Here is a 102,957-nt window from a genome sequence, read left to right as displayed (position 1 = left end):
CTGCACGGCTTCCGTCGCCTGCGCATCCGATGGGAGCGACGGGACGACATCCATGAAGCCTTCCTCGGGCTCGCTACATGCCTCATCACCTACAGACACGTCCGACGCCTTTGTTAGGACCTCTTAGCCGGTCCTGTCCCCCGTCCACGCACGGTGATCCGCGGCATCACGAACGAGCACGAGATTGCCACCCGGCTCTCGGACCTGACCTCGCGAGATTACGCACACCCAACTCGCCACCGCAGAGGCTGTGGATAACTCCAACTCCGCCCCTGGTAACGGCTTGTTCGTGCTTCGAAGAGCCCCGGCTCAAGCCCCCACGAACGGCACGCCGCCCGGCGTCCGTCTCTGCAGATCGCCTCCAGAGCAAAACCCAGACCAGAACCGCCGAACCACCGGCGCCAACGGCACAGGCTCACCCCTCAGCGCAGACGAGTCACCCGAAAGTCACGACGCGTCCGCACCCGGAGGATCGGCAAGGCCGTGCCGATAGGCATAATGAATCGCCTGCGCTCGGTCTCGCAGTCCGGCCTTGGCGAAGAGGTTGTTGATGTGGGTCTTCACAGTCGCAGTGGAGACATGCAACGTCCGGGCGATTTCGGGATTGGTCAGCCCTCCCGCAACGAGACGTAGGACGTCGACCTCCCTCGCCGTGAGCCCGTCCGGCGGCTCGTCGGGTGGTGAAGGACGGCTCGGGGCGGGTTCGGCGATGCGTTCCAGCAGCCGGCGCTGGATCTTCGGCGACAACCCGGCCTCGCCCGAGAGCACATCATCGATGGCGCGGACGATCTCGTCGCCATCCGCGTCCTTGGTGAGGTACCCGCGAGCGCCAGCCTGCAGGGCAGGGAAGAGCGAGTCGTCGTCGGCGTACGTGGTGAGCACGACAACCTGGGTTCCCGGGTGGTCCGTGCGGATGCGGCGGGTGGCTTCAACACCGTCGCAGCGCGGCATCCGCAGGTCCATGAGGACGACATCGGGGCCAAGTTCAGCGACCATGCGGACGGCCTCGTCACCATCGGCGGCCGAACCGACAACCTCAATGCCCGGCAACAATCCCAGCAGCATCACGATGCCTTCGCGAACCACCGTCTGGTCATCGGCCACGACCACGCGCGCCGTAGTACGCGCCGTCACGCCGGCACCCACAACCGCACCACAAAACCCTCCTCATCAGGGCCGGACTCTAGTGTTCCGCCCAGGAGTTCGGCCCGCTCCCGCATCCCGAGGAGACCGTACCCGGAACCGCTCTGCCCGAGCTCACCCGGTTTGCCGCGACCACCCCAGTCACGCACCACCAGTCCCACGTTGTCGTCGGCGTACTCCAGCCGGACTCGTACCTGGGCACCCGGTGCGTGCTTGCGCACGTTCGTCAGCGCCTCCTGCGCGACCCGGCGAACCGTGAGCCCCGCCTCCGCGGTCAGTGTGCGCTGCTCACCCACGACGTCCAGCTGTGCGCCTTCAGCGGCCGCCAGACGGCGCAGGAAGTCCTCGACCGGGGACATCTCTCCACGCAGTGCAGAAAGGGCCTCACGCGTGCCGTCAAGCCCTTCTCGCGCCATTCCACGGCAGGCGACCACTCGCTCCAGGATCTGATCGCGGTCTGCCTCCAGGTCGGCGCTGCGCTGGATCAACTGCCGAGCCGCCTCCAGGTGCACCAACTGGGCGCTGAGGCTGTGCGCGAGGATGTCGTGGATCTCGCGAGCGATCCGGCCCCGCTCGGCGAGCGCTGCAGATTCGGCCTCGGCCTTACGGGCCACGCGTTCCTGCGCCAGCAGCCTCTGGGCGTTGCCCCGCGCCTCGGCGTCGAGGCGGACGACATAGCCGGCCAGGGCAAGACCCACGGCAGTCACCGTAGTGGTCAGCCAGTTGCCGTCGTTCACCGCGGCGAACGCACCGAGTGCGACGGCGGAGCACGGCACCGCGGCCCTGAGGGGCAGTCGTTCCATCGCCGTCAGGGCACAGGCACACCAGAGCACGATCGCCGGCAGGCGGGCGCCGACCAGGAAGAAGCCGAACGCGGCGACCTCCAGAACGACGAACAACCCGATGGAGGGCCAGAGCCGCCGCTGCAACGTCATGCGGAAGAAGCCCCGGAAGGCCACCACGGCGATGCCCAATGCGGCGCCCGCCGCGGCCAGCCCCCAACCGTCGAAGGTGCCCCTCCCGAAGGTGGCCCAGAACATGCCGGCGATCGCCAGGACGCGGATGCCACGGCCGATCCACAGACGAGTCTCGCTCAGGCCCTCACGGGTGAGTGACTCCCGCAGCGGCCATCTCGTCCAGGCATTCGGCGGCACGTCGGGTCCTTTCGGTGCGTGGCGCAGGGGCTCAGCCCGCAACAGGGACACGGTACGTCTGCTGCGCTCCCTGGGCCCGCCACGCAGTCACCCCGGCACGGGTGAGCAGCATTGCCGCTACGGACAGCAGCGTCGTCTGGCTGCTTTGGTGAACGCCCATGGCAGCCGCTATGCCCATGAGCCCCAGACGCAGGGCCATGCCGCCCAGCCACACTCCTGCCGCCGCCCAGGTTCCCTTGGTCCAGACCGCACCGTCGTCGTCCGTCCAGATGCGCGTCGTCCACGCCCATGCCGCACCGCTGGCCAGGCCGATCAGGAGAGTCACGACCAGTAGCACCACGGAGGCGGCGCGGTGCGCCGGGTCCACGAGACCGGGTTGCCGCAGTGCCATGAAGATCAGGATGACCGGCATGAGCCACCATTTCCGGCCTTCGGAAGTGATGCGCTGCGCCGTGAACTGCCGGGCGAAGACGATCGCGACAACTGCGATGAGCACAGCGATATTGAGCAAGCCACTCATGGCCTGAGCCTCCGTGGAACGGGGATTTTCGACATTCCCGACGCTACGGAGAGGCCCCGGTCTCGCGGATCGGCGCCAGGGTGGGGCGCGGGTGGAAATGCCGACGGGCGGCTCTCCACCCGCGGGTGGAGAGCCGCCCGTGTCGCACGGCAGCCGGCTCAGGTGTCGATGCGCGAAAGGTCCAGAGTCGCAGCGGAGTTGGTGATGAACTCCTTGCGCGGGGCGACTTCGTTGCCCATCAGGAGGTCGAACGCCTTCTCCGCGGCTTCGAGATCGCTGATGTTGATGCGTCGCAAGGTGCGGTGGCGCGGGTCCATGGTCGTTTCGGCGAGCTGGTCGGCGTCCATCTCACCGAGACCCTTGTAGCGCTGGACGCTGTCCTTGTAGCGGACGTTCTTGCGCTGGAGCTCCAGGAGCGTCTGCCGCAGCTCGTTGTCCGAGTACGTGTAGATGTACTTTTCCTGGCCCTTCTTGGGGTTGATCAACTCGACCCGGTGCAGCGGCGGGACGGCGGAGAAGACCCGGCCCTGCTCGACCATCGGCCGCATGTAGCGCTGGAACAGCGTCAGCAGCAGACAGCGGATGTGGGCGCCGTCGACGTCGGCGTCGGCGAGGAAGATGACCTTGCCGTAGCGAGCGGCGTCGATATCGAAGGTACGGCCGGATCCAGCCCCTATGACCTGGATGATGGCGCCGCATTCGGTGTTCTTCAGCATGTCCGAAACCGACGACTTCTGGACGTTGAGGATCTTGCCGCGAATCGGCAGCAGCGCCTGGAACTCAGAATTCCGGGCCAGCTTGGCGGTGCCGAGTGCCGAGTCCCCCTCGACGATGAACAGTTCGCTGCGGTCGACGTCGTCACTGCGGCAGTCTGCCAGCTTGGCCGGCAGCGACGAGGACTCCAGCGCCGTCTTCCGACGCTGGGCCTCCTTGTGCTGGCGGGCGGCGATGCGCGTACGGGCCGCGGCGACGATCTTGTCCAGGACGGAACGCGCCTGCTGCTTGGCGTCCCGCTTGGTGGAGGTCAGGAACGCCTTGAGTTCCTTGCTGACCACCTGGGCGACGATCCGGGACGCGGCGGAGGTGCCCAGCACCTCCTTGGTCTGGCCCTCGAACTGGGGCTCCGCGAGCCGCACCGTCACGACGGCGGTGAGGCCCTCCATGGCGTCGTCCTTGACGACGTCGTCCTCGGCGACGCGCAGCAGCTTGCTGGAGCGCAGCACCTCGTTGACGGTCTTGGCCACCGCACGCTCGAAGCCTGCGACGTGGGTGCCGCCCTTGGGGGTGGCGATGATGTTCACGAACGACTTGAGTGTCGAGTCGTAACCGGTGCCCCAACGGAGGGCGATGTCGACGCCCAGTTCCCGAGTGACTTCGGTGGGCGTCATGTGGCCACGCTCGTCCAGGACGGGCACGGTCTCCTTGAAGGTGCCCTGACCGGTGAGCCGCAGGACGTCACAGGCGGCCTTGTCCTGCGCGAGGTACTCGCAGAACTCGCTGATGCCGCCGTCGTAGCGGAACGTCTCCTCGGTCTTCCCTGCGCCGTCGATGCCGCGCTCGTCCCGGACCACGATGGTCAGGCCCGGCACCAGGAAGGCAGTCTGGCGCGCACGGGCGTGCAGCGTCTCCAGGGAGAGCTTGGCGTCCTTGAGGAAGATCTGCCGGTCCGCCCAGTAGCGGACGCGGGTGCCGGTCTTGGTCTTGGGGATGCGCTTGCCCTTGTGGAGCCCATTCGCCGGCTCGAAGGAAGCGTCGGGGCCGGCCTTGGCGAAAGCACCCGGGACGCCGCGGCGGAAGCTGATCGGGTGCGTCTTGCTGTTGCGGTCGACCTCGACGTCCAGCCGCGCGGAGAGCGCGTTGACGACGGAGGCGCCGACGCCGTGCAGACCGCCGGAGGCGGCGTACGAGCCACCGCCGAACTTCCCGCCGGCGTGCAGCTTGGTCATCACGACCTCGACGCCGCTGAGCCCGGTCTTGGGTTCGACGTCGACGGGGATGCCACGGCCGTTGTCCTGGACCTCCACGGACCCGTCGTCGTGGAGGATCACCTCGATGTGGTCGCAGTAGCTGCCGAGCGCCTCGTCGACGGAATTGTCGATGATCTCCCACAGGCAGTGCATCAGTCCGCGACTGTCCGTCGACCCGATGTACATGCCGGGACGCTTCCGGACGGCTTCCAGGCCCTCAAGGACGAGCAGGTGCCGCGCGGTGTAGTTGGAACCGTCCCGGTCTGCCCCGGTCAGCACTGCGGTGGACGGCACGGACATCTCGGCGGTCACGCGGTTCGCTCCTCGCTGAATTTCTGGCAGTCCGCATTCCGCGGACTCGGTTGTGGCGGTGTCGCCGGTGAGAGGGTACCGAGGCCTAGTAGAGCCGATGTGACGCCACCCGTGAGCGTGACCATGGTAGTAGAATTTCGCTCGTACGTTCGATCGCTCGATGGGGTGACGTCCGAGTGACGTGCACATCACGTTCCCTTCGAGGCATGAACCATTTAGGCTCCGGGCACGTCCTCATCAACAACCGGCAAGCCAGCCGGGGGGACAGACTTCAGCAACCAACGTGAATCAGACCACCACGCAATACGGCTCATTCGCCGCCACCCGGCAGCACCCGGCTCCCTCGAAAGAAATTTTTCGGGGAAAAGGCACGAGCGGGAACGTTTTCGGCCTGGTTGGATGTTGACCCTGGTACGACAGCTCGTCGAGCTAGAGAAGAGGCGACGTGACTACTGTTCTGACACCCGCGAGCCCGCTGACGGCCGCTGACCGGTGCGACCGCTGCGGCGCCCAGGCATACCTGCGCGTCGTCCTGATGTCCGGCGGAGAGCTGCTCTTCTGCGCCCACCACGGCCGCAAGTTCGAGCCAGAACTCAAGAAGATCGCCGCGGAAATACAGGACGAGACGGAGCGGCTCACCACCACCACTCCGCAGTCTGCGTCCGAAGAGGAACGCTGACACTTCGCATCCACGACGAGCGAGTAGCGGCCCAGTGCCGTGCGGCGGGCGGTCTTTCCGGCACCACCGGGGAGGCCGCCCGTACTCGTACCTTCTTGCAGCGCCTGCGGCTTCCGCCAGCCGTTCAGCCGGCGCCGTGCGTCAAAACCGCCGGGAGGAGCGCGGAGGCCCGCGTGTACACCCCCGGGCTGCCCGCACGCCCGCAGCCGGTCCCCCATGACACCAGCCCCACCAATTGCCCCCGCACCACCAGCGGGCCCCCGCTGTCCCCCTGGCAGGCGTCCCGCCCGCCCTTCGGCTCTCCCGCGCAGAGCATGGAAGCCGCGTTGTACGTCCCGTCGGCGCTGCCCGGGTAGGCCCGCGCGCACACCGTGTCACGCAGGACGTTCACCCGTGCCGACCGCAGCCGGGACGCGTAGCTGCCGTCCCCCGTCATGTCGCCCCACCCGTAGACGGTGGCGGTGTTGCCCGCCTCGTAGACGCCGTCGTTCGGGCCGGCTATCTGGATCGGCTGATTCGGGACGCGCTCCTGGAGGGTTATGACCGCCATGTCGTCCTCATTGGTCCAGCTGTTGTAGTGCGGATGCACCCACACCTTGGCGATCTTGACCTCCTGCCCCTCCTTGGCGGTGAGGTTGTTGCGCCCGACGACGACGCGCAGGTCCTTCACCTCTTGCCACGGCAGCCCCAGGACCTCCCGCCCCAGACAGTGCGCGGCCGTGACCACCGTCGCGTGCCCGACCAGGACACCGCCGCAGAACTGCCCGGAGCGCTGCTCCCCGAACCGTTGGTGAGAAGCCAGGGCGACCGCCCAGGGGCTCTGTGAGGGGCGAACAGGCTTCCCTCCGACCACAGACTCGTCCGCGGCCGCCGAGGCCGGCACAGCGAGGATCAGCGCAACGGCCCCGAGGGCGGCGCGTATGGTCGGGCGCATACGGACTCCTGACTCTGGGACAGCGGTCACCCACCCAGAGTGACCCAAACGGGCGCGCCCCGCACCCGGACGGCCGCGAGCCCGGCCTCCCACAGGGTGGAGGGCCGGGCTCGCAGCGCGGTCGGAGCCGTTACGGCTAGTCGAGGTAGTCCCGCAGCACCTGGGAGCGCGACGGGTGGCGCAGCTTCGACATGGTCTTGGACTCGATCTGGCGGATCCGCTCACGGGTGACGCCGTAGACCTTGCCGATCTCGTCAAGCGTCTTGGGCTGGCCGTCCGTGAGGCCGAAGCGCATGGACACCACGCCGGCCTCGCGCTCGGAGAGGGTGTCCAGCACCGAGTGCAGCTGCTCCTGCAGGAGCGTGAAGCTGACCGCGTCGGCCGGCACGACGGCCTCGGAGTCCTCGATGAGGTCACCGAACTCACTGTCGCCGTCCTCGCCCAGCGGGGTGTGCAGGGAGATCGGCTCGCGACCGTACTTCTGGACCTCGATGACCTTCTCGGGGGTCATGTCGAGTTCCTTGGCCAGCTCCTCCGGGGTGGGCTCGCGACCCAGGTCCTGGAGCATCTGGCGCTGAACACGGGCCAGCTTGTTGATGACCTCGACCATGTGGACGGGGATGCGGATCGTCCGTGCCTGGTCGGCCATGGCGCGGGTGATGGCCTGGCGGATCCACCACGTCGCGTAGGTCGAGAACTTGTAGCCCTTGGTGTAGTCGAACTTCTCGACCGCGCGGATCAGACCGAGGTTGCCCTCCTGGATCAGGTCCAGGAAGAGCATGCCGCGACCGGTGTACCGCTTGGCCAGGGAGACGACCAGCCGGAGGTTGGCCTCCAGCAGGTGGTTCTTCGCCCGGCGGCCGTCCTCGGCGATGATCTCCAGTTCGCGCTTGAGCTTCGGCGCGAGCTTGTCGCTGTTGGCGAGCTTGTCCTCCGCGAACAGGCCGGCCTCGATGCGCTTGGCGAGCTCGACCTCCTGCTCGGCGTTGAGGAGCGGGACCTTGCCGATCTGCTTGAGGTAGTCCTTGACCGGGTCGGCGGTGGCGCCGGCCGCGGCGACCTGCTGGGCGGGGGCGTCGTCCTCGTCCTCGTCCGACAGCACGAAGCCGGCGTTCTCGGCGGTCTCGGCCTCGGCGGGCTCGCCCTTGCCGGGAGCCGGGGTCTCCTCGGTGAGTTCGTCCTCGAGCAGGTCGTCGTCGTCCTTCTTGGAGGACGACTTCTTGGCCGTAGTCTTCTTGGCCGTGGTCTTCTTCGCGACCGCCTTCTTGGCGGTCGTCTTCTTCGCCGCGACCTTCTTGGCGGGCGCGGACTCGGACTCACCGGCGGCCGGGTCCGCCATGGGGGCGGCGGCAGTGGTGGTCTTCTTCACCGTGGCGGTCTTGGCCGCGACGGTCTTGGTGGCGGTGCGCTTCGCCGGACTCTTCGCTGCGACGCTCTTGCGGGTGCGCTTGGGCGCCTCTGCGGCACTGACCATCAGCGTCACACCCTCCTCGTCGAGGATTTGGTTGAGGCTGCGCAGAACGTTCTTCCACTGGGTTGGCGGAATCTGGTCAGCCTCGAAGGCCCGACGCACGTCATCGCCGGCGATCTGCCCATCTGCCTTTCCCCGCTCGATGAGCGCCATCACAGACTCGGACTCGGCGATCTCCGGCGGGAGCGTACGGGATGTGCTGGCCGACACGAACAACCTCTCGGAACGATGGAAACGGCTTCCGACCCCGTCCACTGTGGATCGGAGCCGACGACCGCCGGTGGGGATGGACCGACGGCGCAGGGGCAACCGGGGAGTTGAACAGCGCCACAAACGCCGCTCGTATTCCCTCCTCGGCTATCACCTCTTACGTCATCGCGCTCCCCCGGAGAGCGTTACGCCCAATCTGCGTGGCCCGAGTCACACCCCATAACGACCCCTTCCCCGTCATATGACATGCAATCCTCTCAAAACCTTCCGCCGGATCCGGTAGAGGTCCCGGATCCGGCGATCTTGCGCTCCTTCGGTACGTACGGCGCGCCCTCGACGGCGGCATGCGGAGCACGAGTGCGCGCGGTGCTTACGGTCCGCACGTGGTCGGGTACGCGCCTTCAGTGCTCGCGCGGCGCGGGGACGACGTGGTCCACGGGGGTGCCCGCGCCCTGTCCGCCGTTCTCTCCGTGGGCGGCGAGGAGCTGGCGCATCGCGGACTCGGCGGCGGTGGCGTCGCCGGAACCGATGGCGTCGACGACCCGCATGTGCTGACCCACGGACGTCTCGACCGGCCGCTCGCAGCCGCCACTGGCTCCGCCGGAGACGTGCAGGGCGGAGGCGACGATGCCCGCGAGGTGCTCGAGCATGCGGTTGCCGGCGAGCTGGAGGAGCAGGTTGTGGAACTCGGCGTCCGCGCGGGCGAACGTCATGGTGTCCCCCTGGGCCGCGGAGTGGCCCATGATCTCGACCATGTCGGCGAGCCGCTGTTGGATGTCCTCCCGGGCGTGGCCGGCGGCGAGCCGGGCGGCGAGCGGTTCGATCGTCCAGCGCAGCTCGCACAGCTCGCGTCGCTGGTCGTCGCGCTGCGGCCCGTAGGCACGCCACTCGATGATGTCGGGGTCGAGGAGGTTCCAGTCGCTGACCGGACGCACTCGGGTGCCGACGTTCGGGCGCGCGCTCACCAGGCCCTTGGCCTCGAGGACGCGCAGTGACTCGCGGACGACGGTGCGGGAGACCTCGAAGCGCTGGCCGATCTCCTCGGGGACGAGCGGGCGGTCGGCGCCGAGATCACCGGAGACGATCATCTGGCCGAGCTGCTGGACGAGTTGGCCGTGCAGGCCGCGGCCGCGGCTGCCCGCCGCGCGCCGGCCGACCCGGCCGATGTCTGTCTCGGGGCCGTCCCAGACCGGGGAGACGCGCTCCGCGCGCTCCTGGCCGGTCGCGTTGGCGGCGTTGGCGTAGGGGTAGCGGTCAAGCTCGCCGGGGCCTGCGAGGCCGGTGTCGCCGGGGCGAGCCGCGGTCATCATGGTGTGCGCAAGGGTACTCACGCATCTTTTGTCGGCGGCACGCTGAACGGCCTTGAGGTCTTTGGTGAAAAGCACACGAAAGGGTGATCGCCCGTTATCTCGCAATTGACGCTTTATCGGAAAGAAATGCGCTTTCGGGGGCGAGTTGTGGGCAGCGGGCGCAACAACGGGGCCCGAATGCGGGCGTTTTGACCACTCGGGACCGCCGGCCCGTTAGCACGGTGAGCACATAAGCGCAGACCAGGGCAAGGACAGCAACCACCTTACGGATGCGGCCGGTTGGGGGCTTCGGTGGCGTCGCGATCGGTGCGCATTGATCGCTTCCGAAAGCCAGGTGGTGCGTATCGGGGGGGGCGTGAGGAGTGGTGGCGTGGCGCGGGCCATCGTCGTCGTGGTGCGCCCTCGTGCCCGGCGGTCAGTTGGGACGGGTGGAAGGGGAGTTGCCGGGTGCCGTCTGGCGGGCCTGGTGATGACAGTGGGGCGGGAATGTGGCGGTGTCAGTGAAGTCGCCTTGGGATTCGCCGTCGCCGTGGTCGTCGGTTCTGACATCACGGTGTCGGTGGGCGTGCGGTGGTCGCCAGTGCCGCTGGGGTGTCGAGGTCACCGAGGACGGTGAGTTCGGAGGCGGCTCGTTGACGGCGGGAGCATCGGAGCGCGGGAGCCGGAAGGCGGTGCGCAGCGGGGGTCCGTGCCTGGCCGGCCGCTCGAGGGCACCAGCAGCCCGGCCGGGTGGTGGCGGGAGGGCGTGGTTGCCGTGGGGCGGCACCGGGTCCGTGCGGGGCGCGGGTGGTGGGTCAGACCTCGGGGCGCAGCATCGGCGGGTTGAGCAGGGTTGCGCCGCCGGCGCGGAAGAGCTGGGCGGGGCGGCCCCCCTGGCGGGTGGTGGTGCCGCCGGTGGGAACCAGGAAGCCGGGGGTGCCGGTCACCTTGCGGTGGAAGTTGCGCGGGTCGAGGGCGACGCCCCAGACCGCTTCGTAGACGCGGCGCAGCTCGCCAACAGTGAACTCCTGCGGGCAGAAAGCCGTCGCGAGCGAGGAGTATTCGATCTTCGATCGGGCGCGTTCCACCCCGTCGGTGAGGATGCGGGCGTGGTCGAAGGCGAGCGGGGTGGCCAGGTCGCCTTCACGGGTGTGGGTGTTGTTCTCCTGGTCCAGGAGGGTTTCGACGGGGGCCCAGCGGGCGCTGTGGGCGTCTCCGCCGGCCCGGGGTGCGGGCAGGTCGGGGGCGAGGGCCAGGTGCGCGACGCTGACCACGCGCATGCGGGGGTCGCGCTTCGGGTCGCCGTAGGTGGCGAGCTGTTCGAGGTGCGCCCCGTACGCGGGCGGCGGGCTGCCCTCGGGCGGGTAGGCGTGCAGGCCGGTCTCCTCGACGAGTTCCCGCGCGGCCGCCTCCGCCAGGTCCTCGTCGGCCCGGACGAACCCGCCGGGCAGGGCCCAGCGGCCCTGGAACGGCGGCTCACCGCGGCGTACCGCCAGCGCGCACAGGGCGTGGCGGCGCACGGTGAGCACGACCAGGTCGACGGTGACGGCGAAGGGCGGGAAGGCCGACGGGTCGTAGGGAGGCATGCCGTGATCATAGTCGTCCGCCTGACGATAAACAGGTCATGCGGCCGTCAGGCCCTCAGTTGCAGACCGTCCGCGGCTTCCTCGACCATCCCCATCCCGAGGCGGCTGATCCGCACGGCGAAGGGGTGCTCGGCGATGGTCAGTCCGGTCAGTTGCACCGCGCCGAGAGGGGCGTTGCCGAGCGGGCGGACGGCGACCGTGCGGGCCGGGACGTCGGGGCGCAGTCCGGCGAGGGCGATGAGTATCTGCACCGCGCCGGCCGCCGCGAGGGCTGCGGGGCGGCAGGCCGCCGGGTGCGGGACGGGGACGCTTCCGGCGGTGCGCTGCTCCCCGGCGAACATCTCCGGGAGGCGGTAGCCGAAATGCTCGGCGGCGTCGAGGAGTCCCTTGGCCAGGGCTCCGGCGGCGGCTTCGTGGCCGGCGGCGGCCAGGCCGATGGCGGCGACGGCGGTTTCGTGGACGCGGACCGCGCCGCCGCGGTGGCCGAAGGGGTTGTAGCCCTTCTCCTTCGCGCCGAGGCCGCGCAGGCCCCAGCCGGAGTCCAGGGCGGGGCCGCGGAGCAGTCGGGACAGTTGGTCGGTCTGGGGTCCGTCCAGGAGGCCGGGGGCGAAGGCGCCGCCGCCGAGCAGGCCGGTGTCGAGGAGGTGGGCGGCGGTGGCTCCGAGGTGCGGGACGGGGCGGCCGTCGCCGGTGAGTAGGGCGGCGGGGTGGCCTCCGCTGCGGTCGTCCACCCAGAAGTCGGTGCGGAAGCGGGCGCGCAGCTCCGCCGCCCAGTCGCGGAGCTCGGGGGCGCCGGGGGAGCCGCAGGCGTCCAGGAGGTCGGCGCCGAGGACGGCAGCGCGGTGGGCGTGGGCCTGGGTTTCGCAGCGGTAGGGGCCGTCGGGTGCGGGGTCGGGGAGGTAGCCGCCGCGGTCGGCGCCGCGGGGGTCGGTGGCGGTGCGCAGCCATTGGAGGCAGCGTTCGGCGGCGGGGAGCAGCCGTTCGGTCTCCTCGTCGGGCAGGCCCCAGCGGCGGGCCTCCGCCAGGACGGCCGGGAAGAGGAGCGTGGCTTCGATGCCGGTGCACCCGGCCGGGGCATGTGGTCCGGCGTCCCGGAGCGGGCCGGGGATTCGGCCGAAATCCGCCCCCGGTGTGGCCTGTTGGGTGCGGGCGAGGGTGCGCAGGGTGCTGGCGGCGAGTCGCGTGCCGAGCGGGAGGAGCATTCGGGCGGTCCAGAGTGCCTCGGCGGGGGCGAGGCCGCAGCGCCAGGGGAAGCCGCCGGCGACGAAGACGTCGGTGGGCAGGGCCGGGTCGCGCATGAGCAGTCCGTGCAGGTCGTCGAGGCTGCCTGCCATGAGGGCGTCGGCCCGGGGGTCGTCGCATTCGAGGCGGCCGGCGGACCAGGAGCGTGGGGGCCGTTCGTGGCGGCTGCGGGGACCGGTGTGCCCGGTGCGCGGGCCGGGGACCAAGGCGGCGCCGTTCCGCCTGAGCGGTGCCGGCGGGCCGGTCGGGCCGCTTTCCAGGCGGGGGTGGAGTTCGATGGTGCGGCGGCCGCCGGGGGGCAGGTCGAGTTCCCAGCGGAGTAAGCCCGCAGCGGCGAGGGCGTCCTGGGGCGCGGGGGTGGCGGTCACCACCGCATGGGCGCCGCGCCCGGACCAGCGGAGGCCGGATCCGTGGACGGCGGCGCGGAGTTCGGCGCCGGGGAGGCCGACGGCGACGGCTCCGAGGTCGGCCAGATCGGTGCCCAGGTGGATTTCGACGGGGAGTCGGACGGGCCGGGTGGCGTTGCTGTGGAAGGTGATCCGCTCGGTGCCGTCGGCGGACCGCAGTCGCTCCATGCTGATCTCCGGGTCCGGCCCGCGCTCGCCCGATCTGCGGATCACGCCGGTGAAGTGGGCGCGGTCCGCAGCGACCAACCGCCCCTGGACGACGAGGGGTTCCTCGCCCGCGACGCGTACTTCGCAGCGGGCGAGGATCCGCCGGCCGTCGCGGTAGCAGCCGTCCAGGCCCTGGCCGGTCAGCTGGCCCGTGGGGGACGACACGGCGAGCGACGGCAGGGCCATGCAGACGAGCACCGCATGGACGGGTTGGGGTTGGGGCAGTCGGGTCGGCGGGGTGTGCCGTTCCGTGGTGGTTCGGTGGGCCTGGGTGAGGGGGACGATCCCTGGCACGCTCTGCGCTCCCTGGTGAGGTCGGGGCTCCAATACGGCCTACGCCACTCAGGTGAACGGTGCGGCCGGCGCCCAGGTCACGCCGGCCGATCCCGGTGCGGTCACGGTCGGCTTCGGTCACCGTCCTTTCCCGTCCGGCGGGTGCCCGGCGTGTCGGTCGTGCGGGAACGGGGGCCGGTGCCGCCGCGTGGCCCGCGGGAGCGGGTGGCGTTCGCCGGGCGCGAGGGTGCCGGCCGCTTGGCGGACCGTCGGCGGCCCGGCGTGCTGGTGCCGCCGCCCGCGACGGCCTCGGTCTCCTCGCGCTGTTGGCGCAGGCAGCGGCGGAGCGGCTCGGGGTCCAGGCCCTCGTTGATGGCGCGGTGCAGCAGTTGGGCGAAGAGACAGTCGGGGTCGGCGGCCAGGGCCCGGCTGAGCGCGATGCGGGCGGAGGGGCCGTCCGCCGTGGACCAGCACACCCAGCCGGCGAGGGTCAGGGGTGCCGCCGCGTGTTCGACGTAGCCGCCGGTGCAGCGGCGGGCGAGGGCGCGCCACAGTCGGAGCGCCGCGGCGGCGTCCGGGCCGTCCATCCATTCCGCGGCCCGGTCGCGGGTGGCGCGGTTCTGGAGGCCGAGGATGAGGGTGGCGGCCTCGGCGTCGGTGATCAGTGCGTCGTCGCAGGCGTCGCGGGCGCGGTTGCTGCCGGCCGGAGCGTCCTGGCGGAACCGGTGGATCATGGCGGTGGCCAGTTCGAGGGTGGCGCGGTGGATGGTGGGGGCGCCGTCCGGTCGGAGCATCCGCGGCAGGAGTTCGGAGGCGGCGGCGTCGAGCGCCTCCTCCTGGTCGGTACCGCGCCGACCGGTGCGCGGCGCGAGCCGGGATTCCATCTCCTTGAGCGAGCCGCGTACCTGCATGCCTGCGTAGGCGGCGGCCGCGGCCATCACGGACGTGCCGGGGAGGCACAGAGCGGTGCCGTCGGCGGGGCAGCAGCGGAAATCGGGGCAACAGTAGGACCAGTAGCGGCCGTTGGAGAGGCACAGGGCTTCCAGGACGGGCACGTCCAGGGAGCCGCAGGCGGTGCGCAGCCGCTGGGCCAGGGGGCGCAGGCGCTCCTTGACGTCCCGGCCGCTCTCGCCCGGCGCCGGTTCCTTGCAGAGGAAGACGAGGATGCCGACGAGGCGGTCGGTGCGCTTGCGGGCGCCGGAGATGAGGCAGTCGGCGAGTTGGTCGCTGACGTCGGGCCAGTGGGACGGGTCGGCGGGGATGCCGAGGCGCAGCCGGCCGCCGAAGCGGGTGCGCTCGCCGTGCAGGGCGACCATCACGATGCTGTCGTCCGGGTAGAAGCCGAGGAGGTACGGCAGTGCGTCGGCGAGCTCGGCGGGGCCGCGCAGGACGACCTGTGGTGCGGCGGGCGGGCTCGCGGCCGCGTCGGTGGGGCCGGCCGGGGTGTGGGGGACGGCGGGGTCGGTGGTGGGTGGTCCGTAGGCGCTGCAGGAGAGGGCGGGGGTCGGCGGGTCGTAGGGGGTGCCGGGGGCGCGGTCGGGGGTCGGCGGGCGGGACGGGCTCGGGCCGGGCGTGGGGGTCGGCGGTGCGGGGTCGCCCTCGGTGCCGGGACGGGTGCTGTCGGGGGTGCGGGGGCGGGGCACCCGGCCGCCGCGGTCGGGTGCCCCGCTGTCGTCGGGCGCGGGGGCGCCGTGGGGGTGGGTGTCGTCGGAGTGCGGCTCGTGCGGTTCGCTGTGCGGATTCATGGCTCGAAGATCCCGCGGTCGGGCGGAGTTCCGCGACCCCTGTGGATAACTCTCGACCGACGCGGTTTTCCACAGTTCGAGGTGGGGGTTCGCGCATTGTCAGTGGCATCGGGTTGCATGGGGGCATGAGCAACGAAGACCTGCGTGCCGCGGCCGATGCCGTCCTCACCCGACTCGTCGGGGATCCCGACGGGACGGCCCGGCTGCGCGAGGACCAATGGCGGGCGATCGAGGCGCTGGTGGCCGACCACCGCCGTGCCCTGGTCGTGCAGCGCACCGGCTGGGGCAAGTCCGCGGTCTACTTCGTCGCGACGGCGCTGTTGCGGGCGCGCGGCAGCGGGCCGACGGTGATCGTCTCGCCACTGCTCGCGCTGATGCGCAACCAGGTCGACGCGGCGGCCCGCGCCGGCATCCGGGCGCGCACCATCAACTCCGCCAACACCGAGGAGTGGGACACCGTGCAGGCCGAGGTGGCGGCCGGTGAGGTGGACGTCCTGCTGGTGAGCCCCGAGCGGCTCAACAACCCGGACTTCCGCGATCAGGTGTTGCCCAAGCTCGCGGCGGCCACCGGGTTGCTGGTGGTGGACGAGGCGCACTGCATCTCCGACTGGGGCCATGACTTCCGTCCGGACTACCGGCGGCTGCGCACGATGCTGGCCGATCTCCCGCCCGGGGTTCCGGTGCTCGCCACGACGGCCACCGCCAACGCCCGGGTGACGGCCGATGTCGCCGAGCAGCTGGGGACGGGCGAGGGCTCGTCCGAGGCGCTGGTGCTGCGTGGGCCCTTGGACCGGGAGAGCCTGAGCCTGGGGGTGCTGCCGCTGCCGGACGCCGCGCACCGGTTGGCGTGGTTGGCGGACCATCTGGACGACCTGCCGGGCTCGGGGATCATCTACACGCTCACCGTCGCGGCCGCCGAGGAGGTCACCGCGTTCCTGCGGCACCGGGGGCACACGGTCGCCTCGTACACCGGCAAGACGGAGAACGCCGATCGTCAGCAGGCGGAGGACGACCTGCTCGCCAACCGGGTGAAGGCGCTGGTGGCGACGTCCGCGCTGGGGATGGGCTTCGACAAGCCCGACCTGGGGTTCGTGGTGCACCTGGGTTCGCCGTCGTCGCCGATCGCGTACTACCAGCAGGTGGGCCGGGCCGGCCGCGGTGTCGAGCACGCGGAGGTGCTGCTGCTGCCGGGCCGGGAGGACGAGGCGATCTGGAAGTACTTCGCCTCGTTGGCGTTCCCGCCGGAGGAGCAGGTGCGCCGGACGCTGGACGTGTTGGCCGCGGCGGACCGGCCGGTGTCGCTGCCGGCGCTGGAGCCGCAGGTCGAGCTGCGCCGCTCCCGCCTGGAGATCATGCTCAAGGTGCTCGACGTGGACGGTGCCGTCCAGCGGGTCAAGGGCGGTTGGACGGCCACCGGACGGCCGTGGGCGTACGACGCGGAGCGCTATGCGTGGGTGGCGCGGCAGCGGGCTACGGAGCAGCAGGCGATGCGGGACTACGCCGCGTCGTCGGGGTGCCGGATGGAGTTCCTGCGGCGGCAGCTGGACGACGAGGAGGCGGCTCCGTGCGGCCGGTGCGACAACTGCGCCGGAGCGCGGTTCACCCCCGAGGTGTCCGCCGCCGCGCTGGACGCGGCCCGTGGTGAGCTGGGCCGCCCCGGTGTCGAGGTGGAACCGCGGCGGATGTGGCCGACGGGCCTGCCGGCCGTCGGCGTCGACCTCAAGGGCCGGATCCCGGCGGGCGAACTGGCCTCGACGGGCCGGGCGTTGGGGCGCCTTTCGGACATCGGGTGGGGCAACCGGCTGCGGCCGATGCTCGCCCCGCAGGCGTCGGACGGTCCGGTGCCCGACGACGTGGCGTCCGCGGTGGTGACGGTGCTCGCCGACTGGGCGAAGGGTCCCGGGGGCTGGGCCTCGGGAGCCCCGGACGCCCCGGCGCGCCCCGTGGGCGTCGTGAGTCTCGGCTCGCGCAGCCGCCCTCAGTTGATCCGGTCGCTCGCCGAACGGATCGCGTCGGTGGGCCGGATGCCGTTCCTGGGCACCGTGACCTCGGTGGTCGACGACCCCGGGACGAGGATCCCGCGGAGCAACAGTGCGCAACGGCTGCGGGCCCTGCACAGCTCGCTGGTGGTGCCGCCGGAACTGGCCGAGGCACTGGCGTCGGCCGGCGGCCCGGTGCTCCTGGTGGACGACTACGCGGACACCGGTTGGACGCTGGCGGTGGCCGCGCGGCTGTTGCGCAGGGCCGGGGCCGATGCGGTGTTCCCGCTGGTCCTCGCCGTTCAGGGGTAGCCGGCATGACCGTCGGGGCCGAGCGGGACGGGACGGATCACCCGGGCATCGGAGGGCGGTGGGGTGGGCAGGGATAGCAGCCGTATACCGGGATTTCCAGCCGTGCGCGGGGATTTGCTCGTTGCCGCAAGCCTGTACGAGCCGCGAGAATGGGAAGTGCTTCCCGGTGTCCGGCCGTACGCGGTCCGGCAGGGTCATGCCGTGGTGCGCCGGCGCGCCCGGTAGCAGCCCGGAGCGTGGACGCGTAGACGCGTAGACGAAGGGAGGACGATGGCCTTCGGATTCGCCCGGCCTCCGCAGGACCCGCTGCCCGATTCGGCCGATTCCACCGCTCGCCTGGGGCGGCTGTTGGAACCTGCGGAGTGGGCGTCGGCCGGAATCCCCCTCCTGCGCAACCCTCGTGACGTCGTCGCCGACCTGTCCGGCCTCCATCTGCCGGGTCCGTCCGGCGTGATCGTGGCGGTGCTGGACGGTCAGGAACGGGTCGTCGCCAGCGCGTCGTTCACCGCTCCGACGGTGGCCCCCGACGGTTGGGCGTACCGCAATGCGCTGTTGGCCCAGTTGCGTCGGGTCATCCCGCACGATCTGCGGCTGCGGGTTCCGGCCCGGACGGCGGTGCTGCTGCACTGCCGGGAGGACGGGCTCCGGTGGACGGAGGCGGACGGTGCGTGGATGTGGGGGCTGCGGGACGCCTGCACCCTGCACGGGCTCCGCTGCGGGGCGTTCATCGCGCTGACCCGGGACCACTGGCAGGTCCTGGGCGAAGGACGGGGCGGGCGGCGGCCCGGCGCGCCGACCCCGGGCCGGCCCCGTGCCGCGGATGCGGTGCGTACGGGCCCCGGCCGCGGTGCGCGCGGCAGGACCGGAGCAGCCGCTCTGGGGGACGTCACGCCCCCGGCCGCGACGCCGCCGCGGGAGGTGCGGCCCCCTGCGGGGCCGGCCGCCCCCGAGGAGGTGCCGGCCGGCCCGGGGCAGTCGGCTTCGCCGCGTTTGCCGTCGGCGCGGAGTGCCGCACCGGGCGAGCAGTCGCACAACGGCGGTCGGGGTGCGTCCACACGGACTGCCGGTGGTGCGGCGGAGGCCCGGCGCAGTCGGGCGGCGCGCTGATCGCCGCGGGCCCGGGCGGACGCCCGGAGTCCGGGCGCGCCAACGAGCCCGACCGGCCATGACGGCCGGCGGGCCACGCCGGGCAGCGGCGGTCAGGCGTGGGCGCCGAGCACCGCGTTGATCCGCTCCGGGTCGCCGCAGACGATCAGCAGCGCTCCGGCTCGGGCCAGGGCGGCGGGCAGTGCCCGCGCGGTGGCGTCGTCGTTGTCGTCATTGACGTCGTTGACGGCAACGATCACGACGGGCCGACCGGTGACGCGTTCGGCGCCGGCATCGGCGTAGAACACGTCGTCGGCGGCGTCCTGCTGGGCCCAGTAGGACGCCGCGCCGAAGGACAGTTCGTGGGTTGCCCACGGGTGGTTCTCGCCGGTGGTCAGCACCAGGATCTCGCCCGGCGCGCGGCCGGAGTCGAGGAGCAGGTCGACGGCCTCGTCTGCGGCGTCGACAGCTCCCCCGGCGGGCGCCGGGATCAGCTGGAGCTGGGGGCCCGCGGCGGTGTCGGTCGGGGCGACCGGCGGCTGCGGAGAGTCGGTGCGCTGCACCGGCGGGGCGGGAACGGGCCCGCGCGACGGGGCGGCGGGTCCGGGCTTGCCCGGACGGGCGCTGGACGCGGGGGCGCCTCGCGGCGGGGCGGGGCGGGGACCGGGACCAGGAACGGGACGGGGGGTCGGCGCGGTGCGGCCGGCGGCCGGAGTTGCGCGGGGACCCGGGACACTCTCGTGAATCTGAGGCTCCTCGGGGATGAGAGGCATAAAAGGATGTCTATCAAACGTAGGTGCGGGACATGTCAGTGGGTACCGAATTCCTGCCCCGCTCCGCTCAGAAGTCGAAGCCGAGTTGGCCACCGGCTTCCAGAGCGGCTGCTTCGGGGGTGACGCGCACCTTCTTGAGGTGCCGCCACCGGGGCAGGGCGTCCATGTAGGACCAGGACACCCGGTGGTACGGCGTGGGACCGTGCTCCTCCAGGGCGGTGCGGTGGGTCGGCGAGGGGTAGCCGGCGTTGGTCGCGAAGTCGAAGTCGGCGTACTCCAGGCCGAGTTCGGCCATCATGGCGTCCCGTTGCACCTTGGCGATCACGGACGCAGCAGCGACCGCGATACAGGACTGGTCTCCCTTGATGACCGTACGGACCCGCCACGGCGCGCCCAGGTAGTCGTGCTTGCCGTCGAGGATGATCGCGTCCGGTCGGACCGGGAGTGCCTCCAGGGCACGCACGGCGGCGAGCCGCAGTGCCGCGGTCATTCCCAGGGCGTCGATCTCCTCCGGAGAGGAGTGCCCCAGGGCGTACGAGGTGACCCAGGTGCCGAGCACCTCGCAGAGCTCGGTGCGGCGCTTGGGGGTCAGCAGCTTGGAATCGGTGAGTCCGTCCGGTGGTCGGCGCAGTCCGGTGATGGCGGCGCAGACGGTGACCGGGCCGGCCCAGGCTCCGCGCCCGACCTCGTCGATCCCTGCGACGATCTTGGCGCCCGTGGTGGCGCGCAGCGATCGTTCGACGGTATGGGTGGGGGGCTCGTACGGCATGGCGCCAGCCAGATTACGCCTATTCGGCGCGGCCGTCCGCATCGGATCCGAAGCTGCCGCCCACGGGCCGGCTCCAAGGGCCGGACACAGCGGTCCGGAGCGGCCTTCGGCGGGCCGGTTCGGGCGGCCCGGCGGGCGCGCGGCAGCCGGGAGCGGTGCGTGAAGTCACCCGTCGGCGCGGCCCGTTGGGCGGCGGGGCGGGCGGTGCAGTGGCGGCGGTCAGAGGGCGGGGGCCCAGGCGGGCAGCGGTTCGGTGCGGTCGAGCCATTCCCGGGGCGGGGTGCCGCCCACGGACGCGGCGACGATGCCGCCGACGATGCCGCAGGTGGTGTCGACGTCGCCGCCGGCCCGTGCGGTGGTCCAGAAGGCCTGCTCGAAGTTGCCGAGGTTGCGGGCGGCGGCCCACAGGGTGAACGGCACGGTGTCGTGGGCGCTGGTGCGGCGCCCGCAGCCCAGGACGGCGGCGACGGTGCCGGGGTCGGCGTAGTCGAGCATGTCGCGGGCCCGGCGGAGGCCGGCCTGTACCGCGCTGCGCGGGATGAGGGCCAGTACGCCGTCGATCAGTTCCTCCGGGCCCAGGGTCCGGTCCGGGTCGGCGGCCAGGGCGGCCGCGGCGGCCACGGCCATGGCGCCGACGACGGCCTCGCGGTGCTGGTGGGTGGGGTAGGCGGAGATCTCCGCCTGGTGGGTGGCCTGCTCGGGGTCGTCGGCGTACCAGGCGCCGAGGGGGGCGATGCGCATGGCGGCGCCGTTGCCCCAGGACCCGTGGCCGTTGAAGAGCGCGGCGGACAGCTCGCGCCAGTCGCCGCCCGCCCGGATCAGGCGGAGCAGGCGGTCGACGGCCCGGCCGTAGTTGCGGCCGTCGTCGTGGCGGTCGGCGAAGGAGCGGGCCAGGGCGTCCTGGTCGACGCGGTGGTGGCTGGCGAGGACGGCCAGGACCGAACAGGCCATCTCGGTGTCGTCGGTCCACCGCCACGGCGCGGGCGGCAGCTCGCGGCGCTTGAGGGTCGGGTAGTGGGCGGGGACGAAGAACTGCGCTCCGAGGGCGTCGCCCACGGAGAGACCGCGCAGGCTCGCCAGAGCCCGCGCCCAACGGTGCGCGTCACGGGGGTCAGGGGTCGTCATCGCTGTGCACTTTAACCGGTGACGCCGTAGGGCTCGGGCTCACACCAGCGGTCGAAGGGCCGGTCGAGGACGTAACGGCCGTCCGGACCGAGGATCAGGGTGCGCCATTCGGCGTTGCCCGGGTTGGACAGCGACTCGAAGTCGGCGACCGACCAGTGGAACCACCGCATGCAGAACAACCGCATGGTGAGGCCGTGCGTGACGATCAGGACGTTGGGCGGGTGGTGGGGGTCCTCGAAGCTGCGCCACAGGCTCTCCAGGAAGGCTCCGACGCGGTCGTAGACGTCGGCGCCGGACTCGCCCTGTGCGAAGCGGTAGAAGAAGTGGCCGTAGGCGTCGCGGTAGGCCTTCTGGCGCCGCACGTCGTCACGGTCCTGCCAGTTGCCCCAGTCCTGTTCGCGCAGCCGGGGCTCCTCGCGGATCCGGACCTTGCCGGGGTCCAGGTCGAGGCTCCGGAAGGTCTGGTGGGTGCGGCGGTAGGGCGAGACGTAGGCGGAGATCCGTTCGTTGCCGAACATCTCGCGCAGCCGGTGGCCGGCCTCCTCCGCCTGGCGCAGCCCGGGCTTGGTCAGGGCGAGCGCGTGGTCGGGCTCGCGCTCGTAGACGGTGTCGTCGACGTTCCCCACGGACTCGCCGTGGCGGAGCAGGACGATACGTCGGGGCCGGGCCATGCGGCCAGCCTAAATCGGCTGCCCTGTACATGCCGGGCGGGGCCGGCGGGGCGTCGTTCGCTTCGGTCGGCGGCCCGGACCCGGCAGCAGGCGCAGCTCGCGTGGCATGACGACGAGGGCGGCGGAGCGCACCGCGACCACTAAAGCGACGGGAGTCGCGGTTGTACGAAACGGGTGCTCGGCTCGGTCGCCGGCCCCGTCCCGGCTCCGACCGGTCGGCGGCGCACCCCGATCGCCCGCAGCGGACCGGCCACCGGGACGGACTCCTCGAGCGTCGCGCTCACACCGTCCAGGAGGGTTCGAGTTGCACCACGTCGCCCGCGATGGCCTGGACGTCGGCGGCTATCTGGGCGCGCAGCGCCAGGCGCTCCACCCGCTCCGGGCGGTACTTGCCGCGCTCGGCCGCCGACTGCCACATCGACAGGACCAGGAACTCCTCCCCCGGTGCCCGGCCGACCATCCCCCGGAGCATGCCGGGCGAGCCGGCCATCGCCGGGTTCCAGACCTTCTCCTGCATGAGCACGAAGTGGTCCACCCGGTCCGGGCGCACCTGGCAGTGCGCCAACCGCAGTACGTCCGCGTCCCCGAACGCCGGCCGGAACCCCACCTTCACGTCGAATTCATGGGCGAACAGCCGGATTTGGGGGTCCTTGTAGGTGCCGGACTGGGCGGCCGCCAACCGGTCGTGCGAGCGGGCCATGAAGGAGTCGTAGAACGCCCGGCTCTCCCAGAAGCCGACCAGATGGGCCACACCCGGGCGGGACCGGCTCCAGCCCCCGGCCTGTCCCCGGAAGCCCGGCTCGCCCAAGAGCCCGGCCCATTTCCGCTGCCCCCGTTCGAACCCTCGGCGGTCCACGACGGTGAGGCGAATCCACTTGACCAGCACCGCGCCATCGTACGGCCCGGCAGCCGCCGAAACCCCTGTTCACCGACTATCGACCGCCCGAACTCCCTTACGGCAGCGCAGCGGTGACCGTCACCGTCCTCGGGCGGCGCGGAGACACCGTGCGCGGCTGCGCGCATACGGGGTCGGGTTCCCCCGCAGCGTGGCACGATGGTCGACCATGGGGAAATCCCGGGGAGTTGTCCGCGGGTACGCGGACGGGCTGGGCCGCGGGAGCCGACGGAAGGGGAGCCCGGTGAGCACGCTCAACAAGGGGATCGAGAAGGTCGTGGTGGCGCTCGGATGGGATCCCAGCCCCATCGGTGAGCCGGACATCGACCTGGACATCATCGCGGCGACGTACGCGACGGACGCGCCGCAGGGCGAACCGGCCTATCTGGTGCACTTCGACAGCCGGTCGCCCGACGGCACCATCACCCTCAACCGCGACAGTCGCACCGGCCAGGGCTTCGGCGACGACGAGGTCATGACGCTGGAATTGGAGCGACTGTCCGAGCGCTACTCCCGCGTCGTGGTGGGCGTGGTGATCCAACAGGAGCACGGCCGGCGGGTCTTCGGCGAGGTGGCGAACACGCTCATCGAGGTGCGCGAGGGCTACAGCAGGCTCGCGCAGCAGGACTTCGCCGAGGTCGCGGACGCCACCGCGGCGACCGTGGCCGAGTTCGCGCGGGACGCGTCCGGCGAATGGCGCTTCCGCTCCGCACTGCGCGGCTTCGACGCCGAACCGGACGCTTTCAGCAGGCTGATGGGCGGCTGACGGCTCGGGTGCCGGACGGGGAGGGGAGGCGGTGGCGAGCCGCCTCCCCTTCGGCGTTCCCGCGGCGCGCACGCACCCGTCGTCCGCCCGCCTTCTTGTGGCGCCGGTGAGCCGCGAACCGCTCCCCAGGGGAATGCGGCCTTCCCCCGATTCTCCCGATCACCCCATCCCCGGATTCCCCGGATTCCCGGGATTCCCCCGTTTCCCGGCGTCCACCGACCCCGGCATAACCACTTGCCGCACCGTTCCCGCGTGCCGAGGATTGCCGCCATGCCTGTTCTCACCGCGCTCGACGGGACCCCGCTCGCCTATCACGTCGTGGGGAAGGGCGAACCGCTGCTCTGTCTGCCCGGCGGACCGATGCGCGCTTCCGCCTACCTCGGTGATCTGGGGGGAATGGCCGCGCATCGCCAAGTGATCCGGCTCGATCTGCGCGGCACCGGTGATTCCGGCGTGCCCGCCGATCCCGCGACCTACCGCTGCGACCGTCAGGTCGACGACGTCGAGACGCTGCGCGCGCACCTCGGACTCGACCGCGTGGACGTCCTCGCGCACTCCGCGGCGGGCGACCTGGCCCTCCTCCACGCGGCCCGCCACCCGGACCGGATCCGCAGCCTCACCCTGGTCACCGCCCGGGCCCGCGCCCTGGGGATCGACTTCACCGAGGAGCACCGGCGAGCGGCCGCCGCCCTGCGGTCCGCCGCACCGTGGTTCCCGGCCGCGTACCGCAGCTACGAGGCGGTGTGGGCGGGTACCGCGACGGACGCCGACTGGGACGCCATCGCACCGTTCTTCTACGGCCGTTGGGACGCCGCCGCGCAACGGCACGCCGCGCAGGAGGTGCCGCAGACCAACGAGGAGGCCGGGGAGCGGTACGCCGCCGCCGGCGCCTTCGACCCGGCGGCGACGCGGGCCGCCCTGGCGGCGCTCGACGCGCCGGTGCTGCTCCTCGTGGGCGCCCTGGACGGTGGCCCGCTGCCCCGCGTCGCCGAAGAGGTCGCCGCGCTGCTGCCGGGCGCCGCCCTGGCCGTCCAGCCGGATGCCGGTCACTACCCCTGGCTCGACGACCCGGAACGCTTCACCGGGACCGTCGCGGCGTTCCTCCGTACGGCGCAGGTCCCGGCGTAGGGCGCCCTGTCGTGCGAGGGGGCCGGCCCCCTCGCACGACAGGGCGGCGACCCCGGGTCGTCCCGGGGCCGCCACCCTGTTCAGCTCACGCCCGGCGGCCGGTCATCGGCCGCCGCCCCGTGTGGGGCGCCGGGCTCAGCTACAGCCGCTGGTCGAGCCGCAGCCCTCGCAGAGGTAGCAGCTGCCGGCCCGCTGCATCTTGGTGCCGCAGGAGAAGCACAGCGGCGCGTCGGCGTTGATGCCCAGCTGCATCTCCACCAGCTCGGCGTTGGTGTGCGCCTGCTTGGGAGCCGGTGCTGCGACCGCCTCGACGGCCTTCGCCGCCGGCGCGGCCTCCTTCACGGGCTCGATCTGCCGCGGCGCGGACTGGGCCAGGCCCTCCACGTCGACCTCGTCCTCGGGCAGCTCGTACGAGCCGGTCTCCAGGTGGCGCTGGCGCTCCTCGACGGAGTGGATGCCGAGGGCCGAGCGGGTCTCGAACGGCAGGAAGTCCAGCGCCAGGCGGCGGAAGATGTAGTCGACGATCGACTGCGCCATCCGCACGTCCGGGTCGTCCGTCATGCCGGCCGGCTCGAAGCGCATGTTGACGAACTTCGCGACGTAGGTCTCCAGCGGCACGCCGTACTGGAGGCCGACCGACACCGCGATGGAGAAGGCGTCCATCATGCCCGCGAGGGTCGAGCCCTGCTTGGACATCTTCAGGAAGACCTCACCGAGACCGTCGTCCGGGTAGGAGTTGGCGGTCATGTAGCCCTCGGCACCGCCGACCGTGAAGGACGTGGTGATCCCCGGGCGGCCCTTGGGGAGGCGCTTGCGGACCGGACGGTACTCGACGACCTTCTTCTCCGCGCTCTGCGCGACGGCCGCCGGCTTCTCCTCCTTCTTCTTGGCGGAGAGGGGCTGACCGACCTTGCAGTTGTCGCGGTAGATCGCGAGCGCCTTCAGGCCGAGCTTCCAGCCCTGGAAGTAGACGTCCTCGATCTCCTCGACGGTGGCCGTCTCCGGGACGTTGACCGTCTTGGAGATCGCACCGGACAGGAACGGCTGGGCCGCGGCCATCATGCGGACGTGGCCCATCGGGGAGATGGAACGCTCGCCCATGGCGCAGTCGAAGACCTCGTAGTGCTCCAGCTTGAGGCCGGGGGCGTCGACGACGTTGCCGTGGTCGGCGATGTGGGCGACGATCGCCTCGACCTGCTCGGGCTGGTAGCCGAGCCGCTTCAGCGCCTTGGGGACCGTGTTGTTCACGATCTGCATGGAGCCGCCGCCGACCAGCTTCTTGAACTTGACGAGCGCCAGGTCCGGCTCGACGCCGGTGGTGTCGCAGTCCATCATCAGGCCGATGGTGCCGGTCGGGGCCAGCACCGACGCCTGGGCGTTGCGGAAGCCGTTTTTCTCGCCGAGGCGCAGCACGTCCTGCCACGCCTCGGTGGCCGCGGCCCACACCGGGGTGTCCAGGTCGTCCGTGCGCACCGCGACGTCGTTGGCGTCGGAGTGCTGCTTCATGACGCGCTTGTGGGCGTCGGCGTTGCGGGCGTAGCCGTCGTACGGGCCGACGACCGAGGCCAGCTCGGCGGAGCGCTTGTAGGAGGTGCCGGTCATCAGCGAGGTGATGGCACCGGCCAGCGCGCGGCCGCCGTCGGAGTCGTAGGCGTGACCGGTGGCCATCAGCAGCGCGCCGAGGTTGGCGTAGCCGATGCCCAGCTGGCGGAAGGCGCGGGTGGTCTCGCCGATCTTCTCGGTGGGGAAGTCCGCGAAGCAGATCGAGATGTCCATGGCCGTGATGACCAGCTCGACGACCTTGGCGAACCGTGCGGCGTCGAAGGACTGGTTGCCCTTGTCGTCGTCGCGGAGGAACTTCAGGAGGTTGAGCGAGGCGAGGTTGCACGAGGAGTTGTCCAGGTGCATGTACTCGCTGCACGGGTTGGACGCGGTGATCCGGCCCGTCTCCGGCGAGGTGTGCCAGTGGTTGATGGTGTCGTCGTACTGGATGCCGGGGTCGGCGCAGGCCCAGGCGGCCTCGGCCATCTTGCGGAACAGGCCCTTGGCGTCGACCTCCTCGATGACCTCGCCACTCATCCGGCCGCGCAGCCCGAACTTCGAGCCGGACTCGACGGCCTTCATGAACTCGTCGTTCACGCGGACCGAGTTGTTGGCGTTCTGGTACTGGACGGACGTGATGTCGTCGCCGCCCAGGTCCATGTCGAAGCCCGCGTCGCGCAGCGCGCGGATCTTCTCCTCTTCCTTGACCTTGGTCTCGATGAACGCCTCGACGTCGGGGTGGTCGACGTCCAGGACGACCATCTTGGCCGCGCGGCGGGTGGCGCCGCCCGACTTGATGGTGCCGGCGGAGGCGTCGGCGCCGCGCATGAAGGAGACCGGGCCGGAGGCGTTGCCGCCGGAGGAGAGCAGCTCCTTGGAGGAGCGGATGCGGGAGAGGTTCAGGCCGGCGCCGGAGCCGCCCTTGAAGATCATCCCCTCTTCCTTGTACCAGTCCAGGATCGACTCCATGGAGTCGTCGACGGAGAGGATGAAGCAGGCGCTGACCTGCTGCGGCTGCTGGGTGCCGACGTTGAACCACACCGGGGAGTTGAAGCTGAAGACCTGGTGGAGCAGCGCGTAGGCCAGCTCGTGCTCGAAGATCTCGGCGTCGTCCGCGGAAGCGAAGTAACCGTTGTCCTCGCCGCCCTTGCGGTACGTCTTGACCACGCGGTCGATGAGCTGCCTCAGGCTCGACTCGCGGGCCGGGGAGCCCACCGCGCCGCGGAAGTACTTGCTCGTGACGATGTTGACCGCGTTCACCGACCAGAAGTCGGGGAACTCGACGCCACGCTGCTCGAAGTTGACCGAGCCGTCGCGCCAGTTGGTCATGACGACGTCACGGCGCGCCCACTGGACCTCGTCGTACGGATGCACGCCGGGGGTGGTGTGGATGCGCTCGATGCGCAGACCCTTGCTCGCCTTGCTGCCCTTGGCGCGGGAGCCTCGTGCCGGGCCGCTCGTCGTCTCTGTCATTCCGCCTCCCTATACGGGCAAACGCCCATATGTGCACACAAATTCCGTGGCACGGTGTATGTCTTGCCGGAACCGGGGCGACCTGCTCTCGCCCCGGTTCAGGATTGGATTGCGTGCCGAACTCAGTCGGCAGCGGTGGCGGGCACGGGAACGGCCGGGTCGCCGGCCTCCTCGTCACTCCCGCCGTGCGCGGGCGGCCCCAGCTCGCGCTGCTCGCGCAGCTCGGCGATGGCCGCCTCGAAGTCTTCAAGCGAGTCGAACGCCCGGTAGACGGACGCGAAGCGCAGGTACGCGACGAGGTCGAGTTCCTGCAGCGGGCCCAGTATGGCGAGCCCGACGTCATGGGTGGTCAGCTCGGCGCTGCCGGTGGCGCGCACCGCCTCCTCGACCCGCTGGCCGAGCTTGGCGAGGGCGTCCTCGGTGACCGGCCGCCCCTGGCACGCCTTGCGCACCCCGGCGATGACCTTGGTGCGGCTGAAGGGCTCGGTGACCCCGCTCCGCTTGATCACCATCAGCGATGCCGTCTCGACGGTCGTGAAACGGCGGGAGCAGTCGGGGCACTGGCGACGCCGACGGATCGACGTCCCGTCGTCCGTGGTGCGGCTGTCGACGACCCGGCTGTCCGGGTGCCTGCAGAAGGGGCAGTGCATGGCTCCACCCTCCTCACCCTCGGAAACGGACGCACGCCAAGAGAACCGGCGTACGGCGACTGACCTCCGGCCGGTCCGTACGGGCCCTTCGGAGCAGCCACAAGCATAGGCGATCCTTGGGGCCCGACAGACCCGACACCACAACTTGTAGGAGGCCGAACGCATCTAAGCACTACATGTGGTGTCGGGGCGCTTATATCTGCCTACCGCGTGTCGCGGGGGCGGCGGGCCGGCGGGCCGTCCACGAGAGTACGGGAAGCCACCCGGCGCGGGGACCGGAGGGGCGGGGATGACACAATCGGCGAGGCCGCGGAGAAGCTCCGCCGCGGTGCCGTTCGCCGCTTTTCGGGACGGGTTCCGACCGGCTCCGACCGGCATTCCGAAGCGGAATCCGGACGGGAATCCGGGGCGGGACGTCCCGGAGGCCCGAATTGCCATTCGGCCATACACCTCGCTGCTTGATCAGGTCAGCCAATCGCGGAATTTTTCACTCGAACGTGTGTTTGGCGCAACCTTTCGAAAGCAACTACCGTTGGCTAGCTAGGGAGAACATTTCGAGAGGGGCCGACGTGACCACCACCGCAGACAGCGCGACCATCACCGCACAAAGCCACTCCCCGAGCCGATTCGAGCAACCGCAAAGGGCACCGCGGCCGATGGAAGACACCACGTCGGACTCCGAAGAGCACAAGCCGGCCCGCTCGCTCCCGGGGCGTCCCCCGGGTATTCGCGCCGACAGTTCGGGGCTCACCGACCGCCAGCGCCGAGTGATCGAAGTGATCCGGGATTCTGTGCAACGGCGCGGATATCCGCCGTCGATGCGGGAGATCGGACAGGCCGTCGGACTCTCCAGCACCTCGTCCGTCGCCCACCAGCTGATGGCGCTGGAGCGGAAGGGTTTCCTCCGCCGCGACCCGCACCGCCCGCGGGCGTACGAGGTCCGCGCCTCGGACCAGCCCACGAGCGCGGCGACCGAGACCGCCGGCAAGCCCGCCGCGTCCTACGTCCCGCTGGTCGGCCGGATCGCGGCCGGCGGCCCGATCCTCGCCGAGGAGTCCGTCGAGGACGTCTTCCCGCTCCCCCGCCAGTTGGTCGGCGACGGCGAGCTGTTCGTGCTGAAGGTCGTGGGCGACTCCATGATCGAGGCCGCGATCTGCGACGGCGACTGGGTCACCGTCCGCCGCCAGCCGGTCGCCGAGAACGGCGACATCGTCGCCGCGATGCTCGACGGCGAGGCCACCGTCAAGCGCTTCAAGCGCGAGGACGGCCACGTCTGGCTGCTGCCGCACAACGCCGCGTACCAACCCATCCCCGGTGACGAGGCGACGATCCTCGGCAAGGTGGTCGCGGTGCTGCGCCGGGTCTGACCGCCCCGCCCCACGACCGAGCCCCGGGACGGAACCACTGCGCCGGTTCCGTCCCGGGGCTCTGCGCTGTCCCGGCGGGCCCGCTACTCCCCCGCCGCGTCCTTGGCGACCGCGTCCTTGGCCGCCTGGTCGATGCGGGCCAGTGAACCGCGGACCAGATTGCGGTCGGTGGTGTACCAGAAGTCCGGCATGGACTTGCGGAGGAAGGAGCCGTAGCGGGCCCGCTCCACCCGCGGGTCCAGCACCGCCACCACGCCGCGGTCCCCCGTGGACCTCACCAGACGGCCCGCCCCCTGGGCCATCAGCAGCGCGGCGTGCGTCGCCGCGACCGCCATGAAGCCGTTGCCGCCGGCCTCCTCCACCGACTTCTGCCGGGCGCTCATCAGCGGATCGTCCGGCCGCGGGAAGGGCACCCGGTCCATGACCACCAGCTGGCAGTTCGGCCCCGGCACGTCCACGCCCTGCCACAGCGACAGGGTCCCGAACAGGCACGTCGAGGCGTCCGCCGCGAACGTCCGGATCAGCTCGCCGAGGGTCTCCTCGCCCTGGAGCAGGATCGGGACGTCGAGCCGGCCGCGCATCGCCTCCGCCGCGGCCTGGGCCCCCCGCATCGACGAGAAGAGCCCCAGCGTCCGGCCGCCGGCCGCCTCGATCAGCTCCGCCAGTTCGTCGAGCATGTCCTCGCGGCTGCCCTCCCGGCCGGGCTGGGCGAGGTGCTTGGCGACGTAGAGGATGCCCTGCTTGCCGTAGTCGAAGGGCGAGCCGACGTCCAGGCCCTTCCACACCGGCTCGTCCTCGCGCGCGGTGCCCTCCGGGCCCAGGCCCAGCGAGGCGGCCACGCCGTTGAAGTCGCCGCCCAGCTTGAGGGTGGCGGAGGTCAGCACCACCGAACGGTCGGTGAAGAGCTTCTCCCGCAGCAGGCCGGAGACCGACAGCGGCGCCACCCGCAGCGACGCGCCGAACCGGTCGTGGCGCTCGTACCAGACCACGTCGTACTCGGAGCCGTTCACGATCCGCTCGGCGACGTCGTGCACGTTCTCCACCGCGGCCAGGGCCTGCTTGCGGACCGCGTCCTCGTCCTGGACGGACTTGTCGCGGGTGGAACCGAGGGCGACGATCACCGTGCGGGCCGCGTCCCGCAGCGCCATCAGGCAGTACCCCAGATCCTCGGGGACCTCCTCCAGGCGGCCCGGCAGTGCCAGCTCCATCAGGCGCTCGAAGGTGTCCGAAGCGGTCTGGAGCTGATCGGCGACCTTCTCGTTGACCAACTTGGCGGCGCGGCGGACCGCGCGGCTGACCTGGCCGGGGGTCAGCTCGCCGGTGGCCACGCCGGTGACCCGGGAGACCAGCTCGTGCGCCTCGTCGATGATCAGGACCTCGTGCTGCGGCAGGATCGGGGCGCCCTCGATGGCGTCGATCGCCAGCAGCGCGTGGTTGGTGATCACCACGTCGGCGAGCTTGGCCCGCTCCCGGGCCGCCTCGGCGAAGCACTCCGCGCCGTAGGCGCACTTCGAGGCGCCCAGGCACTCCCGGGAGGCGACCGAGACCTGGCCCCAGGCGCGGTCGGAGACGCCGGGGGTCAGGTCGTCGCGGTCGCCGGTCTCGGTCTCGTCCGCCCAGTCGCGCAGCCGCAGCAGGTCCTTGCCGAGCTTGCTGGTCGGCGTCGCCTGCTCGAAGACGTCGAAGAGGCCGTCCTCCTCTTCCTGCGGGACGCCCTCGTGGAGGCGGTGCAGGCAGAGGTAGTTCGAGCGGCCCTTGAGCATCGCGAACTGGGGCCGGCGGCGCAGCTGGGGATGGAGCGACTCGACCGTCCGCGGCAGGTCGCGCTCGACGAGCTGGCGCTGGAGGGCCAAGGTGGCCGTGGCCACCACCACCCGCTCGCCGTGGGCCAGCGCCGGCACCAGATAGCCGAGGGACTTTCCGGTGCCGGTGCCGGCCTGGACCAGCAGGTGGGCCTGGTCGTCCACGGCCTCGGCGACGGCCTCGGCCATGGCCACCTGGCCGGGCCGCTCGGTGCCGCCGACGGCGGAGACGGCGGCGTGGAGCAGATCGGGGAGAGAGGGCTTCGTCATAGCGTCTGCAAGCCTACGCGGGACCACCGACAGCACGCGGCGGTCACGCGGTGTGCAGGGGTCACGGACCGTGGAGGGGATTGGGGACGGTGCCGTGGACTGCGGCGTGCGGGCGGTCGCGGCGGTCGCGGTAACCGTCCACGTGCAGTCGGTTGCGGTTCAGGCACAGCCGCTCGATCTCCGGGGTGAGCAGGTCGAAGGTCTCCTGCCGCGCCTTGAGGTGCGGGAAGCGCTCGTGGTGGCGCAGGATCTCCGCCCGGACCAGCGACCAGAACTCCTCCTCGGGCACGCCCAGTTGGTCCTCGCACAGCGGCGCGAGGTAGCGGAAGACCCCGACGAAGAGGCCGGAGTGGATGAACTGGGTGAGGAACGCCGGGGGTTCGGTCAGCAGCACCGCCCGCACGTCGTCCGGCATGGCCTCGTGCTCGGGGAGCGGTTGGGCGCTGGTGTTCACGTCGTCGACGAAGTCCTTCATCGCCAGGCGGGTGGGGACGTCGTCCTCGTCGAAGACCACGATGGCGTTCTCGCCGTGCGGGGAGAAGACCGTGCCGTACTGGTAGAGGAAGTGCAGCAGGGGCGGCAGCAGGGCGGTGAACAGGTGGGCCAGCCAGGTCCGCGCGGGCAGGCCGGACCGGTGCACCAGTTCCGCGGTCAGCGCCCGGCCGGCCGGATCGGTCTGGAGGAGGGAGGCCAGGGTGCGGGCCCGCTCCCCCTGGTCGAGGTGGTCGGCGAGCGGTTCCCGCCAGATGCAGCCGAGCAGTTCCTTGTACTGGTAGGGGACGCCGGGCAGCCGGTCGTAGAGGGGGTGCTCGACGGTGACGGAGGCGGTCTCGCCCAGCAGGATCACCCGGGTCTCGTCGCGCAGATACGTATCGCCATCGCGCAGGCCGTGCACCCAGGCGGTGACGGCGGGGGCGGCGAGGGTGCGCTCGGTGGGCAGACCGCGCCAGACCAGGGTGTTGAGGATCGACAGCGGCAGCTTGACGGTGCGGGCGTGGGGGCGGGTGAGGTTGAGGAAGGTGCGGATCGACTGCTGCGGGAGCCGGAGGTCGTCGTCGGCGGGGAGCGGGACGAGGGAGCCGTCGGCGAGCTGCGGGGCGAAGAGCGGGGCGATGGTCTCGTCCCACTGCCAGGGGTGGACGGGGAGGTAGAGGTAGTCGGCGGGGTCGCGGCCCGCGTCGGTGAGGGTGGCGGCGAAGGCGTGCCGGAGGGCGGGCCCGAGCTCCTCGCGGTAGAGCCGGTCGGGGGTAGCCAGGGCGGGGACGCCGCGGTAGTGGGCGAGGCTGCGGTGCGCGGCGAGCCAGGGCAGGCGCCGGGGGCTGCGGGCTTCGGGGGCCCAGGTCTCCGCGTCGGTTGCCGAGAAGCCGAGCCGGCCCTTGTTGGCGACGAGCCAGGGGTGGCCGGTCTGGTGGCCTTCGAGGGCGGCGTAGTCCAGGTCGGCGAGTTCCGCGGCGCTCAGGGCGGTGGCGTCCAGGCGGGTGTCGGCGGCGAGGGTGGCGGTCAGTTCGCGGATGAGGTGGCCGGTGGTGTCGCCGGACAGGCCGAGGACGGTGTCGTGGGCGTGGGTGAGGAAGCGCAGCGGGTCGGCGTGCGGGGTGATCGAGTGGGGGTCGATGCGCCAGTGGCCGTAGGAGCCCCTGCGGGCGGTGAAGCGGTAGGTGAGGTCGTCGGTGACCGGCAGGCGGTAGCGGGGGCTGCCGTCGGGGGCGGTGCCGTCGGGTTGCGGGGCCAGGATCTCCTCGTAGGCGAACTCCGCGAGGGTCTTGGCGAAGAGCCGGCGGGCGGCGCGCTGCCAGGCGTCGGACGAGGGGCGTCCGGCGGGCGCGGGGGACGGGGCGGGCCGGTCGGTGGGGACGGAGGGACGGGACACGGGAGACAAGGTGGGACTCCTCGGTACGGGACCGGCCCGGCACGTGCGGGGGACAACCGGGCCGGCGGGATGGGTGGCGGACCCGACCGGGGCCGTCGACGGACGGCCCCGGGTCAGAGCTGGTGGCGGTGGGCGCGGTCGCGGACCATCAGCGCCGCGCGCTTCTCCGGTAGGCGGATCTCCTCGGCGTAGTGGAAGCCGGCGCCCAGGAACGCCGCGACGGACGCGGTGTTGCGCAGGTCGGGTTCGGCGAGGACCCGGCCGCACCGGGGGCGCTGGTTGAGGACGAGGTCGGCGGTGGCGCGCAGCAGCGCCGTGCCGAGGCCCCGGCCGCGGTCGCGGTCGGGGCCGATGAGCAGGTGGATGCCGGTGTCGTGCGGGCGGGCCCGGTAGTAGCGGGCGACGCGGTCCAGGTCGGCGCGGTAGATCTCCCAGTAGCTCATCGGGACGCCGTCCAGGACGCCCAGGCAGGGCACGCTGCGGCCGTCACCGGCCAGTTGGGGACGCAGGTGGGCGGCGGTGATCTCCGGGGAGCCGGCCAACTCCCAGAAGGCGGCGACGGCGGGGTCGTTCATCCAGGCGGCGATCCGGTCGAGGTCGCGGTCCGGGTCCACGGGGACGAGGGCGAACGGCCCGGCGGGGGTGTCGGCCGGCGGCCAGTGGGCGAGGTCGTCCAGCAGCGGGCCCGCGGCCGGGGTGGTGGCAGCGGGCGGCAGCGCGCGGGGGTCGGGCGCGGGCGGGTCGCCGAGGGTGTCGTCCGGCGCGGGGGTGAGGCCGGATTCGGTGGGTGACACGTGACGCACTCCTGGGGGGCTGGGTCGACGGGGACGACGGGGCCTAGGGCGCGAGCGGATTGGACAGGGTGACGTACACGGATTGGGTGTCGACCGGGCCGACGAGTTCGTCCAGGCCGTGCAGCCGGGTCGCGAGGTTGGCCTTGCAGCGCAGCGTGCGGGCGGAGAGCAGCCGCTCCGGCAGCGTCGAGCGGTGGGCCCGGGGGGCCGCCGCGGCGTCGAGGAGGAACCGCCGGAAGGCGGCGAGCAGGACCTCCTCGCGGATCAGGCGGGCCGCGCCGAACGCCCCGATGAGCCCGAAGACGTTGTTGATGCCGAGGTAGTAGGCGAAGCGCTCGTCGGTGACGTCGTCGGCGACGAAGGTGTCGCTGGCGGTGCCGACCCCGGGCAGTCGGCGTTCCAGCTCGGCGCGGCGGGAGGCCCGGAAGTAGTAGCCCTGGTTGTCGCGGTAGCGGCCGCCGGCCGGCCAGCCGTCGGCGTCCAGCAGGACGAGGGTGTTCTGCTGGTGGGCCTCCAGGGCGACGCCGGCCGTGCCGTCGAGCCAGAGGACGGGCCGGACGACGGTTTCGAGGTAGCGCAGGAACCACTCGATGGCCACCGGCCCGGCCGGCCGACCGGTGCGGGAGCTGAGCGCGCCGACCACGCTCTCCAGGCGCGAGCGCATCACGCCGTGGCCCGGCCAGGGGCGCGGGGCGGTGAGCCCGGCGATGCAGACGGCGTCCTCGGTGGGGCCGAAGGGCTGGTGGCGGATGACGACGTCGAAGCCTTGGACGGGGGTGCCGTCCGGTCCGTCGACGGCGAGGTACGCCGCGTCGCGGACGACGTCGAAGCCGGGGGTGCCGGGGAAGGCGGCCCGCCACTGCGCGGCCAGGCCGGTGCGCAGCAGCCGGTGGACCTCGACGCCGCGGAGCAGTTCCTTGCGGAGGTTCTCCCGGCGGGAGTTGGTGATGCGCAGCCCCAGGGAGAGCTTGAGCATCGCGGGCGCGCCCGGGCGGCAGACGGTGCGGACGGAGGAGGTGGGGTACCAGTGGGGTCCGTGCGGGCCGAGGTCGTGCAGCAGTCCGGCGTCGCGCAGGGCCGCGGTCTCGGGGCGGGTGGCGAGGTCCCGGGCCTGCCAGGGGTGCAGCGGCAACGGCACGGTGCCGGCGGGCAGCGGCAGCCCGTCGCCGGCGAGTTCGGCGGCGAGTTGCGCGGCCGGGACGGTGCGGCCGCGCTCGGTCCAGGCGGAGTCGGTGGCGATCGCGGAGGGGTGGACGGCCACCCAGTGCAGTGGGAAGGCGCCGCGGAGTTCGGGCGAGTAGGCGTGGGTCTCGGCTTCGGTGAGGCCCTCGCGGCTCTTGGGCGTGGGGTGCAGGGGGTGGCCCAGGAGGAGCGACTGCTCGGCTTCGAGGAAGCGGGAGCCCTGGTCCGCGGCGGGGTGGGCGCGCCGGTCGGCGATGAACAGGGCGGTGGTGCGGACGGAGTTGGCGACCCGGCCGACGAGTTCGGCGCCGTCGCCGTCCGGGGCCTGCGGGGCGTCGTCCGCGGCGGGCGGCTCGTCGCCGTCGGCGACCCGGTGCTCGCCGCCGTCGGAGGCCCGTCGGTCGCCGTGGTGCGCGGCCTCGCGGCGCAGGAGGGCGGCGAGGGTGACGGCGTCCAGCGGGGCGGAGCCGGGCGGGGTGCCTTCGAGGGTGGGGGCGCCCAGGCGGTGCCAGCCGGTGGGTGACCAGTAGCGGACGGGGACGTGCAGGGCGGCGGCGCTGGCGTGCAGGGCCAGGCGCAGCCGGCCGGCGGCCGGGCGGGGCGTGCCGTGCTCGCGGAGCCAGCAGCGGAGCAGGTTCTCGATGCCGGCGGCGTCGGCGGCGACGGTCGGGTCCGGGTGGTCGAGGGGGTCGGCGTCGGGGTGGCGCACGGGGTCGTACGACCCGGGCTCGTGGTGGTCGGCGGCCGGGGTCTGCTGGTGGCAGGTGTCGTCGCCGGGGCGGCGCTGTTGCCGGGGGACGGACGGTTCGATGAGGCCGGCGCCGGGGTGGTGGGCGGGGAACCGTTCGGTCGCCTGGGTGCCGTCGGGACCGGGGCGTTCGTTCATGCGGGGGTGCCTCGCAGGGTGGTGGGTGGCGAGCCCAGGGGCCCGGGAGTGGCGCGGCCGGCCGCCGCGATGGCGTCGGCGAGGCGGTCGAGGACCGCGTCCGCCTGTTCGTCGGTGAGGGTCAGGGGCGGCAGCAGGCGGATGACGGCGGAGTGCCGGCCGCCGAGTTCGACGATCAGGCCGCGGTCCAGGCATGCCTGTTGGACGGCGGCGGCGAGGGCCGGGTCGGCGGGCCGGGCACCCAGGGCGTCGGCGGCGCCGTCCCGGTCGACGATCTCCACGCCGAGCATCAGGCCGCGGCCGCGGACGTCGCCGATGCAGTCGTGGGCGGCGGCGAGGTCGCGGAGCCGGCCGAGCATGGTGGCGCCGAGCGTGGCGGCGCGGGCGGCGAGGCCGTTGCGGCGGACGTAGGCGAGGGTGGCGGTGCCGGCGGCCATGGCGAGTTGGTTGCCGCGGAAGGTGCCGGCGTGCGCGCCGGGGCGCCAGGCGTCCAGTTCCTCGCGGTAGACGATGACGGCGAGCGGGAGGCTGCCGCCGATCGCCTTGGAGAGCACCAGGACGTCGGGCACGATGCCGCTCTGCTCGACGGCCCAGAAGGTGCCGGTGCGTCCGACGCCGGTCTGCACCTCGTCGACGATGAGCGGGATGTCGCGGGCGGCGGTGAGTTCGCGCATCCGGCGCAGCCAACCGGCCGGCGCGGGGATCACGCCGCCCTCGCCCTGGACCGGTTCGAGGATCATGCCGGCGGGCCGGGGCACCCCGCCCTTGGGGTCGTCGAGGAGGTTCTCGGTCCAGCGCGCGGAGAGTTCGGCGCCGTGCTCGCCGCCGACGCCGAAGGGGCAGCGGTAGGCGTACGGGTAGGGCAGTCGGGTCACGCCGGGGTGGCGGGCGCCCCCGGAGGCGGCCAGGGCGTCCGCGGTCATGCCGTGGTAGGCGCCGGAGAAGGCCGCCAGGCCGTTCCGTCCGGTGGCGGTGCGGACGAGGGTGAAGGCGGCCTCGACGGCGTCGGTGCCGGCCGGGCCGCAGAACTGGATCCGGCCCTTTTCCGCCAACTCGCCCGGCAGGGTGGCGAACAGCTCGGTGGTGAAGGCGTCCTTGACCGGGGTGGCCAGGTCGAGGACGTGCAGCGGCGCGCCGGAGTCGAGGACGGCGCGGACGGCTTCCAGGACCACGGGGTGGTTGTGGCCCAGGGCCAGGGTGCCGGCTCCGGAGAGGCAGTCGAGGTAGCGCCGGCCGTCGGCGCCCTCGATGGTCAGCCCGCGGGCGCGCACCGGGACGATCGGCAGCGAACGCGCGTAGGTGCGGGCGGCGGACTCACGCAGGGCCTGGCGGCGCAGGATCCCCTCGTGGGCCGGCGGCGCGGCCGCCGGCACGGATTCGGTCAACGCCACGGCAGTTGTGTCCTCCTGCTGGTGAACGGCTGGATACCGCGCGGGCCCGACCGGCGGCCCGGCCGTCCCCCGTACGTACCAACGACGCCGGCCGCGCGGGAACACGGCTGACGGCAAGATCCTTGACGGCCGGGAACCGGGGACCCGGGTACCGCCGTCCCTGCGAACACCGGCATAGTGGGGGGCTGCACCCGGATCTTGCGGTTCATGACAAGGCGCTGACCCGGGCACCGCTCACGAGCCCTTCCGGCTCCGTCCGTTTGACACAGGGGGAGAACCACCCATGCGATCGATACGTCGGCCCGTGCTGGCCGCCGCCGCCCTCACCGCCGTGGTGGCGCTCACCGCGACGGGCTGCGGGCCCTCGGGCGACAACGCGGACGCCAAGCCGTCCGAGTCGGCCCAGGACACCGCCGGCGGAGGCGCGATCAAGATCCCCAAGGAGCTCCAGGACAAGCTCAAGGAACACGGGCTCGACCTGGACAAGTGGAAGAACGGCGAGTGGAAGAACTGGGACAAGGACACCTGGTTCCGCGAGGCCGGCGAGTTCATCAACCCGGTCATCAAGAACTTCTGGAACCCGGACAAGATCGGTAAGGTCAAGCCCCCGCAGGACCCGAGCAAGATCTCGGACATCACCGAGGACCAGGGCAAGACGGACCCGGAGCCGACCGCGGTGCCCGCGCGTGCGGTAAAGACCCCGTACACCTCGACCGCGCCGGGCGTCGGCCTGCTGCTCTTCAGCACGCCGCAGGGCGAGTCCCGCTGCTCCGCCACCGTCGTCAAGGACCCGGCCCACCCGGGCAAGTCCAACCTCGTGTGGACCGCCGCGCACTGCGTGCACGCCGGCAAGAGCGGCGGTTGGTACCGGAACATGATGTTCGTCCCGAACTTCAACCGGACCGGTGTCTCGGCCGCCCAGATGAAGACCACGCCCTACGAGGACCGGGTCCCGGCGGGCAAGTGGTGGGCGGACGACATGGCGACGACCAAGGAGTGGATCTCCGGCGGCGGCGCCGTTCCGGGCGTGCCGATGGCCCCGTACGACTTCGCGCTGATGCACGTGAAGCCGGAGGAGAGCACCGGCGGCAAGTCGCTGGAGGAGATGGCCGGCGGCGCCTACGCGGTGGACTTCGGTGCCCCGGCGATGTCGAAGATCCCCAGCCTGACGGCGCAGGGCTACCCGGCCGAGGCCCCGTTCGACGGTGCGGCGCAGCAGTCCTGCACCGACAAGCCGAGCCGGCTGACGATGGACGCCAAGAAGCCGACCATGTACCGGATCGGCTGCACCATGACCGGCGGTTCGTCCGGTGGCCCCTGGTTCATCAAGGGCTCCGACGGCCAGCCGGTGCTGATCTCGAACACGTCGATGGGGCCGCGTCCGGCCCAGTGGCTGGCCGGCCCGCACCTGGGCACGGAGGCCAAGTCGATCTTCGACGCGATGAGCAAGAAGTGGGCGAACCAGCAGTAGGGGCCTGAGGGTGGCGCCGGGGCGCGGCACCACCCCGCCCGCACGGTCCGCTCCGCGTGACGCACGGCGAAGGCCCGCCCCCGGTGATCCGGGGGCGGGCCTTTGTCACGCGCGCGCGGCGGTGCGCTCCGCGGCCGTCAGGCGGCCGGGACGAACGGCCGGAACTCGGCGGCCAGTTCCTCGTGGACGCGGGCCTTGAGGACCGTGCCGTCGGCGGTGTGCTCCTCGGAGATGACCTCGCCCTCGGCGTGCGCCCGGGAGACCAGGGCGCCCTGGGTGTAGGGCACCAGCGCCTCGATCTCGACCTGCGGGCGCGGGAGTTCCTCGTCGAGCAGGGTCAACAGCTCGGCGATGCCTTCGCCGGTGCGGGCGGAGACCACCAGGGCGCGCTTCTCCTGGCGCAGCAGCCGCTGGAGCGTCAACGGATCGGCCGCGTCGGCCTTGTTGACCACGACGATCTCGGGCACCTCGGTGGCGCCCACGTCGCGGATCACCTCGCGGACCGCCGCCAGTTGCTCCTCCGGCACCGGGTGCGAGCCGTCGACCACGTGCAGGATGAGGTCGGCGTCGGCGACCTCCTCCATGGTGGAGCGGAACGCCTCCACGAGGTGGTGCGGCAGGTGGCGGACGAAGCCGACGGTGTCGGCGAGGGTGTAGAGCCGCCCGCTGGGGGTCTCGGCCCGGCGGACGGTCGGGTCCAGGGTGGCGAACAGGGCGTTCTCCACCAGGACGCCGGCGCCAGTGAGGCGGTTGAGCAGGGAGGACTTGCCGGCGTTGGTGTAGCCGGCGATGGCGACCGAGGGGACCTTGTTGCGCCGGCGCTCCTGGCGCTTGACGTCCCGGCCGGTCTTCATCTCCGCGATCTCCCGGCGCATCTTCGCCATCTTCTCGCGGATCCGCCGCCGGTCCGTCTCGATCTTGGTCTCACCGGGACCACGGGTGGCCATGCCGCCGCCCGCCGAACCGGAGCCGCCGCCACCCATCTGTCGGGACAGCGACTGGCCCCAACCACGGAGCCTGGGCAGCATGTACTGCATCTGTGCCAGCGAGACCTGCGCCTTGCCCTCCCGGGACTTGGCGTGCTGGGCGAAGATGTCGAGGATCAGGGCGGTCCGGTCGACCACCTTGACCTTGACGACGTCCTCCAGGTGGATCAGCTGGCCCGGGGAGAGTTCACCGTCGCAGACCACGGTGTCGGCCCCGGATTCGAGCACGATGTCGCGCAGCTCCAGGGCCTTGCCGGAGCCGATGTAGGTGGCCGGGTCCGGCTTGTCGCGGCGCTGGATGACGCCGTCGAGCACCATCGCACCGGCGGTCTCGGCCAACGCGGACAGCTCGGCGAGGGAGTTCTCCGCCTCCTGCACCGTCCCGGACGTCCAGACGCCGACGAGTACCACGCGCTCCAGGCGCAGCTGCCGGTACTCGACCTCGGTGACGTCCTCGAGCTCGGTGGAGAGCCCGGCGACGCGGCGCAGTGCCGCGCGTGCGGAGCGGTCGTACTGGTCGCCGTCGCGCTCCCCGTCGATCTCGTGGCTCCAGGCGACGTCCTCTTCCATCAGGGCGTCGGCCCGAAGGCTCTCGGGGAGGCGCTGCCGGTCCTGCGGAAGGGAAGAAGAGGAGGTCATTTGATCCTTTGTGTCGTTGGGAGCCCCCAGGGACCGGTCGGTCCCGCCGGGGCTGGATGGCTGTGCCGTTCGCTGTGGTCAACGTCCGGGCCGGCCCGCAGATTCCCGGGCGTCGGGCCCGGCCGACCCGATGATGGTCGCACGGCCGGGAGACGGGCGTCACGCGGGTTTTCCGGTGCTTTCGCGGTGTTCCCGTACGGGCCGGTGGTCCGCGTACGGGCCGGTGGCTCCTGTACCTGCCGCGCAGCGCCCGCCCCCGGCCTCGGTCACGCCTTGTGGAGGTGCGGCGCACCCGGCGTGACGGCCACCCGCGGCGCCGACTGCGGCGTCTTGCCGTCCGCCGCGGACTGCTTGGCCGCCTGCGGCTTCCACTCGGGGTGTCCGGGCATCGGCGGGGTCTTGGCCCCGTAGAGCCACTCCCAGAAGAAGCCGGAGAGGTTGTGGCCGTAGATGTCGGAGGCCAGCGAGATGAAGTCGGCGGTGCCGGCCGAACCGTCGCGGTGCTTGGCCACCCACTCCCGCTCCAGGCGGTCGAAGCCGGCCTTGCCCATCTTGTGCTGCAGGGCGTACAGGACGAGGGCGCTGCCGTCGTAGACGATCGGCCGGAAGATGCCGATCTTCCGGCCCTGGTCGGGCAGCTTGGGCAGGGCCGGCGGGCCGCCCTCCGCGCGCCACCCGTCGGACGCCTGGTAGGCCCGCTGCATCCGGGCCTCCAGGGAGGCTCGCGGGTCGCCCTTCTCCTGTGCGTAGAGGGCCTCGTACCAGGTGGCGTGGGCTTCGTTGAGCCAGACGTCGGACCACCGGCGGGGGCTGACGCTGTCGCCGAACCACTGGTGGGACAGCTCGTGCACCATCACCGACTCCACGTACCAGTCCGGCAGCTGGGGGGTGGTGAACAGCCGCTTCTCGAAGAGCGAGAGGGTCTGCGTCTCCAGCTCGAAGCCGGTGCTGGCGTCGGCCAGCAGCACCCCGTACGTCTCGAACGGGTACGGTCCGACCTTCCGCTCCATCCAGGCCACCTGGTCCGGCGTCTTGGCGAGCCAGCGGGCGAGCGCGCCGCGGGTGCCGGCCGGGACCACGTCGCGCAGCGGCAGCCCGTGCGGTCCGCGGTGCGTCACCACGCTGGAGCGGCCGATGGAGACCTGCGCGAGTTCGGTGGCCATGGGGTGGGCGGTGCGGTAGGTCCAGGTGCGGCGCGGGCCGCGGGTGCCCTCGCCGACGGGCAGCCCGTTGGCGACCACCGTCAGCCCCTGGGGGGCGGTGACGTGGAAGGTGAAGTAGGCCTTGTCGGACGGGTGGTCGTTGCAGGGGAAGACGCGGTGTGCGGCGTCGGCCTGATTGGCCATCGCGAGTCCGTCGCGGGTGCGGATCCAGCCGCCGTTGCCCTTGCCGCGCGGGTCGGTGGTGTGGTGGACGACGATCCGGAGCTTCTGCCCGGGGGTGATGTGCGCGGCCGGGGTGAGCACGATGTCCTCGCCGGCCTGTTGGTGCGCGGCGGGGCGGCCGTCGATCTGGACGGAGCGGACGGTGCCGTCGGCGAAGTCGAGGTTGAGCTGGTCGAGGGTGGCGGTGGCCTCGGCGTTGATCACGGTCACCGCGTCGATCGGGCGGTCGTTGTGGCCCGAGTAGTCGAGGGAGATGTCGTACGAGATGACGTGGTAGCCGGGGTTGCCGAGGGAGGGGAAGAGGCGGTCGCCGATGCCCTGCGGTTCGGCGGGCTGCGGGGCGGCCGCGGCGACGGTGGCGGCGATCGCGAGGCCGAGGGCGGCGACCCGGCGGGGCGCCCGGCCGTGGCGGGCGCCGGGGCGCCGGCCGGCGGTGGCGTGCGCGGAACGGTCGGTGGTGCGGTCGGAGGCGGTCCCGTCGGGCTCGCGGGACGGACGGCGCAAGGGAAGCGACATGGGCTACCGCTATCAGCGCGGCCCGCCCACCCGTGGACGGCACGTCAGCACGGCACCCGAACGAGCGGCACCACGGCCATCCGGCTTGCGCCCGCGCGCCGGATCTGTCCCCGGCCCTGCCCGCGGGTGCCCGGGGCCTACGTACGCACCGTCGTGGTGGCCCGGACCACGTCGAAGACACCCGGTACTTGGCGCATCGCGCGCATCAGGGAGGGCAGGCCGGCGGCGTTGGGCAGGTGGAGGGTGTAGGTGTGCCGGACGAGTTGCTCGTGCGGGGGTTCGACGGCCGCGGAGACCACGGCGGCGCCCTGGGCGGCGATCGCCTCGGTCAGGTCGGGCAGCAGGTGCGGCCGGCTGAACGCCTCGGCCAGCAGCGTCACCCGGCAGCCGGGGCCGCCCGGGCCGGCGCCGCGCCAGCGCACCCCGACCGGCTGCCGGCCCATCGCCGCCATCCGGGCCACCGCGGGACACAGGGCGCGGTGCACGGTGACCGCGCCGCCGCGGACCGCGAAGCCGGTGACGGTGTCCGGCGGCACCGGCGTGCAGCAGCCGGCCAGTCGGACGGCGGCGCCGGGCAGGTCGGCCACCGCGAGGCCGGAGGCGGTGGCGGCGTGGTCCGGGCCGGCGGAGCGGTGGGCGGGCGCCCGTCGGCGTTCGGCGCGCCGCCCGGCGGGCGTGGCGGGCGGCTCGCCGGTGTCCTGCGGGCGGGCCAGCCACCGGGAGATGGCGAGCCGGGCGGCGGGGGTGCGCGCGTGGTCGAGCCACTGGGGCGAGGGGCCGGCGGAGTCCGGGGCCATCAGCAGGTGGAGGCTGTCGCCGTCGCACAGGACGGTGCCGAGGGTGACCAGGCGGCCGTTGACGCGGGCGCCGATGCAGCCGTGCCCGGCGTCGCCGTGCCGGGCGTACGCCGCGTCCACGCAGCTCGCGCCGGCGGGCAGTCCGATCGTGCCGCCGGGGTCGTCCGCGGCGGCGCCGGCGCAGAAGACGGCGATCTCGCCCTCCTGGGCGAGATCGTCGCGGAGCGAGGTCCAGAAGGTGTCCGGATCGGGGGTGGTGCGCTGCCACGTCAACAGCCGGTCGAGCCAGCCGGGGCGGGTCGGGTCGGCTCGCTCGCCCTCGGGGGCGTCGGCGCCGTCGGTGGGGACGTGCGGATCGCCCAGGGCGATCACCCCGGCCTCGGCGACCCGGTGCATCCGGTGGGTGCGGATCAGGGTTTCGGCGACGTCGCCGCCCTCGCCGCTGATGGCGGTGTGCAGCGACTGGTAGAGGTTGAACTTGGGGGTCGCGATGAAGTCCTTGAACTCCGAGACCACCGGGGTGAAGCAGGTGTGCAGTTCGCCGAGGACGGCGTAGCAGTCGGCGTCCTCGGTCACCAGGACCAGCAGGCGCCCGAGGTCCGCGGCGGTGAGCCGGCCCCGCGCCAGCAGGACCCGGTGCACGGAGACGAAGTGCCGTGGCCGGACGAGGACTTGGGCGTCGATGCCGGCGTCGGCGAGGATCGCGCGGGCCCGGGCGGCGAGCGCGGCGAGCGGGTCGGAGCGGCCGGCGTACGAGGCGACGAGGTGCCGGGTCGCGGTGTACTCCTCGGGGTGCAGGACCGCGAAGACCAGGTCCTCCAGCTCGGTCTTGAGCGCTTGGACGCCGAGGCGTTCGGCGAGCGGGATCAGCACGTCTCTGGTGACCCCGGCGATCCGGGCCTGCTTCTCCGGGCGCATCACGCCGAGGGTGCGCATGTTGTGCAGCCGGTCGGCGAGTTTGATGGACATCACCCGGACGTCGTTGCCGGTGGCGACGAGCATCTTGCGGAAGGTCTCCGGCTCGGCGGCGGCGCCGTAGTCGACCTTCTCCAGTTTGGTGACGCCGTCGACCAGGTAGCAGACCTCGGCGCCGAACTCCGTCCGCACCTGATCGAGGGTCACCTCGGTGTCCTCGACGGTGTCGTGGAGCAGGGAGGCGGTCAACGTCGTGGTCTCCGCGCCGAGTTCGGCGAGGATCAGGGTCACCGCTAGCGGGTGGGTGATGTACGGCTCGCCGCTCTTGCGCGTCTGACCGCGGTGCGAGGACTCGGCGCGTTGGTACGCCTTGCTGAGGATGTCGAGGTCGGCGTCGGGGTGGTGGCGGCGGTGCACCTTGGCGACGTGTTCCAGGGCGTCCGGGAGGCCGTCGCGGGCGGCCGGGCCGAGGAGCGCGGCGCGGCCGATGCGGCGCAGTCCCCGGAGCGCCGGCCGGGGGCGGCCGCGCCTGCGGTCCGCTGCTTCAGGGTTACCAGGGTTCGTGGCCTCTGCGCTCATGGGCACCTCCGGCGGCGTCGACCGGCGGTGGGACGGCGTCAGTTCGGGCGCCCGGGCCGGTGCTTGATGCTACCGAGCCCATCACGCAGCGCTGTCCGCCTCTCGCTCAGCGTGAAACGGATCACCCATTCGAGGGAAGTTTCTGGCCGGAATCGTTTCTCCTCGCCGAAACCGTTTCCCCTGGTCGAGGGGCGTGCTCCGGCGCTCGCGGCCCGTTCCCGTCAGCTGGCGAGTGCGCCCGCCAGCCACTCCGGCTCGAAGGTGCCCTCGGCGACGATCACGGCCGGTCCGGTCATTTCGACGGTGCCGTCCGGCAGCTCGGTGAGGGTCAGGCTGCCGCCGAGGACGTCGACGGTGTACGTCACCGGGGTGCCGGTCACGGCCGGGTCCAGGCCGTCCCTGCGGGCGGTGGCGACGGCCACCGCGCAGGCGCCGGTGCCGCAGGAGCGGGTCTCGCCGGAGCCGCGCTCGTGGACCCGCATCGCCACGTGGCGCGGGCCGCGGTCCACGACGAACTCGATGTTGACGCCGTGCGGGTAGACCGCGGCCGGGCTGAACTGCGGTTGTGCGCGCAGCTCCCCGGCGTGCGCCAGGTCCTCGACGAACGCGACGGCGTGCGGATTGCCCATGTTGACGTTGCGGGCCGGCCAGCTGCGCCCGTCGACCTCGACCACCACGCCGTCCTCGGGGAGCGCGGCGCGCCCCATGGCGACGGTGACGTCGCCGGTCTTGGCGAGGTGCACGCGGAGCACTCCGGTACGGGTGGCGATCGCCACGTCGCCGGCCTCGACCAGCTCGGCGTGCAGGAGGTACCGGGCGAAGACCCGCAGGCCGTTGCCGCACATCTCGGCGATCGAGCCATCGCCGTTGCGGTAGTCCATGAACCACTCGGCCTCGTCGGCCATCGCCCGCGCGTCGGGGTGCGCGGCGGACCGCACCACGTGCAGCAGCCCGTCGCCGCCCACTCCGGCCCGGCGGTCGCAGATCCGGGCGACGGCGGTCGCGGACAGGTCGAGCCGGCCGTCCGGATCCGGGACGATCACGAAGTCGTTCTCGGTGCCGTGGCCCTTGAGGAAGGCGATGCGCTGCGTGCTGGTCACCCCTGAATCCTACGGCCAGCGCGGCGCGCCGGCCGGCCGGGGCGGGGCCCGGCGCCGGGGGCGGCCGCGCGCCTCAGCGGAGGCGGGCCACCCGCCAGATGGCCAGGGTCGCGAGGACGGCGACCACGGCCGCGTAGAGGAGGACCACCCGCCAGTTCGCGCGGCGTCCGGAACCGCGGACCGGCAGGCCGGGCCAGGTGTGGCCGACCCGGCGGGCCGCCATCATGCCGGTGCCGGCGGCGCAGCAGCACAGCAGCAGGCCGAGCATCGCGATGACCGCGCCGCCGTCGCCGCCGAACTCGAAGGCCAGCGGGAAGGCGAACATCAGCGAGCCGAGGGCGGCCAGCGCCACGATCGGGGCGAGCTGCCACAGCCGCAGCCGCCGGGGCGGGCGCAGGTCGCGGAAGGACTCGCCGCCCTCGGGGGACGCGCCCGGCTCGGCGTCGGGGCCGTCCGAGGCGTCGAGGGTGGCCGGGGGGCTGTCGGGGAGGCCGTCGGCGTCGTGGGCCGGCGGGCCGTCCTCGGCCAGCGGTGCGGTTCCGGCGCCGTCCGGGTCCGGTTGTTGGGCACGGTTGCGAGGGCTGGCCTCCATTGCCACGCGCCCTCCCCACTGCCAGATTGCACGCCTCGATCGAAGGTCGATGATGACACGCCCTCAGCGACCCGGATGACGGCCGGAGCGTCCCGATGCCATGACGTGATCAGGCTGTGACCGGTCGTTCGAGCAACGCCAGTGCCAGGGACGGGAGGTCGGCCCGGCGGTCGGCGGCCCCGCTGAGCCAGTGGACCCTCGGGTCCCGGCGGAACCACGAGTCCTGGCGGCGGGCGAAGCGCTTGGTGGCGCGCACCGTCTCGTCGCGCGCCGCCTGCTCGGTGCACTCCCCCGCCAGGTAGCCGAGCACCTGCTGGTAGCCGAGCGCGCGGGAGGCGGTCCGGCCCTCGCGCAGCCCGTCGGCGGTCAGCCGCCGCACCTCGTCGACCAGGCCGGCCTCCCACATCCGGTCGACCCGGGTGGCGATGCGCGCGTCCAGTTCGGGGCGCTCGACGTCCACGCCGATCTGCAGGGTGTCGTAGACGGCTTCGTGGCCGGGGAGGTTGGCGGTGAACGGGCGGCCGGTGATCTCGATGACCTCCAGGGCGCGCACGATCCGGCGGCCGTTGCCGGCCAGGATGGCGCGGCCGGCCTCCGGGTCGGCGGCGGCGAGCCGGGCGTGCAGGGCACCGCTGCCCAGTTCGGCGAGCTCGGCCTCCAGGCGGGCCCGGACCGCGGGGTCGGTGCCGGGGAAGTCCAGGGCGTCGAGGGCGCCGCGGACGTAGAGGCCGGAGCCGCCGACCAGGACCGGGGTGCGGCCCTCGGCGAGCAGCCGGTCGATCTCGGCGCGGGCGAGCCGCTGGTACTCGGCGACGTTGGCGGCGCGGGTGACGTCCCAGATGTCGAGGAGGCGGTGCGGCACGCCCTGCTGCTCCTCGGGGGTGAGCTTGGCGGTGCCGATGTCCATGCCCCGGTAGAGCTGCATCGAGTCGGCGTTGATCACTTCGCCGCCGAGGTGCTGGGCGAGCGCGACGCCCAGGTCGGACTTTCCGGCCGCGGTGGGGCCGACGACGGCGATGACCCGGGGGGTGGGGACGACGGTGTTCACCCCGTCAGTCTCGCAAACCTCGACCGGTCATCTCGAACGAGCGACGTGACGGGGCACCGACGGCGTCGTTGCCTGTTGCGAGATCCCGAATGCCGGCGCGCTGCCGGGGCCCGTCGGGCGGCACTGGATGACGCTCCGGGCGACGCGGGATTTCCCCCACACGAGGAATGTAGGAGCTAGTTATGGGCGTGTTTTCGCTGTTCCGCCGGCGCAAGTCCGACGCGGCGGAGGAGAGTGCCGCGACGGCCGCGGCGGAGGCTGCGGCGGAGGGGACGCCGGGGACGGACGAGGCCGCCGCCCCGGAGCCGGCAGCGTCCGGTGCGCCGGTGCCGGCCGAGGAGGCGGCGGAGCCCGCGACGGACGGCGCCGCGCAGGCACCGGAGGCCGCGGCGGCGGACTCCGCGGCCGAGCCGGCCGAGGAGCCGGCGACGGACGGTGCGGAGGGCGCCGTGGCCACCGCGGAGGCCGCCGTGGCGGAGGGCGCGGGGGCCGCGCCGGAGCCGGCCGGGGCGGGTGCGACGGACGGCGGCGCCGCGATCCCGCGGCAGCAGTCGGTGGCGGCGGTGGACAGCGAGGCCGGCGAGGGCGCGCAGAAGTAGCCGCTCGACGCGAGGGCGCGGCGGACCGGGAGCCGGTTGAGCTCCCGGTCCGCCGCGCCCTCGCGTGCGGTGCGGGTGGTGGCGTGCGCCGCGAGTGCGGTTACGTCCAGGCCGCCACGGCGTAGCCGACGCCGTACGGGGCCTCCTCGTGCAGCAGCTGGCCGCGCAGCCCGGCGTCCTCGGCGGCGCCCGCCAGGACCTGCCAGCAGGACCGCCCGGACACCATGAGGTCGGCGGCGAGCCGCTCGTCCAGGGCGGCCAGGGCGGCCGTGTCGGCGGCCCCCAGGGCGCGGGCCGCACCGGCGTCGAACGCCCCGGCCCGCTCGTCGAAGTAGCCGGGGGCCTTGACGGAGCGGCGGGCGCTGCCGTCGCCGAGCACCAGCAGGGCCACCCGGGGCGCGGCCCCGGCGAGTTCCCGGCCCAGCGGCCGGCAGCGGTCGCCGGGCAGGGACTCGGGCACGCCGAACGCCTCCACAGGCACCTCGAACCGGTCCGCGCGGGACAGCAGCCAGGCGCCGACGGCCAGCGCGGGCGGCAGCTGCGGCCCGCTCCACGGCGTCGGGCCGGCGGCCCCCAGTGTCACGTCGAGGTCCACCCCGAAGCCGCGGAAGGAGCCGGTGGAGCCCTGCGGGTAGCGGGTCGCGGCGGTCCCGTCGGCGGTCGGTGCGAGCACGACCAGCCGGTCGGGACGGGCCGCGGCGAGCACCCCGAGCGCGTCCCGGCAGGCGGCCCGCACCGGGTCCAGTTCCGGTGCGGCGCCCGTGGCGACCTCGGGGACGAGCAGCGGCGGGCAGGGGCAGAGGGCGGCGGCTACGAGCATGCACGCAGCGTAACGCCCGGGTCGCCGCCCGGGGCCTCGGGTCGGCTGGGATCAGTCGCAGCCGCAGCCGCCCGAGGCGGCCGGCAGCGGGGCGGGGACGCCGACCTTCGGCAGGCCCAGCAGCACCCCGGCCGGCGCGGCGGCCGGCGCGGTGTCCTTGGCGTTGCGCTTCTCCCAGGCGTCGCCGGCGCGGGTGCGGCGCACGCCGAGCACCTCGCCCTCGGCCAGGAGGTGGTGCGGGGCGGCGTAGGTGATCTCGACGGTGACCACGTCACCGGGGCGCACCGGCTCGTCCGGCTTGGTGAAGTGGACCAGGCGGCTGTCGGGGGCGCGGCCGGAGAGCCGGTGCGTGGCGCCGTCCTTGCGGCCCTCGCCCTCCGCGACCATCAGGTCCAGGGTGCGGCCGACCTGCTTCTTGTTCTCGCTCCAGGAGATCTCCTCCTGGAGGGCGACCAGGCGCTCGTAGCGGGCCTGCACGACCTCCTTGGGGATCTGCCCGGCCATCTCGGCGGCCGGGGTGCCGGGCCGCTTGGAGTACTGGAAGGTGAACGCCTGGGAGAACCGGGCCTCGCGGACGACGTGCAGGGTCTGCTCGAAGTCCTCCTCGGTCTCGCCGGGGAAGCCGACGATGATGTCGGTGGTGAGCGCCGCGTGCGGGATGGCGGCGCGCACCTTCTCGATGATGCCGAGGTAGCGCTCCTGGCGGTACGAGCGGCGCATCGCCTTCAGGACGGTGTCGGAACCCGACTGGAGCGGCATGTGCAGCTGCGGCATCACGTTGGGCGTCTCGGCCATCGCCGCGATCACGTCGTCGGTGAAGTCGCGCGGGTGCGGGGAGGTGAAGCGGACCCGCTCCAGCCCCTCGATCGCGCCGCAGGCCCGCAGCAGCTTGCTGAACGCCTCGCGGTCGCCCATGTCGGAGCCGTAGGCGTTGACGTTCTGGCCGAGCAGGGTGATCTCGGAGACGCCCTCGGCGACCAGCGCCTCGATCTCGGCGAGGATCTCGCCGGGGCGGCGGTCCTTCTCCTTGCCGCGCAGCGCCGGGACGATGCAGAAGGTGCAGGTGTTGTTGCAGCCGACGGAGATGGAGACCCAGGCCGCGTAGGCGCTCTCCCGGCGGGTGGGCAGCGTGGAGGGGAACGCCTCCAGCGACTCGGCGATCTCGACCTGCGCCTCCTCCTGGACGCGGGCGCGCTCCAGGAGGACCGGCAGCTTGCCGATGTTGTGCGTGCCGAAGACGACGTCCACCCAGGGCGCCCTCTTCACGATGGTGTCGCGGTCCTTCTGGGCCAGGCAGCCGCCGACCGCGATCTGCATCCCGGGGCGGCGGGCCTTCATCGGCGCGAGCCGGCCGAGGTTGCCGTACAGCCGGTTGTCGGCGTTCTCCCGCACCGCGCAGGTGTTGAAGACGACGACGTCCGCATCGCCCTCGCCGGTGCCCTCCGGGGCCCGTACGTAGCCCGCGTCCTCCAACAGGCCCGAGAGCCGTTCGGAATCATGGACGTTCATCTGGCACCCGTAGGTGCGCACCTCGTACGTTTTCACTTCGGCCACTGCTCCACCGGGCACGTCGTTACCGCTCACCCGTCCAGGGTACGGGCTCCGGGCGGGGCCTTCGGCGGCCCGCTGCGCGCGGCGGTACCACGGGGCGGCGCCGGGCTCAGGCCGCGGTGAAGCGGGCCTGCGGTGCGCCGTGCAGCCGGCCCGGGGGCAGCTTCCGGCCGAAGGCGACCAGGAGGAGGTCCTGGGCGGCGCCGCGGAGCGGGGTTCCGGTGCCGTGGGACCAGTCGAGGTCGTCGGCGTGCAGGGCGACGCCGTCGAGGTCGGCGCCGAAGAACTTCGTGCCGCGCGGGGTCAGGCCGTCGAGCAGGACGCGCAGCCGGTCCTCGGGAACGCGGCGGTCCAGGCCGAGCGGGACGGCGATGTCGAGGCCGTGCACGACGTCGTGGCCCAGGGCCGCGGCGAGGCCGCCGACGGGCGGCGTCCAGGGGTGGTGGGCGTGGTCCCGCAGGGCCGCGGCGAGGGCCGTCGGCGACAGGGCGGCGGCGTCCTTGCGGGCGCACCGGTCGGTCATCCGGTCGAGGCTGCCGCGGGCCTTGAGGAGTTCGACGGCGAGCGTGCGCAGCGGGCGGCGGAAGCCCAGCGACAGGTGGGCGGCGACCTCCCGGACCCGCCAGCCCGCGCACAGCGAGGGCGCGTCCCACTGCGCGGGGGTGAGGGCGTCCAGCAGGTCGGCCAGTTCACGGCGTTCGGCGGCGATCGCGGCGCGGATGTCCCTCATTGCTCCCCCGTGTCCGGTGCGGCCCGGGTGGGTGGTGGGCCGCTCGCCCTCCAGGGTGGTGAGGGGCCGGCCATAAGTCCAAGACTTTGGTCTTCTGGTCACTAGAATCGACGGTTATGGAACTGCGACAGCTGCGCTACTTCGTGGCGGTGGCGGAGGAGGCCAACTTCACCCGGGCCGCGGCCCGTCTGCACCTGGCGCAGCCGGGGATCAGCGCGCAGGTCCGCCAGCTCGAACGGGAGCTGGGGGAACCGCTGTTGGACCGCTCGGGCCGGTCGGTGTCGCTGACCGAGGTGGGCGCGGCCGTGCTGCCGTACGCGCGGGCGGCGCTGGCCGCCGTCGAGGGTGCGCGGCAGACCGTGGCGGAGTTCACCGGGCTGTTGCGCGGCCACGTGGCCTTCGGGCTGGTGTCGGGGGCCGACGCGGGCTGGGAGGGCCGGGCGGTGTCCCTGGTGGCGGACTTCCACGACGCGCATCCCCAGGTGGACGTCGCGGTCACCACGGACGGTTCGGAGCGGATGCTCCTCGCGTTGCAGCGCGGGGAGCTGGACCTGGCGCTGCTCGGGACCGCCGAGGCGGAGCCCCCGGCGGGCCTGGCGTTCCGGATCGTCGTGGACGAGGCGCTGGTCGCGGCCCTCGCCCCGGACAGCCCGCTGCTGGCGGTCGCCGAGGACGGGCGGATCCCGCCGGTGGCGCTGCGCGACCAGCCGTTGATCTGCCTGCCGCGCGGCACCGGGGTCCGGGGGGTGCTGGAGCGGCTCTGCGCCGACGCCGGGTTCCGGCCGCGGATCGCGTTCGAGGCGGCCGCGCCGCAGCTGCTCGCCGGGCTCGCGGCCCGCGGTCTGGGCGTGGCGGTCGTGCCGGCGCCGGCCGCCGCCGGGGTCGCGGGGGTGCGGACGCTGGAGTTCGCCGGGGCCCGGCCGCGTGGCCGGATCGCGTTGGCCTGGCGGGCCGACGGACCGGCCGGACCGGCGGCCAGGGCGCTGCTGGACCACCTGCGGACGGCCTTGGGAACACCGGGCGGCACGGGTGATCGGGCGGCGGCGAAGCCGTAACCTGCCGGCCCCTCCCGTCGGGGCGTTCGGACTGGCAGGATCTCGCCCATGGCGATACTCCCCCGCCCCGGCCGGCGCCGGGCGCTGACCGCGGCTGCCACGGCCCTGGCCCTCCTCGGGCTGGTGCTGTGGTGGCTGCAGCCGGTCGGGGCCGGGGCACCCCGTGGCCGGGTGACGCTGGCCACCGGCGTGCCGACCGGGGTGTACGCGCGCTACGGGGAGTTGCTGAAGGGCGACGTCGCGCGGGACCTGCCCGGCGTGGACCTGGAGCTCCTGCGGAGCGAGGGGTCGATCGACAACCTGCGCCAACTGGCCACCGGGCGGGCGACGTTCACCATCGCGACCGCGGACGCGGTGGCCGACTACCAGGCCCGTCGCGAGCCCGGCGCGGACCGGCTGCGGGCCTGTGCCCGGCTCTACGACGACTACATGCAGCTGGTGGTGCCCCGGGGTTCCGCGGTGGGTTCGGCCCGCGCCCTGAAGGGGCTGCGGGTGGGCGTCGGCTCGGACGGGTCGGGCGTCCAGCTCATCACCCGGCGGTTGCTGGCGGCGGCGGGGCTGGACTTCGCCACCGACATCACCCCGGTGCGGGTGGGCATCGACCGGATGCCGAGCATGCTGGAGCACGGCCAGGTCGACGCGTTCTTCTGGTCGGGCGGGCTGCCGACGCTGGCGGTGCAGCAGTTGGCGAAGCGGTTCCCGGTACGGCTGGTGCAGCTCGGGGACCTGATCCCGGCCCTGCGCCGGCAGGGCGAGCCGAACCGTTACTACCGGGCGGCGGTGATGCCGGCGGATGCGTATCCGCGGGTGCAGAACGGCGAGGCGGTGAAGACGATCGCGGTGGCGAACCTGCTGGTGACCACGGACCGGGAGGACGATGCGCTGACGTTCGGGATCACCCGGACGGTGATCAACAGCCGGGACGCGATCGGGCACGTGGTGCACGCGGCGCAGAACGTGGACCTGCGGACGGCGGTGTTCACCGATCCGCTGCCGCTGCACGCCGGCGCCCGGGAGTACTACGTCTCGGCCAAGCAGTGACGGCGGCGGTGCGCGCGGTGCGTCCGGGCGACGGCGGCGGCGAGGTCGTGGCCCGGGGGCCGGCCGCTCAGGGGGCGTCGCGCGGGACCGAGACGGTGACCTCCAGGCCGTGCGGCGGGTGTGGCGCGTAGGCGATGGTGGCGCCGCCGGCCGCGAGCAGTGCGCGGGTGATGGACAGGCCCAGGCCGGAGCCGGAGACGTTCTGGTGGCGGCTGCTGCGCCAGAACCGGTCGCCGATCCGGGCCAGTTCGTCCGCGGTGAGTCCGGGGCCGCGGTCGGCGACGGTGACGGTGACGCGTTCGCCGTCCGGGACCACGGCCACCGTGACCGGTTCTCCGGCCGGGGTGAACTTCAGGGCGTTGTCGACCACCGCGTCCAGGGCGCTGGAGAGGGCCACCGGGTCGGCCCAGCCGGTGACCGCCGGGTGGCCCTGGTAGGTGAGGCGCACGCCCCGGTCCTCGGCGAGCGGGCGCCAGGCGTCGACGCGTTCGACGGTGAGCGCCGCGACGTCGGTGAGATGGAGGTCGGCGGCGGTGTGCTCGGCCAGCGCCAGGTCGAGGAGGTCGTCCAGGACCCGGGCCAGCCGCTTGCCCTCGGTGCGGACCGAGGCGATCTCCTCGTTTCCCTCGGGGAGTTCGAGCGCCAGCAGCTCGATCCGCAGCAGCAGCGCGGAGAGCGGGTTGCGCAGCTGGTGGGAGGCGTCGGCGACGAAGGCGCGCTGCTGCTCCAGGACGTCCTCGACGTGGTCGGCCATCTCGTTGAACGAGCGTGCCAGCCGGCGGAGTTCGGGCGGTCCCGCGGTGGCGGCGACCCGGGCCTTCATCAGGCCGGTGGCGATGTCGTGGCTGGCCGCGTCGAGCACCCGCACCGGCCGCAGCACCCAGCCGGTGAGCCGGAACGCCGCCGCGACGGCCACCAGCATGGCCGCGCACTCACCGGCCGCGATCAGCAGCCAGCCGTGCAGGATGCGGGTGCGCATCCGGTCGGTGGGCGAGTCGGTGACGACCACGGCGACCACGTCGCCGTCCCGGACGACGGGCGAGGCGACCGCGATCCGGCCGGTGTCGTCCCAGGGCCAGACCTGGTGCGGGTCGTGGCTGCGGCGGCCGGCCAGCGCCTCGCTGAACGCCTGGGCGCCCTCGCCGTCGGCGGGCACCGTCAGGCCCCGGGGGGCGGCGGCCATGGGGGTGCGGTCGCGGTAGAAGACGCCGGCGCGGATCCCGTAGAGCTCCTGGTAGCGCAGGAGTTCGGCGCGGAGGGTGGCCAGTCGCTCGTCCTCCTCGGGGGTCTTGCTGTCGGCGGCGGCGCTGGGGCGGGCGGTGACGAACTGGGCGAGGGAGGCGAACCGGGCCGCGTCGTCGATCCGGTCGACCACCACCTTCTGCTGCTCCACCCCGGCGGTGATCACGCCGAGCGGGACGCCGAGCGCGAGCAGCACGCCGGCCATCAGCACGATGAGGAGCGGGAGGAGTCGGGTGTGCACGGGGCCGGGCAGCCGTCAGGGGCCCGGCGGCCGGACGCCCGCGGCGGGGCCGGCGGCCGGTGCGACCAGGCGGTAGCCGACGCCGCGGATCGTCTCGATCAGCGCCGGCATGCGCAGTTTGGCGCGGAGCGAGGCGATGTGCACCTCCAGTGTGCGGCCGGTGCCCTCCCAACTCGTCCGCCAGACCTCGCTGATGATCTGTTCCCGGCGGAAGACCACGCCGGGGCGCTGCGCGAGCAGCGCGAGCAGGTCGAACTCCTTGCGGGTCAGGGGAACCACGGCGCCGTCCACGGACACCTGGCGGGTGGGGAGTTCGACGGTGAGCGGTCCGAGCCGGAGCGGCTCGGCGGGGCCTGGTTCCTCGACCGGTTGGTCGCCGGGGCCGCCCGGGGCGCCGGTGCGCCGGCTCACCGCGTGGATGCGGGCGAGGAGTTCACCGGTGTCGTAGGGCTTGACGACGTAGTCGTCGGCGCCGAGGTTGAGGCCGTGTATCCGGGAGCGGACGTCGGAGCGCGCGGTGACCATGATGACCGGGGTCGCGGAGACCTTCCGGATCCGGCCGCACACCTCGAAGCCGTCCTGGTCGGGCAGTCCGAGGTCGAGCAGCACCACGGCGAACGGCTCGGCGTCGTCGGGCAGCAGCGCCTGCAGCGCCTCCCCGCCGCTGCGGGCGTGCACGACGGTCAGCCCGTGTCGGGACAGCACCGCGGACAGGGCCGCGGCGACGTGGTCGTCGTCCTCGACGAGCAGCAGTCTCATCGGGCCCCTCCCTTCCGGTGTGCGTACGGGCCACAGGGCATCTACGGCGATGGGTGGCCCGCCCGTCAAGAGGACGTCGCCTCCGGGCCGCCATCCGTTACCCAGCCGGTACCCCCCGACCGCATACCGTCGGTAACTGCGCCACGGGCCCCCGAGCCGCCCGTTCACCCTAAGTGTCCGTTTGCGGCCGGATCGTTATGCTCAATTCTCCCTCAGATGTAATGACGCTGGTCGCGGGCCGTCATTAGGGTCCTCCCAACCGAGGAGGACGGAGCTGTACGCCGATGAGCGAAGTACCGGTGACCAAGAATGCCGGGGGCCCTGCGCCCACGGGTGAGCCGTTGGTCGTCCTGGACAACGTGAACAAGCACTTCGGCGCGCTGCACGTGCTCCAGGACGTCAACCTGACGATCCGGCGCGGCGAGGTGGTCGTGGTGATCGGGCCCTCCGGGTCCGGGAAGTCCACCCTGTGCCGCACGATCAACCGCCTGGAGACCATCGACACCGGCGACATCAGCATCGACGCCAAGCCGCTGCCCCAGGAGGGGCGCGAACTGGCCCGACTGCGCGCCGACGTGGGGATGGTGTTCCAGTCCTTCAACCTCTTCGCGCACAAGACGGTGCTGGAGAACGTGGTGCTGGGCCAGACCAAGGTCCGCAAGACGGACAAGGCGGCCGCGGAGGAGAAGGCCCGGGCGCTGCTCGACCGGGTCGGCGTCGGCGCCCAGGCGGAGAAGTACCCCGCACAGCTTTCGGGCGGCCAGCAGCAGCGGGTGGCGATCGCCCGCGCCCTGGCGATGGACCCGAAGGTGATGCTCTTCGACGAGCCGACCTCGGCCCTGGACCCGGAGATGATCAACGAGGTGCTGGAGGTCATGCAGCAACTCGCCCGGGACGGGATGACGATGGTCGTGGTCACCCACGAGATGGGGTTCGCACGCTCCGCGGCGAACCGGGTGGTCTTCATGGCGGACGGCAAGATCATCGAAGAGGCCGAACCGAACCAGTTCTTCAACAACCCGCGCAGCGACCGGGCGAAGGACTTCCTGTCGAAGATCCTCCATCACTGAGGCCGCGGTTGGGCCACCATGACTGCCAACACCTGTTGAACCAAAGGATGTTCACCATGAGGATGCGTAAGACGGCTGCTGCGGGTGCCATGGTGCTCGCGCTGGCGGCGACGGCGACGGCCTGCGGTGGCGAGTCGGGCTCGGCCGGCGACAAGCAGCCCGGAGACGACGTCTACAGCGCCGACTACAAGGTCGCCAAGGACGTCAAGGTCGACTCCGCGACGCTGAAGAAGGCCCAGAAGGCCGGCAAGATCACCATCGGTGTCAAGGCCGACCAGCCGTTCCTCGGCTTCAAGGACCCGGCGACCAACACCTACTCCGGCTTCGACATCGAGATCGCCAAGATGGTCGCCGCCGACCTGGGCTTCTCCGAGAAGCAGATCAACTTCCAGACGGTCGACTCCAACGTCCGTGAGACCGCCATCTCCAAGGGCCAGGTCGACTACTACGTCGGCACGTACACGATCAACGACGAGCGCAAGAAGCAGGTCAGCTTCGCGGGCCCGTACTACACCGCCGGTGCCGACCTCCTGGTGCGCCAGGACGACAAGGCGATCACCGGGCCGGACGCCCTCAAGGGCAAGAAGGTCTGCTCGATCGTCGGCTCCACCCCGCTCCAGGAGATCAAGAAGCCGAAGTACGGCGCGGTCACCACCGAGCTGTCGAAGTACTCGGACTGCGTGAAGTCCCTGCTGGACGGCTCGGTCGACGCGGTCACCACCGACGACGCGATCCTCAAGGGCTACGCCGCCCAGCGCCCGGGCAAGCTGCGGGTCGTCGGGAAGCCGTTCACCAAGGAGCCCTACGGCGTCGGCCTGGGCAAGGACGACAAGGCCCTGCGCGACGCGATCACCACCGCGCTGGAGAACCACATCAAGAACGGTGACTACAAGAAGGCGTACGAGGGCACGCTCGGCAAGTCCGGCTCCCCCTATGTCGCCCCGGAGACGCCGCTGCCGCGCTACTGACGGCTCGCGCAGACGCACCGGACAGCGCCGCCCCGTACGCCCGCCGCGACGGGTGTGCGGGGCGCGCTGCCTTCCGCGCGCCCCACCCGACCTGCGGGCGGTGCCGCGCGGTGCCCCGTAGTACCCCGCCGTTCCCCGCCGCCGACCCGACCGCTACCGCGGAGACCCCATGAACGTACTCCTCGATTATCTGCCCGAGTTCCGGGACGGGTTCCTCGGAACCCTGGCGATCACCGCGTCCGCCGCGCTGCTCGCGCTGGTGCTCGGCGTGCTCATAGCCGGTTTCCGGGTCTCTCCGGTCCCGCCGCTGCGCGTCTTCGGCACGGCCTGGGTGACGGTGCTGCGCAACACGCCGCTGACGCTGCTCTTCCTGGTCGCGTTCTTCGTCGTGCCGCAGATCCTCTTCCAGGGGGCCAGCCCCTACGTCCTGGGCACGTTGGCACTCGGCTTCTACACCTCGTCGTTCGTGTGCGAAGCGGTGCGGTCCGGCATCAGCACGGTGCCGCTGGGGCAGGCGGAGGCGGCCCGGAGCCTGGGCATGAGCTTCTCCCAGACGCTCCGGCTGATCGTGCTCCCGCAGGCCACCCGCACCGTGATCGCGCCGCTGAGCAGCATCATCATCGCGCTCACCAAGAACTCCGCGATCGCCGGCGCGTTCGGGTACGGCGAACTCTTCAACGTCTCCAAGCTGCTCAACGACAAGGGCTACGCGATCGCCTGGATCTTCCTGTGGACGGCGCTCGCCTACCTCGTCATCACCTTCGCGGTCAGCGGCCTGTTCCGGCTGCTGGAGCGCCGGATGGGGGTCGCCCGATGAGCGGATCCGACGGCCGCAACACCAGGAACGACACCCACGGACGGGCGCCGTCGCCGCGCACCGGCGGAACGGGACGAAGCGAGGTAAGGGCATGAGTGGCGCGAGCGTCCTCTACGACGTGCCGGGTCCGAAGGCGAAGGCCCGCAACCGCATCTACAGCATCATCGGCGCGCTGGCGGTGCTGGGACTGATCGCCTTCGCGATCCTGCGGCTGAACTCCAAGGGCCAGCTGGACCCCGAAGTCTGGCGGATCTTCAACTACTCCGGCGTGCGGACCAGCATCCGCGACGGCGTGCTCACCACCCTCCAGGTCTTCGCGGTGGCGGCGGTGCTGTCGCTGGCGCTGGGCGTGCTGCTGGCGGTGGCCCGGCTCTCCGACCACAAGCCGATCCGTTGGCTGGCCACCGGCTTCATCGAGCTGTTCCGCGCCGTCCCGCTGCTGATCACCATCTACGCCCTGTGGGTCATCCTCCTCACCAACCGGGACGCGCTGGGCCTGACCGGCAGCCAGCCGCAGTTCTGGGCCCTGGTCGTGGGCCTGACGGTCTACAACGGTTCGGTGCAGGCGGAGGTGCTGCGGGCCGGCATCAACGCCGTGCCCACGGGCCAGCGGGAGGCCGCGTACGCCCTCGGCATGACCAAGACGCAGGTCATGACGACGGTGCTGGTCCCGCAGGCGGTCCGCGCGATGCTGCCGACGATCATCAGCCAGTTGGTGGTGACCCTGAAGGACACCTCGCTGGGCTACATCATCACCTTCGAGGAGCTCCTCTACACCGCCCGGCTGATGAGCACCAACATCATCGTCAACGGGAACGACACCTACATTCCGGTGATCACCGTCATCGGCGGCATCTACGTGGCGATGTGCCTGGCGCTGTCCGCCCTGGCCAACTGGATCGAGCGGCGCGGCCGCCGGGCCCGCACCGGCATCGGCGCGGCCCCGGCCGCGGAGCCGGTGGCGGCCGCGGAATCCGGTGGTCCGGTCGCCGACGCGCCGGCGGCCACGAAGGACTGACGGAACGTCCGGTCGCCCCGCGGCCGGTACCGACCGTCCGGAGGCGGTGGCAACGGCGCCACCGCCTCCGTCACTTGACGACAGCGGTCGCAATGGGTTGCATACGCTGTGTGATCACGCACCGGGCCCCCACCGTCAGCTCCCGCACGTCCCGTACGTCCCGCACGCACCGCCGGATCCAGGGAGCCGCCCCGTGGAGCCGGTGATCGTCGTCGGGGCCGGCCCGGTCGGTCTCGCCCTCGCCCTCGCCCTGACCCGGCACGGCGTCCCCGTCGTCGTCCTCGACGAGACCGGTGGAAAGGAGGAGGTCCGGCCGGCCCGCACCGTCGTGCTCCGCCCGGACACCGCGGCGTTCGCCGCCCGGCTCGGCTGCGCGCAGGCCCTGGCGGGCGACGGCGCCCGCTGGTCGGCGTGGCGCACCATGCGCCGTCGCCGCCTGCTGGAACGGGTCGCCTTCGCCGCCGACGGCACCGCCGCGACGGACCGGGACGACTCCGGTGCCGGCGCGTCCCCGGTGCACCTGCCCCAGCACGCGCTGACCCGCGCGCTGCGCGCCGCGCTGGCCGGCGAACCGCTCGCCCAGATCGTCCACGACAGCCGGCTGGCCGCCGTCGAACAGGACGACAAGGGCGTCAGCGCCCAGACCCGCGGGGACAACGGGACGTGGTGGCGCGGGAGTTACCTGGTCGGCTGCGACGGCCCGCGGTCCACCGTCCGCAAGCTGCTGGACGTCCGCTTCCCGGGCCGCACCGCCGTCGAGCGGCACGCGGTGGCCACGCTGCGCACCGAACTGCCCTGGCCCGACGAGGCGCTGCTGCACCGTTCGCCGGCCCGGCACGGGGGCGGCCGGGTCAGCGAGGTGTCCGCCCGGCCGCTGCCCGGCGGGGTCTGGCGACTGGACTGGCTGCTGCCCCCGGGACGCGAGCTGGTCACCCCGGACGCGCTGGTGGCCCGGATCCGCGACTCGCTGGCCGGCTGGGCCACCGAGGCCGCCGACGGGTCCGCCGACGAGGGCACCGCGGGCGGACGCCCGCACACCGGCCTGGTCCCGCCCTACGAACTCCTCGACACCGGCGTCCACACCGTCCACCACCGTCTGGCCCGGACCTGGCGGCAGGGTCGCGCGTTCCTCGCCGGCGACGCCGCCCACCTGCTCGGCGCCCTGGGCACCCAGGGCCTGGACGAGGGCCTGCGGGACGCCGAGAACCTCGCCTGGAAACTGGGCCTGGCCTGGCACCACGGGCCCACCGAGGGGCTGTTGGACAGCTACCAGGTCGAGCGGCGGGGCGCGGTCGCCGCCCGGTTGCGGGCCGCGGACTCGGCGTTGCCGCTGCTGCGGGACGGCGGCGCGGTGCGGTGGCGGACGGTGCTGCCGGGCGCGGCGCGCGGTCGCAGCACCCTGCTGACCGACGGCCACCTGGGGCGCGGTCCGCTCGGCGCGGCCCCGACCTACCCGCGGACGCCGCTGACCGCCCCCGACGGCCTGCCCGGCGGGACGACGGTCGGCACCCTCCCGGGGGCACCGGTGGTGGACGTGCCGGTGACCGCCTCCGACGGTGCGTCGGTGGGGCTGCGCGACCGGCTCGGGCACGGGCTGTTGGTGGTGCTGGTGGCGCCGGGCACCGGGGTCTGGGACCGGCGGCACTGGCAGTCGGCGGGGTTGATGCCCCGGCTGACGGACGCGGTCGGGGCGCTGCCGATGCGTGCGGAGATCCTGGTCACCGAGGCGTATCCGGGCGCCGCGGCGCACACCGTGCTGGTGGTGCGCCCCGACGGCCATCTGGTCGCCGCGCTGTCCGGGGTCCGGCCCGAGGAACTGGCCGCCTGTGCCGAGGCGGTGCGCGGCGGGGCGGACGGGGCGACGGGCCGCCGACCGACCGCGGACGTGCCGGCCCAAGGGGGCGGGCCGCTCGACGCCGTGGCGGAGCCGGTGGTGGACGCGGTGCCGGTTGACCCTCCGGGAAGCTCCGTGCTTGACTCCGAGGGTGACTGATCACAGCTCGCGGTTCTGGCGGAGGGTCCATCTGGACCTGGTCCGCTACGCGGGCTGCACGTGTCGTCCGTCCTGTTGATCCCCACCGCCGCGGCCGTGCCGCGGTGGTCCTCCCCGCGCGGCAGTGCGCCGGACTCCGGCGGTCGCGCCTCCCGATCACTCAGGACGGTTCCCGTGCCCGACGTACACCTGCCTGCGCGCCCGCGCGCCCAGGACGGCGGCCCCAGCGCCGCCGAACTCCTCGACTTCGCCCGCCGCACCGCCGCCGACCGTGCGCTGGTCGCGTCCCTGCCGCTCGATCCGGAAGGCCGCACCTGGGTCCGGCTGGACGGGCCCGGTGGCAGCGAGGCCTGGCTGATCGGCTGGCCGCCCGGCACCGGCACCGGGTGGCACGACCACGGCGGTTCCCGCGGCGCCTTCGCGGCGGCCGCCGGGGAGTTGACCGAGCAGTCGCTCGCCGCCGCGATCCCCACCGAGGGATGGAAGACCCTGGAGCTCGCCGACGACGTCGACCGCCAGCGGCGGTTGAGCGACGGCCGGGGAAGGGCGTTCGGCCCGCACCACGTGCACCAGGTGCTCAACCTCTCGCCCGACGCCCATGCGGTGTCGGTGCACGCCTACTACCCGCCGCTGCCGCTGATGCGGCGGTACAGCCGCACCGGCGCGGTGCTGCGGCTGGAAGAGGTCGAACGTCCCGAGGAGTGGTGATGAGCGCGGTCGACGAACTGCTGGCCCGGGCCCGGCGCGGGCTGGACCGGGTGGACCCCCTACGGGCCGCGGCACTCCAGGAGGCCGGCGGGCTGTTGGTGGACATCCGCTACGCACGGCTGCGGGAACGCGACGGGACCATCCCCGGGGCGCTGGTCGTCGAGCGCAACGAGCTGGAGTGGCGCCTCGATCCCACCGGTGAGCACCGTGCCCCCGAGGCGACCCACCACGACCTGCCGATCGTGGTGGTCTGCAACGAGGGGTACGCCTCCAGCCTCGCCGCGGTCTCCCTGCACGCACTCGGCCTGCATCGCGCCACCGACCTGATCGGCGGCTTCCAGGCGTGGCGGGCGGCGGGGCTGCCGGTACGGGGGGCGGGGCTGCCGGCAGAGGACTAGCTCCGGCGGTGACTCGGCTCCCGCCGCGGCCCAACTCCCGTCGCGGGGCGGCTGGTTCGGCAGCGTCGAGGCTCGGCCCGCTCGGCTCCCCCGCCGGGCCGGTCGGGATCCGGGAGCGGGACGCGCTCGGCGCGGTCCGGCACGCCGGGCCCGGTCAGGCGTCCGGGAGGTGGTGGTCGAGGAGGTCCGGGTCCTCGCCCTCCTCCTCCAGGGCCCGGCGGACGACGCGGAGGGCGAGGCCCTCCGGGTAGCCCTTGCGGGCCAGCATGCCGGCCAGCCGGCGCAACCGCTTGTCGCGGTCCAGGCCGCGGGTCGTGCGCAGCTTGCGGTCGACCAGCTCGCGCGCGGTGGACTCCTCCTGCTCGGCGTCGAGCCGACCGACGGCCTCGTCGATCAGGGCGGAGTCCACCCCCTTGGTGCGCAGCTCCCGGGCGAGGGCGCGGCGGGCCAGGCCCCGGCCGTGGTGCCGGGACTCCACCCAGGCTTCGGCGAAGGCCGCGTCGTCGATCAACCCGACGTCCTCGAAGCGGGCGAGCACCTCCTCCGCGGCCTCGTCGGGAATGCCCCGCTCGCGCAGGGCGTCCGCCAACTGCCGGCGGGTGCGCGGGCTCCCGGTGAGCAGGCGCAGGCAGATCGCCCGCGCCTGCTCCTCGGGCGTGCGCGGCGGTCCCGACCCGGCCCTCGACGGGAGGGAACCACCGCTGTCCCTGGCGGTGCCGTCCGCTTCGGGACCGGCACCGCGGTTGCGGCGGCTACGGTTCTCGGTGTCGCCGGCAGCGCTGCCGAAACCGGCACCGTCCGGCCATTCCGTTCGCCGTGTCATGGCGCGTCAGCTCTTGGCCGCCGTGGCCTTGGCGCCCTTGGCGCTCTTGGCGGCTGTGACCGGTGCGGCGGCCTTGGCCGGCGACTCGGCCGGGCCGGCGGCGTCCGCACCGGGCTCCGCCGCGACGACGTCCTCGGGCTTCACGCCGACGCCCAGCTTCTCCTTGATCTTCTTCTCGACCTCGTTGGCGAGGTCGGGGTTGTCCTTGAGGAAGTTGCGGGCGTTCTCCTTGCCCTGGCCGAGCTGGTCGCCCTCGTAGGTGTACCAGGCGCCGGACTTGCGGATGAAGCCGTGCTCGACGCCCATGTCGATCAGGCCGCCCTCCCGGCTGATGCCCTGGCCGTAGAGGATGTCGAACTCGGCCTGCTTGAAGGGGGGCGCGACCTTGTTCTTGACGACCTTGCAGCGGGTGCGGTTGCCGACCGCGTCGGTGCCGTCCTTGAGGGTCTCGATCCGGCGGATGTCGATCCGGACGGAGGCGTAGAACTTCAGCGCACGGCCACCGGTCGTGGTCTCCGGGGAGCCGAACATCACGCCGATCTTCTCGCGGAGCTGGTTGATGAAGATCGCGGTGGTCTTGGACTGGTTGAGCGCGCTGGTGATCTTCCGCAGGGCCTGGCTCATCAGACGGGCCTGGAGACCGACGTGGGAGTCGCCCATCTCGCCCTCGATCTCGGCCCGCGGCACCAGGGCGGCCACGGAGTCGATCACGATGAGGTCCAGGGCGCCGGAGCGGACCAGCATGTCGACGATCTCCAGGGCCTGCTCGCCGTTGTCCGGCTGGGACAGGATGAGGTTGTCGGTGTCGACGCCGAGCTTCTGCGCGTACTCGGGGTCGAGGGCGTGCTCGGCGTCCACGAACGCGACCTGGCCGCCGGCCTTCTGCGCGTTCGCCACCGCGTGCAGGGTCAGGGTGGTCTTACCGGAGGACTCCGGTCCGTAGACCTCCACGACCCGGCCGCGCGGCAGGCCACCGACGCCGAGCGCGACGTCGAGGGCGGTCGAGCCGGTCGGGATGACCTCGATGGGCTCCCTGGGCCGCTCGCCCATGCGCATGACCGCGCCCTTGCCGAATTGCCGTTCAATCTGTGCGAGTGCGGCGTCCAGCGCCTTCTCGCGGTCGGTGCCTGCCATGGGTTCCACCCGGTGTGCTTGAGTCGATCGCTTCACGTCCATGACGCTAACGCCTGCCACTGACAATGCGCCCGGACCCGGCCCCGGCCTGTGGATAACTCGGCGCTCGGCCCGGGATTCCCGTGGGCCGGAGCCGCGTCGAGCGGCCGGAGCCCCCATGAGAATGGATGTTCGATTTTGGTGTCAAGCGTGCCGCGCCCGGCGCCGCGGCACCGCCGGCTCACCCACCGGCCTGCCGCGCCTCCTGCGGCACGGCCCCCTCTTCGCCGCCCGACGCACCGGCGGCCGGCTCCCGCTCCAGGGCCCGCTCTGGTTCCCGCGCCGGCTCACCGTCCGCCTCCCGGGCCGGCCCCGACGCACCCTCGGCGCCGCCGTCCCGAGCCCGGCTCCGCCGCCTCGCCCGGAAGCCCGCCCGCGGGTCCGCGGTGACCTCGTAGCGCTTGACGTAGGCGCCGAGGAACGCCTGGAGGGTCGCGGTGGCCGGGATCGCGATCAGCGCGCCGACCGCGCCCATCAGCGCCGTGCCGGCGATCACCGAGCCGAACGCGACGGCGGGGTGGATGTCCACGGTCTTCGCGGTGATCCGGGGCTGGAGGAGGTAGTTCTCGAACTGCTGGTAGACCACGACGAAGCCGAAGACCCACAGCGCGTACCAGGGGTTGACGGTGAACGCGATCAGGATGGGCAGCGCACCCGCCAGGTACGTGCCGATCGTCGGCACGAACTGCGAGATCAGGCCGACCCAGAGGCCGAGCGCCGGCGCGTAGGGCACGCCCAGGATCTCCAGCAGGACGTAGTGCGAGACGCCGGAGATCAGCGCCATCAGGCCGCGGGAGTAGAGGTAGCCGCCGGTCTTGGCGACCGCGATCTCCCAGGCGCGCAGCACCTCGGCCTGCCGGCGGGGCGGCAGCACCGAGCACAGCGCCCGTCGCAGCCGGGGGCCGTCGGCGGCGAAGTAGAACGAGAACAGCGCGACGGTGAGGAGGTTGAAGAGCCCGCCCAGCACCTGCGCGGAGACCGCCAGGACGTTGTTGGCGCTGTCCTGGACGTACTTCTGCAACCAGTCGGAGTTCAGCAGGTTGTTCTGCACCTGGACCCGGGAGAGGTGGGTGTGGAAGGTGCCGTTGATCCAGCTGATGACGGAGTCCAGGTACTGCGGGAACTCCTCGACCATGGTGGCGATCTGCCCGGCCACCATGGAGCCCAGCAGCGCGAAGAAGCCGATCGTGCCGACGAGTATCCCGAGGAACACCAGGCCGGTGGCGAGTCCGCGCCGCATGCCGCGGGCGGCCATCCAGTCCACGGCCGGCTCGACGGCCAGGGCCAGGAAGAACGCGATCAGCACGTTCAGCAGCAGTCCGATCAGCTGGTGGAAGCCCCAGGTGGCGAGCTGGAAGCACGCCACCAAAGCGAGTGCGAGCACCATGGCGCGCGGGAGCCAGCGCGGCATCCGCGCCCCGTACCGGTCGTCGTCGGGCCGACCCCGGGGCGGGTCGGCGGGGCGGGAGCCGTCGCGGCTGCTGGTCTCATCTGTCACGCGCACGCTGCCCAGTGTCGCGCACCGCGCCGACACCGACTCCGGGCCGGCTCAGCGCCTGTCCTGCGGCACGTCCATCACCGTGCAGACCACGCGCCAGACCTCCTTGGCGCTCCAGCCCGCCGCCAGCGCCTCGTGGACGGTGCGGCCGCCGAGCCCCGCCATCACGTGGTCGCGTGCGAACGAGTCGGCGTAGGCCGCACCGAAGTGGTCCGCCATCCGCTCCCAGAACACCGTCAACCGCATGATTCCCGCCTCACACCCGCTTCGGCCTGCACCTTCCCCGGCTTCCCGCCGCCCCGTGCACGCGCCCGAGGGGCGTTCCGGGTCCGGCCCCTTCATACCGTCGGAGCCGGTCGGAGGGCCAGCGCGGGCGGGTGGCCCCCGGGGCCGCGGGACGTGCCGGCGGGGCGCCGCGGGCCGCTCGCCCACGTCCCGGCGGGCCGCGGCGCGCCCCGGGAGGCTGGCACGGACCACCCCCACACACTTGCTAGATTGCGCAATCAAGCAGTCGAACGTGAAACCGGCTCGGCGCAATCGACGTCTACCTGGCTGGAACCACCCTCTTCCGCCCTCGCGCGGCATGCCCCGAGACCGCTCAGCCGGTCCGACCGTCCAAAGGATGCGAATGACAGGTCAGCGCACCGAAGCCCCTGACGGCTACGACGACCTGGCCCGGAACCCGACACGGGTGTCACGCCGGGTGCCGGGTCCCCGCCGCCGCGGGGAGCGGCATCCGGGAACGGACGGCATCGGGCCGGCGCCCGGGCGGGCCGGCGCCCGAACGGACCGGGCGGGGCACGGGCGCCGGGCGGCCCGGGCCGCCGTGGTGGCGCTCGTGGTGGCCGCCGCCGGCGCCCTGGTCGACACGGCGCTCTGGGGGCGACCGGGCTGGGTGTTCGCGGTGACCGCGGCGCTCGCCGCGGCGCTGGCCGCGCGGACCTGCACCCGGGCCGGTGCCTGGTGGCTGATATCCGCGCCGCCCCTGGTGGTGGCGGTGGTCACGGTGGCGTGCGAGGAGGCGGCCGGCATCACCACCCTCCAGGGCAAGGGGCTGGCGACGGCGGCGGTGCGCTGGGCGGTGGACGGGTTCCCTGCCATGGCGGCGGCCGAGGCGGTGCTGATCACGGTGCTGCTGGTGCGGGGCGTGCGGGCGGGCCGGCGCGGCGGCCGGAAGCGGAGCGGGAGGAACAGCGGTGCATGACGAGCGGAGCCCCTACGGGCGGAGTCCGTACGGGTCGGACGACCGGGAGTCCGGCGGGACGGGCGGCCGGGCCGCGCGCCGCCGCGCGCCCAGTGGGCGGGGCGGCCGACGGCGCTCCCCGTTGGTCGTCGCCGGCCGGACCGCGCTGGCCCTGTCCTCGGCGCTGGTCCTCCTGGCCAGCGGGGTGTCCTGGGCGGCGTACAACTGGGTCAGCAGCGGGCTGACCACCTCCGACGCGCTCAACGCCATCGGCGGCAAGGACGCGCCCAAGCACCTGGACAACTCCGTCAACCTGCTGCTGATCGGCCTGGACTCGCGCAAGGACATGAACGGCAACGACCTGCCGCGAGAGTTCGTCCGGGACCAGTTGCACGCCGGGTCCAGCGACATCGGCTACTACAACACCAACACCCTGATCCTGATGCACATCCCGGCAGACGGCGGGAAGGTCACCGCCTTCTCCGTCCCGCGCGACGACTACGTGCAGACCTTCAACGGGGACGGCACCTCCCAGGGGCACTTCAAGATCAAGGAGGCGTACGCCAACGCCTACACGGTCGCCCACGACAAGTTCTCCGCCCAGGGGGTCAAGGGCGCCGACCTGGAGAGCCGGAGCCGGGAGGCCGGCCGGGAGGCGACGCTGGCGACCGTGCAGAACTTCCTCAAGGTGCCGATCGACCACTTCGCCGAGGTCAACCTGCTGGGCTTCTACGACATCGCCAAGGTCCTCCAGCCGATCGAGGTCTGCCTGAAGCACCCGGTGAAGGACCACTACTCGGGCGCCGACTTCCCGGCGGGCCGTCAGCAGCTCGATCCGAAGCAGGCGCTCGCCTTCGTCCGGCAGCGGCACGGCCTGGAGGGCGGCGACCTGGACCGCACCCACCGCCAGCAGGCGTTCTTGTCCTCGGTGACCCACAAGCTGAAGAGCGAGGGGGTCTTCGGCGACCTGGGCAAGCTCCAGGGGCTGTTCGACGTGGTGAAGAAGGACCTGGTGATCGACAGCAAGTTCGACGTGCTGGACTTCGCGCAACAGGCCACCAACCTGACCGGCGGGAACGTGGTGTTCCACACCCTGCCGATCGCCGGTTTCGGCACCCGCAACCGCGAGTCCGTCAACCTGGTGGACGTCCCCAAGATCCAGTCCATCGTGCAGTCCCTGATCGGCGGGAAGTCCGGGACCCCGGGCGGATCGGGCGGCGACGCGCCGTCGCCCACGCCGTCGACGAAGGCCGCGCCGGGCACCGTCGACGTCCTCAACGGTGCCGGACAGACGAAGCCGGGGGCCGCCGGCGACGAGCTCAAGGCACTGACCGCCCTCGGCTACACCCCGGGCCGCGCCGACAACGCCGCACCCCGGCAGCGCACCACCGTCCTGTACGGCGCCGGCGCCCAGGACGCCGCCCGGCAGATCGCCGACCGTGTGAGCGCCGGCGCGCCGGTCTCCTCGGCCTCGGTGCCCGCCGGGCACGTACAGGTCGTCCTCGGCGCCGACTTCACCGCCCCGCCGGCGACCGGGGCCACCACCCCGCCGGCGACGTCGGACAAGTCCACCGACCCGGGCGCGCAGGGCGCCGCCCCCACGCCCGTGCCGTCCGACGCCTTCGCCGGTGACTCCGTCAAGGAGGGCGGCATCCCGTGCGTCAACTGACGCCCGAGGGGCGGTCGGTGGCACCGTCGGCCACCGGGCGCCCCGGTCGCATCCGGGGCACCGCCCGCCCCGGCGACCGTACGGGCCGGGAGTGCGCCGCCTAGACTGGGCCGACCGGGGGCCTAATACGGGGAGAGCCGCAGTGGTGAAGAGCGTCGAAGGTGCGGGCAAGAGTACGGGCGCGGCGGTCGACCCGTCCGCCGAAGTGCTGGCCGAGGCGGCCTCGATGTTCGGCCTGCTGGCCTCTCCCCCGCGCCTGCACATCGTCTGGGCGCTCGCCCAGGGCGAGAGCGACGTCAGCGGCCTCGCCGAACGCGTGGGCGGCGCCCTGCCCGCCATCAGCCAACACCTCTCCAAGCTCAAACTGGCCGGCCTGGTCCGCTCCCGCCGCGAGGGCCGCCGAGTGGTGTACTTCGTCGACGACCCGGACACGGTCGCGGTGATGCGCACGCTCGTCGTCCAACTCGCCGCCCGCGAGGCGGACGCGCCGCCGGCCCGCCTGCGCCGTCTGGGCGGCTGAGGCCCCCGGGCGCGCGGCCCCCTCAGGTCGCGTCGGCGTCGAACGGCGGGTGCTCCCCCGTGGGGGCGCCGGCCGCGGACCGCTTGCGCAGGTCCACCGGCACGCGGCTCGCGTGCGGCGCCGCCGCCACCGCCTCCGGGTCGAGCGCGGCGCGCAGCTCCCCGATGCCGTCGCGGAGTTCCCCGATGCCCAGGGCGTCGTCGCCGAGCAGTTGTTTGCGGACGAAGGTCCGCGGGTGCAGGTCGGTGAACTCGAAGTCCTTGAATTCCGGGCCCAGTCCGGCGCGCACTTCTTCCTTGGCCTGGTCGGAGAAGTCCCGCACCTTGCGCACCAGAGCGGTGGCGTTCCGGAGGAACTCCGGTAGTTTGTCCGGCCCGAAGAGCAGCACCGCCAGGATGCCGATGACGAGCACGTCGGGGGTACTCATGCCCAGGAACATCCCGCCACTCCTCGTGGGTCACCGGTGCGCCGCACCGCTGCCGCGCACCCGTCCGCAGACATTTTAGATATTGCGCAATCATGGAACCAAGAGGGGGTTCCGCGCGTTGTCCAGAACGACGGCACAGATGAGGATTCAGGACAGCTGGAGGGTTTTTCATGGGTGTGACCCTGTCCAAGGGCGGCAACGTCTCGCTCAGCAAGGAGGCCCCGGGCCTCACCGCGGTGACCATCGGCCTGGGCTGGGCCGTCCGCACCACCACCGGCGCCGACTACGACCTGGACGCCTCCGCCCTGCTGTGCGCGCAGTCGGGGAAGGTCCTCACCGACCAACACTTCGTCTTCTTCAACAACCTCACCAGCCCCGACGGTTCCGTGGTGCACTCCGGTGACAACCTCACCGGTGGCAGCCACGGCGACGACGAGCAGATCCAGGTGAATCTGGCCGCGGTCCCCGCCGAGGTCGGCAAGATCGTCTTCCCGGTCTCCATCTACGAGGCCGAGGAGCGCAGCCAGAGCTTCGGCCAGGTGCGCGAGGCCTTCATCCGGGTGGTCAACCAGGCCGACGGCCGGGAGATCGCCCGCTACGACCTCACCGAGGACGCCTCCACCGAGACGGCCATGGTCTTCGGCGAGGTCTACCGGCACGGCGCGGAGTGGAAGTTCCGTGCCATCGGGCAGGGTTACGCCTCGGGCCTGCGCGGCATCGCCCAGGACTTCGGGGTCAACGTCGGCTGAACGGCGCGCCGGGCGGGACGTCCGCAGGACGCCGGCACGGGGCGGAAGGAGCGGGAGATGGCTGCATCCCGGGTGCGGTGGCGGTGGTGGGTGCTGCCGGGTGCCGCCCTGGCCGTCTGGGCCGTGGCGCACACCGGCCGCGGCGGCACCGCCCCGGACGCCGCCCCGCGCCCGGCCGCCACGTCGTCCACCGGGTCGTCGGCCGGGTCGTCCACCACACCGGACACCGCCCCGTCCGCGACGCCCGGCGGCGGCACGACCGCCCCTCAGCCTGCCGGGGCGTACGACCCGGCCGACTGCGCCGCCGCGGTGCGCCGGTACGCGACGGCCGCCGGCATCCACCCCCAGTTGCTGATGGCGATCCTCTACAACGAGTCCTACAAGCCGCACGACCCGGCCCTGGAACGGGCCTGGCAGCGCTACAAGCCCGACGCCGCGTTCGGGGTCGCCAACATGCACCGGGCCGCGTTCGACGAGGTCAAGCGCGGGCGGGCGTTCGCCGACCGGAAGTGGCAGGAGCTACCGGACGACCGGGACCTCGCCGTCGAGGCGGCCGCCTGGTACCTGCACGACCTGGACCGCCAACTGCCCGCGCGGCCCGCCGGACACACCCGCGACGAACTGCTGGCGCTGGGCTACAACGCCGGCGCCGGCAACATGCGCGCCTTCGCGCACGGCACCCCGCCGGGCGCCCAGGCCCAGTCCTACCTGGACCGCCTGCACGAGAACTGGGCGCAGGCCGGCCGGGCGGTCAGCCGGTGAGACGACGCCCACCCCGGTGACGGTCCGGCGGCAGAAATGCGTCAGGACACGGTGGTGACGCGCTTTTGACGCCGCCTCACCCTGATACTTCAGGCATTGCGCAAGATAGGGAACCTTGCTGATTTCCTTGGCGTTGTAGCCGACGAACGCCGGATGCCGGGAACGTGATGGAGGAAGCTCATGGGCGTGGCCCTGACCAAGGGCGGCAACGTGTCGCTCAGCAAACAGGCCCCGGGTCTGACCGCCGTCAGGGTGGGGCTGGGCTGGCAGGTGGCGACCGCCACGGCGACCGGTCACGACCTGGACGCCAGCGCGCTGCTGTGCGGCGAGTCCGGCACGGTCCTGACCGATCAGCACTTCGTCTTCTTCAACAACCTCACCAGCCCCGACGGTTCGGTGCGCCACTCGGGCAACCGCCCCACGGGTGAGGACCAGGAACAGATCGAGGTCGACCTCGCCGCGGTCCCGCCCGAGGTCGCCAAGATCGTCTTCCCGGTCTCGCTCTACGAGGCGGAACAGCGCCGGCAGAATTTCGGCCAGCTCAGCAGCGCCTACATCCGCGTGGTCGACCGGACCGGCGGCGCCGAGCTGGCCCGCTTCGACCTGTCCGGCCAGGCCGCCACCGAGACCGCCATGGTCTTCGGGGAGCTCTACCGCCACGGCACGGACTGGAAGTTCCGCGCGATCGGCCAGGGCTACGCCTCCGGGCTCGCCGGCATCGCGCAGGACTACGGCGTCGACGTGCTGCGCCAGGCGCCGGCCCCCGCGGCCGCACCGCCCGCCCACCCCTCCACCGCGCCCACCGGGCCCGCCGCCCCGCCGGCGCCGCCCACGCCCACGGTGACGTCCGTGGCCGTGGCACCGGCCGCCGGAGCGGCACCGTCCGGACCGGGCTTCGCCCCTGCCACCTCACCGCAACCGACAGGAAGTTCCGACATGACCTGCTTCTTCGACCCCAGCCACGGCCCCGGGATGACGCCCGTGACGTGGTCCCCGCAGTGGGGCGTGCCGCGCCAGGTCCAGACCTGCGGCGGCTGTGCCCAGCGGGTGCAGACCACCGTGCCGCCGTTCTACACCCCGGCCCAGGCCGGCTACCCGCAGCCGGTCCAGCAGGGCTACCCGCAGCAGGCGCAGCCGGGCTACCCCCAGCAGGGCTACGCCCAGCAGCCGGAGCACCAGCAGGGCGGCGGCCGGCGCTTCGGCACCGGCGCGCTGATCGGCGCCGGTGCCGCCGGCCTGGTGGGCGGTGCGCTGCTGAACGAGGCGTTCGACGACGACGAGCCCGAGGTGGTCGTCAACAACTACTACGAGGGCGACGAGTACTGATCCGCCGCGCGGCACCACCCGCCGGAGCCCGGTCGTGACCCGTCACGGCCGGGCTCCGGCGCGTCCGGCGCCGGGCCGCGCGCCAGCTCACCGGGGCGCGATCCGCACCACCCCGGTGAGGGTGCCCTGCCACCACACGCCGCCCGGCGTGGCGTTGCCCGCCATCTGGAGCGTGTCGAAGAGGAAGCCGGTCCCCAGGCGGTGACGGCTCGTCACCCGGCCGGTCTCCGCGTCGACGGCCAGGAAGTCGTAGCGGTCCAGGATGCCGGTCCGTGCCGGGTCCAACAGGCCGGTGCGCTCCACGGTGTAGAGCGTGCCGTCCGCGACGGACAGCTTGGGCACGGCGGCGGAGCGGATCCGGGTGTCCCAGCGGATCGCGCAGCCGTTTCCGTCGCGGTCGACGTCGACCCGGGTGAGCCCGCCGGCGAACGGGGCGCTCGCCGGCTGGGCCGGTCCGGCGCCGTCCGGCACCGCCGGGTACGGGTAGCCGTAGGTGCTGGCCACGTAGACGCTGTTGCCGGCCCCGATGGGCGAGTTCTCGGTGCCGCTCCCGTTGGGGTCGAGGACCGGTATCCGGCACACCGTGCGGTTGTCCTCGGTGGACACCACGATCAGGTGCTCCTGGGGAGCGGCGTTGTCGGTGATCGCCAGGTACTCGGAGCCGGTGCGCGGCCCGAAGAACGTCGGGGTGGCACCGGTCCCGTGGCTGAGCTGCCCCGGTTTGCGGGCCGGCCCGCGGTCGTAGGCCCGCTGCCAGACCACCCGGGGCGTACCGTCCGCGCCCGCGCGCAGCAGGTACAGCGCACGGTCGGTGGCGACGGCGGTGCCCTCGGGCGCGGTGGAGATCGAGTTGGCGACCGCTTCGCCGAGGTCCGTCGTCCGCACCGACTTCGTCGTCGTGTCCACCGTGCCGACGAGGCCGTGCGCGGTCGCGAACCACACCCGTCCCCGCCAGTCCGGGGAGAGCCCGACCACGCTGTCCCCGGCGGGCACGGCGCCGGTCAGCGGCGTCCGCTCGACGACCTTCAGCTCCCAGCCGCCGCCCGCCGTCCTGGCGTGGGCGATCCGCAGCAGGTCGCCGGAGCCGTCGGCGACCACCAGCCGGTCCCGCTCGTCCAGATAGCTGTAGATGCCGCCCAGGACGCTGGACTTGGCGAGCGTCAACTCGGTGAGCGAGGCGCCGGTCGCCGGGTCGAGCAGGTGGACGTGCGGCGCCCGGTCGAACATGCCGGTGCACACGGCCACCGGGTAGCCGTCCGACCCGGCCACCACGGTCGGGCAGGCGGCCTGGAGCGCCGTGCGGTGACTGACGGTCCCGCCGGTCCCGGGGCCGCTGCGGGGCGTGGTGTCCGACGAGGCGCTGTCGCCGTGCATGGCCCCGGCCCCGCCCGCGGCGAGGTGGGGGTTGGCGGGCGGGGCCGCGGCCCGCGCGGGCCCCGCCGTACCGAGGACGGCGGCCAGGGCGGCGGCGAGCGCGAGAACGCGGGTGCTGCGAGGGGGCATGGATCGGCTCCAGGATTCGGGAGGAGGGCGGCGCGCGCCGGAGTCGGGCACGCCGGGAGCGCGGGCGGGACGGCGCACGCGCGGGTCGCACGGTCGGCGGCGGAGACGGTGGTGCGCAACGGAGGGCGCCGCGCAACCGGCACACCGGGGGGACCGGTTGGCGTCGACTCCCCAGGGGCCGGCAGGCGGCGCGGCGGTATCCGGGACGATCGGTCCCGCACGCCGCGCGCACGGCGGTCCGGGCGGCATCGGCCGGGCGCGGTGACCCGACCGCCGTCCGGGACGACCGACGTCCGGTACGAACGCGTACGAAAGGGACGAACGGTGCGTGGTCAGCGGCCCGCCGGACGACACGCCGCGGACGCGAGCCGGGCGAGGTCCAGGAAGAGGCGTCTGTGGAGCGGGAGTTGACCCATCACGCGCGGCATTGCAGCATGCGCACCGCGAACCCGCAATCCCCGTCCCACCCTGGGAGACGCCCCGCGCCCACTACGGAGATCGTCAACCGGATGCCTCCAGGGTCCCGCCCTCGGAGGGCAGCGGGCCGCGAGCCGGTACCCGCGCGGGGTTTGGCCCCTACCGTCGGGCCATGGCCGAAAACGAAAGTCCCCCAGCGCCCCCTCTGGCGCGCGCCGAGCAGTTCGTCTGGCTGACCGCCCGGGTGCTGGAGCAGCGGCTCTTCGCGTACCACTTCCTCGGTGGCGGCGCGGACCCGGTCGAGACCGCGCTCACCGCGTACCGCAACGACGACGACGGCTACGGCCACGCCCTGGAACCCGACCTGCGCGGCCCGGTCAGCCAGCCGCTGCACACCGCGCACGCCCTGAAGGTCCTGGACCGCGTCGAGCGGTGCGACGGCCGCCGGGTGGAGCGGATCTGCCGCTACCTCACCCGGATCTCGACCCCCGACGGGGCGCTGCCGGCGGTGCACCCCTCGCTGCGCGGCTATCCGGCCGCGCCCTGGATCCCGGTGGTCGACGCCCCGCCCAGCTCCCTCCTGGCGACCGGCCCGGTGGTGGGACTGCTGCACCGCAACCAGGTCTGGCACGCCTGGCTGTTCCGGGCCACCGACTACTGCTGGGCGGTCGTGGAGTCGCTGGAGCAGACCCACCCCTACGAGGCCGCGGCGGCCGTGGCCTTCCTGGACGGCGCCCCGGACCGGCCGCGGGCGGCCGCCGCGGCGCAGCGGCTGGGCCGGCTGGTGCGGGAGCAGGGCCTGGTCGTCCTGGATCCCGCGCGGGCGGCCGAGACCCCGGTGCCGGAGGGGTACGCCCCCGGGGAGCACCACTTCGCCTACCACTACGCGGCCACGCCCCGTTCGCTGGCCCGCAGTTGGTTCACCGACCAGGAGGTGGACCGGGCGCTGGACCACCTCGTCGCGCTCCAGGGGGAGGACGGCGGCTGGCCCGTCACCTGGCGCCTGTGGGCACCGGGCACCGCGTTGGAGAGCCGCCCGATGGTGACGCTGGAGGCGCTGCTCACCCTGCGCGCCTACGGGCGGCCGCTGGGGTGACCGGGGCCCCGCGCCGCCGGGCCGGCGGGCGGCCCGGCGGCGCGGTCACCCGCCCAGGGCCCGCACCCCCGCGGTGACGGCCACCGCGACCGCGACGATCAACAGGAACGGTGCGCGCAGCAGCAGGGCGACGACCGCGGCGGCGACCCCGGCGGCCTTGGCGTCGACCACCAGGTGCTGGCCCCGACTGAAGGTCTCCTGGGCGGTCAGCGCGGCCAGCAGCGCCACCGGCAGCAGCGCGGCCAACCGTTTGACCAGGGGGCGTTCCAAGAGGCCGGCGGGCGCCGACAGGCCCAGGAACTTGACCAGGTAGCAGCCCGCGGCGGTGGTGCCGATCGCGATCCAGACGGTCATGCCCGGTCCTCCTTCGGTCCGTCGTGGGACGCGCCGGCCCGTTCCTGCGGGACCGGTGCCGCGGGTATCGCCTCCCCCTTGGCGGGCGCCCGCCGACGCCGCCCGTGGACGGCGAGGACGACGGGCGCGGCCAGCGCCGCGAGCAGCACCGGCACGCCGGCGGGCACGAACGGCAGCGTCACCAGGAGCAGCAGCACCGCGAGGCCGGCCGTGCCGCGCTCCACTCCGGACCTCAGCATCGGCGCGAGCAGCGCGACGAAGACGGCGGGGCCGGCCGCGTCCAGGCCCCAGGCGTCGGTGTCGCCGAGCGCCCGGGCCCCCAGGGCGCCGCCCAGGGTGGTGAGGTTCCACAGGGCGTACAGCGACAGCCCGGTGACGGTGAAGCCCAGCCGGGCGCTGCGCCGGTCGGGCTGGGCCAGGGCGACCGCGGAGGTCTCGTCGATGATCCAGTGGGCGGCCAGCGGGCGGACCGCCGGCCGGTAGCCCAGTACGCCGGAGAGCCGCAGCCCGTAGAAGGCGTTGCGGACGCCCAGGAAGAAGGCGCCGGCCGCGGCGGTCAACGGATTGCCGCCCGCGGCGAGCGCGCCCACCAGGGCGAACTGCGAGGCCCCGGTGAACACCAGCAGGCTCAGCGCGCAGCTCTGCCAGACGCCGAGCCCGGCCCCGGCGGAGGTCACGCCGAACGCGAAGCCGGACAGCCCGACCGCGACGCCGACGCCCAACGCGTCCCGGATCACGGCGGAGTCGGGCCGCTGCGGCCCGGACGCCACCGCCCGAGCCGCCTGCCCCGCGGGCGCGCCCCGCGCCCCTCTCGGTGCCGCCTGCTGCGTTCCTGCTTGTGCTCGCTGTTTCGCCACGCCCCGGACCCTAGGAGGCGCCGCCGCCGAGGTCTTGTACGTTCTTGCGCGCGAGCGGGCGGGCGGGGAGACGGGGCGGCGCCGGCTGCTGCTCCGCGGCGCCGCGGGCCCGCGTCCTCGTGGTCCCGGGCTCCCCGCCCACCGTGCCTACCGCCGCGCGCTCCCGGCGGTAGGCGCCCGGCGGCACCCCGACGATCCGGGTGAAGTGCCGGTTCAGGTGCGGCTGGTCGGTGAAGCCGACCGCCACCGCCGTCCGTGCGGGCGGGGTGCCGGCCTCCAGGAGGCGGCGGGCGCGCCGTACCCGGGCGTCGGTGAGCCAGGTGTGCGGCGGCATCCCGTACGCCGCCCGGAAGGCCCGTAGCAGCGCGAACGGGCCGGTCCCCAGCTCCCGGGCGAGTTCCTCCAGGGTGGGCGGGTCGGCCATCCGCTCCTCCAGGACGGCCCTGGCCCGGGCGGCCGCACGGGTGCCCGCCGAGCGGGGCGCGCGGGCCGGCAGCGGACCCCCGTGCCCGCGCAGCAGCCGGGCCAGGGCGATCCGCAGCAGACTGTCGGCGGCCAGCGCGTTGCCGGCCTCGGCGGCCCGGTGGATGCCGGTGATCAGCCGGCCGGTGCCGGGCTCGTCGGCGACGGTCCGGACGAAGCCCGCGGTGCCGCGCAGCCCGGTGGTCTCCCGGGCGATGTCGGCGACGACGTCCGCCGACGGGTACAGCGTGGCGTAGCTCCAGCCCTCGGGGGCACCGGCCCGCGCGCTGTGCGGCACCTCCGGATTGATCATCACGATGCCGCCGCGGCCGGCCCGGACCACGCCGTCCCGCAGCCCGACCGCCTCGACCCCGGAGGTGACCGCGCAGAGCACGTAGCCGTCGTGGGCGTGGCGGGGGAAGGCGTGCCGAACGTAGCGGGCCCGCAGCAGGTCCAGGCCGGGCAGCCCGGGATGGTGCCAGTGGCGCGCCCACTCGTCGCGCGCCCGCGGCGCGGTCGGCGCACCGCCCGTACTGATCATGGCCATGCCGCCATTGTGCGTCCGGCGCGCGGTCGGGTGGCGCGGCGTCCGCCCGGTGGACCGGCCGCCACCCGGCCGCGGCCGCCCGCGGACCGGATTGTCAGTGGTCCGGTGCACGATGGGGGACATGACCCAGTCAGCGCTCGACTCCTTCTCGCCCGCGACCCGCGGCTGGTTCGCGGGGGCGTTCCGTGCACCCACCGCGGCGCAGGAGGGCGCCTGGCGGGCCATCGCCGAGGGGTCGGACGTCCTGGTGGTCGCGCCGACGGGCTCCGGGAAGACGCTGGCCGCGTTCCTGGCGTCGCTGGACGCGCTGGCGAGCGCCCCGCCGCCCGCCGAGCCGAAGAAGCGCTGCCGGGTGCTGTACGTCTCGCCGCTGAAGGCGCTCGCCGTCGACGTGGAGCGCAATCTGCGCAGTCCGCTGACGGGCATCCGTCAGGAGTCGGTCCGCCTGGGGCTGCCGGAGCCGGACGTCCGGGTCGGCACCCGCTCCGGCGACACCCCGGCCGCCGAGCGCCGTTCGCTGGCCACCCGCCCGCCGGACATCCTCATCACCACGCCCGAGTCGCTGTTCCTGATGTTGACGTCCGCGGCCCGGGAGGCGCTGGCCGGCGTCGAGACGGTGATCGTGGACGAGGTGCACGCGGTCGCCGGCACCAAGCGCGGCGCCCACCTCGCCCTGTCCCTGGAGCGGTTGGACGCGCTCCTGGACCGCCCGGCGCGCCGGATCGGGCTGTCCGCGACGGTCCGCCCGGTTCAGGAGGTGGCCCGCTACCTCTCGCCGCAGCGCCGGGTGGAGATCGTCCAGCCGCCGTCCGGCAAGCGGTTCGACCTCACGGTGGTCGTCCCGGTGGAGGACATGGGCGAGCTCGGCAGCGCCCCCGTCCAGGAGGGCGAGACGGGCGAGAAGCCCTCCATCTGGCCCCAGGTCGAGGAGCGGATCGTCGACCTCGTCCAGGCCCACCGCTCCACGATCGTCTTCGCCAACTCCCGCCGCCTGGCCGAGCGGCTGTGCAACCGCCTCAACGAGATCGCCTACGAACGCGCCACCGGCACGCCGCTGCCCGAGCACCACTCCCCCGCCGAGCTGATGGCCGAGGCCGGCGCGGCCAGGGGAGCACCGGCCCTGCTGGCCCGCGCGCACCACGGCTCGGTCTCCAAGGAGCAGCGGGCCCAGGTGGAGGAGGACCTCAAGGCCGGGCGGCTGCCGGCCGTGGTCGCCACGTCCAGTCTGGAGCTGGGCATCGACATGGGCGCGGTCGACCTGGTCGTCCAGGTCGAGTCGCCGCCGTCGGTGGCCTCCGGGCTCCAGCGGGTGGGGCGCGCCGGCCACCAGGTCGGCGCCGTCTCCAAGGGCATCGTCTTCCCCAAGTACCGCGGCGATCTGGTGCAGTCGGCGGTGGTCACCGAGCGGATGCGCGCGGGCGCCATCGAGGCGCTGCGGGTGCCCGCCAACCCGCTGGACGTGCTGGCCCAACAGGTGGTCGCGATGGCCGCGATGGACACCTGGGACGTCGCGGAGCTGCTGGCCGTGGTCCGCCGGGCGGCCCCGTTCGCCGCGCTCCCGGAGTCCGCGTTCGCCGCGGTGCTGGACATGCTCGCCGGCCGCTATCCGTCCGACGCCTTCGCCGAGCTGCGCCCGCGCCTGGTCTGGGACCGCGTCGCGCAGACCGTCACCGGCCGTCCCGGGGCCCAGCGGCTGGCCGTGACGTCCGGCGGCACCATCCCGGACCGCGGCCTGTTCGGCGTCTTCCTGGCCGGCGAGAGTGCCGGCAAGGGGGGCGGCGGACGCCGGGTCGGCGAGCTGGACGAGGAGATGGTCTACGAGTCCCGCGTCGGCGACGTCTTCACGCTCGGCACGACGTCCTGGCGCATCGAGGACATCACCCGCGACCGGGTCCTGGTCACCCCCGCCCCCGGGGTGCCCGGCCGGCTGCCGTTCTGGAAGGGCGACCAGCTCGGCCGCCCGCTCGAACTGGGCCGTGCGCTGGGCGCGTTCCTCCGGGAGATCGGCTCGCTCGCCCCGCAGGACGCCGGCGCCCGGATGTCCGCCGCCGGCCTCGACGCCTGGGCGGTCGCCAACGTCCAGGGCTACCTCGCCGAGCAGCGCCAGTCCTGCGGCCACGTCCCGGACGACCGCACCATCGTCGTCGAGCGCTTCCGCGACGAGCTGGGCGACTGGCGGGTCGTCATCCACTCCCCCTTCGGGGCGCAGGTGCACGCCCCGTGGGCGCTGGCCCTGGGCGCCCGGCTCGCCGAGCGCTACGGCCTGGACGCCCAGGTGATGCACGCCGACGACGGCATCGTGCTGCGGCTGCCGGACGCCGACCTGATGGGCCTGGACTTCCTCGACGGCGAGGGCGACGGCGGCGGCTCGGGGGCGGCCGACCGCGCGGAGCACGACCCCGAGCAGTCCCCGGTCGGCGCCGCCGACGTGGTCTTCGACCACGGCGAGGTCGACCAGCTCGTCACCGAACAGGTCGGCGGCTCCGCGCTGTTCGCCTCCCGCTTCCGCGAGTGCGCGGCGCGCGCCCTGTTGCTGCCCCGCCGCAGCCCCGGCAAGCGCACCCCGCTGTGGCAACAGCGCCAGCGCGCCGCCCAGTTGCTCCAGGTGGCGAGCGAGTTCGGGTCGTTCCCGATCGTCCTGGAGGCGGTCCGCGAATGCCTCCAGGACGTCTTCGACGTGCCGGGGCTGACGGAGTTGATGGCCGACATCGAGGCTCGCCGGGTGCGCCTGGTGGAGGTCACGACCCCCGAGCCGTCCCCGTTCGCCCGCTCGCTGCTCTTCGGCTACGTCGCCCAGTTCCTCTACGAGGGCGACTCCCCGCTCGCCGAGCGCCGCGCCGCCGCGCTGTCCCTGGATTCCCGGCTGCTGGCCGAGCTGTTGGGCCGGGCGGAGCTGCGCGAGCTGCTGGACGCGGAGGTCCTGACGGAGCTGGAGGCCGAACTCCAGTGGCGCACCGAGGACCGCCGCGTCAAGGACGTCGAGGGCGTCGCCGACCTGCTGCGCCTGTTGGGGCCGCTGACCGACGCCGAGTTGGCCGAGCGGGGCGCCGAGCCGGCCTGGCCCGCAGAGCTGGCCGCGGCCCGCCGCGCCATCCGGGTGCGGATCGCCGGCGCCGAGCACTGGGCCGCCGTCGAGGACGCCGGCCGGCTCCGGGACGCCCTGGGCACCGCGCTCCCGGTCGGCGTCCCCGAGTCGTTCACCGAGCCGGTCAAGGACCCGCTGGGCGATCTGCTCTCCCGGTACGCCCGCACCCACGGCCCGTTCACCTCCGAGCAGGCGGCCACCCGCTTCGGCCTCGGCACCGCCGTCACCGACGGCGCCCTCCAGCGCCTGGCCGCTGCCGGCCGGCTCGTCCAGGGCGAGTTCCATCCCCAGGGGATCGGACAGGAGTGGTGCGACGCCCAGGTGCTGCGCCGCCTGCGGCGCCGTTCGCTGGCCGCGCTGCGCGAGGAGGTCGAGCCGGTGCCGCCCGCCGCACTGGCCGCTTTCCTCCCCCAGTGGCAGCACGTCGGCGCGCCGCGCCCGGCGCCCGCCTCCGGGGCGCCCGCCTCACCGGTCGCCGGCTCGTCCGGACTGCGCGGACTCGACGGCCTGGTCCGTGCCGTCGAGCAGCTCCAGGGCGCGCCGGTGCCGGCCTCCGCCCTGGAGAAGCTGATCCTGCCGTCCCGGATCGGTGGCTACGCCCCGGCGCTGCTGGACGAGCTCACCGCCACCGGCGAAGTGCTGTGGGCCGGCGCGGGCGCCCTGCCCGGCAAGGACGGCTGGCTCTCGCTCCACCTCGCCGACACCGCGCCCCTCCTGCTGCGGCCCCCGCTGCCCCTGGAGCTGTCCGCGCTGCACGAGTCGGTGCTGCGCGCCCTCGCCCCCGGCTACGGCCTGTTCTTCCGGCAGATCGCCGACCAGGTCCGGGCCACCACGCATCCGGACGCCACCGATCCGCAGCTCGCCGACGCCCTGTGGGAGCTGGCCTGGTCGGGTCGGCTCACCAACGACACCCTCGCCCCGCTGCGCGCCCTGCTCGGCTCGGGCCGCACGGCGGGCGCCACGGCCCACCGCGCCCGCCGAGCCGTCCCCAGGGGGAGGTACGGCACGCTGACCGCGGCCGCCCGCCCCACCGCGTCCCGCTCGGGTCCGCCGACGGTCGGCGGCCGCTGGTCCCTGCTCCCCGCGCCCGAGCCGGATCCGACGCACCGCGCCCACGCCCTGGCCCGTACGCTCCTCGACCGGCACGGCATCGTCACCCGCGGCGCGGTCGCCGCCGAGGGAGTCACCGGCGGCTTCTCCGCCGCCTACCGCGTGCTGTCCGCCTTCGAGGAGTCCGGCCAGGCCCGCCGCGGCTACGTCGTCGAGGGACTGGGCGCCGCCCAGTTCGCCATGGACGGCGCGGTGGACCGCCTCCGGGCGATCAGCACCCAGCGGGAGCGCGGCACCGACGGCCCGTTCCCGGACGGCGGCCCGGCCCGGCCGGGGCGCGGCGGGGGGCCGCGCGCCCTGGTCCTCGCCGCGGCGGATCCGGCCAACGCGTACGGCGCCGCGCTGTCCTGGCCGGAGCCGCCCGAGGGCGCCACCCACAAGCCGGGCCGCAAGGCGGGCTCCCTGGTCGTCCTGGTCGACGGCGAACTGACGCTCTATCTGGAGCGCGGCGGCAAGACGCTCCTGATGTGGCCGCTGGGCGGCGAGCCGGCCCAGGCCGCCACCGACCCCCGCCTGCGGTCCGCCGTCGAGGCCCTCGTCGAGGGGGCCCGGGCGGGCGCCGTCGGCACCCTCACCACCGAGCGCATCAACGGCACCTCCGCCCTCACCTCCCCCTACGCGCCCGTCCTGGAGGCCGCCGGCTTCCACCCCACGCCGCGGGGAATGCGGCTGCGCGGCTGACCCCGACAGCGGCGCCGGGGAGGTGGACGAGGTGCCGCCCGCCCGCCGCCCGCGGTGCATGATGGCCCCATGCCCGAAGGCGACACCGTCTGGCGGCTGGCGCACCGCCTCCACCAGGCGCTGGCCGGCGCCCCGCTGGTCCGCTGCGACTTCCGCGTCCCGCGCCTGGCGACGGTGGACCTCACCGGCCGCGAGGTACGGGCGGTGGTCTCCCGCGGCAAGCACCTGCTCACCCGCTTCGAGGGCGACCTGACCCTCCACTCCCACCTGCGGATGGACGGCGCCTGGAAGATCTACGCCCCGACCGAGCGCTGGCGCGGCGGCCCCGCGCACCAGATCCGGGCGGTCCTCGGCACCGCCGCGCACACCGCCGTCGGCTACCGCCTGCCCGTCCTGGAACTGCTGCGCACCGCCGACGAACCCCGGGTCACCGGCCACCTGGGCCCCGATCTGCTGGGCCCGGACTGGGACCCCACCGAGGCCCTGAGCCGGCTGCTCGCCGCCCCCGACCGGCCCCTCGGCGAGGCCCTGCTCGACCAGCGCAACCTCGCCGGCATCGGCAATGTCTACAAGTGCGAGCTGTGCTTCCTGCTCGGCGCCTCCCCCTGGCTGCCGATCGGCCGCCTCACCACCCCCGAACGCGCCCCCGCGCTGGCCAAGAAGCTCCTGGAAGCCAACAAGGACCGCCCGACCCGGGTCACCACCCCCTGGGGCGCCCGCGCACGCCCCTTCGACGGCGGTGCCGCCGTCCGCGCGGAGCGTCGCCTGTGGGTCTACGGCCGCGCCGGCCGCCCCTGCCTGCGCTGCGGCACCGCCGTCCGCTCCGCCGAGCAGGGCCCCGGTACCGAGGAACGGGTCACCTACTGGTGCCCCACCTGCCAGCCACCCCCGCCCGCGCCGTGACGCCCCGTCAGTCGTCCCCGCTCCCGGGCCTGCGTCGCCACAGGTTTCCGACGAGCCGCCCCGCCTCGGAGCGTCGCCACGCCTCGACGAGCCGTGCCTCCACGGCCCCGACCGCACCGACCCGCCGGACCGGACCGCGCGCCCCCGTCCGTCGCCCGCTCCACGGAACGCAGTGCACGGGCAGCAGGCTGAGCCCCCAGCCGGCGGTCGCCACCGCCCCTTCCACCAGTCCCGCCGACCCCGGCCACAGGACCAGCCGGCACACCGCCCACCACCACACGCCCCCGACGAGCGCCGCGGATATCCACCGTCCCGGCACGCACCACGCACGCCTCGCCATGCCTGCCTCCTCGGGCCGACGCTAGACCGGGCCCGCCACCGGCGACAGGGGCGCACCGGCGCACGCCCGGCGCGTGCGGTGCGCTCCGAAAACCCCGGCGGCGGGCCCGGTCACCAGCCGGTCACCGGGCCGCGCCCTACGGGCCGCGGTCAGTGGGCCTCGGCCTGGAACATCCAGTGGTGCTTCTCCAGGTCGGCGGTGAGGCCGATGAGGATGTCCTGGCTGACCGGGTCGGGCTCGTCGGTCACGGCGATCCGCTCCCGCATCCGCCCGATGATCACGCCGAGCCCGTCCACCAGCGTCCGGACGACGTCGACGTCCTTGACCCAGCCGTCCGGTGCCTCGCTGATGCCGCTGGTCTTGGCGACCGTCGCGGACCGGCCGTCCGGCGAGACCCCGATCGCCGAGGCCCGCTCGGCCACCGTGTCCGCGTGCAGCCGGGCGCTGGCGACGACCTCGTCGAGCTGGAGGTGGACGGAGCGGAAGCGCGGACCGACGACGTTCCAGTGCACCTGCTTGGCGACCAGGGAGAGGTCCACCAGGTCCACCAGCGCCCCTTGGAGGGCGTGGCCGACGACGGCTCGGGCTTCCTCGGACAGCGTGCTTGTGACCACAGACATCCAGATACTCCCTTTCAGGCGCATTAAGGACATTCATGCGAATAATCCGATTTAGCCCCATGGTACGGGCCGGGGCTCCGCTCCGAGCAGCCCAGCCGGTCCGGCCGGGCCCGCACCGAGGTGCCACCCGGGCAGCAGGAAGCCCCGGCGGGCTGCTGCCCGCCGGGGCTCCGGCCGTGCTTGGTCTGCGGTGTCAGGCCGCGACGACATCCACGACGTCGGCCGGGGACTTGATGGTCACGCGCTCCTCCGGCACTCCGGCCAGGGACGCGACGGACACCGAGTTGAGCTTCGGTCGCACCGGTGCCGGCACCGTGTCCGTCGCGGCCGCGGAGGCCGCCAGCTCGGCGAGCGCCAGCTCGTCGCTGACCTCCCGCATCAGCTCGGACATGCGCACGTCCAGCGCGTCACAGATCGCCGAGAGCAGTTCGGAGGACGCCTCCTTCTGCCCCCTCTCGACCTCGGACAAGTAGCCGAGTGACACCCGGGCGGAGGACGAGACCTCGCGCAGGGTGCGGCCTTGGCGCTGACGCTGTCGGCGCAGCACGTCACCCAGCAGGCGACGAAGCAGAATCATCGCTGGCTCCCTCCTCGGACCTCGGACGCGGATCCTTCTCGCCCCACCGTACCGCCTCGGGCCGCGGCCGTGCCGGGAGCGAGTACGTGTTCACTCAGGGCTGCAAACATCCATTCCCCCCGTGTTGTTCCGTATCCTGTGCCCGCGCATTTTCTGCGAGTTCGCTCAACAGCAGCGCCAGCACCGCCTGAACGCTGTCCCGACGGATCCGGTCACGATCCCCGGCCAGCGCCAGCCGCCGTGCCTTTCCCGCACCGTCCGGCCCCTGGACCGCCACGTAGACGGTGCCCACCGGCTGCTCGTCCTGGGGGTCCGGCCCCGCGACGCCGGTGGTGGCGATGCCCCAGTCGGCACCGAGCACCCGGCGCACCCCGGCCGCCATCTGCCTCGCGACCTCGCCGTCCACGGCCCCGCGGGCGTCCAGCAGCGCGCCGTCCACTCCCAGGAGGTCCCGCTTGACGTCGGTGGCGTAGGCCGTGACCGACCCGCGCACCACCCGCGAGGCCCCGGGAACGCCGGTCAGCTCGCCCGCGACCAGTCCGCCGGTGAGCGATTCGGCCACCGCCAGGCTCTGCCGCCGCCCGGCGAGCGCCTCCAGCGCCCCGGCCGCCGCAGAACCCGGCGCACTCACCGGGCCTCGCCCGTTTCCGCCCGTTCGGCCTGCTCCCGGGCCAGCCCGGCCCGGCGCAGCACCACGGCCTGCCGGACGTAGTCGAGCCCGGTCGCCACGGTCAGGACCACCGCCACCGCCATCACCCACCAGCGGAAGGTGGCCAGCGGCCCGGTCAGCACCAGGACGTACATGCCCACGGCGGTGCCCTGCGCCAATGTCTTGATCTTGCCGCCCCGGCTGGCCGGAATCACTCCGTGTTTGATCACCCAGAACCGCATCAGGGTGATGCCCAGCTCCCGGAAGAGGATCACGCCCGTCACCCACCAGGACAGGTCCCCCAGCACCGACAGGCAGATCAGCGCCGCTCCCATGATCGCCTTGTCGGCGATCGGGTCGGCGATCTTGCCGAAGTCGGTGACCAGGTTGTACGTCCGGGCCAGGTGGCCGTCGAAGATGTCGGTGATCATGGCGATGGCGAAGGCCGCCCAGGCGAACGCCCGCCAGGCCGGATCCCGACCGCCGTCGTGCACCAGCAGCAACACGAACGCCGGGACCAGCAGCAACCGCAGCATCGTCAGGACGTTGGCGATGTTCCACAGCCCGGCCTGCCGGACGACCGGCGCCGTGCGCGGCCTCCCGGCGGCAGAAGCCGAGGCTCCGCTCATCTGCCCGCCTCCTCGGTACATCCCGCACCGTCCACCGACAGCACCTCCGCCACGAGGTCCACGCCCTCGCTGGCGACCACCTTTGCTTCGACCATACGACCGGGCTGCAGGTCCTGGCCGTTCGTGAGCAGCGTGACGCCGTCGGTCTCCGGCGCCTGGTGCGCGGCCCGCCCGACGACGCCGTCGTCCTCGTCGTCGATCCGGTCCACCAGCACCCGGACGCTCTCCCCGACCCGCTCGGAGGCCCGCTGCGCGGTCAGCTCCTCGGCCAGCCGGGACACCCGCGCCAGCCGCTCGGCGACCACCTCGGGATCGAGCTTGTCGGCGTAGCCGGCGGCCTCGGTGCCGTCCTCGTCGGAGTAGCCGAAGACGCCGATGGCGTCCAGCCGGGCCTCGCCGAGGAACCGTTCCAGCTCCGCCACGTCGCTCTCCGACTCGCCGGGGAAACCGACGATGAAGTTCGAGCGGGCGCCGGCCTGCGGCGCCTTGCCGCGGATGGTCGCCAGGAGTTCCAGGAAGCGGTCGGTGTCGCCGAACCTCCGCATCGCGCGCAGCACCCCGGGCGCGGAGTGCTGGAAGGACAGGTCGAAGTAGGGCGCCACCTTGTCGGTGCCGGTCAGCACGTCGATCAGGCCGGGCCGCATCTCGGCGGGCTGGAGGTAGCTCACCCGGATCCGCTCGATGCCGTCGACGGCGGCCAGCTCCGGCAGCAGCGTCTCCAGCAGGCGGATGTCGCCCAGGTCCTTGCCGTAGGACGTGTTGTTCTCGGAGACCAGCATGATCTCCTTGACGCCCTGCTCGGCCAGCCAGCGGGTCTCGCCGAGCACGTCCGAGGGACGGCGCGAGATGAACGAGCCGCGGAACGACGGGATCGCACAGAACGAACAGCGCCGGTCACAGCCCGAAGCCAGCTTCACCGAGGCCACCGGGTCGTTGCCCAGTCGGCGGCGCAGCGGCGCCCGCGGCCCCGAAGCCGGTGCGACGCCTTCGGGCAGGTCCTGCGGCGCCGCCGCGGGCTCCTCGGCGTCGGACTGGGCGTGGCCGGGCAGCGCGATCCCCGCGGCGTCCTGGCGCTCCGCCGGGCTGATCGGCAGCAGCTTGCGGCGATCGCGCGGGGTGTGCGAGGCGTGGACGCCGCCGCTGAGGATGGTCTGCAGGCGGTCGGAGATGTCGGCGTAGTCGTCGAACCCGAGCACCCCGTCCGCCTCGGGCAGCGCCTCGGCGAGTTCCTTGCCGTAGCGCTCGGCCATGCAGCCGACGGCGACGACGGCCTGGGTCCGGGCTCTGCCTTCACCTGCGGCGGACTTCAGATCGTTGGCTTCCAGCAGGGCGTCGACGGAGTCTTTCTTGGCGGCTTCGACGAAGCCGCAGGTGTTGACGACGGCGACGTCCGCATCGGTGGCGTCCTCGACGAGCTCCCAGCCGTCCGCTGCCAAGCGGCCTGCGAGCTCCTCCGAGTCCACCTCGTTACGGGCGCAGCCAAGGGTGACGAGGGCGACGGTACGGCGTTCGGGCATGGGGCTCAGCCTACTTCGTCCCGGACACCCCCATGGCGCGCAGGTCTCCGCCGCCCGTCCCGGGGCCCTCCGGGACAGACGGCGGAGGGGTTCCGACCGGCGCTCGTCAGCCCGCCTGCGGGTCCCCCGGCGTGTAGCTCAGCCGCTCCACCGAGCCCTCGTCGCCGACCTTCTTGACCTCCTTGCCGTTGACGTACAGCTGTACGGCCCCGGCGTTGCCGACGACGAGGTCGATCCGCTTCTTGTCGGTGAACGTCTTCGACTCCCCCTGCTTGAGCAGCCCGTCCTGCAGGAGCTTGCCGTTGGCGTCCTTGGCGGAGACCCAGCTCTGGCCGTCCTTGGCGGTCACCTTGATCGTGACCTTGTCCTTGGGCAGTCCGGCGATGGCGCTGTCGGAGGGCGCCGGACGGGGCGGCTGCGGGGCCTGCGGACGGATGGTGCTGGGGGCCGGGCCGGGCTTGTCGGCCTTGGCGGTGTCGGAGGCGATCGGCCCGCCCTGGTGCTTGCTGCCGCTGCTGAAGAACGTGAAGCCGGCGAAGCCGATCACCGCGACGATGGCCGCCACCATCGCCGCGGTCCAGTTGGGGCGGCGCGGTTCCGACCGGATCCGCTCCGCCTCGAAGAGCGGGGCGGCGACGGTCGGGGCGGGCCGGCCGCCGTGGTCGGCGTCGTAGCGTTCGATCAGGGTCTGGGGGTCGAGGGAGACGGCACGGGCGAGCGCTCTGATGTGTCCGCGTGCGTAGACGTCGCCGCCGCAGCGGGAGAAGTCGTCCTGCTCGATCGCGTGCACGATGGGGATCCGCACCCGCGTCGCCGTACTGACCTCTTCGACGGTCAGACCCGCACCGATGCGGGCCTGCTGGAGGGCTCGGCCGACCGAAGGCCGGTCCGGACCGGGGGAAGCCCGGTCCTCTTCGGGGGAGTTGGGGGAGTTGCCGATGGACACGGGGGCGCCTTTCGAGCGTGTAGCCACCTGCTGGAAGTTCAGTCTAGGGGTGTTGCGAAAGGGTCGGGCAAGCGGGAGAGCCGGGTTTGTACGCCATCAGAACGCCCCGCGGCGCCTGCCTCGGGGCCGGAGGCCGCAGCGGCCTCCCCCGCTTCCCTCAACTTGACGTGCGGCCAAGGAAAACGGTTGCCTCCGCGCGCGGACGAAGGGGTCCGCACGTGCGTGCTACTGGGTAGCCTCCCCCCGGATGACGGCGAGCACTCCGTCCAATTCATCCGGCTTCACCAACACGTCGCGCGCCTTGGAGCCCTCGCTCGGCCCGACGACGTTCCGCGACTCCATCAGGTCCATCAGCCGTCCGGCCTTGGCGAAGCCCACCCGCAGCTTGCGCTGGAGCATCGAGGTCGACCCGAACTGGGTGGACACCACCAGCTCCGCCGCCTGGCACAGCAGGTCGAGGTCGTCGCCGATGTCCTCGTCGATCTCCTTCTTCTTGGCGGTGCCGACGGTGACGTCGTCCCGGAAGACCGGCGCCATCTGGTCCTTGCAGTGCTGGACGACGGCCGCCACCTCCTCCTCGGTGACGAACGCGCCCTGCATCCGGACCGGCTTGTTCGCGCCCATCGGCAGGAACAGCCCGTCGCCCTTGCCGATCAGCTTCTCGGCGCCGGGCTGGTCCAGGATGACCCGGCTGTCGGCCAGCGAGGAGGTCGCGAACGCCAGCCGGGACGGCACGTTGGCCTTGATCAGACCGGTGACGACGTCGACCGACGGCCGCTGGGTGGCCAGCACCAGGTGGATGCCGGCCGCGCGGGCCAGCTGCGTGATGCGGACGATGGCGTCCTCGACGTCCCGCGGCGCGACCATCATCAGGTCGGCCAGCTCGTCCACGATCACCAGCAGGTACGGGTACGGCGACAGCTCCCGCTCGCTGCCCTCGGGCGTCTTGAGCTTGCCGGAGCGGACCGCCTCGTTGAAGTCGTCGATGTGCCGGTAGCCGAACGCCGCGAGGTCGTCGTAGCGCAGGTCCATCTCGCGCACCACCCACTGGAGCGCCTCGGCGGCCCGCTTGGGGTTGGTGATGATCGGCGTGATCAGGTGCGGGATGCCCTCGTAGGCCGTCAGCTCCACCCGCTTGGGGTCGACGAGCACCATCCGGACCTCGTCGGGGCTGGCCCGCACCATGATCGAGGTGATCAGGCAGTTGATGCAGGACGACTTGCCGGAGCCGGTGGCACCGGCGACCAGCACGTGCGGCATCTTCGCGATGTTCGCCATCACGTAGCCGCCCTCGACGTCCTTGCCGAGCGCGACCAGCATCGGGTGGTCGTCCCCGGCGGCGTCCGCCAGGCGCAGCACGTCGCCGACGTTGACCATCTCGCGGTCGGTGTTCGGGATCTCGATGCCGACCGCGGACTTGCCCGGGATCGGCGAGATGATCCGCACGTCCGGGGAGGCCACCGCGTACGCGATGTTCTTGGCCAGCGCGGTGATCTTCTCGACCTTCACCGCGGGGCCGAGCTCGACCTCGTAGCGGGTGACCGTCGGGCCGCGGGTGAAGCCGGTGACCGAGGCGTCGACCTTGAACTCGGTGAAGACGTTGGTCAGCGACTCCACTATGGCGTCGTTGGCCGCGCTGCGGGACTTCCCCGGGCCGCCGCGGGTCAGCAGGTCCAGCGACGGCAGGGCGTAGGAGATGTCGCCGGCGAGCTGGAGCTGCTCGGCACGCGGCGGCAGGTCGCCGGACGGCTCGGGGGCGGCCTTGGTCAGGTCCGGCACCGCGGCCTTGGTGAGGTCCGGGACCTTCGCGGAACGCCCGGCCTCGACCGGCGGGGCGGCCGCGGCCGGCTCCGCGCCCCGGGCCGGCGGCACCGCACCGCTCTCCTCGGTGACGTCGCCGGTGCGCTCCCGGCGCTCCCCCGAGATGCCGCCGCTGAGCTCGGCGACCAGCGGCGAGGGCTGGACCCCGTGCAGCACCGCGCCGTCCAGCGCCGCGGCGGCCGCGGCGGCGACGTCCACGGCGTCCATCGGCCGGTCGGCGGGCTGGGCCGACGTCCGGCGCGGCCGCCGCTTGGCCAGCGCGGCCGCCTCCAACGCCGCCGGTTCGGTCGGATCGGCGGGGGCCCGCCGCGACCGGCGGGCCGGTGCCTCGCGCCAGTCCTCGGCGTACTCCGGCTCCTCGTCGTACACATCGGCTTCGGCGGACTCCAGCAGGCCGAGCCGCGCGCCGAGCGCCCGCAGCCGCTGCGGGATGGCGTTCACCGGCGTCGCGGTCACCACCAGCAGCCCGAAGACGGTCAGCAGCACCAGCAGCGCCACCGCAAGGGTCTGGCCGACGGTGAAGATCAGCGGCTTGGAGACCGCCCAGCCGACGTAGCCGCCGGCGTCCTGTATGGCGGCGAGCCCGTCGTTGCGCCCCGGGGAGCCGCAGGCCATGGCCACCTGGCCGAGCACCCCGACCACCAGCGCCGAGAGCCCGATGACGATCCGTCCGTTGGCCTCCGGCCGCTCCGGATGCCGGATGAGCCGGATCGCGATGCCGCCGAGGAGGATCGGGACGACCAGGTCGAGCCGCCCGAACGCACCCGTCACCAGGAGTTCGACGAGGTTGCCGACCGGGCCGGAGAGGTTGGACCAGGTGCCGGCCGCGACGACCAGCGCCAGGCCGAGCAGCAGCAGCGCCAGCCCGTCCTTGCGGTGCGCCGGGTCGAGGTTCTTGGCACCGCGGCCGAAGCTGCGGAACACCGCTCCGATGCCGTGCGCGGCGCCCAGCCAGCAGGCCCGCGCGAGCCGGTAGACGCCGCCGGTCGGCGACGGTGCCGGCGCCGGCCTCGGCGCCGCCTTCTTCTTGGCGGGCGCCTTCTTCGCCGGCGCCTTCTTGGCGACCGCGGCCTTCTTGGCCGGCGGCCGCTTCGCGGGTGCCTTCTTGGCGGCGGCCTTCTTCGCTGCGCCCCCGGACTGTCCGGCGCGCGGCTTCGAGGGGCCCGCCGTGCGCTGGGTTCCCTTGCCGGACGTACGTGAGGCCATGCCGACGAGATTACAGGCGCCGGCGCGCACGGCACGAGCGCGCGGCGCTTCACCCATTCGTGTCGCGCGCCGGGCGCGTGACAGGCCGTCAGTCGGTCGCGGACGCCCCGTCAGCTGGCGGGCGTCCCCGCACCGGGCTCCAAGGCGTCCAGCGCCCGCCGCAGGCCGGTGAGTTTGCGCTCCAGGTGCGCGGCGGTGGCCACCGCCGCGGCGTCCGCGGACTCGTCGAGCTGTTTGGAGAGCGCCTCGGCCTGCTCCTCGACGGCGGCCAGCCGCGCGGAGAGCTCGGCCAGCAGCCCGGCGGACTCCTTGGTCTCGCCGACGTTCTGCCGACCGCCGTCCAGCTGGAGCCGCAGCAGCGCCGCCTGCTCCCGCAGTTGGCAGTTCTTCATGTACAGGTCGACGAAGACCGAGACCTTGGCGCGCAGCACCCACGGGTCGAACGGCTTGGAGATGTAGTCGACCGCACCGGCCGCGTACCCGCGGAAGGTGTGGTGCGGACCGTGGTTGATCGCGGTGAGGAAGATGATCGGGATGTCGCGGGTGCGCTCCCGCCGCTTGATGTGCGCGGCGGTCTCGAACCCGTCCATCCCCGGCATCTGCACGTCGAGCAGGATCACCGCGAAGTCGTCGGTGAGCAGTGCTTTGAGCGCTTCCTCCCCGGACGATGCCCGCACCAGTGTCTGATCGAGCGCGGAGAGGATCGCCTCCAGCGCCAGCAGATTCTCCGGCCGGTCATCGACCAGGAGGATCTTGGCCTTCTGCACCATGGCCCGTCCTCCTCGCCCCGGCATGGAACCGGACGCCGCCCCAGGGGACGACTCCGTCACGCCGCCCGTCCTTGTGCCGGTCATCGTAGCTGCACCCCGCCTGTCGCCACACCCTGTCACCGCGATGTCACTGTGCACGTAGCAGAAACGCAGCGAGAGACGAGAAAGTTCCCCGAATCGCGCGGTTCCACACGTGCACGGCCACACTCAGTCAGCACGCGGTGATCCTCTTCCGGGTTCCATACTGGACGCCCACTGGACGGCCCGTCACCTCTGGCGCATCCAGTGCTCCATGACCGACAACAGATGATCGGTGTCCACCGGCTTGGTCACGTAGTCCGACGCCCCGGAGTCGATGCTCTTCTCCCGGTCGCCCTTCATCGCCTTCGCGGTCAGCGCGATGATCGGCAACCCCGCGAACTGCGGCATCCGCCGGATCGCCACGGTGGTCGCGTAGCCGTCCATCTCCGGCATCATGATGTCCATCAGGACCAGCACGATGTCGTCGTGCTGCTCCAGCACCTCGATGCCCTCGCGGCCGTTCTCGGCGTACAGCACCGAGAGGCCGTGCTGCTCCAGGACGCTGGTGAGCGCGAAGACGTTGCGGATGTCGTCGTCGACGATCAGCACCTTCTCGCCGTGGAACCCGCCCTCGAAGCCCGGGTCGACCAGGTCCTGTCCGTTGCCGAGCCAGGACTCGTCCGGCTGTTGGGCGGCCTGCTGCGCCGCCGCGGCGGCGAGCTGCTGCGCCACGGGCGTCGGCCGGCCGGGCAGCGCGAACCGCTGTGCCCCGCCGGAAACCGCCCGCCGACGCCGACGGTTGAGGCTGCCGCCGCCTCCCGGCTCGCTCGGCGGCTGCTCGCTCTCCTGGAGCCCGTCCTCGGTCTCGCGCGCCTCCGCGTCCATCGCCAGGCCACCGGCGACCAGCTGCGGGTAGCCCTGCGGCGGCAGCCCGCCCGGGTTGTGCGGCAGGTACAGGGTGAACGTCGACCCGCGGCTGGGCTCGCTCTGGGCGTGGATCTCACCGCCCAGCAGCCGGGCGATCTCCCGGCTGATGGACAGGCCCAGACCGGTGCCGCCGTACTTGCGGCTGGTGGTGCCGTCCGCCTGCTTGAACGCCTCGAAGATCACCCGCATCTTGCTCGACGCGATGCCGATGCCGGTGTCGGTCACCGAGAAGGCGATCATCGGGGCGTCCGGGTCGCGCAGCGAACCGTGCTCCAGCAACTGCTCGCGGATGGCCACCGGGACGTCCTCCCCGGCCGGCCGGATCACCAGCTCGACGGCGCCGCTGTCGGTGAACTTCACCGCGTTGGAGAGCAGGTTGCGCAGCACCTGTAGGAGCCGCTGCTCGTCGGTGTGCAGCGTCGCCGGCAGCTCCGGGGAGACCCGTACCGAGAAGTCCAGTCCCTTCTCGGCGGTCAGCGGCCGGAAGGTGGCCTCGACGTAGTCGACGAGCTGGACCAGCGCGATCCGGGTCGGGCTGACGTCCATCTTGCCGGCCTCGACCTTCGACAGGTCGAGGATGTCGTTGATCAGCTGGAGCAGGTCCGAGCCGGCGCCGTGGATGGTCTCGGAGAACTCCACCTGCTTCGGGGAGAGGTTGCCCTCGGCGTTGTCGGCCAGCAGCTTGGCGAGGATCAGCAGCGAGTTCAGCGGCGTGCGCAGCTCGTGCGACATGTTCGCCAGGAACTCCGACTTGTAGCGCATCGAGACCGCGAGCTGCTCGGCGCGCTCCTCCAGGACCTGCCGCGCCTCCTCGATCTCGGTGTTCTTGACCTCGATGTCGCGGTTCTGCGCCCGCAGTTGCTCGGCCTTCTCCTCCAGTTCGGAGTTGGACAGCTCCAGCGCCCGCTGCCGGCTCTCCAACTCCGCCGAGCGCTCGCGCAGTTGCTCGGTCAGCTCCTGCGACTGGCCCAGCAGCACCTCGGTCTTGGTGTTGACCGAAATGGTGTTGACGCTGGTCGCGATCATCTCGGCGATCTGGCTGAGGAAGTCCTTCTGGATCTGGGTGAACGGCTGGAACGACGCCAGCTCGATCACGCCGAGCACCTTGTCCTCGAAGAGCACCGGCAGCACGATGACGTTGGCCGGCGGGGCCTCCCCGAGCCCCGAGGCGATCTTGAGGTATCCGGACGGCACGTTCTCCACCAGGATCGTGCGGCCCTCCTCGGCCGCCGTCCCGATCAGCGTCTCGCCGGGCTTGAACGTCGTCGGCATCTCCCCCATGGAGTAGCCGTACGAGCCCATCAGCCGCAGCTCGTACCGGCTGTCGCCGTCGGTGCCGATCTCCTGCACGTCGGGCCGCGCGGCGAGGAAGAACGCGCCGTGCTGCGCCGAGACCGCGGGCGACAGCTCGCTCATGATGAGCGTGGCCACGTCCTTGAGGTCGCGGCGGCCCTGCATCAGGCCGGAGATCCGGGCGAGGTTGCCCTTCAGCCAGTCCTGCTCCTCGTTGGCGAGGGTGGTCTCCCGGAGCGTGGAGATCATGGTGTTGATGTTGTCCTGGAGCTCCAGGATCTCGCCGGCCGCGTCCACGTCGATGCGGACGTTGTGGTCGCCGAGGGTCACCGCCACGGCCACCGCGGCGATGGCCCGCACCTGCCGGGTGAGGTTCCCGGCCATCTCGTTCACCGACTCCGTCAGGTCCTTCCAGGTGCCGGCCACGCCGCGCACCTGCGCCTGACCGCCCAGTTGGCCTTCCGTACCCACCTCGCGGGCCACCCTGGTGACCTGCTCGGCGAAGGACGACAGCTGGTCGACCATCGTGTTGATGGTGGTCTTCAGCGCCAGGATCTCGCCCCGCGCATCGATGTCGATCTTCTTGGTCAGATCGCCCTTGGCGATGGCGGTGGTGACCATGGCGATGTTGCGGACCTGACCCGTCAGGTTGTTGGCCATGGAGTTCACCGACTCGGTGAGGTCCTTCCACGTGCCGGCGACGCCGGGCACGCGGGCCTGGCCGCCCAGGATGCCGTCGGTGCCCACCTCACGGGCCACCCGGGTCACCTCGTCGGCGAACGACGAGAGGGTGGTCACCATGGTGTTGACGGTGTCGGCGAGCTGCGCGACCTCGCCGCGCGCCTCGACCGTCACCTTCTTCGTCAGGTCACCGTTGGCGACCGCCGCCGAGACCTGCGAGATGTTCCGCACCTGGATGGTCAGGTTGTTGGCCATCAGGTTGACGTTGTCGCTGAGGTCCTTCCAGATTCCGGTGACGCCCGGAACCCGTGCCTGACCGCCGAGTTGGCCCTCGGTGCCGACCTCGCGGGCCACCCGCGTCACCTGCTCCGCGAACAGCGACAGCTGGTCGACCATGGTGTTCACGGTCGTGACGAGTTCGAGGATCTCGCCCTTCGCGTCGACCGTGATCTTCTTCGACAGGTCGCCGCGGGCCACCGCGGTGGTCACCTCGCCGATGTTGCGCACCTGCGAGGTCAGGTTGTTCGCCATGAAGTTGACGGACTGGGTGAGGTCCTTCCAGGTGCCGCTGACGCCCTGGACCTCGGCCTGACCGCCCAGGATGCCCTCGGTGCCGACCTCGCGGGCGACCCGGGTGACCTCCTCGGCGAACGAGGAGAGCTGGTCCACCATCGTGTTGAGGGTGTTCTTCAGTTCCAGGATCTCGCCGCGGGCGTCCACGTCGATCTTCTGCGACAGGTCACCGCGCGCCACCGCCGTCGCGACCTGCGCGATGTTGCGGACCTGCGCGGTGAGGTTGCCGGCCATGCCGTTCACGGAGTCGGTCAGGTCGCGCCAGACGCCGGCGACGCCCGGCACCTGCGCCTGCCCGCCGAGCCGGCCTTCCGTACCGACCTCCCGGGCGACCCGGGTCACCTGCTCCGCGAAGGCGGACAGCTGGTCGACCATCGTGTTGATGGTGCTCTTCAGCTCCAGGATCTCGCCGCGCGCATCGACGTCGATCTTCTGCGACAGGTCGCCGCGCGCCACCGCCGTCGTCACCTGGGCGATCTGGCGCACCTGCGACGTGAGGTTCCCCGCCATGAAGTTGACGGAGTCGGTGAGTTCCTTCCAGGTGCCGCTGACGCCGTCCACCCGCGCCTGACCGCCCAGCCGGCCCTCCGTGCCCACGTCCCGGGCCATGCGGGTGACCTGGTCGGCGAACGAGGACAGCTGGTCCACCATGGTGTTGACGGTGTTCTTCAGCTGGAGCATCTCGCCGGAGACGTCGACGGTGACCTTCTGCGACAGGTCGCCGTTGGCCACCGCCGTGGTCACCTGCGCGATGTTGCGGACCTGCCCGGTGAGGTTGCGGAAGGCCGTGTTGACGGAGTCGGTGAGGTCCTTCCAGGTGCCCGCGGCGCCCGGTACGGCGGCCTGGCCGCCCAGCTCGCCCTCGACGCCGATCTCCCGGGCCACCCGCGTCACTTCGGCACCGAACGAGGAGAGCTGGTCCACCATCGTGTTGACGGTGTTCTTCAACTCCAGCATCTCGCCGGCCACGTCGACGGTGACCTTCTGCGACAGGTCACCGTTGGCCACCGCCGTGGTCACCTGCGCGATGTCCCGGACCTGGCCGGTGAGGTTGCGGAAGGCGTTGTTCACCGAGTCGGTGAGGTCCTTCCAGGTGCCGGCCGCGCCGGGCACCTGCGCCTGACCGCCGAGTTGCCCCTCGGCCCCGACCTCGTTCGCGACGCGCGTCACCTCGTCGGCGAAGGTGCGCAGCGTCTCCGTCATCGTGTTGATGGTCTCGGCCAGCTGCGCCACCTCGCCGCGGGCGCTGACCGTGACCTTCTGCGACAGGTCGCCGCTGGCGACCGCGGTGGTGACCTGGGCGATCCCGCGCACCTGCGCGGTGAGATTGCCGGCCATGAGGTTGACCGAGTCGGTCAGGTCCTTCCACACCCCGGCCACGCCGGGCACCTGCGCCTGACCGCCCAGCTCGCCCTCGGTGCCCACCTCGCGGGCCACCCGGGTCACCTCGGAGGCGAACGAGGAGAGCTGGTCCACCATCGTGTTGACGGTGTTCTTCAACTCCAACATCTCGCCGGCGACGTGGACGGTCACCTTCCGCGACAGGTCGCCCTTGGCGACGGCGGTGGTGACGAGCGCGATGTCCCGCACCTGCGCGGTCAACCGGGACGCCATCGTGTTGACGGAGTCCGTGAGGTCCTTCCAGGAGCCCGACATGCCGCGCACCCGCGCCTGGCCGCCGAGCTTGCCCTCCGTACCGACCTCACTGGCCACCCTGGTGACCTCGTCGGTGAAGGCGGAGAGCTGGTCCACCAGACCGTTGACGGTCCGCCCGACCTTCAGGAACTCACCGCGCAGGGGATGCTCCGAAGAGCTGTCCGAACTCCGCGACCGCAGGTCCATCCGCTGTTCCAGGTCGCCCTCGGAGACCGCGGACAGCACCCGGCCCACCTCGGAGACCGGCCGCACCAGGTCGTCCACCAGGGCGTTGGACGCCTCGATGGCCGCGGCCCAGGACCCCTCGGCCGCACCGGCCTCCAGCCGTTCCGTGAGTTTTCCCTCACGCCCCACGACCCGGCGCACCCGCGCCAGCTCGCCGGTCAGATGGAGATTGCGGTCGGCGACCTCGTTGAAGACCGCCGCGATCTCCGACATGACGCCTTCGCCGGAAACCGTCAACCGTTTCCGGAAGTTCCCGTCCCGCATGGCGACGAGCGCGGCGAGCAGCCGATTCAGGGCAGCTGTATCTACCTCGGTCGTCCCATTACTCCGGGATCGTCCGCCTTTCGCGCGCGTGCTTACGCCCCGCGCCGCTGCGCCAGACTCCACCGTGTCCCTCCCGCAGGGTCGACCGTTCTCTCCGGGCTCTGCCTTCATGCTTGCCCAGTGTTTCACCATGGCTCAACCAGGCCATAACAGTTCGGCAGCATCGCACACCGTCCCGATGCACGATTGGGGCGAAAGACACGTGACCGGCATCCCCGGGCCCGGCGAAGGTAAGTAACCTGGCATACGGCTGTCCACCCGCCCCGGCGTTTCCCTACGGGCGGTGGTGCGAGCACGACAGGTATTCGGAGGGGCACCGCGACCATGGGGGAGCAGATCACCGACACACGCATGAGGAGACCAGTGATCACCGCGCGGGCCGCCGCCACCTTCGAGCCGGTCGGGCGCTCGGTCGCCACTGCCCGTGCTTTCGTCCGCGACACCCTCCAGGGTTGGGGCTACGCCGACATCGTCGACGACGCCGTGGTCCTCACCAGCGAACTGGTCACCAATGCCGTGGTCCACGCCGGCACCGCAGCCGACGTCCTGTGCCTGCGCACCGACGGCGGCGTCCGCATCTCCGTCGCGGACCGCTACCCCGAACGTGAGATTCCACTCCAGAGCACCGGCCCCGCCATGGTCCACCCCGACCGCGAGGGCGGCCGCGGGCTGCTGCTCTGCGGCGCCCTGGCCGCCCGCTGGGGTGTGGAATACACCACGGCCCAGAAGCACGTCTGGTTCCACCTCGACCTTCCCGAACGCCCGGCCGGCACCCGTTCGGCCGGCCCCGCGCTCCCCGTGGACGCCCTCCCGGTCACCGACCCCCGGGTGCGGGTCTCGGTGATCCAGATCGACCGCGGCGGTTGCGTCACCTTCTGGAACGAGGACTCCCAGGACCTCTTCGGCTACGACCCCGAACAGGTCGTCGGCAAGCCCCTCACCGACTTCGCCGCCTGGCCGCACACCCCCGGCACCGGCACCGGCATCGCCGAGGCCCTCCAGCTCTCCCGCTGGGAGGGCTCCTACGGCATAAGGGGTGCCGACGGCCGGGTCGTCCCCGTCTACGCCTCCCACCTGCGGGTCCGCGACGCCGACGGCGAGGCGTCCACCGTCTGCCTCCTGGTCCGCGACCACGAGCGCGCCATCTTGCAGAGCCCCCAGCGCCCGCCGTCCACCGGCGGCGCCACCCCCGCCGAGGGCCGCCCCGCCGACCCCTTCGAAGTCTTCATCGGCTCCCCCGCCCCGGACGACCTCGACGGCCTGCTCCAGCGCACCGTCGAACGCGCCCGCGACATGCTCGACGGCGACGCCGCCTACCTCCTCCTGGCCACCGACGACGAGACCGAGTTGGAGGTCCGCGCCTCGACGGGCCTGCCCTCCGCCCGCCAGCGGTTCGCCCGCGTCCCCGTCGAGGCCGGCTCCGGACGCTACGGCTCCGCCCGCATGCCCGCCGTCCACGAGGACCTCACCGCGGTCCCCGGAGCCGTCCCGCTGCTGGCCGGCACCGGCATGCGCTCGGTCGTCACCGTCCCGCTCAAGGTCGAGGGCCGGCTCACCGGTTCGCTGGGCGTCGCCGCCGAGGGCGCCGCCCGGTACACCAACGAGGAGGCCCTGCGCCTCCAGTTCGCCGCCGACCGGATCGCCCTCGCCGTGGAGCGGGCCCGCCTCACCGAGCTGGAGAAGCTCCGCCGCGGCTCCCTGTCCTTCCTCGTCGAGGCGTCCGACCTGCTGGCCGGCACCCTCGACCGCGACCAGACGCTGGCGCTGATGGCCCAGATGACCGTCCCCACCCTCGCCACCTGGTGCGCCGTCTACACCGTCGCCGACCAGGCGTCCGAGCCGGAGCTCTCCTACGTCCTGCACGAGGACGAGGACCGCATCGACGGCCTCAAGACCCTGCTGATGAAGGTCGATCCGCCCGAACCCGTCCCCACCCCCGGGGCCCGCGTCTGGACCGCCCCCTCCGACGCCGCCCACGACGCGGCGCTGCGCACCTCGCTGCGCAGCCTCGGCCTGGAGGAGTCCGCCCGCCCGTCCAAGGGGCCGGGCGCGACCCTCGCCACCGCCTCCGCGGTCGGCGGCGAAACCGTCGTCCTCCCCCTCGTCGCCCGCAACCGCGTCATCGGCATGCTCACCCTCGGCAAGCCGACCGAGGAGCACTTCCGCCAGGAGATCCTCGAACTCGCCGAGGACCTCTCCCGCCGCGCCGCCCTGGCCCTGGACAACGCCCGCCTCTACAGCGAGCGCACCGCCATCAGCCAGTCGCTCCAGCGCAGCCTGCTGCCCCCCGAACTCCCCGACATCCCCGGCGTCGAGGTCGAGGTCATCTACCGCGCGGCCGGCGAGGGCAACGAGGTCGGCGGCGACTTCTACGACCTCTTCCCGATCCGCGACGGCGCCTACGGCTTCGCCATCGGCGACGTCTGCGGCACCGGCCCGGAGGCCGCCGCCGTCACCGGCCTGGCCCGGCACGCCCTGCGCCTGCTGGCCCGCGAGGGCTTCGGCGGCCCCGCCGTCCTGGAGCGCCTCAACGCCGCCATCCTCGACGAGGGCGCCCGCAGCCGCTTCCTGACGCTCCTATACGGCGAACTGTGGCCCCAGCCCGACGGCAGCGCCCTGCTGAAGGTGGTCTGCGCCGGCCACCCGCTGCCGCTCCGCCTCCGCCAGGACGGCACCGTCGCACCGGCCGCCGAGCCCCAACCGCTCCTGGGCGTCATGGACGACCTCGAACTCTACGAACAGTCCGTCACCCTCGACCCGGGCGACGTCCTGCTCTGCGTCACCGACGGCGTCACCGAACGCCGCGAGGGCACCCGCATGCTCGGCGACGACGGCCTCACTGACGTCCTGACGACGTGTACGGGCCTCACCGCCGGCGCGGTCGCCGCGCGCGTCCTGCGCGCCGTGGAGCGCTTCGCCGCCGAACCGGCCTCCGACGACATGGCCATCCTCGCCCTGCGCGTGCCCGAAGTCCCCGCCGCCTAGCCCCCATCGGGGCGGGCCGGCGGCTGCGGCCCCCGCACCCACTCCTCCATACGAAAAAGTCCCCCGCCGAACGGCGGGGGACTTTCCCTTATTTGAGCCCCAATACGGAATCGAACCGTAGACCTTCTCCTTACCATGGAGACGCTCTACCGACTGAGCTATTGGGGCCGGCAACGAGATAAATACTACCCCACCATCGAGGTAATCCCGAACCAGCCCCAAGCCCTAGAAAGCCGGCTGTAGCAATCCCCCCAGCGCATTGCAGGCCCCCGCCATCCGTTGAACCTCACGCCGCGTCATCGACGCGTCCAACGGCAGCGCCAACGTCTCGTCGACCGCCCGCTCGGTCTCCGGCAGGAACACGTCCCGCCGCAGGCCGGGCATCCGGTACACGGGCGCCTGCACCGGCACCTTGCACCCAACTCCCTTGCCCCGCAGGGCCCGTGCGAACGCGTCCCGGTCCGGCCGCCCGTTCCCCGGCACCCGCACCACGTACTGCTCGTAGTGGTGCCCGGACACCGGCACCGGCGTCCACACGCCGCTGAGCCGTCCGTCCAGGTACTCGGCGTGCTCCCGCCGCAGCTCCGCCCCGTCCGGCCGCGTTCCCGGCTCGTCTTCATGAAGCACCAACACCCCGTGCCGCTGGCCGACTTCACGCAGCGACGCCACGTCCGCGGGCCGTCCGAACCGATGCACCGCCACCACCGCGGCGGTCCGCCCGTTCACCGCGTCCGCCACCGCCGCCGGATCCAGGCAGTAGCTCTCGGCGTCCACGTCGGCGAACACCGGCACCGCCCCCAACTCCACCACCGCCCGGGCGACTTCGGCGTTGCCGTAGGCCGGCACCACTACCTCGTCGCCAGCACGGACACCGGCCGACCTGAGCGTTCCCACTGTCCCCATGCCGCGGAGCATGTCCAGGTCAGTTGAACGTCACGTTACGACCAACACTTCACCGCACAAACAAAAAAGCTCCGGTCCCTGAACCAGAAAGGTTCAGGGACCGGAGCTGAATGATTGTTCGGCGGCGTCCTACTCTCCCACAGGGTCCCCCCTGCAGTACCATCGGCGCTGAAAGGCTTAGCTTCCGGGTTCGAAATGTAACCGGGCGTTTCCCTAACGCTAAAACCACCGAAACACTATG

Annotated in this window: 80 protein-coding genes, 1 tRNA gene, 1 rRNA gene and 2 pseudogenes; 29 read left to right on the top strand and 55 right to left on the bottom strand. The window is 72.9% G+C overall.

The window, feature by feature from the left end:
- A pseudogene (locus ABD385_RS30355) lies at nucleotides 1–117 on the top strand (IS5/IS1182 family transposase); the annotation flags it as partial.
- 330 nt (nucleotides 118–447) lie between these two features.
- Here ABD385_RS30355 and ABD385_RS30350 read toward each other — a convergent pair.
- The 4 genes from ABD385_RS30350 to ABD385_RS30335 all read right to left on the bottom strand — a co-directional run bounded on the left by ABD385_RS30350 (nucleotide 448) and on the right by ABD385_RS30335 (nucleotide 5,096).
- Entirely contained in the window at nucleotides 448–1,134 is a 687-nt protein-coding gene (locus ABD385_RS30350; protein ID WP_344582073.1) for a response regulator transcription factor, read from the bottom strand.
- On the bottom strand, nucleotides 1,131–2,297 hold the full coding sequence (locus ABD385_RS30345; RefSeq protein ID WP_344582071.1) for a sensor histidine kinase: 1,167 nt from the start codon (nucleotides 2,295–2,297) through the stop codon (nucleotides 1,131–1,133). Before ABD385_RS30345 ends, ABD385_RS30350 begins: the two co-directional genes overlap by 4 nt.
- A 31-nt stretch (nucleotides 2,298–2,328) precedes the next feature.
- Nucleotides 2,329–2,817 carry a DUF1453 domain-containing protein gene (locus ABD385_RS30340; protein WP_344582070.1) on the bottom strand — a complete coding sequence of 163 codons (489 nt, stop codon included), beginning with the start codon at nucleotides 2,815–2,817 and terminating at the stop codon, nucleotides 2,329–2,331.
- Between the two features lie 158 nt (nucleotides 2,818–2,975).
- A complete protein-coding gene (locus ABD385_RS30335; RefSeq protein ID WP_344582068.1) occupies nucleotides 2,976–5,096 on the bottom strand; it encodes a DNA gyrase/topoisomerase IV subunit B in 2,121 nt (706 codons plus the stop codon).
- A 445-nt stretch (nucleotides 5,097–5,541) separates the two neighbouring features.
- On the opposite strand from ABD385_RS30335, the gene ABD385_RS30330 reads away from it, so the two are divergent.
- Complete coding sequence (locus tag ABD385_RS30330) at nucleotides 5,542–5,775, top strand: DUF7455 domain-containing protein (RefSeq protein ID WP_344582066.1); 234 nt, start codon at nucleotides 5,542–5,544, stop codon at nucleotides 5,773–5,775.
- Between the two features lie 124 nt (nucleotides 5,776–5,899).
- Here ABD385_RS30330 and ABD385_RS30325 read toward each other — a convergent pair whose 3' ends face one another.
- The 6 genes from ABD385_RS30325 to ABD385_RS30300 form a co-directional block, all read right to left on the bottom strand.
- Nucleotides 5,900–6,709, bottom strand: coding sequence for a serine protease (locus ABD385_RS30325; RefSeq protein ID WP_344582064.1), 810 nt, complete (start codon nucleotides 6,707–6,709; stop codon nucleotides 5,900–5,902).
- 136 nt (nucleotides 6,710–6,845) lie between these two features.
- Nucleotides 6,846–8,396, bottom strand: coding sequence for an RNA polymerase sigma factor (locus tag ABD385_RS30320; RefSeq protein ID WP_344582063.1), 1,551 nt, complete (start codon nucleotides 8,394–8,396; stop codon nucleotides 6,846–6,848).
- A 395-nt stretch (nucleotides 8,397–8,791) separates the two neighbouring features.
- On the bottom strand, nucleotides 8,792–9,775 hold the full coding sequence (locus ABD385_RS30315; protein WP_344582062.1) for a FadR/GntR family transcriptional regulator: 984 nt from the start codon (nucleotides 9,773–9,775) through the stop codon (nucleotides 8,792–8,794).
- Nucleotides 9,776–10,494: 719 nt separating this feature from the next.
- Nucleotides 10,495–11,265, bottom strand: a complete 771-nt coding sequence (locus tag ABD385_RS30310; RefSeq protein ID WP_344582060.1) for an NUDIX hydrolase — start codon at nucleotides 11,263–11,265, stop codon at nucleotides 10,495–10,497.
- Nucleotides 11,266–11,312: 47 nt separating this feature from the next.
- Entirely contained in the window at nucleotides 11,313–13,307 is a 1,995-nt protein-coding gene (locus tag ABD385_RS30305; RefSeq protein ID WP_344582081.1) for a glycogen debranching N-terminal domain-containing protein, read from the bottom strand.
- A gap of 209 nt (nucleotides 13,308–13,516) precedes the next feature.
- Entirely contained in the window at nucleotides 13,517–15,139 is a 1,623-nt protein-coding gene (locus ABD385_RS30300) for a DUF4192 domain-containing protein (protein ID WP_344582059.1), read from the bottom strand.
- 125 nt (nucleotides 15,140–15,264) lie between these two features.
- Between ABD385_RS30300 and ABD385_RS30295 the strand changes: the two genes are divergently transcribed.
- Both ABD385_RS30295 and ABD385_RS30290 read left to right on the top strand, forming a co-directional pair.
- The gene (locus tag ABD385_RS30295) at nucleotides 15,265–17,430 is read left to right on the top strand and encodes a RecQ family ATP-dependent DNA helicase (RefSeq protein WP_344582057.1); all 2,166 of its coding nucleotides are present in this window, start codon (nucleotides 15,265–15,267) and stop codon (nucleotides 17,428–17,430) included.
- A gap of 270 nt (nucleotides 17,431–17,700) precedes the next feature.
- Nucleotides 17,701–18,246 (top strand): annotated as a pseudogene (locus ABD385_RS30290) (hypothetical protein); the annotation flags it as partial.
- 383 nt (nucleotides 18,247–18,629) lie between these two features.
- On the opposite strand, the gene ABD385_RS30285 reads toward ABD385_RS30290, so the two are convergent.
- From ABD385_RS30285 to ABD385_RS30265, 5 genes are all read right to left on the bottom strand, one after another.
- Nucleotides 18,630–19,289 (bottom strand): hypothetical protein, encoded by a 660-nt coding sequence (locus ABD385_RS30285; protein WP_344582055.1) that lies wholly within the window; start codon nucleotides 19,287–19,289, stop codon nucleotides 18,630–18,632.
- A gap of 67 nt (nucleotides 19,290–19,356) precedes the next feature.
- Nucleotides 19,357–20,058: a ribonuclease HII gene (locus tag ABD385_RS30280; RefSeq protein ID WP_344582053.1), complete on the bottom strand. Its 702-nt coding sequence runs from the start codon at nucleotides 20,056–20,058 to the stop codon at nucleotides 19,357–19,359.
- A gap of 219 nt (nucleotides 20,059–20,277) precedes the next feature.
- A complete protein-coding gene (locus tag ABD385_RS30275; RefSeq protein ID WP_344582052.1) occupies nucleotides 20,278–21,183 on the bottom strand; it encodes an ADP-ribosylglycohydrolase family protein in 906 nt (301 codons plus the stop codon).
- A gap of 11 nt (nucleotides 21,184–21,194) precedes the next feature.
- Nucleotides 21,195–21,854 carry a histidine phosphatase family protein gene (locus tag ABD385_RS30270; RefSeq protein WP_344582051.1) on the bottom strand — a complete coding sequence of 220 codons (660 nt, stop codon included), beginning with the start codon at nucleotides 21,852–21,854 and terminating at the stop codon, nucleotides 21,195–21,197.
- Nucleotides 21,855–22,134: 280 nt separating this feature from the next.
- The gene (locus ABD385_RS30265) at nucleotides 22,135–22,740 is read right to left on the bottom strand and encodes a YdbC family protein (protein WP_344582049.1); all 606 of its coding nucleotides are present in this window, start codon (nucleotides 22,738–22,740) and stop codon (nucleotides 22,135–22,137) included.
- 253 nt (nucleotides 22,741–22,993) lie between these two features.
- On the opposite strand from ABD385_RS30265, the gene ABD385_RS30260 reads away from it, so the two are divergent.
- Entirely contained in the window at nucleotides 22,994–23,515 is a 522-nt protein-coding gene (locus ABD385_RS30260; protein ID WP_344582048.1) for a TerD family protein, read from the top strand.
- A gap of 270 nt (nucleotides 23,516–23,785) precedes the next feature.
- Nucleotides 23,786–24,643 (top strand): alpha/beta fold hydrolase, encoded by an 858-nt coding sequence (locus ABD385_RS30255; RefSeq protein WP_344582047.1) that lies wholly within the window; start codon nucleotides 23,786–23,788, stop codon nucleotides 24,641–24,643.
- A gap of 135 nt (nucleotides 24,644–24,778) precedes the next feature.
- Here ABD385_RS30255 and ABD385_RS30250 read toward each other — a convergent pair whose 3' ends face one another.
- Both ABD385_RS30250 and nrdR read right to left on the bottom strand, forming a co-directional pair.
- Nucleotides 24,779–27,658: a vitamin B12-dependent ribonucleotide reductase gene (locus ABD385_RS30250; protein ID WP_344582046.1), complete on the bottom strand. Its 2,880-nt coding sequence runs from the start codon at nucleotides 27,656–27,658 to the stop codon at nucleotides 24,779–24,781.
- Between the two features lie 122 nt (nucleotides 27,659–27,780).
- Complete coding sequence (gene nrdR / locus ABD385_RS30245) at nucleotides 27,781–28,308, bottom strand: transcriptional regulator NrdR (RefSeq protein ID WP_344582045.1); 528 nt, start codon at nucleotides 28,306–28,308, stop codon at nucleotides 27,781–27,783.
- 569 nt (nucleotides 28,309–28,877) lie between these two features.
- Between nrdR and lexA the strand changes: the two genes are divergently transcribed.
- A complete protein-coding gene (gene lexA / locus ABD385_RS30240; RefSeq protein WP_344582043.1) occupies nucleotides 28,878–29,675 on the top strand; it encodes a transcriptional repressor LexA in 798 nt (265 codons plus the stop codon).
- 83 nt (nucleotides 29,676–29,758) lie between these two features.
- Here the strand turns inward: lexA and ABD385_RS30235 are convergent, their stop codons facing one another.
- The 5 genes from ABD385_RS30235 to ABD385_RS30215 all read right to left on the bottom strand — a co-directional run bounded on the left by ABD385_RS30235 (nucleotide 29,759) and on the right by ABD385_RS30215 (nucleotide 37,870).
- Nucleotides 29,759–31,747: an ATP-dependent DNA helicase gene (locus tag ABD385_RS30235; RefSeq protein WP_344582041.1), complete on the bottom strand. Its 1,989-nt coding sequence runs from the start codon at nucleotides 31,745–31,747 to the stop codon at nucleotides 29,759–29,761.
- Between the two features lie 61 nt (nucleotides 31,748–31,808).
- Nucleotides 31,809–33,617 (bottom strand): IucA/IucC family protein, encoded by a 1,809-nt coding sequence (locus tag ABD385_RS30230; RefSeq protein ID WP_344582039.1) that lies wholly within the window; start codon nucleotides 33,615–33,617, stop codon nucleotides 31,809–31,811.
- Nucleotides 33,618–33,730: 113 nt separating this feature from the next.
- Nucleotides 33,731–34,411: a GNAT family N-acetyltransferase gene (locus tag ABD385_RS30225; protein ID WP_344582037.1), complete on the bottom strand. Its 681-nt coding sequence runs from the start codon at nucleotides 34,409–34,411 to the stop codon at nucleotides 33,731–33,733.
- Between the two features lie 43 nt (nucleotides 34,412–34,454).
- On the bottom strand, nucleotides 34,455–36,479 hold the full coding sequence (locus ABD385_RS30220) for an IucA/IucC family protein (RefSeq protein WP_344582036.1): 2,025 nt from the start codon (nucleotides 36,477–36,479) through the stop codon (nucleotides 34,455–34,457).
- A complete protein-coding gene (locus ABD385_RS30215) occupies nucleotides 36,476–37,870 on the bottom strand; it encodes a diaminobutyrate--2-oxoglutarate transaminase family protein (protein WP_344582034.1) in 1,395 nt (464 codons plus the stop codon). The genes ABD385_RS30220 and ABD385_RS30215 overlap by 4 nt, the downstream gene beginning before the upstream one ends.
- A gap of 283 nt (nucleotides 37,871–38,153) precedes the next feature.
- On the opposite strand from ABD385_RS30215, the gene ABD385_RS30210 reads away from it, so the two are divergent.
- Nucleotides 38,154–39,341 carry a trypsin-like serine peptidase gene (locus tag ABD385_RS30210; protein WP_344582032.1) on the top strand — a complete coding sequence of 396 codons (1,188 nt, stop codon included), beginning with the start codon at nucleotides 38,154–38,156 and terminating at the stop codon, nucleotides 39,339–39,341.
- A 137-nt stretch (nucleotides 39,342–39,478) separates the two neighbouring features.
- Here ABD385_RS30210 and hflX read toward each other — a convergent pair whose 3' ends face one another.
- The 6 genes from hflX to miaA form a co-directional block, all read right to left on the bottom strand.
- Nucleotides 39,479–40,966: a GTPase HflX gene (gene hflX / locus ABD385_RS30205; RefSeq protein ID WP_344582031.1), complete on the bottom strand. Its 1,488-nt coding sequence runs from the start codon at nucleotides 40,964–40,966 to the stop codon at nucleotides 39,479–39,481.
- 266 nt (nucleotides 40,967–41,232) lie between these two features.
- Nucleotides 41,233–42,867: a M1 family metallopeptidase gene (locus ABD385_RS30200; protein ID WP_344582029.1), complete on the bottom strand. Its 1,635-nt coding sequence runs from the start codon at nucleotides 42,865–42,867 to the stop codon at nucleotides 41,233–41,235.
- 137 nt (nucleotides 42,868–43,004) lie between these two features.
- Nucleotides 43,005–45,158, bottom strand: coding sequence for a RelA/SpoT family protein (locus ABD385_RS30195; RefSeq protein WP_344582027.1), 2,154 nt, complete (start codon nucleotides 45,156–45,158; stop codon nucleotides 43,005–43,007).
- A 221-nt stretch (nucleotides 45,159–45,379) separates the two neighbouring features.
- Nucleotides 45,380–46,258, bottom strand: coding sequence for a diaminopimelate epimerase (dapF, locus tag ABD385_RS30190; RefSeq protein ID WP_344582025.1), 879 nt, complete (start codon nucleotides 46,256–46,258; stop codon nucleotides 45,380–45,382).
- A 73-nt stretch (nucleotides 46,259–46,331) separates the two neighbouring features.
- Entirely contained in the window at nucleotides 46,332–46,850 is a 519-nt protein-coding gene (locus ABD385_RS30185; RefSeq protein WP_344582024.1) for a hypothetical protein, read from the bottom strand.
- Nucleotides 46,851–46,959: 109 nt separating this feature from the next.
- Nucleotides 46,960–47,898 carry a tRNA (adenosine(37)-N6)-dimethylallyltransferase MiaA gene (gene miaA / locus ABD385_RS30180; protein WP_344582022.1) on the bottom strand — a complete coding sequence of 313 codons (939 nt, stop codon included), beginning with the start codon at nucleotides 47,896–47,898 and terminating at the stop codon, nucleotides 46,960–46,962.
- 182 nt (nucleotides 47,899–48,080) lie between these two features.
- Between miaA and ABD385_RS30175 the strand changes: the two genes are divergently transcribed.
- Entirely contained in the window at nucleotides 48,081–48,497 is a 417-nt protein-coding gene (locus tag ABD385_RS30175) for a hypothetical protein (RefSeq protein WP_344582021.1), read from the top strand.
- Between the two features lie 100 nt (nucleotides 48,498–48,597).
- On the opposite strand, the gene ABD385_RS30170 is transcribed toward ABD385_RS30175, so the two are convergent.
- The 3 genes from ABD385_RS30170 to ABD385_RS30160 all read right to left on the bottom strand — a co-directional run bounded on the left by ABD385_RS30170 (nucleotide 48,598) and on the right by ABD385_RS30160 (nucleotide 51,598).
- Nucleotides 48,598–49,317, bottom strand: coding sequence for a class III extradiol dioxygenase subunit B-like domain-containing protein (locus ABD385_RS30170; RefSeq protein ID WP_344582020.1), 720 nt, complete (start codon nucleotides 49,315–49,317; stop codon nucleotides 48,598–48,600).
- Nucleotides 49,318–49,368: 51 nt separating this feature from the next.
- Complete coding sequence (miaB, locus tag ABD385_RS30165) at nucleotides 49,369–50,871, bottom strand: tRNA (N6-isopentenyl adenosine(37)-C2)-methylthiotransferase MiaB (RefSeq protein WP_344582079.1); 1,503 nt, start codon at nucleotides 50,869–50,871, stop codon at nucleotides 49,369–49,371.
- Between the two features lie 106 nt (nucleotides 50,872–50,977).
- Nucleotides 50,978–51,598, bottom strand: coding sequence for a maleylpyruvate isomerase family mycothiol-dependent enzyme (locus tag ABD385_RS30160; protein WP_344582019.1), 621 nt, complete (start codon nucleotides 51,596–51,598; stop codon nucleotides 50,978–50,980).
- Between the two features lie 116 nt (nucleotides 51,599–51,714).
- Here ABD385_RS30160 and ABD385_RS30155 point away from each other — a divergent pair, with 116 nt between their 5' ends.
- Both ABD385_RS30155 and ABD385_RS30150 read left to right on the top strand, forming a co-directional pair.
- The gene (locus ABD385_RS30155) at nucleotides 51,715–52,653 is read left to right on the top strand and encodes a LysR family transcriptional regulator (protein WP_344582018.1); all 939 of its coding nucleotides are present in this window, start codon (nucleotides 51,715–51,717) and stop codon (nucleotides 52,651–52,653) included.
- Nucleotides 52,654–52,701: 48 nt separating this feature from the next.
- Nucleotides 52,702–53,694: a TAXI family TRAP transporter solute-binding subunit gene (locus tag ABD385_RS30150; RefSeq protein WP_344582016.1), complete on the top strand. Its 993-nt coding sequence runs from the start codon at nucleotides 52,702–52,704 to the stop codon at nucleotides 53,692–53,694.
- A gap of 67 nt (nucleotides 53,695–53,761) precedes the next feature.
- Here the strand turns inward: ABD385_RS30150 and ABD385_RS30145 are convergent, their stop codons facing one another.
- Both ABD385_RS30145 and ABD385_RS30140 read right to left on the bottom strand, forming a co-directional pair.
- Nucleotides 53,762–55,177 (bottom strand): sensor histidine kinase, encoded by a 1,416-nt coding sequence (locus tag ABD385_RS30145; RefSeq protein WP_344582014.1) that lies wholly within the window; start codon nucleotides 55,175–55,177, stop codon nucleotides 53,762–53,764.
- Between the two features lie 15 nt (nucleotides 55,178–55,192).
- Nucleotides 55,193–55,936 carry a response regulator transcription factor gene (locus ABD385_RS30140; protein WP_344582013.1) on the bottom strand — a complete coding sequence of 248 codons (744 nt, stop codon included), beginning with the start codon at nucleotides 55,934–55,936 and terminating at the stop codon, nucleotides 55,193–55,195.
- A gap of 284 nt (nucleotides 55,937–56,220) precedes the next feature.
- Between ABD385_RS30140 and ABD385_RS30135 the strand changes: the two genes are divergently transcribed.
- The 8 genes from ABD385_RS30135 (at nucleotide 56,221) to ABD385_RS30100 (ending at nucleotide 62,908) form a co-directional block, all read left to right on the top strand.
- Nucleotides 56,221–57,006: an amino acid ABC transporter ATP-binding protein gene (locus tag ABD385_RS30135; RefSeq protein ID WP_344582012.1), complete on the top strand. Its 786-nt coding sequence runs from the start codon at nucleotides 56,221–56,223 to the stop codon at nucleotides 57,004–57,006.
- A 56-nt stretch (nucleotides 57,007–57,062) separates the two neighbouring features.
- Nucleotides 57,063–57,974 (top strand): glutamate ABC transporter substrate-binding protein, encoded by a 912-nt coding sequence (locus ABD385_RS30130; protein ID WP_344582010.1) that lies wholly within the window; start codon nucleotides 57,063–57,065, stop codon nucleotides 57,972–57,974.
- Nucleotides 57,975–58,143: 169 nt separating this feature from the next.
- Nucleotides 58,144–58,791, top strand: coding sequence for an amino acid ABC transporter permease (locus ABD385_RS30125; RefSeq protein ID WP_344582009.1), 648 nt, complete (start codon nucleotides 58,144–58,146; stop codon nucleotides 58,789–58,791).
- Between the two features lie 91 nt (nucleotides 58,792–58,882).
- Entirely contained in the window at nucleotides 58,883–59,809 is a 927-nt protein-coding gene (locus ABD385_RS30120; protein WP_344582008.1) for an amino acid ABC transporter permease, read from the top strand.
- A gap of 193 nt (nucleotides 59,810–60,002) precedes the next feature.
- Entirely contained in the window at nucleotides 60,003–61,802 is a 1,800-nt protein-coding gene (locus ABD385_RS30115; protein ID WP_344582006.1) for an FAD-dependent monooxygenase, read from the top strand.
- Nucleotides 61,795–61,881 carry a putative leader peptide gene (locus ABD385_RS30110; RefSeq protein WP_311203421.1) on the top strand — a complete coding sequence of 29 codons (87 nt, stop codon included), beginning with the start codon at nucleotides 61,795–61,797 and terminating at the stop codon, nucleotides 61,879–61,881. Before ABD385_RS30115 ends, ABD385_RS30110 begins: the two co-directional genes overlap by 8 nt.
- Nucleotides 61,882–61,976: 95 nt before the next feature.
- Nucleotides 61,977–62,510 carry a cupin domain-containing protein gene (locus ABD385_RS30105; RefSeq protein WP_344582004.1) on the top strand — a complete coding sequence of 178 codons (534 nt, stop codon included), beginning with the start codon at nucleotides 61,977–61,979 and terminating at the stop codon, nucleotides 62,508–62,510.
- On the top strand, nucleotides 62,510–62,908 hold the full coding sequence (locus ABD385_RS30100; protein ID WP_344582003.1) for a rhodanese-like domain-containing protein: 399 nt from the start codon (nucleotides 62,510–62,512) through the stop codon (nucleotides 62,906–62,908). Before ABD385_RS30105 ends, ABD385_RS30100 begins: the two co-directional genes overlap by 1 nt.
- 154 nt (nucleotides 62,909–63,062) lie before the next feature.
- Here ABD385_RS30100 and recX read toward each other — a convergent pair whose 3' ends face one another.
- From recX to ABD385_RS30080, 4 genes are all read right to left on the bottom strand, one after another.
- Entirely contained in the window at nucleotides 63,063–63,731 is a 669-nt protein-coding gene (gene recX, locus ABD385_RS30095; protein WP_344582002.1) for a recombination regulator RecX, read from the bottom strand.
- 6 nt (nucleotides 63,732–63,737) lie between these two features.
- The gene (gene recA / locus ABD385_RS30090) at nucleotides 63,738–64,865 is read right to left on the bottom strand and encodes a recombinase RecA (RefSeq protein WP_344582001.1); all 1,128 of its coding nucleotides are present in this window, start codon (nucleotides 64,863–64,865) and stop codon (nucleotides 63,738–63,740) included.
- A 220-nt stretch (nucleotides 64,866–65,085) separates the two neighbouring features.
- On the bottom strand, nucleotides 65,086–66,408 hold the full coding sequence (locus ABD385_RS30085; protein WP_344582000.1) for an AI-2E family transporter: 1,323 nt from the start codon (nucleotides 66,406–66,408) through the stop codon (nucleotides 65,086–65,088).
- Nucleotides 66,409–66,453: 45 nt separating this feature from the next.
- Nucleotides 66,454–66,648 (bottom strand): DUF3046 domain-containing protein, encoded by a 195-nt coding sequence (locus ABD385_RS30080; protein ID WP_344581998.1) that lies wholly within the window; start codon nucleotides 66,646–66,648, stop codon nucleotides 66,454–66,456.
- Nucleotides 66,649–67,030: 382 nt separating this feature from the next.
- Between ABD385_RS30080 and ABD385_RS30075 the strand changes: the two genes are divergently transcribed.
- The 3 genes from ABD385_RS30075 to ABD385_RS30065 all read left to right on the top strand — a co-directional run bounded on the left by ABD385_RS30075 (nucleotide 67,031) and on the right by ABD385_RS30065 (nucleotide 69,774).
- A complete protein-coding gene (locus ABD385_RS30075) occupies nucleotides 67,031–67,606 on the top strand; it encodes a DUF6542 domain-containing protein (protein ID WP_344581996.1) in 576 nt (191 codons plus the stop codon).
- Nucleotides 67,599–69,254, top strand: coding sequence for an LCP family protein (locus ABD385_RS30070; protein WP_344581994.1), 1,656 nt, complete (start codon nucleotides 67,599–67,601; stop codon nucleotides 69,252–69,254). Before ABD385_RS30075 ends, ABD385_RS30070 begins: the two co-directional genes overlap by 8 nt.
- 226 nt (nucleotides 69,255–69,480) lie before the next feature.
- Complete coding sequence (locus tag ABD385_RS30065; RefSeq protein ID WP_232817344.1) at nucleotides 69,481–69,774, top strand: ArsR/SmtB family transcription factor; 294 nt, start codon at nucleotides 69,481–69,483, stop codon at nucleotides 69,772–69,774.
- Nucleotides 69,775–69,796: 22 nt separating this feature from the next.
- On the opposite strand, the gene ABD385_RS30060 is transcribed toward ABD385_RS30065, so the two are convergent.
- Entirely contained in the window at nucleotides 69,797–70,213 is a 417-nt protein-coding gene (locus tag ABD385_RS30060) for a sec-independent translocase (RefSeq protein WP_425585513.1), read from the bottom strand.
- Nucleotides 70,214–70,371: 158 nt separating this feature from the next.
- Here ABD385_RS30060 and ABD385_RS30055 point away from each other — a divergent pair, with 158 nt between their 5' ends.
- The 3 genes from ABD385_RS30055 to ABD385_RS30045 all read left to right on the top strand — a co-directional run bounded on the left by ABD385_RS30055 (nucleotide 70,372) and on the right by ABD385_RS30045 (nucleotide 73,038).
- Nucleotides 70,372–70,950: a TerD family protein gene (locus ABD385_RS30055; protein WP_344581990.1), complete on the top strand. Its 579-nt coding sequence runs from the start codon at nucleotides 70,372–70,374 to the stop codon at nucleotides 70,948–70,950.
- Between the two features lie 57 nt (nucleotides 70,951–71,007).
- Nucleotides 71,008–71,712 carry a transglycosylase SLT domain-containing protein gene (locus tag ABD385_RS30050; protein WP_344581989.1) on the top strand — a complete coding sequence of 235 codons (705 nt, stop codon included), beginning with the start codon at nucleotides 71,008–71,010 and terminating at the stop codon, nucleotides 71,710–71,712.
- Nucleotides 71,713–71,892: 180 nt separating this feature from the next.
- A complete protein-coding gene (locus tag ABD385_RS30045) occupies nucleotides 71,893–73,038 on the top strand; it encodes a TerD family protein (RefSeq protein ID WP_344581988.1) in 1,146 nt (381 codons plus the stop codon).
- A gap of 87 nt (nucleotides 73,039–73,125) precedes the next feature.
- Here the strand turns inward: ABD385_RS30045 and ABD385_RS30040 are convergent, their stop codons facing one another.
- On the bottom strand, nucleotides 73,126–74,541 hold the full coding sequence (locus ABD385_RS30040; protein WP_344581987.1) for a hypothetical protein: 1,416 nt from the start codon (nucleotides 74,539–74,541) through the stop codon (nucleotides 73,126–73,128).
- A gap of 589 nt (nucleotides 74,542–75,130) precedes the next feature.
- Here ABD385_RS30040 and ABD385_RS30035 point away from each other — a divergent pair.
- The gene (locus ABD385_RS30035) at nucleotides 75,131–76,054 is read left to right on the top strand and encodes a hypothetical protein (RefSeq protein WP_344581986.1); all 924 of its coding nucleotides are present in this window, start codon (nucleotides 75,131–75,133) and stop codon (nucleotides 76,052–76,054) included.
- A 45-nt stretch (nucleotides 76,055–76,099) separates the two neighbouring features.
- On the opposite strand, the gene ABD385_RS30030 is transcribed toward ABD385_RS30035, so the two are convergent.
- The 3 genes from ABD385_RS30030 to ABD385_RS30020 all read right to left on the bottom strand — a co-directional run bounded on the left by ABD385_RS30030 (nucleotide 76,100) and on the right by ABD385_RS30020 (nucleotide 78,274).
- Nucleotides 76,100–76,408: an AzlD domain-containing protein gene (locus tag ABD385_RS30030; protein ID WP_344581984.1), complete on the bottom strand. Its 309-nt coding sequence runs from the start codon at nucleotides 76,406–76,408 to the stop codon at nucleotides 76,100–76,102.
- A complete protein-coding gene (locus ABD385_RS30025; RefSeq protein WP_344582075.1) occupies nucleotides 76,405–77,178 on the bottom strand; it encodes an AzlC family ABC transporter permease in 774 nt (257 codons plus the stop codon). The genes ABD385_RS30030 and ABD385_RS30025 overlap by 4 nt, the downstream gene beginning before the upstream one ends.
- A gap of 97 nt (nucleotides 77,179–77,275) precedes the next feature.
- Nucleotides 77,276–78,274 carry an AraC family transcriptional regulator gene (locus ABD385_RS30020; protein ID WP_344581983.1) on the bottom strand — a complete coding sequence of 333 codons (999 nt, stop codon included), beginning with the start codon at nucleotides 78,272–78,274 and terminating at the stop codon, nucleotides 77,276–77,278.
- A 121-nt stretch (nucleotides 78,275–78,395) separates the two neighbouring features.
- On the opposite strand from ABD385_RS30020, the gene ABD385_RS30015 reads away from it, so the two are divergent.
- A complete protein-coding gene (locus ABD385_RS30015) occupies nucleotides 78,396–83,150 on the top strand; it encodes an Lhr family helicase (RefSeq protein WP_344581981.1) in 4,755 nt (1,584 codons plus the stop codon).
- 69 nt (nucleotides 83,151–83,219) lie between these two features.
- Nucleotides 83,220–84,053 (top strand): Fpg/Nei family DNA glycosylase, encoded by an 834-nt coding sequence (locus tag ABD385_RS30010; RefSeq protein WP_344581979.1) that lies wholly within the window; start codon nucleotides 83,220–83,222, stop codon nucleotides 84,051–84,053.
- A 7-nt stretch (nucleotides 84,054–84,060) separates the two neighbouring features.
- Here ABD385_RS30010 and ABD385_RS30005 read toward each other — a convergent pair whose 3' ends face one another.
- The 10 genes from ABD385_RS30005 to ABD385_RS29960 form a co-directional block, all read right to left on the bottom strand.
- Nucleotides 84,061–84,393 carry a hypothetical protein gene (locus ABD385_RS30005; protein ID WP_344581978.1) on the bottom strand — a complete coding sequence of 111 codons (333 nt, stop codon included), beginning with the start codon at nucleotides 84,391–84,393 and terminating at the stop codon, nucleotides 84,061–84,063.
- Nucleotides 84,394–84,542: 149 nt separating this feature from the next.
- Nucleotides 84,543–85,013 carry a Dps family protein gene (locus ABD385_RS30000; RefSeq protein ID WP_344581977.1) on the bottom strand — a complete coding sequence of 157 codons (471 nt, stop codon included), beginning with the start codon at nucleotides 85,011–85,013 and terminating at the stop codon, nucleotides 84,543–84,545.
- 193 nt (nucleotides 85,014–85,206) lie between these two features.
- The gene (locus tag ABD385_RS29995) at nucleotides 85,207–85,590 is read right to left on the bottom strand and encodes a helix-turn-helix domain-containing protein (RefSeq protein ID WP_233660265.1); all 384 of its coding nucleotides are present in this window, start codon (nucleotides 85,588–85,590) and stop codon (nucleotides 85,207–85,209) included.
- Between the two features lie 94 nt (nucleotides 85,591–85,684).
- On the bottom strand, nucleotides 85,685–86,221 hold the full coding sequence (locus ABD385_RS29990) for a CinA family protein (RefSeq protein ID WP_344581973.1): 537 nt from the start codon (nucleotides 86,219–86,221) through the stop codon (nucleotides 85,685–85,687).
- Complete coding sequence (gene pgsA / locus ABD385_RS29985) at nucleotides 86,218–86,868, bottom strand: CDP-diacylglycerol--glycerol-3-phosphate 3-phosphatidyltransferase (protein WP_344581971.1); 651 nt, start codon at nucleotides 86,866–86,868, stop codon at nucleotides 86,218–86,220. The genes ABD385_RS29990 and pgsA overlap by 4 nt, the downstream gene beginning before the upstream one ends.
- On the bottom strand, nucleotides 86,865–88,385 hold the full coding sequence (gene rimO / locus ABD385_RS29980) for a 30S ribosomal protein S12 methylthiotransferase RimO (RefSeq protein ID WP_344581970.1): 1,521 nt from the start codon (nucleotides 88,383–88,385) through the stop codon (nucleotides 86,865–86,867). The genes pgsA and rimO overlap by 4 nt, the downstream gene beginning before the upstream one ends.
- Before the next feature lie 106 nt (nucleotides 88,386–88,491).
- The gene (locus ABD385_RS29975) at nucleotides 88,492–89,331 is read right to left on the bottom strand and encodes a helix-turn-helix domain-containing protein (RefSeq protein WP_344581968.1); all 840 of its coding nucleotides are present in this window, start codon (nucleotides 89,329–89,331) and stop codon (nucleotides 88,492–88,494) included.
- 225 nt (nucleotides 89,332–89,556) lie between these two features.
- On the bottom strand, nucleotides 89,557–92,358 hold the full coding sequence (locus tag ABD385_RS29970) for a DNA translocase FtsK (RefSeq protein WP_344581966.1): 2,802 nt from the start codon (nucleotides 92,356–92,358) through the stop codon (nucleotides 89,557–89,559).
- A 110-nt stretch (nucleotides 92,359–92,468) separates the two neighbouring features.
- The gene (locus ABD385_RS29965; RefSeq protein ID WP_344581965.1) at nucleotides 92,469–93,128 is read right to left on the bottom strand and encodes a response regulator; all 660 of its coding nucleotides are present in this window, start codon (nucleotides 93,126–93,128) and stop codon (nucleotides 92,469–92,471) included.
- A gap of 267 nt (nucleotides 93,129–93,395) precedes the next feature.
- A complete protein-coding gene (locus ABD385_RS29960; RefSeq protein ID WP_344581963.1) occupies nucleotides 93,396–98,891 on the bottom strand; it encodes a HAMP domain-containing protein in 5,496 nt (1,831 codons plus the stop codon).
- Between the two features lie 261 nt (nucleotides 98,892–99,152).
- Between ABD385_RS29960 and ABD385_RS29955 the strand changes: the two genes are divergently transcribed.
- Nucleotides 99,153–101,813 carry a SpoIIE family protein phosphatase gene (locus ABD385_RS29955; protein ID WP_425585512.1) on the top strand — a complete coding sequence of 887 codons (2,661 nt, stop codon included), beginning with the start codon at nucleotides 99,153–99,155 and terminating at the stop codon, nucleotides 101,811–101,813.
- 95 nt (nucleotides 101,814–101,908) lie between these two features.
- Here ABD385_RS29955 and ABD385_RS29950 read toward each other — a convergent pair.
- The 3 genes from ABD385_RS29950 to rrf all read right to left on the bottom strand — a co-directional run bounded on the left by ABD385_RS29950 (nucleotide 101,909) and on the right by rrf (nucleotide 102,949).
- Nucleotides 101,909–101,981: transfer RNA gene (locus ABD385_RS29950), tRNA-Thr, on the bottom strand.
- Nucleotides 101,982–102,038: 57 nt separating this feature from the next.
- The gene (locus ABD385_RS29945) at nucleotides 102,039–102,716 is read right to left on the bottom strand and encodes a DegT/DnrJ/EryC1/StrS family aminotransferase (RefSeq protein WP_344581960.1); all 678 of its coding nucleotides are present in this window, start codon (nucleotides 102,714–102,716) and stop codon (nucleotides 102,039–102,041) included.
- A gap of 116 nt (nucleotides 102,717–102,832) precedes the next feature.
- Nucleotides 102,833–102,949, bottom strand: a 5S ribosomal RNA gene (gene rrf, locus ABD385_RS29940).
- Between the last annotated feature and the right edge of the window lie 8 nt (nucleotides 102,950–102,957).

This window comes from Streptomyces lunalinharesii (assembly GCF_039532155.1).
Classification (GTDB): Bacteria; Actinomycetota; Actinomycetes; order Streptomycetales; family Streptomycetaceae; genus Streptomyces; species Streptomyces lunalinharesii.
This window is presented reverse-complemented; position numbering and strand designations above follow the sequence as displayed.

Excerpts from the sequence above, each read along its gene's own strand:
- ABD385_RS30340 (WP_344582070.1), bottom strand. The coding sequence starts at position 2,817 with ATGAGTGGCTTGCTCAATATCGCTGTGCTCATCGCAGTTGTCGCGATC.
- ABD385_RS30325 (WP_344582064.1), bottom strand. The coding sequence starts at position 6,709 with ATGCGCCCGACCATACGCGCCGCCCTCGGGGCCGTTGCGCTGATCCTC.
- ABD385_RS30310 (WP_344582060.1), bottom strand. The coding sequence starts at position 11,265 with ATGCCTCCCTACGACCCGTCGGCCTTCCCGCCCTTCGCCGTCACCGTC.
- ABD385_RS30305 (WP_344582081.1), bottom strand. The coding sequence starts at position 13,307 with ATGGCCCTGCCGTCGCTCGCCGTGTCGTCCCCCACGGGCCAGCTGACC.
- ABD385_RS30300 (WP_344582059.1), bottom strand. The coding sequence starts at position 15,139 with ATGAATCCGCACAGCGAACCGCACGAGCCGCACTCCGACGACACCCAC.
- ABD385_RS30295 (WP_344582057.1), top strand. The coding sequence starts at position 15,265 with ATGAGCAACGAAGACCTGCGTGCCGCGGCCGATGCCGTCCTCACCCGA.
- ABD385_RS30285 (WP_344582055.1), bottom strand. The coding sequence starts at position 19,289 with ATGCCTCTCATCCCCGAGGAGCCTCAGATTCACGAGAGTGTCCCGGGT.
- ABD385_RS30280 (WP_344582053.1), bottom strand. The coding sequence starts at position 20,058 with ATGCCGTACGAGCCCCCCACCCATACCGTCGAACGATCGCTGCGCGCC.
- ABD385_RS30275 (WP_344582052.1), bottom strand. The coding sequence starts at position 21,183 with ATGACGACCCCTGACCCCCGTGACGCGCACCGTTGGGCGCGGGCTCTG.
- ABD385_RS30270 (WP_344582051.1), bottom strand. The coding sequence starts at position 21,854 with ATGGCCCGGCCCCGACGTATCGTCCTGCTCCGCCACGGCGAGTCCGTG.
- ABD385_RS30255 (WP_344582047.1), top strand. The coding sequence starts at position 23,786 with ATGCCTGTTCTCACCGCGCTCGACGGGACCCCGCTCGCCTATCACGTC.
- ABD385_RS30250 (WP_344582046.1), bottom strand. The coding sequence starts at position 27,658 with ATGACAGAGACGACGAGCGGCCCGGCACGAGGCTCCCGCGCCAAGGGC.
- nrdR (WP_344582045.1), bottom strand. The coding sequence starts at position 28,308 with ATGCACTGCCCCTTCTGCAGGCACCCGGACAGCCGGGTCGTCGACAGC.
- ABD385_RS30235 (WP_344582041.1), bottom strand. The coding sequence starts at position 31,747 with ATGACGAAGCCCTCTCTCCCCGATCTGCTCCACGCCGCCGTCTCCGCC.
- ABD385_RS30220 (WP_344582036.1), bottom strand. The coding sequence starts at position 36,479 with ATGAACGAACGCCCCGGTCCCGACGGCACCCAGGCGACCGAACGGTTC.
- ABD385_RS30210 (WP_344582032.1), top strand. The coding sequence starts at position 38,154 with ATGCGATCGATACGTCGGCCCGTGCTGGCCGCCGCCGCCCTCACCGCC.
- hflX (WP_344582031.1), bottom strand. The coding sequence starts at position 40,966 with ATGACCTCCTCTTCTTCCCTTCCGCAGGACCGGCAGCGCCTCCCCGAG.
- ABD385_RS30200 (WP_344582029.1), bottom strand. The coding sequence starts at position 42,867 with ATGTCGCTTCCCTTGCGCCGTCCGTCCCGCGAGCCCGACGGGACCGCC.
- ABD385_RS30195 (WP_344582027.1), bottom strand. The coding sequence starts at position 45,158 with ATGAGCGCAGAGGCCACGAACCCTGGTAACCCTGAAGCAGCGGACCGC.
- ABD385_RS30185 (WP_344582024.1), bottom strand. The coding sequence starts at position 46,850 with ATGGAGGCCAGCCCTCGCAACCGTGCCCAACAACCGGACCCGGACGGC.
- ABD385_RS30175 (WP_344582021.1), top strand. The coding sequence starts at position 48,081 with ATGGGCGTGTTTTCGCTGTTCCGCCGGCGCAAGTCCGACGCGGCGGAG.
- ABD385_RS30170 (WP_344582020.1), bottom strand. The coding sequence starts at position 49,317 with ATGCTCGTAGCCGCCGCCCTCTGCCCCTGCCCGCCGCTGCTCGTCCCC.
- ABD385_RS30160 (WP_344582019.1), bottom strand. The coding sequence starts at position 51,598 with ATGAGGGACATCCGCGCCGCGATCGCCGCCGAACGCCGTGAACTGGCC.
- ABD385_RS30155 (WP_344582018.1), top strand. The coding sequence starts at position 51,715 with ATGGAACTGCGACAGCTGCGCTACTTCGTGGCGGTGGCGGAGGAGGCC.
- ABD385_RS30150 (WP_344582016.1), top strand. The coding sequence starts at position 52,702 with ATGGCGATACTCCCCCGCCCCGGCCGGCGCCGGGCGCTGACCGCGGCT.
- ABD385_RS30140 (WP_344582013.1), bottom strand. The coding sequence starts at position 55,936 with ATGAGACTGCTGCTCGTCGAGGACGACGACCACGTCGCCGCGGCCCTG.
- ABD385_RS30135 (WP_344582012.1), top strand. The coding sequence starts at position 56,221 with ATGAGCGAAGTACCGGTGACCAAGAATGCCGGGGGCCCTGCGCCCACG.
- ABD385_RS30130 (WP_344582010.1), top strand. The coding sequence starts at position 57,063 with ATGAGGATGCGTAAGACGGCTGCTGCGGGTGCCATGGTGCTCGCGCTG.
- ABD385_RS30125 (WP_344582009.1), top strand. The coding sequence starts at position 58,144 with ATGAACGTACTCCTCGATTATCTGCCCGAGTTCCGGGACGGGTTCCTC.
- ABD385_RS30120 (WP_344582008.1), top strand. The coding sequence starts at position 58,883 with ATGAGTGGCGCGAGCGTCCTCTACGACGTGCCGGGTCCGAAGGCGAAG.
- ABD385_RS30100 (WP_344582003.1), top strand. The coding sequence starts at position 62,510 with ATGAGCGCGGTCGACGAACTGCTGGCCCGGGCCCGGCGCGGGCTGGAC.
- recX (WP_344582002.1), bottom strand. The coding sequence starts at position 63,731 with ATGACACGGCGAACGGAATGGCCGGACGGTGCCGGTTTCGGCAGCGCT.
- recA (WP_344582001.1), bottom strand. The coding sequence starts at position 64,865 with ATGGCAGGCACCGACCGCGAGAAGGCGCTGGACGCCGCACTCGCACAG.
- ABD385_RS30080 (WP_344581998.1), bottom strand. The coding sequence starts at position 66,648 with ATGCGGTTGACGGTGTTCTGGGAGCGGATGGCGGACCACTTCGGTGCG.
- ABD385_RS30075 (WP_344581996.1), top strand. The coding sequence starts at position 67,031 with ATGACAGGTCAGCGCACCGAAGCCCCTGACGGCTACGACGACCTGGCC.
- ABD385_RS30065 (WP_232817344.1), top strand. The coding sequence starts at position 69,481 with ATGTTCGGCCTGCTGGCCTCTCCCCCGCGCCTGCACATCGTCTGGGCG.
- ABD385_RS30060 (WP_425585513.1), bottom strand. The coding sequence starts at position 70,213 with ATGTTCCTGGGCATGAGTACCCCCGACGTGCTCGTCATCGGCATCCTG.
- ABD385_RS30055 (WP_344581990.1), top strand. The coding sequence starts at position 70,372 with ATGGGTGTGACCCTGTCCAAGGGCGGCAACGTCTCGCTCAGCAAGGAG.
- ABD385_RS30050 (WP_344581989.1), top strand. The coding sequence starts at position 71,008 with ATGGCTGCATCCCGGGTGCGGTGGCGGTGGTGGGTGCTGCCGGGTGCC.
- ABD385_RS30045 (WP_344581988.1), top strand. The coding sequence starts at position 71,893 with ATGGGCGTGGCCCTGACCAAGGGCGGCAACGTGTCGCTCAGCAAACAG.
- ABD385_RS30040 (WP_344581987.1), bottom strand. The coding sequence starts at position 74,541 with ATGCCCCCTCGCAGCACCCGCGTTCTCGCGCTCGCCGCCGCCCTGGCC.
- ABD385_RS30035 (WP_344581986.1), top strand. The coding sequence starts at position 75,131 with ATGGCCGAAAACGAAAGTCCCCCAGCGCCCCCTCTGGCGCGCGCCGAG.
- ABD385_RS30030 (WP_344581984.1), bottom strand. The coding sequence starts at position 76,408 with ATGACCGTCTGGATCGCGATCGGCACCACCGCCGCGGGCTGCTACCTG.
- ABD385_RS30020 (WP_344581983.1), bottom strand. The coding sequence starts at position 78,274 with ATGGCCATGATCAGTACGGGCGGTGCGCCGACCGCGCCGCGGGCGCGC.
- ABD385_RS30015 (WP_344581981.1), top strand. The coding sequence starts at position 78,396 with ATGACCCAGTCAGCGCTCGACTCCTTCTCGCCCGCGACCCGCGGCTGG.
- ABD385_RS30010 (WP_344581979.1), top strand. The coding sequence starts at position 83,220 with ATGCCCGAAGGCGACACCGTCTGGCGGCTGGCGCACCGCCTCCACCAG.
- ABD385_RS30005 (WP_344581978.1), bottom strand. The coding sequence starts at position 84,393 with ATGGCGAGGCGTGCGTGGTGCGTGCCGGGACGGTGGATATCCGCGGCG.
- ABD385_RS30000 (WP_344581977.1), bottom strand. The coding sequence starts at position 85,013 with ATGTCTGTGGTCACAAGCACGCTGTCCGAGGAAGCCCGAGCCGTCGTC.
- ABD385_RS29995 (WP_233660265.1), bottom strand. The coding sequence starts at position 85,590 with ATGATTCTGCTTCGTCGCCTGCTGGGTGACGTGCTGCGCCGACAGCGT.
- pgsA (WP_344581971.1), bottom strand. The coding sequence starts at position 86,868 with ATGAGCGGAGCCTCGGCTTCTGCCGCCGGGAGGCCGCGCACGGCGCCG.
- rimO (WP_344581970.1), bottom strand. The coding sequence starts at position 88,385 with ATGCCCGAACGCCGTACCGTCGCCCTCGTCACCCTTGGCTGCGCCCGT.
- ABD385_RS29970 (WP_344581966.1), bottom strand. The coding sequence starts at position 92,358 with ATGGCCTCACGTACGTCCGGCAAGGGAACCCAGCGCACGGCGGGCCCC.
- ABD385_RS29965 (WP_344581965.1), bottom strand. The coding sequence starts at position 93,128 with ATGGTGCAGAAGGCCAAGATCCTCCTGGTCGATGACCGGCCGGAGAAT.
- ABD385_RS29955 (WP_425585512.1), top strand. The coding sequence starts at position 99,153 with ATGGGGGAGCAGATCACCGACACACGCATGAGGAGACCAGTGATCACC.
- ABD385_RS29945 (WP_344581960.1), bottom strand. The coding sequence starts at position 102,716 with ATGGGGACAGTGGGAACGCTCAGGTCGGCCGGTGTCCGTGCTGGCGAC.